The 90,618-nt window shown below is 57.5% G+C and carries 73 protein-coding genes and 1 CRISPR repeat array; of the genes, 19 read left to right on the forward strand and 54 right to left on the reverse strand.

All coding sequences use genetic code 11. The annotated features are described in order from the left end of the window. Positions 1-87 precede the first annotated feature (87 nt). The 5 genes from ABD796_RS04990 to polA form a co-directional block, all read right to left on the reverse strand. Entirely contained in the window at positions 88-681 is a 594-nt protein-coding gene (locus ABD796_RS04990; RefSeq protein WP_344903720.1) for a lytic transglycosylase domain-containing protein, read from the reverse strand. Further along, positions 660-1,253 carry a dephospho-CoA kinase gene (coaE, locus tag ABD796_RS04995; RefSeq protein ID WP_344903723.1) on the reverse strand — a complete coding sequence of 198 codons (594 nt, stop codon included), beginning with the start codon at positions 1,251-1,253 and terminating at the stop codon, positions 660-662. The genes ABD796_RS04990 and coaE overlap by 22 nt, the downstream gene beginning before the upstream one ends. A 15-nt stretch (positions 1,254-1,268) precedes the next feature. Next, complete coding sequence (locus tag ABD796_RS05000) at positions 1,269-2,033, reverse strand: MntP/YtaF family protein (RefSeq protein ID WP_344903726.1); 765 nt, start codon at positions 2,031-2,033, stop codon at positions 1,269-1,271. 102 nt (positions 2,034-2,135) lie between these two features. Continuing rightward, positions 2,136-3,011 carry a DNA-formamidopyrimidine glycosylase gene (mutM, locus tag ABD796_RS05005; RefSeq protein WP_344903729.1) on the reverse strand — a complete coding sequence of 292 codons (876 nt, stop codon included), beginning with the start codon at positions 3,009-3,011 and terminating at the stop codon, positions 2,136-2,138. 28 nt (positions 3,012-3,039) lie between these two features. After that, positions 3,040-5,688: a DNA polymerase I gene (gene polA / locus ABD796_RS05010; RefSeq protein WP_344903732.1), complete on the reverse strand. Its 2,649-nt coding sequence runs from the start codon at positions 5,686-5,688 to the stop codon at positions 3,040-3,042. A 111-nt stretch (positions 5,689-5,799) separates the two neighbouring features. On the opposite strand from polA, the gene ABD796_RS05015 reads away from it, so the two are divergent. Then, a complete protein-coding gene (locus tag ABD796_RS05015; RefSeq protein WP_344903735.1) occupies positions 5,800-6,555 on the forward strand; it encodes an HAD family hydrolase in 756 nt (251 codons plus the stop codon). 48 nt (positions 6,556-6,603) lie between these two features. On the opposite strand, the gene ABD796_RS05020 is transcribed toward ABD796_RS05015, so the two are convergent. The 9 genes from ABD796_RS05020 to ABD796_RS05060 form a co-directional block, all read right to left on the reverse strand. Then, positions 6,604-8,817, reverse strand: a complete 2,214-nt coding sequence (locus tag ABD796_RS05020; RefSeq protein ID WP_344903738.1) for a methyl-accepting chemotaxis protein — start codon at positions 8,815-8,817, stop codon at positions 6,604-6,606. A 120-nt stretch (positions 8,818-8,937) separates the two neighbouring features. Continuing rightward, positions 8,938-11,169 carry a bifunctional diguanylate cyclase/phosphodiesterase gene (locus ABD796_RS05025; protein ID WP_344903741.1) on the reverse strand — a complete coding sequence of 744 codons (2,232 nt, stop codon included), beginning with the start codon at positions 11,167-11,169 and terminating at the stop codon, positions 8,938-8,940. Positions 11,170-11,264: 95 nt separating this feature from the next. Further along, a complete protein-coding gene (gene phoU / locus ABD796_RS05030) occupies positions 11,265-11,924 on the reverse strand; it encodes a phosphate signaling complex protein PhoU (protein ID WP_344904236.1) in 660 nt (219 codons plus the stop codon). 20 nt (positions 11,925-11,944) lie between these two features. Then, positions 11,945-12,697 (reverse strand): phosphate ABC transporter ATP-binding protein PstB, encoded by a 753-nt coding sequence (gene pstB, locus ABD796_RS05035; RefSeq protein WP_344903744.1) that lies wholly within the window; start codon positions 12,695-12,697, stop codon positions 11,945-11,947. 22 nt (positions 12,698-12,719) lie between these two features. Then, complete coding sequence (gene pstA, locus ABD796_RS05040) at positions 12,720-13,580, reverse strand: phosphate ABC transporter permease PstA (RefSeq protein ID WP_344903747.1); 861 nt, start codon at positions 13,578-13,580, stop codon at positions 12,720-12,722. Further along, a complete protein-coding gene (pstC, locus tag ABD796_RS05045) occupies positions 13,577-14,506 on the reverse strand; it encodes a phosphate ABC transporter permease subunit PstC (RefSeq protein ID WP_344904239.1) in 930 nt (309 codons plus the stop codon). Before pstC ends, pstA begins: the two co-directional genes overlap by 4 nt. Before the next feature lie 179 nt (positions 14,507-14,685). Further along, positions 14,686-15,675, reverse strand: coding sequence for an ABC transporter substrate-binding protein (locus tag ABD796_RS05050; RefSeq protein ID WP_344903750.1), 990 nt, complete (start codon positions 15,673-15,675; stop codon positions 14,686-14,688). Between the two features lie 88 nt (positions 15,676-15,763). Next, positions 15,764-17,401, reverse strand: a complete 1,638-nt coding sequence (locus tag ABD796_RS05055) for a helix-turn-helix domain-containing protein (RefSeq protein WP_344903753.1) — start codon at positions 17,399-17,401, stop codon at positions 15,764-15,766. A 136-nt stretch (positions 17,402-17,537) separates the two neighbouring features. Then, entirely contained in the window at positions 17,538-18,449 is a 912-nt protein-coding gene (locus ABD796_RS05060; RefSeq protein ID WP_344903756.1) for a phosphate ABC transporter substrate-binding protein, read from the reverse strand. 254 nt (positions 18,450-18,703) lie between these two features. Here ABD796_RS05060 and ABD796_RS05065 point away from each other — a divergent pair, with 254 nt between their 5' ends. Beyond that, the gene (locus ABD796_RS05065) at positions 18,704-20,479 is read left to right on the forward strand and encodes a methyl-accepting chemotaxis protein (protein ID WP_344903759.1); all 1,776 of its coding nucleotides are present in this window, start codon (positions 18,704-18,706) and stop codon (positions 20,477-20,479) included. Between the two features lie 189 nt (positions 20,480-20,668). Here the strand turns inward: ABD796_RS05065 and ABD796_RS05070 are convergent, their stop codons facing one another. Both ABD796_RS05070 and ABD796_RS05075 read right to left on the reverse strand, forming a co-directional pair. Beyond that, a complete protein-coding gene (locus tag ABD796_RS05070) occupies positions 20,669-22,834 on the reverse strand; it encodes a PAS domain S-box protein (RefSeq protein ID WP_344903762.1) in 2,166 nt (721 codons plus the stop codon). Positions 22,835-22,957: 123 nt separating this feature from the next. Beyond that, positions 22,958-23,884, reverse strand: coding sequence for an SDR family oxidoreductase (locus ABD796_RS05075; protein ID WP_344903765.1), 927 nt, complete (start codon positions 23,882-23,884; stop codon positions 22,958-22,960). 130 nt (positions 23,885-24,014) lie between these two features. On the opposite strand from ABD796_RS05075, the gene ABD796_RS05080 reads away from it, so the two are divergent. Further along, the gene (locus ABD796_RS05080) at positions 24,015-24,986 is read left to right on the forward strand and encodes a helix-turn-helix transcriptional regulator (protein ID WP_344903768.1); all 972 of its coding nucleotides are present in this window, start codon (positions 24,015-24,017) and stop codon (positions 24,984-24,986) included. A gap of 207 nt (positions 24,987-25,193) precedes the next feature. Next, a complete protein-coding gene (locus tag ABD796_RS05085) occupies positions 25,194-26,282 on the forward strand; it encodes a DUF3626 domain-containing protein (RefSeq protein ID WP_344903771.1) in 1,089 nt (362 codons plus the stop codon). A gap of 19 nt (positions 26,283-26,301) precedes the next feature. Here ABD796_RS05085 and ABD796_RS05090 read toward each other — a convergent pair whose 3' ends face one another. The 5 genes from ABD796_RS05090 to ABD796_RS05110 form a co-directional block, all read right to left on the reverse strand. Then, complete coding sequence (locus ABD796_RS05090) at positions 26,302-27,240, reverse strand: hypothetical protein (RefSeq protein ID WP_344903774.1); 939 nt, start codon at positions 27,238-27,240, stop codon at positions 26,302-26,304. Positions 27,241-27,367: 127 nt separating this feature from the next. Then, complete coding sequence (locus tag ABD796_RS05095; protein WP_344903777.1) at positions 27,368-28,798, reverse strand: sensor histidine kinase; 1,431 nt, start codon at positions 28,796-28,798, stop codon at positions 27,368-27,370. Next, positions 28,782-29,495, reverse strand: coding sequence for a response regulator transcription factor (locus ABD796_RS05100; protein ID WP_344903780.1), 714 nt, complete (start codon positions 29,493-29,495; stop codon positions 28,782-28,784). The genes ABD796_RS05095 and ABD796_RS05100 overlap by 17 nt, the downstream gene beginning before the upstream one ends. 161 nt (positions 29,496-29,656) lie before the next feature. After that, the gene (locus tag ABD796_RS05105) at positions 29,657-30,211 is read right to left on the reverse strand and encodes a hypothetical protein (protein ID WP_344903783.1); all 555 of its coding nucleotides are present in this window, start codon (positions 30,209-30,211) and stop codon (positions 29,657-29,659) included. A 132-nt stretch (positions 30,212-30,343) separates the two neighbouring features. Next, a complete protein-coding gene (locus ABD796_RS05110; RefSeq protein ID WP_344903785.1) occupies positions 30,344-31,711 on the reverse strand; it encodes an FAD-dependent oxidoreductase in 1,368 nt (455 codons plus the stop codon). Between the two features lie 168 nt (positions 31,712-31,879). Between ABD796_RS05110 and ABD796_RS05115 the strand changes: the two genes are divergently transcribed. Further along, entirely contained in the window at positions 31,880-32,929 is a 1,050-nt protein-coding gene (locus tag ABD796_RS05115) for a LacI family DNA-binding transcriptional regulator (protein ID WP_344903788.1), read from the forward strand. Between the two features lie 60 nt (positions 32,930-32,989). Here ABD796_RS05115 and ABD796_RS05120 read toward each other — a convergent pair whose 3' ends face one another. The 3 genes from ABD796_RS05120 to ABD796_RS05130 form a co-directional block, all read right to left on the reverse strand. After that, positions 32,990-33,835, reverse strand: a complete 846-nt coding sequence (locus tag ABD796_RS05120) for a glycoside hydrolase family 43 protein (protein ID WP_344903791.1) — start codon at positions 33,833-33,835, stop codon at positions 32,990-32,992. Positions 33,836-34,227: 392 nt separating this feature from the next. Further along, positions 34,228-36,165, reverse strand: coding sequence for an FAD-dependent oxidoreductase (locus tag ABD796_RS05125; RefSeq protein ID WP_344903794.1), 1,938 nt, complete (start codon positions 36,163-36,165; stop codon positions 34,228-34,230). Between the two features lie 61 nt (positions 36,166-36,226). After that, on the reverse strand, positions 36,227-37,519 hold the full coding sequence (locus ABD796_RS05130) for an ABC transporter substrate-binding protein (protein ID WP_344903796.1): 1,293 nt from the start codon (positions 37,517-37,519) through the stop codon (positions 36,227-36,229). Between the two features lie 405 nt (positions 37,520-37,924). Here ABD796_RS05130 and ABD796_RS05135 point away from each other — a divergent pair, with 405 nt between their 5' ends. Beyond that, positions 37,925-38,977: a LacI family DNA-binding transcriptional regulator gene (locus tag ABD796_RS05135; protein WP_344903799.1), complete on the forward strand. Its 1,053-nt coding sequence runs from the start codon at positions 37,925-37,927 to the stop codon at positions 38,975-38,977. 761 nt (positions 38,978-39,738) lie between these two features. On the opposite strand, the gene ABD796_RS05140 is transcribed toward ABD796_RS05135, so the two are convergent. The 4 genes from ABD796_RS05140 to ABD796_RS05155 form a co-directional block, all read right to left on the reverse strand. Beyond that, positions 39,739-40,458, reverse strand: coding sequence for a response regulator transcription factor (locus tag ABD796_RS05140; RefSeq protein WP_344903803.1), 720 nt, complete (start codon positions 40,456-40,458; stop codon positions 39,739-39,741). Positions 40,459-40,630: 172 nt separating this feature from the next. Beyond that, on the reverse strand, positions 40,631-42,427 hold the full coding sequence (gene pnpS, locus ABD796_RS05145; RefSeq protein WP_344903806.1) for a two-component system histidine kinase PnpS: 1,797 nt from the start codon (positions 42,425-42,427) through the stop codon (positions 40,631-40,633). A gap of 165 nt (positions 42,428-42,592) precedes the next feature. Beyond that, positions 42,593-43,588: a bile acid:sodium symporter family protein gene (locus tag ABD796_RS05150; protein ID WP_344903809.1), complete on the reverse strand. Its 996-nt coding sequence runs from the start codon at positions 43,586-43,588 to the stop codon at positions 42,593-42,595. A 14-nt stretch (positions 43,589-43,602) separates the two neighbouring features. Further along, entirely contained in the window at positions 43,603-45,138 is a 1,536-nt protein-coding gene (locus ABD796_RS05155) for a fumarate hydratase (protein ID WP_344903812.1), read from the reverse strand. 188 nt (positions 45,139-45,326) lie between these two features. Here ABD796_RS05155 and ABD796_RS05160 point away from each other — a divergent pair, with 188 nt between their 5' ends. Next, positions 45,327-46,172: a polysaccharide deacetylase family protein gene (locus tag ABD796_RS05160; protein WP_344903815.1), complete on the forward strand. Its 846-nt coding sequence runs from the start codon at positions 45,327-45,329 to the stop codon at positions 46,170-46,172. A 135-nt stretch (positions 46,173-46,307) separates the two neighbouring features. Here ABD796_RS05160 and ABD796_RS05165 read toward each other — a convergent pair whose 3' ends face one another. The 5 genes from ABD796_RS05165 to ABD796_RS05185 all read right to left on the reverse strand — a co-directional run bounded on the left by ABD796_RS05165 (position 46,308) and on the right by ABD796_RS05185 (position 52,375). Next, positions 46,308-47,897: a type 2 periplasmic-binding domain-containing protein gene (locus ABD796_RS05165; protein ID WP_344903818.1), complete on the reverse strand. Its 1,590-nt coding sequence runs from the start codon at positions 47,895-47,897 to the stop codon at positions 46,308-46,310. A 64-nt stretch (positions 47,898-47,961) separates the two neighbouring features. Beyond that, a complete protein-coding gene (locus tag ABD796_RS05170; RefSeq protein ID WP_344903821.1) occupies positions 47,962-48,843 on the reverse strand; it encodes a carbohydrate ABC transporter permease in 882 nt (293 codons plus the stop codon). Between the two features lie 12 nt (positions 48,844-48,855). Continuing rightward, complete coding sequence (locus ABD796_RS05175) at positions 48,856-49,815, reverse strand: ABC transporter permease (protein ID WP_379117771.1); 960 nt, start codon at positions 49,813-49,815, stop codon at positions 48,856-48,858. A 43-nt stretch (positions 49,816-49,858) separates the two neighbouring features. Further along, on the reverse strand, positions 49,859-51,010 hold the full coding sequence (locus ABD796_RS05180; protein WP_344903824.1) for a Gfo/Idh/MocA family protein: 1,152 nt from the start codon (positions 51,008-51,010) through the stop codon (positions 49,859-49,861). A gap of 312 nt (positions 51,011-51,322) precedes the next feature. Beyond that, a complete protein-coding gene (locus ABD796_RS05185; RefSeq protein ID WP_344903827.1) occupies positions 51,323-52,375 on the reverse strand; it encodes a LacI family DNA-binding transcriptional regulator in 1,053 nt (350 codons plus the stop codon). Between the two features lie 413 nt (positions 52,376-52,788). Here ABD796_RS05185 and yfbR point away from each other — a divergent pair, with 413 nt between their 5' ends. Further along, complete coding sequence (gene yfbR / locus ABD796_RS05190) at positions 52,789-53,382, forward strand: 5'-deoxynucleotidase (protein ID WP_344903830.1); 594 nt, start codon at positions 52,789-52,791, stop codon at positions 53,380-53,382. Between the two features lie 1,198 nt (positions 53,383-54,580). Here yfbR and ABD796_RS05195 read toward each other — a convergent pair. From ABD796_RS05195 to citZ, 4 genes are all read right to left on the reverse strand, one after another. Further along, positions 54,581-54,970 (reverse strand): hypothetical protein, encoded by a 390-nt coding sequence (locus tag ABD796_RS05195; protein ID WP_344903833.1) that lies wholly within the window; start codon positions 54,968-54,970, stop codon positions 54,581-54,583. A 284-nt stretch (positions 54,971-55,254) separates the two neighbouring features. Further along, positions 55,255-56,196 carry a malate dehydrogenase gene (gene mdh / locus ABD796_RS05200; RefSeq protein ID WP_344903836.1) on the reverse strand — a complete coding sequence of 314 codons (942 nt, stop codon included), beginning with the start codon at positions 56,194-56,196 and terminating at the stop codon, positions 55,255-55,257. 161 nt (positions 56,197-56,357) lie between these two features. After that, entirely contained in the window at positions 56,358-57,656 is a 1,299-nt protein-coding gene (gene icd / locus ABD796_RS05205) for an NADP-dependent isocitrate dehydrogenase (RefSeq protein WP_344903839.1), read from the reverse strand. Positions 57,657-57,796: 140 nt separating this feature from the next. Next, a complete protein-coding gene (gene citZ / locus ABD796_RS05210; RefSeq protein WP_344903842.1) occupies positions 57,797-58,909 on the reverse strand; it encodes a citrate synthase in 1,113 nt (370 codons plus the stop codon). Between the two features lie 437 nt (positions 58,910-59,346). On the opposite strand from citZ, the gene ABD796_RS05215 reads away from it, so the two are divergent. Beyond that, positions 59,347-60,876 carry a Ppx/GppA phosphatase family protein gene (locus ABD796_RS05215; protein WP_344903845.1) on the forward strand — a complete coding sequence of 510 codons (1,530 nt, stop codon included), beginning with the start codon at positions 59,347-59,349 and terminating at the stop codon, positions 60,874-60,876. On the opposite strand, the gene ppk1 is transcribed toward ABD796_RS05215, so the two are convergent. The 4 genes from ppk1 to ABD796_RS05235 form a co-directional block, all read right to left on the reverse strand. Continuing rightward, the gene (gene ppk1, locus ABD796_RS05220; protein WP_344903848.1) at positions 60,845-62,941 is read right to left on the reverse strand and encodes a polyphosphate kinase 1; all 2,097 of its coding nucleotides are present in this window, start codon (positions 62,939-62,941) and stop codon (positions 60,845-60,847) included. The two genes, ABD796_RS05215 and ppk1, sit on opposite strands and share 32 nt — an antisense overlap. Positions 62,942-63,061: 120 nt before the next feature. Beyond that, a complete protein-coding gene (locus ABD796_RS05225) occupies positions 63,062-63,463 on the reverse strand; it encodes an FxsA family protein (protein WP_344903851.1) in 402 nt (133 codons plus the stop codon). Continuing rightward, complete coding sequence (locus ABD796_RS05230) at positions 63,460-63,966, reverse strand: acyl-CoA thioesterase (protein ID WP_344903854.1); 507 nt, start codon at positions 63,964-63,966, stop codon at positions 63,460-63,462. The genes ABD796_RS05225 and ABD796_RS05230 overlap by 4 nt, the downstream gene beginning before the upstream one ends. 135 nt (positions 63,967-64,101) lie before the next feature. Further along, the gene (locus tag ABD796_RS05235) at positions 64,102-64,959 is read right to left on the reverse strand and encodes an HAD-IIB family hydrolase (protein ID WP_344903857.1); all 858 of its coding nucleotides are present in this window, start codon (positions 64,957-64,959) and stop codon (positions 64,102-64,104) included. 170 nt (positions 64,960-65,129) lie between these two features. Between ABD796_RS05235 and ABD796_RS05240 the strand changes: the two genes are divergently transcribed. Continuing rightward, on the forward strand, positions 65,130-65,630 hold the full coding sequence (locus ABD796_RS05240) for an LURP-one-related family protein (RefSeq protein WP_344903860.1): 501 nt from the start codon (positions 65,130-65,132) through the stop codon (positions 65,628-65,630). A gap of 166 nt (positions 65,631-65,796) precedes the next feature. On the opposite strand, the gene pyk is transcribed toward ABD796_RS05240, so the two are convergent. The 6 genes from pyk to ABD796_RS05270 all read right to left on the reverse strand — a co-directional run bounded on the left by pyk (position 65,797) and on the right by ABD796_RS05270 (position 75,123). Continuing rightward, positions 65,797-67,551: a pyruvate kinase gene (gene pyk / locus ABD796_RS05245; RefSeq protein WP_344903863.1), complete on the reverse strand. Its 1,755-nt coding sequence runs from the start codon at positions 67,549-67,551 to the stop codon at positions 65,797-65,799. Positions 67,552-67,601: 50 nt separating this feature from the next. Further along, positions 67,602-68,579 carry an acetyl-CoA carboxylase carboxyltransferase subunit alpha gene (locus tag ABD796_RS05250; protein ID WP_344903866.1) on the reverse strand — a complete coding sequence of 326 codons (978 nt, stop codon included), beginning with the start codon at positions 68,577-68,579 and terminating at the stop codon, positions 67,602-67,604. Beyond that, the gene (gene accD, locus ABD796_RS05255) at positions 68,572-69,450 is read right to left on the reverse strand and encodes an acetyl-CoA carboxylase, carboxyltransferase subunit beta (protein ID WP_425566835.1); all 879 of its coding nucleotides are present in this window, start codon (positions 69,448-69,450) and stop codon (positions 68,572-68,574) included. Before accD ends, ABD796_RS05250 begins: the two co-directional genes overlap by 8 nt. 167 nt (positions 69,451-69,617) lie before the next feature. Next, positions 69,618-69,806 carry a glutamate decarboxylase gene (locus ABD796_RS05260; protein WP_139605754.1) on the reverse strand — a complete coding sequence of 63 codons (189 nt, stop codon included), beginning with the start codon at positions 69,804-69,806 and terminating at the stop codon, positions 69,618-69,620. Between the two features lie 98 nt (positions 69,807-69,904). Beyond that, entirely contained in the window at positions 69,905-70,429 is a 525-nt protein-coding gene (locus tag ABD796_RS05265; protein ID WP_344903882.1) for a phosphatidylglycerophosphatase A family protein, read from the reverse strand. A gap of 773 nt (positions 70,430-71,202) precedes the next feature. Next, positions 71,203-75,123 carry a DNA polymerase III subunit alpha gene (locus tag ABD796_RS05270; RefSeq protein ID WP_344903885.1) on the reverse strand — a complete coding sequence of 1,307 codons (3,921 nt, stop codon included), beginning with the start codon at positions 75,121-75,123 and terminating at the stop codon, positions 71,203-71,205. A gap of 170 nt (positions 75,124-75,293) precedes the next feature. Here ABD796_RS05270 and ABD796_RS05275 point away from each other — a divergent pair, with 170 nt between their 5' ends. The 3 genes from ABD796_RS05275 to ABD796_RS05285 all read left to right on the forward strand — a co-directional run bounded on the left by ABD796_RS05275 (position 75,294) and on the right by ABD796_RS05285 (position 76,497). Continuing rightward, complete coding sequence (locus ABD796_RS05275) at positions 75,294-75,626, forward strand: YtrH family sporulation protein (RefSeq protein WP_344903888.1); 333 nt, start codon at positions 75,294-75,296, stop codon at positions 75,624-75,626. Further along, positions 75,623-76,126, forward strand: coding sequence for a hypothetical protein (locus tag ABD796_RS05280; RefSeq protein WP_344903891.1), 504 nt, complete (start codon positions 75,623-75,625; stop codon positions 76,124-76,126). Before ABD796_RS05275 ends, ABD796_RS05280 begins: the two co-directional genes overlap by 4 nt. A 77-nt stretch (positions 76,127-76,203) precedes the next feature. After that, entirely contained in the window at positions 76,204-76,497 is a 294-nt protein-coding gene (locus ABD796_RS05285) for a YtpI family protein (RefSeq protein WP_344903894.1), read from the forward strand. A 25-nt stretch (positions 76,498-76,522) separates the two neighbouring features. Here ABD796_RS05285 and ABD796_RS05290 read toward each other — a convergent pair whose 3' ends face one another. Next, positions 76,523-77,854 carry a DRTGG domain-containing protein gene (locus ABD796_RS05290; protein ID WP_344903896.1) on the reverse strand — a complete coding sequence of 444 codons (1,332 nt, stop codon included), beginning with the start codon at positions 77,852-77,854 and terminating at the stop codon, positions 76,523-76,525. A 281-nt stretch (positions 77,855-78,135) separates the two neighbouring features. Between ABD796_RS05290 and ABD796_RS05295 the strand changes: the two genes are divergently transcribed. Continuing rightward, positions 78,136-78,378 (forward strand): hypothetical protein, encoded by a 243-nt coding sequence (locus ABD796_RS05295; RefSeq protein ID WP_344903899.1) that lies wholly within the window; start codon positions 78,136-78,138, stop codon positions 78,376-78,378. Between the two features lie 199 nt (positions 78,379-78,577). On the opposite strand, the gene ABD796_RS05300 is transcribed toward ABD796_RS05295, so the two are convergent. Next, the gene (locus tag ABD796_RS05300) at positions 78,578-78,856 is read right to left on the reverse strand and encodes a hypothetical protein (protein WP_344903902.1); all 279 of its coding nucleotides are present in this window, start codon (positions 78,854-78,856) and stop codon (positions 78,578-78,580) included. A gap of 337 nt (positions 78,857-79,193) precedes the next feature. Between ABD796_RS05300 and ABD796_RS05305 the strand changes: the two genes are divergently transcribed. The 5 genes from ABD796_RS05305 to ABD796_RS05325 all read left to right on the forward strand — a co-directional run bounded on the left by ABD796_RS05305 (position 79,194) and on the right by ABD796_RS05325 (position 85,536). Further along, a complete protein-coding gene (locus ABD796_RS05305; RefSeq protein WP_344903906.1) occupies positions 79,194-80,564 on the forward strand; it encodes a YheC/YheD family endospore coat-associated protein in 1,371 nt (456 codons plus the stop codon). 14 nt (positions 80,565-80,578) lie between these two features. Beyond that, positions 80,579-81,712, forward strand: coding sequence for a YheC/YheD family endospore coat-associated protein (locus ABD796_RS05310; protein WP_344903909.1), 1,134 nt, complete (start codon positions 80,579-80,581; stop codon positions 81,710-81,712). A gap of 67 nt (positions 81,713-81,779) precedes the next feature. Next, positions 81,780-83,150: a YheC/YheD family endospore coat-associated protein gene (locus tag ABD796_RS05315; protein ID WP_344903912.1), complete on the forward strand. Its 1,371-nt coding sequence runs from the start codon at positions 81,780-81,782 to the stop codon at positions 83,148-83,150. Continuing rightward, a complete protein-coding gene (locus ABD796_RS05320; protein ID WP_344903915.1) occupies positions 83,151-84,311 on the forward strand; it encodes a YheC/YheD family endospore coat-associated protein in 1,161 nt (386 codons plus the stop codon). 61 nt (positions 84,312-84,372) lie between these two features. Continuing rightward, the gene (locus ABD796_RS05325; RefSeq protein WP_344903917.1) at positions 84,373-85,536 is read left to right on the forward strand and encodes a YheC/YheD family endospore coat-associated protein; all 1,164 of its coding nucleotides are present in this window, start codon (positions 84,373-84,375) and stop codon (positions 85,534-85,536) included. Between the two features lie 137 nt (positions 85,537-85,673). Here the strand turns inward: ABD796_RS05325 and ABD796_RS05330 are convergent, their stop codons facing one another. The 5 genes from ABD796_RS05330 to ABD796_RS05350 all read right to left on the reverse strand — a co-directional run bounded on the left by ABD796_RS05330 (position 85,674) and on the right by ABD796_RS05350 (position 89,697). After that, positions 85,674-86,624: a D-alanyl-D-alanine carboxypeptidase family protein gene (locus ABD796_RS05330; RefSeq protein ID WP_344903920.1), complete on the reverse strand. Its 951-nt coding sequence runs from the start codon at positions 86,622-86,624 to the stop codon at positions 85,674-85,676. Positions 86,625-86,849: 225 nt separating this feature from the next. Beyond that, entirely contained in the window at positions 86,850-86,975 is a 126-nt protein-coding gene (locus tag ABD796_RS05335; protein WP_344903923.1) for a hypothetical protein, read from the reverse strand. Between the two features lie 207 nt (positions 86,976-87,182). After that, positions 87,183-88,082: an amidohydrolase family protein gene (locus ABD796_RS05340; RefSeq protein ID WP_344903926.1), complete on the reverse strand. Its 900-nt coding sequence runs from the start codon at positions 88,080-88,082 to the stop codon at positions 87,183-87,185. 15 nt (positions 88,083-88,097) lie between these two features. Beyond that, positions 88,098-88,922 carry an AAC(3) family N-acetyltransferase gene (locus ABD796_RS05345; RefSeq protein WP_344903929.1) on the reverse strand — a complete coding sequence of 275 codons (825 nt, stop codon included), beginning with the start codon at positions 88,920-88,922 and terminating at the stop codon, positions 88,098-88,100. 283 nt (positions 88,923-89,205) lie between these two features. Continuing rightward, a complete protein-coding gene (locus ABD796_RS05350) occupies positions 89,206-89,697 on the reverse strand; it encodes an NUDIX hydrolase (RefSeq protein ID WP_344903932.1) in 492 nt (163 codons plus the stop codon). A 231-nt stretch (positions 89,698-89,928) separates the two neighbouring features. Next, positions 89,929-90,562: direct repeats of the CRISPR family, unit length 33 nt; unit sequence GTTTCAATCCACGCACTCCATACGGAGTGCGAC. The last annotated feature ends 56 nt before the right edge of the window (positions 90,563-90,618 follow it).

The raw sequence follows: 90,618 nt of genomic DNA on the forward strand, positions 1-90,618 counted from the left end.
CCCGAAGCTTGTCCGGCGTTTTATTATGCCGCAAAACCGGAATCTCCCAACGGATCGGGCTATCTATGCATTCGCGCAAGCATGCCGCTACGTGCTGAAGCGGTCTTCGTATAGCTTGGCGTATTTGTCGTAGTAGTAGAGCACGCGCTGTACATAATGCCTCGTCTCACCGAACGGAATGTTTCCCAGCCCCTTCAACGTTCCGTCCCACGTTCCGTTGTCCAGCCATTTCCGCGCGTTGCCGGGTCCGGCATTATAGGCGGCCAGCACGGCGATCGGATTGTTGTCAAATTGATTATACAACGATTTTAAATACCAGGCACCTACTTCAATGTTTACATCCGCCCTATGTAGCAGTTGCGACGTTTCTTCCGCATATCCCGCCTTCTGAACGACCCATTCCGCCGTATCCGGCATCAGCTGCATCAGGCCGACCGCACCCTTCCGGGATACCTTATCCGGGTTAAAGTTCGTTTCCACCCTTATAATGGCGGCGACCATAAACGGATCAACGCCGTACGACCGCGCGCTGAGCGCAATGTCCTGGTCGTGGCGGATCGGGTATACCCATTTTCCCAGCCAGGCCGTATTGTAGAACAATAAGATGAGCAGAGAAACGAACAATAGGACGAATACTCTTTTCTTACGCAGAAACCTCATTACCGTTCCTTTCGTTTGCAAAATTCGTCCACCTGCCGCTCCGTATCGGCAATCGTTCCGCTGTTGTCGATCACCTCGTCGGCTAGCCGCTTTTTTTCCTCGATCGGCATTTGCGCCGCCAGCCGGCTCTCCGCCTGCTCCGACGTCAACCCGTCGCGGCTTTGCAGCCGGGACAGCTGGAGCTCACGCGGAATGTAGACGAGCAGCGTGCTATCGAACATAAAAGCAAGCTTCGATTCGAACAAAAGCGGTACATCAACAATAACGAGCTTGTCCGGCGCGGAAGAATGCGTCTCCTCCATCCGTTCGCGCATCAGAGCGCGAATGCGGGGGTGCAGGAGGGCTTCGAGATCCTTTCTCGCCTTCTCGTCCTTGAATACGACGTCGCCCAACGCTTTCCGGTTCAGGCTGCCGTCCTCGCTCAGCACGGAAGAGCCGAACCGTTCGGCCACGAGCGCCAGCGCGGGCGCTCCGGGAAGCACCACTTCCCGGGCGATCAGATCGGCATCGATCAACAGCGCCCCGCGCCGGACAAGCATGGCGGCGACCGTACTTTTACCGCAAGCAATCCCTCCGGTCAATCCGATATTCATGCAGCCACACGCCCCTTACATCAGTTTCATGACGCCCATTGCGATCAGCATGCAGCCCGGCAGCACCGCCAGCCGCTGCAGCCAGCGCGCGTCGGCAAACGCGAAGCCGAAGCGCAAGCCCAGCGATATGAACAACCCGCTGGCCAAGGCAATGACGCCGGCCGTTACGAGCGGCGCAAAGCCGATAAACGCCGCGCCGATCCCCGCCCCGAAAGCGTCGAGCGACAGCGCCACGCCGAGCAGCACCGCCTCCGAAGGCGATATGTAGCCCGACCGGTCCACGTCGGCAAGCGCCGGGGTGCGCAATATTTCGATAACGAGGCCTAGCCGCTTCATCTCGATCCGCAGCACCGGCCGAATGACGCTCCCAGCGGCTATTTCCGCTGCCGATTCCGGATGGTCCTGCCGCACGTCGGACGTCCCGTCGCCGGTATGCGCTTCCGCGACCCGTCCCGTCCGCGCTTTGGCAGTTGGCTCCGCCTCCACTGTTCCCGCCGTTCTGCCGCCGTCCGCCCGCTGCCTCCACATCTGAACGATCGCCCACAGGCCGATGCCGATCAGGATGACTGCGCCGATGGCGGAAGCGACGGAAGGGGACAAGAAGTTGGCGATAAACGCCCCGATCTGCATCGAGACGAAGATCACGAGACCGGAACAGCAGGAAATGATGGCGATCGAGAGCAGCGGAATGCGTATTTTGCGCAGCCCGTACATGACTCCGACGCCAAAACCGTCCAAACTGACCGCAAGCGCCAAAACAGCCAACGATAAAAAAGGCATAAACACCCTCCTCCAGCACAAGCTGCATATTCGCGAGACCGTAACGATACGATCATCCTATGAAGCTTGGCGGGAATGGGTGTCTTCTTCTGCGAAGCGGGTTTAAGCGTCTTTCGCCTTCTGCCCGGTCTTGCGGCCGGTCTTGCTTTTACCGAGCGGCTGACAGTCCGGACAGAAGTGGGTGCCCCGGCCGCCGACCACCGTCTTCACGATCGGCTTGCCACAGCGCTGGCAAGGCTCTCCCTTCCGCCCGTAGGCGGCCAGCTGCTGCTGGAACATCCCCATCTCGCCCTGGCCGTTGACGTACGACTTGATCGACGAGCCGCCCGCGTCCACCGCTTCCTGCAGCGTTCGCACGATGGCCGCATGCAGCGCCTCGAGCTCCCGTTTGGTCAACGTGTCCGCCGTCCGCTCGGGATGAATGCCAGCTAAAAATAAAGCTTCATCGACATAAATATTGCCGAGACCGGCGATATATGCTTGATTGAGCAGCAGCGGCTTGATTTTCGTCGTTTTGCCGGCCAACACCTTGACGAGCTTCGCCGCGCTGAAGTCGTCGCCCAGCGGCTCCAGTCCGAGCTTGTTCAGCGGAGGCAGCGTCAAGTCCTCTCCGGGACCGAACAGATGCATCGTTCCGAACTGCCGCACATCTTTGTAGCGCAGCTCCTGGCCGTCCGTGAACCGGAACACGACGTGCGTATGCTTCTCCAGCTCCTCGTCGGCCCCGTATACCCCGTACCGCCCCTCCATCCGCAGGTGGGAAACCAGTACAAGGCCGTCCAGGAGCAGCCGCAAAAATTTGCCCCGCCGCTCGACCGCCACGATTGTCCGGCCTTCCAGCATCGCGCAAAACAGCTCTCGGTCATCCGGCTTTTGTATAATACGCGGCAGGAGCACGCGGACCCGCTCGATCGTTTTGCCCGCGACGAGCTTCTCCAGCGTCCGTCGAACCGTCTCTACCTCCGGCAATTCCGGCATGCTTTCTCCTCCCCGATGTATGGTTCCTTTACTTCGCTTCGTACCAGTTGTCGCCGTAGCTGACGTCAACCTTCAATGGCACGTCCAGCGCCAAAGCGCTCTCCATCACTTCCGGAACGAGCTGCTTCATCAGCTCCAGCTCCTCTTCGGGCACTTCGAATACGAGTTCGTCATGCACCTGCAGCAGCATGCGGCTTCTGACCCGCTCCCGCTTCATCCGCTCGTCGATTTGCACCATCGCCAGCTTGATAATATCCGCGGCGGTGCCTTGGATCGGCGAGTTCATCGCCGTCCGCTCGGCGAACGAGCGAAGGTTGAAGTTGGAGGCGTTGATTTCCGGCAAATAACGGCGGCGCGCCAGCAGCGTGGACACGTAACCGTTCGTTCGCGCCTGCTTGACGATCTCGTCCATATACCGGCGCACTCCTTCGAAGACGGCGAAATATTGCTCGATAAACTGCGCCGCTTCCTTGCGCGTAATATTCAGGTTTTGCGACAATCCATAGTCGCTGATTCCGTAGACGATGCCGAAGTTGACGGCCTTCGCCTGACGGCGCATATTGGAGTCCACGGCCGATTCGGGGACGCCGAACACGTCCATCGCCGTTTTCGTATGCACGTCCATATCGTTCTGGAACGCATCCTTCATGCGCTCGTCCCCGGAAATATGCGCGAGGACGCGCAGCTCGATCTGCGAATAGTCCGCCGCCAGCATGAGCCAGCCCTGCTCCTCGGGTACGAAAACTTTGCGGATTTTACGACCCTCCTCGAGCCGGATCGGAATGTTCTGCAAGTTCGGAAACTGGCTGCTGAGCCTGCCCGTGGCCGCGATCGTCTGCTGGTAATACGTATGCACCTTGCCGGTGTCGCGACGTATTTCCTTGAGCAGCCCTTCGACGTAGGTGGACTGCAGCTTGGCCAACTGCCTATAATTCAAAATGCTGGACACGACTCCGTTGTAAGGGGCCAGCTTCTCCAGAACCTCCGCATCGGTCGAATAGCCGGTTTTGGTTTTCTTGATAATCGGCAGCCCGAGCTTGTCGAACAAAATGTCCCCAAGCTGCTTGGGCGAGTTCAGATTGAACTCGGACCCGGCTTCCTTGTAAATGCCCTCCACCAGCTTCTCGATCGCCTGGCCGAGCTCGCCGCCAAGCTGTCTCAGTCCGCCCGCATCGACCCGGATGCCCTTTTTCTCCATCCCGGCCAACACGCGGGCAAGCGGGAACTCCAGTTCGTAATACAGCCGGCTCATCTCGTTCTTCTCCAGCTCGGCGTTCAGAATCGGTTTCAGACGCGCCAGCAGAGCGGCCTTGCGGCTCAAGTGCAGACCCAGCGTATCAATGTCCGGCACCTTGAACTTGGCTCCTTTGCCGAAGACGGCTTCGTCGGCAGGAACAGCCGGAAGCTTGTACCGTCCGGCCAGCTCGTTCAGCGTATGCGTCGACTCGGTCGGGTCGAGCAAGTAAGCGGCAATGAGCACGTCGAAGGCTACTCCTCCGAGCGCGATGCCTTTCCAGTACAGGCCGACTTCCGCCCGGTGCATGTCGTAGACCGTCTTGGGCGACTTCTCGTCGGCGATCCAATCGCGCAGCGCGCCCGCCTCGGGCACGTCGAGCAGCGCGGCGGGCACGAACAGACAGCCCCCCTGCTTCAAGCTTAGGGCGAGTCCGATAAAGTCGGAGACGTGCGGGTTTTCCCCGACGATCTCGATGTGCAGCGCCTCGACCTCGGGCAGACGGCCGGCAAGCGCCCCGAGCCGGTCGCGGTCGACAATCTCCACCTCGATCGCTTCCTGCTCCTCGCCTTCCTGCGAAGACGCGGTCAAGTCCAGCTTGTCCAGCAGCGACTTGAACTCCAGCTTGCGGAACAACGCTCCGAGCGCCGTCCCCTCGTAGCCGGCGTACTGCAGCTCGTCCAGCTTCATCTCGACCGGGACGTCGCGAAATATGGTCGCGAGCTCCTTGGACATGCGCGCGTCGTCGGCATGCTCCTTGATTTTATCCTTGATTTTGCCAGATATTTCATCGGCGTTCGCCAGCACCTCCTCGACCGTGCCGAATTGGTGCAAAAATTTCAGCGCGGTCTTCTCGCCCACGCCGGGAATGCCGGGTATATTGTCGGAAGCGTCGCCCATCAAGCCTTTCAGATCGGTGATCTGGCCTGGGGTCAGCCCGTATTTGTCCTGAATCGCTGCGGGGGTGAACAGGTCCACTTCGCTGATGCCTTTGCGCGTCAGCGCGATGGTGACATGCTCGGAAGCGAGCTGCAGCATATCCTTGTCTCCGGAGACGACGACGACGTTCAAGCCTTTCTCGTCGGCGTGCCGGGTCAGCGTCCCTATAATATCGTCCGCCTCGTAGCCGGACAGCTCGAATTGGGCGATGCCAAACGACTGCACGAGCTCGCGGATCAGCGGAAACTGCTCGGAAAGCTCCGGCGGCGTCTTGGCCCGTCCGCCTTTATATTCTTTATAATCGGCGTGCCGGAACGTCACCTTCCCGGCATCGAACGCGACGAGAAAATGTGTCGGTTTTTCTTCTTCGATCAGTTTGAGCAGCATCGTCGTAAAGCCGTAGACGGCGTTCGTATGCAGTCCGCTCGAATTGCTCAGCAGCGGAAGCGCGTAAAACGCCCGGCTCGCGATACTGTTGCCGTCGATCAAAATCAGCTTTTCCAAATCAGGCACACCCCATTTCTGAAATCCTTCTTCCATCATAGCATAACGAGTTCCACATATGAACAACCCGCTCCCGCATACCTATAGATGAATGGCAAGGAGGCGACCAGGGTGAAACACCGGTTTACTGCGCAAACGACAAAAGCGGTTTTCTTCGATATGAACAATACGCTGATCGACCCGCGGGCTTCGTTCGATTCTTGTTTTTTGAACGTGTTGGCCGACTTCGCCGGTCGGTGGGACGACGGCGACGGACAATGGAATCCGCAGCAAGTGCTGGTCAAGTACAGGGAGGAATGGAGCGGGAAGGCGGCGCCGCTGCGGGGCAAGCCGGAGGCGGCCGAAGCCGTCAAGAAGCAATGTCTTCAAGCCGCGCTGCGCCACTACCCGTTTCAGGTTAACGACGCTTTCGTCGCTTCCTTCTTCCGGGAGATGCGGCATCAGGCACGCGGGCATGCCGTCCCGTTCGGGGACGCCCCGACGGCCGTCGCCAAGCTGGCGGGGCGGTACAAAATCGGCGTGATTACGAACGGCTCCAAGGAGCAGCAGGCCGATGTGATCAACCGGCTCGGCCTGTCCGCCCATATTGCTGCGGAGCGCATCTTCGCTTCCGACAAGGGCGGCGTCCGCAAGCCGAACGCGGCGATCTTCCGCAGCGCCGCCCGGGACGCGGGCGTCTCGCCGGCCCAGGCGGTCATGATCGGAGATTCCTGGAAAAACGACGTGACCGGAGCGCTGAAAGCGGGCATGCCTGCGGTATGGCTGAACCGGGCAAGCGCCAAAACAAGCTCCCGACGCAAGGTCGGAAGCTCGGAGGTGCCGGTCGTGCGAAGCTTTAAGGAACTGACAGAGCTGTTCGAGCTGTGAGAAACTCCAACCGTTTTCTTTGCCGGAAGGAAACAGGGAACCGAATCGTCACCGCTTGCGCGTCTCGGTCACGCGGAATTGACCGACAAGCTGCTGCAAAAAAAGGGTGATCGCCTCTACGTTGTGGGAAGTGTGACGCACGCCCGTACTGTTGGCGATCAGCTCCTGCACCTTCCCTTCCACCTCGGCGGAGATCGCCCGGTTCTCCATGCTGACGGCGGCAATCCGCTCCATCAGCGCCACGACTTCGTCCACGACCTGCGTCTTGCGCGAGTCGTCGGCCGTCGCCTCGTTCAAGGTATCCGTCGCGACGGCGACCAGCTCGGTTCCCTCGGCGACCACCTTCGTCCCTTCCGCCATCGACGCCTGCGCCTCCCCGGCATGCTCGTATATATGCATGACGATGCCGTGAACTTCTTCGGTCGACTGCCGGGTCATATCCGCCAGCTTGCGGATCTCCGCCGCGACTACAGCGAATCCTTTGCCATGCTCGCCGACCCTGGCCGCCTCGATGGAAGCGTTAAGCGCGAGCAGGTTCGTCTGCGCGGATATCCGCTCAATAACCTGCAGCACGTCGCGGATCTGGTTGGCCGTTTCCGCGAAGACGCGGATCGTCTCGTTCGCCTGAGCGACCGTGGATGAAATATGCGACATTTTGTCCCCGATGCGTCCAACCTCGCCCTGCGCCAAGGCTATTTGCGCCGCCGCCTTCTCTTCGAGCGCCTTCAGCGTCTGGCGCATTTCGTCCGCCACGTCCTTGGCCACGTCGATATCCTTCAACTGGAGCCGGATGCCATGAAGCATGTCGCTCACTTTGCCCCCGACCCGCTCCGTAGAGCCGGCAGTCGCAGCCGCCGACTGTTTCATCCGCTGCTGGCTCTCCGCTACGTCGCCTGCCGCCAGCTTCACTTGCAGCATAATGCCCTCCAACGAGTCGATCATGTTGTTGATCCATTTGGCCAACTCCCGCGTCTCGTCGTTATCGAATTCGCAGGTATCCAGCCGCTGAGTCAAATCGCCCTTGCCCTCCGCGTTCAAACGGATAAACCGGTTGATGTCGCGCAGCGGGCGGACGATTCGCTTGTCGCTGCGCCTGTACAGCAGCCAGGCGCCAATCCCTATGGCCGCTGCGTGAATCGCGAACACCGCGGCGGCCGTCAGCGCCGGCGGCACCCGTTCGGCCAGCGCATATGCGGCCAGCGCGGCGACCACGGCGAAGGCGCTGGGCAGCAGAAGCTGCCACCGGAGCAGGCGCAAAGCGATTCCGCGCAGCCGGTACACTTCCTCCAGATCCCCCTCGCACATCATCCCCCATAGATCCGGACAATGCGGCAATTGGAACGTCACCCCTTTGCCGATAACGGGGATGTGCCGGTAATCCGAATAACCGGGAAATTCGACGAACAGATTGCTGCCGTTCGCAATCGTATTGGCGACGCCGGGGTGGAGCCGGCCCGTAGCGGGGTCGGTGAACACCAGCTCCAGCTCCGTATGCTCCTTTACGGATACGATGCCCCAATCGGTCGTCACGCCGTCCTTCAAATTCTCGCCTTGGGTAAACGTGCGGTCCTCGAAGCGGCTGCGCGACAAGGCCGTGCCGGGCGCAATATGCGTATGAAGGACAGGCTTCGCCATGAAAAGGTAGTTATCGCCGGAATCCGGATAGACATGTCCCGACTCGCGCTGAATCAGATCGCCGAGCACGTCGTTGGGTACGCGTCCGCACAACGCTCCCTTCCAGGGTCCGCGATCGGCCAGCGGGTGGATGAACAGCAGCGTCATCTTATCGTGAAAGGAAGAGGAACGCGGACCGATCTCCGCCGTCACGTCATCCGCATAAGGCCCGAATAGGCACTTGCGCGCGCCTTCGCCGCCCGCGGCGGCGTAATCCAGCCCGGCGGAGACGGCGGCACCGCTGGAGTAACGCTTACCCTCGTGCGGGGCATGCGTCGAATAAACAACCAGCCCGGCCTCGTCGAGCAGGAACAACTCGGTGAAATCATGCGCTCGCTTGTACGCCGCCTCGAACAACGGGGCCCACGCCACCGCCAGCTCTGGGCCGCCTCCGGTGCCGGAGGAACGGATATGCTCCGCCAGCCGCTCCAGATGACGCCAGCAATCGAGCGTCCAATCGTTCAACGCCTGCATCCGGTTCTCGGCAATTCCTTCGAAAATATGCTCAATCTCCGGCTTCAGCCGCCTGTTCAAACGGTAAGACCGCCATAACGGCAGCCCTTTTCTCCACCCCAGCCAATGGAACATGTCGCTCTCCCCCTATATATCTATGGAATGCAGTAACATGTTAGAAATTATACCATAAGTCCTGGGTTTATTGTCACATTTTTCTGATTTTACAGATAATTTTATTTGTCAAGTCAGATTTTATGACATACTTTTCTCGTGTACCGTAGATTCTCCTATTCTCTTTAGGACATACACGCTTCCCATGTGAGATTTCGCGCGTTTTTTCAACTTTGCCGCTTCGCTCGATATGTACTCTGCATTGACCGCCGCTCCGCACTCGCATACGATGAGCGACAGCGAGATGTTCACGCGGTCCGCGCTCGTCTGCCGGCCTTCCCGGTCGTAAATGACTTCCTGCTCCTGCCCGTTCATGAACGCCGAAATTCCTTTATCGAACCGGCGGATGATTTCCTCGCAAAGCTTTTCAGGCGATTCCGTTCCCGACAGTACGATGAAATCGTCGCCGCCGATATGTCCGACAAAATCGTCCGATAAGCCACTTTCCCCGGATGCTTCGCGCAGAACGGCCGCCGTGAACTGGATCAGTTCGTCGCCCTTCTGAAACCCGAACCGGTCGTTGTACCATTTGAAAAAGTCGAGATCCGCGTAGATGACCGAGAACGTACGATCCTCCATCAGACGCTTGTTCAGATCGCGCTGGATTTGCAGATTTCCCGGCAACCCGGTTAACGGATTGGCCACTCGCGCATGCTCCAGCCGTACCTTCGTTATCGATTCCAGAATGGAGCGGATCGAAGCGACCCCGGCATATCGACCGCCGCTCGTAATAATGACGTAATCGTACAGGCTCCCCGTTTCCCGGTCGGTAGACATTTGCGACACCCGGTCAAGCGGCGTCCGTTCGTCGACGATCAGCGGGTGCGGGTCCATCAGACGGGCGATCGGCCGGTTCCAGTACAGCGGGATGCCGTATTGGCCCGCCAGCTGCTGGAACAGCTTCTCCCGCATGACCAGCCCGGCCGGTGCTCCGTCGGCTACCACGACCGCGGCCAGCGCATTCTCGTTCTCCTTGAAATAGCCCGCGGCCTCGGAGATGTTCGTCGTCGGCTCGAGCACGCGGGTGATCGAGGCGATTTCCCCGATCGGCGGAAAACCGTTCGAGCCGCCGCTGCGCTGCCGATGGCGAATTTGCGCGATAAGCCGCTCCTCGACCGGCGCCATGGCGGGGTCCGGGCGGGCCAGCAAATACCCTTGGCCGAAATGAATGCCCATCTGCATCAGCTTGTACAGCTCGTCGGTCTGCTCGATGCCTTCGGCGATGATGCGGATATTCATTTTATCCGCAAACGTGACGAACGTCTCGAGAATATGCTCCTTGATTTTGTCTTTATGGATGTTGCGGATCAGCGAGCGGTCCACCTTAATATAATCGGGATGCAGTTCGGCGATCGCCTGCAAGGACGAGTACCCCGCGCCCGCGTCGTCGATGGCGATCTGGTAGCCTTGGCTGCGATAATGCTGCAAAATCGTTTTCGCGGTCGAGAAGTCCTCGAGCGAGCTGCGCTCCGTAATCTCGAACACCACGTTATGCGGGGATAAGCCGCATTGCTCTAACAGCCGGAGCGTCCGGCCGGGTGTAAAATGCGGATCGTGTATGACGTGGGCTGGTATATTAATGAAGACGCGCTGATCCCGGCGCAGACCGCCGCAGCCGGCAATCGCTTTCTCCCGGGCCAGCCGGTCGAGCGCATACAACATGCCTTCGCCTTCGGCGAACTTGAACAGCTCCAGCGGGGACTGAAAATCGGTATGCTCCGGCCCCCGGGTCAACGCCTCGTAGCCGAAAACGTTGCCGTCGGTGAACGACACGATCGGCTGATAAACGGTATGGATCGCCTGTTCCCGCAAAATGGCCAGAAACCGCTCCGTCCGCTCCCCGTCCGCTCGATCCGACGGCTCCCGCGTCTCCTCGCGCAGCGCCCGTTTGAAGGCCGCATAGACGGCGGCGTTCGTATTCACGCCCTTCGCCGAAGCGAGCGGCGAGCCGCTCACACGGATGCCGGCGGCTGCCGCTTCGCCCAAGCCGTCGCGCAGCCGCTGCTCCAGCTCCACCCGGATCCGAGCGCACGCCTCGCGCACATAGAGCCCGGCGTCGGGAACGCCAGGCTGAATATCGATATAGAGGTACGCATCGTCCGCTATCCGTTTGTGCAAAAATACGGCGCGCCATTCCGGCAGGCAAGCCTCGGCGGACTCGTGTACGCGCCCGATCATCTGTTCGGCGTACGCGCGGCCGCCCAGACGTTCCAGCTCCGGCGGACAGACGGCCTCTATGACCAGAAGCCCCACGGCTCCCCGTTCCAACCGCTCCGCAATCAAATCCAATTCCTGCTTGCTCCATTCGAGCATGACGATCCCTCATCCGTGTACGAGTTAAGAGCTTATCCCCGGTACCGAATATTTTATTCAGGGATAAGCTCTCATTTTGTCTGTATTCGAGTTGTTTAGGCGTTTAGATCGGGGCGCTTGCCGGTCACGAGATAGACAACGCTCTCGCCGATATTCGTCGCATGGTCGGCCATCCGTTCCAGGTAGCGGCTGACGAAGCACAGCAGCAGCGACTGGTTGACCGTCCGCGGATTTTCTACCATAAAGCCGAACAGCTCACGCATGATTTGGCTGTGCAGTTGGTCGACGTCGTCGTCCATCTTCGCCATCCGGTAAGCTAGATCCACGTCCTCCCGGACATACGCTTCGATGCTGTCGATCGTCATCTGGCGGGCAATCTCGGCCATCCGGGGAATGTCCACGAGCGGCTTGATCAGCGGCTCCTCGCCGATGCGCAGCGTCACCTTGGCGACGTCGACGGCGAGATCCGCCATCCGCTCCAGGTCGCTCGCCATGCGGAAGGCGATAATGATGCGCCGCAAATCTTTGGCTACCGGCTGCTGGGTGGCGATCAGGCGAGTGCCGATATCGTCGATCCGCTCCTCCATCGCATTCAGCTCCGCGTCGCCGGCGATCACTTCGCGGGCCAGCGCGAGGTTGCCCGCCTTGAGCGATTCGACGGACAGGTGAATGGCCCGCTCCACTTTGCCGCCCATGTCAATCAGTTCCTTGCGCAATTCGTTCAAAGACGCGTCGAAATTATGGCGTTTCGTCATCATAGTGGCTGGTCCCCCAATTAACCGAATCTACCGGTAATGTAATCTTCCGTACGCTGGTCCTCCGGATTGGAGAACAGCTTGACCGTGTCCGCCAGTTCAACGACTTCGCCGTTCAGGAAAAACGCCGTCTGGTGCGAGACGCGGGCGGCCTGCTGCATGTTGTGCGTGACGATGACGATCGTGTAGTTGTCTTTGAGCTCCTGGATCAGTTCTTCGATCTTCAGCGTGGAGATCGGATCGAGCGCGGAGGTCGGTTCGTCCATCAGCAAAATTTGCGGGCTTACCGCCAGCGCCCTCGCGATGCACAGCCGCTGCTGCTGACCGCCGGACAGGCCGTAGGCGGACTTCTTCAAATAATCTTTCACTTCTTCCCACAGGGCGGCCGAACGCAAGCTTTTCTCCACGATCTCGTCCAGCTCCGCCTTGCGCGAAGTGCCGTGGATGCGCGGTCCGTAAGCCACGTTCTCATAGATCGATTTCGGAAACGGGTTCGGCTGCTGGAACACCATGCCGACGTTTTTGCGCAGCGTCTCCACGTTGTTGCGGGAGGCGTAGATATCTTCTCCGCCGACGGCCACCTTGCCTTCGATACGCACGCCCTTGATCGTATCGTTCATCCGGTTCAGCGTGCGCAGCAGCGTCGACTTGCCGCAGCCGGATGGACCGATAAAGGCGGTGATCGATTTCTCCTGGATGTCCATATCGATGCTCTTCAGAGCGTGAAATTCGGAATAGTACAAGTTCAGCTTTTCAATTTCAATCAGCGCCATGGGGCCGGACCTCCTCGGTTCATTATTTGTTGCCGGACAGCTTTCTCTGAATAATGCGGCTTGGGATCGCGATCAGCAGGTTGAAGACGAGCACGACGAGGACCAGCAGCGCTGCGCTGCCCTGGGCGATCTCCTTAGCGTCGGGAGCAAGCGAGCTGCCGCCTACGTACCACAGATGAACCGCCAGCGTCTCGCCCATGGCCATCGGGTTGAAGTCGGGAAAAAAGCGCGATACGGACGTGCCCGCCGTATAGATCAGAATCGCCGTCTCGCCGAGCGCGCGGCCCGCAACGAGCGTAATGCCCGTGATCAGTCCCGGCATTGCGGCCGGCAGCAGCACGCGCCGGATGCCTTGCCAGCGCGTCGAACCGAGCGCAAGCGTGGCCGACCAATACGAGGCCGGTACGGTGGCGAGCGATTCCTCCGTCACCCGGACGAGAATCGGCAGGTTCAGCAGCGCCAGCGTCGCCGCGCCGCCCAGGATGGAAAATTTCCAGCCCATCCAGTTTACGAAGATCAGCGCTCCGAACAGTCCGAATACGATCGAAGGCACGGACGACAGCGCTTCGACAGAGATGCGCACCAGATCGGTGAACTTGTTCTTCTTGGCGTAAATGCTTAAGTAAATGCCGGCCCCGATTCCGATCGGCGCCGAGAACAGCATGGACAAGATCAAAATATAGAAGGAGTTGAACAGATGCGGTCCGACCCCGCCTCCAGCGGTTAGCTCTTGCGGCATGCCGGTAATGAATTTCCACGAGAGCTGCGGAAGCCCTGGTCTTAAGATCTGGTACAAAAACCAGGCCAAAATGAGAATGATCGATACGCCGACCACCCAAAAGTAAACGGTGGCTACCCGGTTGGTCCATCTGCTCAACTTCACTTCGCTTCACTCCTTCTCGAAAACACGCGGATGATCAAAATCAAGGACAGCGAAATGAAGAGCAGCAAGAGAGCCATCAAGTACAGCGAATTGTTCCAGGTCGTGCCGTAGAACGTGTTGCCCATATCCTTCACGATCGCCGTCGTCAGTACCGTAGTCGAGTCGAGCAGCGAGGAAGGAATTTTCGGCGAGTTGCCGATGACCATAAACACCGCCATCGTCTCTCCGATAGCCCGTCCCATCCCGAGAATGATCGCCGTCAGGATGCCCGAGCGCGCCGCAGGCAATAGCACCCTCCACATGGTCTGCCACCGGGTGGCCCCAAGCGCCATCGACGCTTCCTCCAGCCGCTTGGGCAGCGCGCGCAGCGTATCCTCGGAGATCGACATGATCGTCGGCAGGATCATGACGGCGAGAATGATCGCCGCAGGCAAGATGCCGTAGCCGATACCGCCGAACACTTTACCGAGAAACGGGACGATGATCGTCAATCCGATCAGGCCGTATACGACCGACGGAATGCCGACGAACAGATCGGCTGCCGGGCGCAATATTTCGCGCATCCACTTCGGAGCGATTTTGGCCATGAACAGCGCGCCAGACAAGGCGAGCGGCACCGCCAGCAATACGGACACCAGCGTCAGCAAGAGCGTGCTGTACAGAAAGGCCAACGCGCCAAAGCGGGGCTCCGTCGAGGACGGCGACCAGTCCGTGGACAGAAAAAACTCCGCCAAGGAGATGTCCCGAAACGTCAGCGAGCCCTGATAGCCGACAAAACCGATAATCGAGAAAATAATGAGCGTAACCAGAATCGAGCTTCCGACGAACACGAGACGCATCGCATCGTCTTTCCGTTTCTGCCGTTTGGTCCAACGGGCGGAAGCCTCCGGTTGCTCCGCCACCCCGCCGGCCGCATTCAATTGCATCGTCTTGGACATGTGCGTCCCCCTCCTTCTTCCTTTCTTCATGATAGGGCGGCAATGTTTTCCCGATATTAATATTTTGTTAAGCGGATGTAAAAACCGAACGCCACGCAAAAAAAACGCTTGCCGGAGTAGGACGGCAAGCGCAAGCAGAGGGGTTGCGTTATAGGTATTGCGGTGTATTATTTGACGAGGGCCTCAAGCACGTCATCCATTTTTTTGCTGTCGGCGATCGGACCGCTCTTCATCCAAGTCTCGAAATTCACCTCGTACACATGTCCTTTCTGAACGGCAGGCACCAATTTCCACAGCGGATTGTTGAACAGCTCCGCGGCTTTGTCCTCGGCGCCCGTGTCTTTCGTAACGAAGATATGATCGGCGTCCAGCTTCGGAATCATTTCCATGGATAAAGGAACGACTTTGCCGTCTTTATCCAAAATCAATTCCCGCACGAGCTTGGAAGGCGTAAGTCCCAGATCTTGGTAGACGACGGGACCCGCATATCCCGGACCGCCGTACAGACGTATTTCTTTGGTATGCACGCGAAGTATGGCTACCGTTTCGTTACCGATCCGGTTCTTGATCGTTTGGCCCAGTTCATTGCCCCGCCGGTCGTACTGCTTGATGACCTCCTCCGCCTTATCCGCTCGATCGAACAAGCCTCCCAACGTACGAATCGTCGCCCGCCAATCAGCGCGCGCATCCTTGAAGGCATACATGGGAGCTACCTTGGAAAACTGATCGTATCGTTTCGCATCGAATACATTTTCCAAAATAAGATCGGGCGCGGCTTCCAGAACCGCCTCCACGCTCCCGTTCACATCGATGCTCGGAATGGACAAACCGAGGTAATCTTGTCCGCTCCAAGTCCCGATCCTCGACTGCTTGATAGGCTGAATGCCGAGCGATAGCAGTTCATCCTCCAAATAGATGCCGATAATGCGCTGGGGTTTGGCGGGAATACGGACGTCATGCCCGATCTCGTCCTTCACCTGGCGCTCGGACTTGTCGCCTTTTTGCGCTGCGTCCGTATGATTAGCGGGTTCGCTTGTCTTTCCGCTTCCCGTTCCATTAGCGCCCCCCGCAGAATCGTTGTTTTTGCCGCATGCGATAATCGTGCATAGCAGCAGCATGGCTGTTACGGCTTTTGCCGTCGGGTAAAACCTGTTCACTGCAGAAATCACTCCTTGTCGCTTTAATGAGAATCGTTATCAACGATAACATATCGCAAATAGGCAGCCAAGGACAAAACCGTTCATTCTACAGGATTTTTGTGACATCCTTCGGCGACAGCAGCCGCAAAATTTCCTCGATCTTCCGGTTATTCATCATGACGCCCGTACTCATCCACGTATGATAATCGGCTTTATGGACGCTTGTGTCCCTCCGCTCGGCCAATTGTTTCCATTCCGGGCTGTTCAGCAGCGCCTGCGCTTGTTCCCCGCTGTCCGGATCCACCACCAGAAGCAGCCGGTTCGCATCCAATTTCTTCAGCAATGGCGCCGAAACCGCAATCCAGTGTTCGTTCCAAGCCTGTTCCCATACCAGACGGGGCGCGTTCAGCCGCAAATCTCCGTACAATACCGGAGCCGTGAACGATAGCGGGGAGCCGCCGTACAAGCGTACCTGATCCGCATGTACCCGGATGAGCGCCACTGTCTGCCCGCCAATGGTTTCCTCCAAGCGTCGGGCTGCCGCCGCGCTGCTGCGCTCATATTCCCGGATCGCATTCTCCGCTTCCCCAGCCTTACCGCAGATTCGGGCAATTTCCCGCAAAACGCTCCGCCATTCCTGCTTGTACGCTACCGCGACGCTTGGCGCGATGCGGCTTAATTGACTTTCCAGCTTCGGATCGATATAGGTACTGCACAAGATCAGATCGGGTTCCATCCGAAGCAGCCGGGCGATATTTCTTTCATTCATCTCCATCTCTTCCTGACCCAAACGGACGGATGCGCTCAAACCCGCCGCCAGCGGATGCGAACGGTTCACCATCGCCGCGCACGGGATCACGCCCGACGCCAGCATAGGATCGAGATAGGGGCCAAACAAGCATACGACCCGCTCCCGCTGCTTCAGCCTATATTCCGAAGGCGACATGGCGACGGCCTGCTTGAATTTGCGGCTGAAATAATACTGTTCCCCGTAACCGGCAGTTTCCGCGATCGTTTTGACGGAAGCTTGCCCGCGTATCAGCTCCCGTTTCGCATAGCGGATGCGAATTTCGGTCAAATATTCCAGAAAGCCTTTGCCCGTCTCTTTTTTGAACAGCCGGGAAAAGTATTCCACGTTCATTCCGGCCCGCTCGGCCATCTTGTCGCGTGAGAGGTTCTCCCCGAAGTTTCTTTCCATATAGTCCGTTATGAGGGTCATCGCCTCCCCTGCATTGCGGACCGGCGTCGAGCTTTGATCCCTCAACAGACGGTACACCAGCTCCTGGAAGACGATATTCATTCTGAACTTTTCCAGCCGCTCCGGCCGGTCATGCTCGGTGTACAGCCGCTTTGCCAGATGGACCGCTTGGGCCAAGGCGCGAACCGAAATATCCGAATAGACGATACCGGCCCGGCTTCCTGTCCCCCGAGCCGCATGGGCCTCCTTCTGCTCGGACGGATAAGCCCGGAACTCCATCTCATACCAGATCAGGCCGTCCGGGGCGCTCAAGCCCCCGGCCGCATACGAATCCGGAGGCAGCAGGCAGCAGCTCCCGCGCCTGACGGGAATCATACGCCCATCCAGAATACATTTCCCTTCGCCGTCCGTAACCAGCAAAAGCCGGTAGGCGCGCGGGCTTGGCAGCTTGCCGTACATGTCCGCTTCCAGTCGGCGAAAATGAATCCGGTCAAAGCTTAATGCCATCTCCTCCAACCGCATTCCGATGCGCGGCGTATCATTCATAGCAATCTCCCTAATCCCGTCTTGTTCTAATCCTAGCATAGGACAATGCGCCGGGTTTGTCACGAATGCCGCTGCCGCGCCAAAACGAAACAGCGGCGCCCGTTATCGGACGCCGCTTCTCGCAGACAAGCTATTGTTATTTCTTGATCAGGTCGGCCGGCAGGAAACCGAGATCGGTTACTTCCGGTTTATTCAGGAACTCTTTGCTCATAATAAACTCGATAAACGCTTTAACGGCCGCATTCGAGTTGTCTTTCTTCGTGTACATATGCTCGAGTCCGTACAGCGGGTATTTGCCGCTCTTGATGTTTTCGGACGAATACTCGTTGCCGTCCATCTTCAGCGCCTTGATCTTGTCGTTGCCTTTAATGTAAGGCACGTCCACATAGCCGATCGAACCTTCCGTCGAGCCGACCGCTTCCGCTACCGTCTTGCTCGTGTCTTGCGTTACGCCGTCTTTCGTGAAATCTTTGTTTTCGAGCACGATTTGCTTCACGAGCTTACGCGAGCCGGAGCTGTCCGGACGGTGAACGACTGTAATCTTCAAGTCCTTGCCGCCTACGTCTTTCCAGTTCGTGATTGTACCCATGAAAATGTCGGACGCTTGCGCTTTGGTCAGGTTGTCGATGCCCACGCTCGCCTTATTGACGATCAGCGCGAAAGGCGCGAGCACGACGATGTTGTCGGCCAGCTTGTCCTTATATTGAGCGTCCGCCTCGACGTCGGAGTTGCCGATATCGGATACGCCGTCGGCTACGTTTTTCACGCCGGTGCCAGAACCGCCGCCCGTTACGTTGACCGTTACTTTCGGATTTTTAGCCATAAAGTCTTGAGCGGCTTTGTTGACAAGCGGTTGAAGAGCCGTCGATCCGGAAGCCGATACCGTTCCGGTAATTTCCGTTACTGCCGGTTTATTCGGTTCTGTCGGCGTGGTGCCGCCGCTGGCGGTCGTTTTGTTATCTTTGGTTCCGCAGCCTGCAAGAACCCCCACGGATACGATCCCCACCATTGCAAAAGTAAACATTTTTTTCGACATGATTTTCAACATGTTGTACATGTCCTCCCTTTAATCTTTTATTTACATTGGCTATCGTACCAACCGATTGTTAATGCTAAACACGCGAAACGTTAACCGGATGTAAATTTTATTCGGCGTTTTTCATCCCCCTTTTCATGCCCGATCTTCTCCCCGGATCCCGCCTACAAGTTTACAATCCCTTAACAAAATGAGTCTTTTGCGTTAATACATGCAGGCTAAACTACCTATGAAACCAGGAAATATTTACATAAGGGGAGTGCCGTATGACCAAAAGAACGTTTGCCATGATGTGGACCGCGAAGCTTGCGCTTGGCTTTGCCGTCGTCTCGCTCGTATTCGCGGCAGCGGCGCTGCTTAACTGGCAGCAGCTGCGGGAGATGGAGAAACAGCTTGGCCAGCAAAACGAAAAAGTCGAGCTTCAATTAACGGCGCTGGAGCTGAAGGTGCTCGTGCAGGAGCTGAAGGACATTTCTTCCGGGCTTATGATCTCCCGGGATAGCGCTTATGCGGACAAATTTACGGAGAAACGGCCGGCGTTCCAGAAGCTGATCCGTGCGGTCGGGGATACGGCTGCTACGGAGGAACAGCGGGTTTGGCGCAGCCAGATGATTATGACGGAGACGGAATTTCTCGACTTGTTCGACCGGGCGGTCAACATTATCCGCAACCCTGCTCTGACCGAGCTGGACATCCGCAAAAATACCGATTCCCTCTATAAAGAAACGCAAGCGCAGCGGGACGTCATGTTCGATCTGGTAGACAAGTTTTATACGGACTATGCCAATGAGGCGCAAGCGGCTGTGGGGAAAACGTCCATGCGGGTCAAAGGGGCCGTCTCGATCCTGCTTGTCGCCATCGCTCTAGTGCTCGTCATCACCGTGGTCGTATCGGTCGTGCTGATCCGCTCGTTCCTGCGTCCGCTGCACGGCATGCGGCGCGCAATGGGAGTGATCGGGCAAGGCGATCTGCGCCAGCGCATTCGCTCCGCGTCGCGCGACGAGTTCGGCCAGCTCGGCGCAAGCTTCGACGCGATGGTGGAACAGGTTGCGGCGACGATGCTCCAGCTGCGCCATATCGGCCTGGAATTAAACGAGCGTTCCGCCGGATTCAAGAGCTTCGCCCGGTCGACGTCGGTGGCGCATACAGATATTGTGAACGCGTTCGGCGAAATTGCCGTCGGGGCCAATCAACAGGCCGTGAACACGGAGAAAGGGGCATCGCTTGTGGCAGAACTAGAGGGAGAAGTACGGGATATTGCGCATTCGGCAGACGAAATGAAGCGGCTCGGCCTCGTGGCCGACGACCGGGCGAAACTGGGGACGATTACGGTGACAGAGCTTGCAGATGCGGCCGGGGAAGCCGAAGGCATGCTGAGCGAGGCGACAAATGCGGTGGAGGCGTTCGTAAACGATGTCGCGCAGATCGGCCGAATCGCAAGGGCGATGACAGAAATCGCCAACCAGACGAACGTGCTCGCCCTGAACGCTTCAATCGAGGCGGCCCGCGCCGGACAGCATGGCAAAGGCTTCCTGGTAATCGCAGACGAGGTGAGGACGCTGTCGGAGCAGTCCCGAAGCTCGGCCCGTTCGATCGGAGCGCTCGTAGGCGAATTGCAGACGCATATGGAAATCGTGCGCTCCTCAATGACCGGAGCTTCGGAGGCATCCCGGCATCAAGTCTCCAAAGTAACGGATACGATGGAGGCGTTCCGGACGATCGAACGATCGATCGGCGAACTGTGCGGAGAGACGGACCGCATTCATACGCTGGTGAGCCGGACGGAGACGGGCCATGGCTTGCTGCTTGCCTCCATCCAGCAAATGGCCGCAGTTGCCGAGGAAACGGCAGCCGGGGTACACGAGGTAAACTCGACATCGGCTCGGCAAAACGATTCGGTCCGGCTGATCGCCGAACAAGCCGATGCGCTCCACCGGCTGATCGAGGGCTTGTTCGCGGAAATCGGCAAGTTCCGGGTCGAGGATCGAGATGCTGCCTCGCGGACGCCATATGCTCTTAACGGCAAGCCGCTGGCGGAGTGAGCGCAGCGACAGGCCTGGCCGAGGAGCCGCTGGCTGAGTGAACGCAGCGACGGGGCTGGCCCGAGCCGCTGCTCGCGGAGCGGCCCTGCCCGTTAGGCCGGAGGTGATCGGACTCCCTCCGACCCCCGCCGGACAAGAAAGACTGTCAGGCGAATCCGCTACGGGAAGGCCTGTCGTTCCGCGAAGCCTTCACTCGCGGGCCTTTTGTCCGGCGGGCCGGTTCTGACGGCTCGCCGGAAGAAACACATAGAATTGGGTTCCTTTTCCGAGCTGGCTGTATACTTGCGTGCGGCCCCCGTGGTTTTCGATAATCGCCAGGCTGATCATCAGTCCGAGCCCGGTACCTTTCTCCTTCGTCGTATAAAAGGGCTGGCCGAGCAGCCGGAGCTTTTCCTCCGATATGCCGACTCCTTCGTCCCGAACGACAACCGCCACTTCGTCCGTATCCGCTTCCTCCCGGACTTCCATGGTTACGGCCCCCCCTGACGGCATCGCCTCCAGCGAATTTTTCAATATGTTGATAAACACTTGCTTCAATTGGTTGGCTTCGCCGTTCACGAAGAGGGGCCCGCTGCCGAACTGCTTGACCAGCTCCACGTTATGCGCAGCCGCTTGCGCTTCGAGCAGGATGACGACCTTATCGATCAATTCCTTCGCGTCCACTCGCTGAAATTCGACCGCTTGCGGCTTGGAAAGCATCAGAAGCTCTCCGGCGATCAGCTCGATACGGCCGATTTCCGATAAGATCGTCTCGTAATAGCTAATGGGCATCTGGTGCCGGATCAGTTGGATGAACCCTTTGATCGCCGTGAGCGGGTTGCGGATTTCATGGGCAATGCCTGCGGCCAGCTCCCCCGCAACCGATAGCTTCTCCGACCGTTGGATCAGCTCTCTCGCCCGCTTCAGCTCCGTTACGTCGCGGATGAGCAAATACCGGGCAGGGCTCCCTTCGTACCAGGCAGCAAAAGAAACGACCTCCAAGTCTTGCTCCTTGTCGTCCGGGCCGAAAAGCCTATGCTCCGTTATGCCGGGCGGACCTTCCCGGTCAGCGTCGAGCATCCCGGACTGCTGCATGCTGATGCACAAGGGGTCGATCTCCCCGAATAGGGACGTCTTCACCGTGTCGGCGCTGCGCTCCGCGCCAAACAAGCGCAGCGCCGTATCGTTCGCGTACAGCCGCTTGCCCCCTTTGACGACAACGAGCGCATCAGGCAAATTTTCCACCAGCGTCCGGTACTGCTCCTCGCTTTTGAGCAGGGCGTTCTCCTGCCGCTTCCGCTCGGAAATATCGCGAAACGTGACGACCGCCCATGCGGTTTCCGAGCCGGCCGCGACAATCGGATTCACCGAATATTCCACCGGGAAAGCGGTGCCGTCCTTCGCGCGGAACGATTCATCGATCACGACGCACCGTTCCCTTGCGTTCATCGCCTTCACGATAGCGCAGCCCCGGCAGGAATCCGGCTCTCCGTCCGGTCCTGGCCGGCGGATCAGCTCTCGCATATCGAGGCCGATCACTTCGGCCGAGAGGTATCCTGTCAATTCCTCCGCCGCTTTGTTCCAGAACACGACGCGGCTGTCGGCATCGATGCCGAATACGCCCTCCACCATCGTATTCAGAAGCAGCTCGTGACGCTCGGTCAGCTTTCGGAGCTGCTCCTTCAGCCTTTTATCCTCGGTCATATTTTTGACGACGGCGCAAACGCCCTGCAGCTTGCCGTCCGTCACCAAAGGGATGGACACGATGCCGGCTTCGATCCGCTCCCCCGATTTGCGGGCAAGGCCGAGCTCCAGGCCGAGGCCCTGCTGCGCTTTGAAACGGATAAAGCCTTCCTGAAGCGCGTTCAGTTCCTCCGAACAGACCAAATCGAGGATGCTGCGCCCGAGCAGCTCCTCCGGCTCATAGCCGAGCACCTCGGCGGACCTGTAGTTGGCCCGCGTGATTTTCCCCTTTTTGTCGATCATCAGAACGAGATCGGGGCTTTGTTCGAACAGCGTCGTATATTTGAGCTCCATCTCGTTGAGACGCTTGCGCATAATCGCCACGACACTGATGCCGACCAGAAGCAGAACGACAAAGGAACAGAAGAACGGCAGCACGACGCGCAAAAAAAAGGAATAGGCGGGATGACCGCTATGAGCGTCTTCGTGAGGCATCCGGTAGGCCGCCATCACCATGTAATGAGCCGTGCATAGACCGATGCCGAGCACGGCCGCCGAAGCGAACAGCCAGATGCGGTCCTTCCACAGCCTTTTCCCGCCGATCCGCACCGTGATCGTATAGGAGATCGCGATGGCAGCGGCATAAGCCAATAATACGAGCCAACCGTTAGGTGCATGTAAAATCCGATTCATGCAAGCGCGTCTCCTCGAATGCGTCTATTGCGAAGCTTGGACAATTAGCGCTTTCATTGTATCAGGAGACGCACACAAACATGCTCGAATATTGTCGAAACAGGTAAAAATTTGAATTTGGAACTAAACGAACGTTTTCGCGTAATAGGTGTTCCAGTTCGGACGCGAGCCGTCAACGTCGGTAAACCCGTACTCCTCGGCCAAATCGCCCGACATCAGAGCCTTGCCCGCCTTTGCGGATACGTTCGGATCGGCGGCCAGCGCCGCGACGGCCTTGCCGACATAATACGGCGTCTCGGATTGGGCGAAATGCTCGTCCTTGGCGACCGCATCTCGCCAATTGGATTCGGCTACGCCGAAATGATCCAACACCTCTTCGGAGCGCAAAAATCCCGGCGTAATCGCCAGTGCCGTGACGCCGAATGGCTTCAGGTCGGCCGCCATCGCCTCGGCCAGATGAATCGTCGATATTTTCGCCAAGCTGTAGTAAAGCGTGCCCCGGTACCGGTAATCGCAGCCGTCCGTCACTTCGATGATCAGCCCTTGCCGGCGGGCGACCATCAGCGGGGCCGCATAACGGCTGGTGATCATATGGGAGTGCACGGCCCGGCGCTGCATAAGCAGGCCGTTGTCGAGCGAATGCTCCCAGAACGGCTTGTCCCACTCGGTTAACGCATCTCCGCCCCATACACCGTTGACCAGAATATCCAGTCTGCCGTCTTGTTCCCGGCCGATTCTCTCGAACAGCGCTTTGACCTCCTCCTCCTCCGTATGATCGGTGCGGACGGCGATCCCGCGGCCGCCCCGTTCGTCGACCAGCGCGGCCGTCTCCTCGATCGTCTCGGTCCTGCCCTCCGTCGCCGGCCGTCCTTTGACGCTGCGGCCGGTTACGTAAACGGTCGCGCCCGCTTCGCCGAGCATGACGGCGACTCCTCTTCCTCCGCCACGCGTCGCGCCCGTTACGACCGCTACCCGGCCGGCAAGCGGCTTGCTTGCGGAAGTATCCGTTTCTGACGCTCTTTGCCCGTTGTTTCCGGATTCCCGTTCCATTCCGTATCTCCTCCTCCATATTGGCTTCAAGGTTAGTATACGGTTTATTGTTGACACCTTTTGTCATATTGAATATAGTGGAGGATAAAAATATGCGCTTCAAGACGTGCATGAAGAGAGGAACCGCGCCATGAGAGCCGATCGGCTGCTGTCCATTCTGCTGCTGCTGCAAACGTACAAACGCATGACCGCGGCCGAATTGGCCGAGCGGCTGGAGGTGTCCGAGCGGACGATTCACCGCGATATGGAGGCGCTGGGCGCCGCCGGCGTGCCGGTAACCGCGGAACGGGGAACCGGCGGAGGCTGGCGGCTGATGGACGATTACCGCACCAATCTGACCGGGCTTCACGATGAGGAGATCGCCTCGCTGTTTCTCGCCGCACCGGAAAAAGCGCTCTCCGACCTCGGCCTGCGCCAGGCGTCGGAGGCGGCGCTGATCAAGCTGCTCGCCACCCTGCCGGGCATCGGCAGAAGGACGGCGGAGTTTGTACGCGAGCGGATTCATATCGACGCCTCCGGCTGGCGGGGAACGGACGATGCACCGGAGACGCTCCCTCTGTTGCAGGAAGCCGTTTTTCAGGAAAGGCGGGTGCGGCTTGTATACCGCAGAACCGGGGCCGAGCCATCCGAACGGCTCGTCGATCCGCTCGGGCTCGTCATGAAAGGCGTCGTCTGGTATTTGGTCGCGGCAGTCGCCGGCGATGCAGCCGAGGTGCGCACGTACCGGCTCGCCCGCATCGTCGGCTGCGAGCTGACCGAGGAATCGTCGGCGCGTCCGCCCGGCTTCTCTCTCGCGGCCTACTGGGAGGCGTCGATGGAACGGTTCGTCGCCCATTTGCCGCGGTTCGAAGCAACGTTTCGTCTCGATGCGGAAGGCGTGTACTTCCTGAACATGTGGAAGTTCGCTTCCGTGTTGGAGCAGGGGGAAGCCGACGAAAGCGGACGCGCGTCGTACCGCATCCGCTTCCAGACGGAGGAAGAGGCTTGCCGGCTGGCTCTCGCCGTCGGCGGCAACGGCGAGCTGATCGAGCCCGCCGAGCTGCGCGGCCTTATCGCCGGAAGAGCTGCGCAAACGGCGACATTGTACAAGGAAAGCCGCTGAGAAGGGTAGGAAGCGCAGATGGAAGGATGCCAAACGGACAAGGAGGGGTTGCATGATGAGGAGTGCGACTTATTGCATCATACCGGCGCGGCCAGCCGCGACCGGGAAAACTGGGTGGTCGACGGATAAATCGGACGGCTCGATACGCAGCGCGCACTCGGGCCGTTCGGCGGCAGCCGATGCCGACGGACGACGGAGCGCCGCCTCATGGCTGTGCTGACGGCAGCGCAGTCGCGGGCGCTCGAGCATGTGCGGGCGATTGCCGCCGCCCGGCAAAACTACGCTCTGGAGAAGCTGCAAGCGCTGATCGGGCATACGGATGGTGAATTCGCGGACATCCCGTCGATCCTGTCGCACATCCGGACCCATGCCCGGGTCACGCTGAATTTCCATCCGGACCGGATGCTGCCGGACGGCCGGACGGTCATCGAAGGGCTGCTACGCGACGGCTTGTATAGCAGCCAGTTCGAGACGGGCATCAGCAACGGCAGCCGGACCGCGTACCCGGGCGGGGACCGGGACCGCTGGGAGCTTTCCCTTTTCGGCGGCGCTTATCAGACGGTCGGCTGCAAGCCGGAAGAGCGGCCGAAATACGGCGCCCTCAACGTGATGGACTATCCGGACGGCGCCGCGCCGCGCTTCGGCTCCTGCTACATACGGCTGCGGCAAGGCGTGACGGACCGCTGTACGTTCACGTTCGGCGACAGCCATACCGGACCGGATTGCGTCGGCACCGGGGACAATCTTGCCCCTCTGTTCGTCGCGCTGCTCGATGCCGCCGACCAAAGCGGCCATGCGCTGGGCGCTCCGGCAGCCGATGCCGCAGCGGTTGTGCGGCGGCTGCTCGCGGCAGCCGGATCGCAGAACATGCCCGTCGAGCCCGGACGCGCGCTCGACGACTACATCGAAGCGCAGGTGCACGGCCCTATCGCATTGGCCGCCGATGCGGAAGCGCTGATCGCCGATCCCTCCTTTCGGGGGACCACGGTCGGCGAACAGCTTGCGGCATGCTGCCGTAATCACGGCATCGCCCTGTTGTGGCACGGCGGGTTCGGCTTGGCGAGCAGCGACGTGTCGGCCGATTTCCGCGGACCGGCTATGCCGCCGCTCGCCAGACGCGTAGACCGCGCCTTCTCGGCGACGCCAGGGAGACTCGACGCGGCGTGCGTCGGCCGCGCCGCCGCTTCGCTGCATCGTCACCCGGAACAATGGAGCGATTGGGGGACCCCTGCCGATACGCTCCAGCACTTGAAGCAGCTGTGGCATGTGATCGTCAAATACGGGCAGCCCTTGTAACGACAAGGACTGCCTGTATTCATGCCCGCTCGATCATAGCCGCCCTTCTTCCCCGCAGCCCCGTCAGCTCGCTCTCCGTTGTGGCGCACTCCTGGCGCAAGCTGTCGACGATCCGGCTCATCCGGCTCCGGGCGTTCCGCACCTGCTCCAGCGAATCCTTGATGCGCCCCTGCACGACCCAATCGGTAATGAGTCCGTCCAGAAAATAATCGGCAAACTCCAACCCGCCGCTTATGTCGATGCGGATCGACGAATAAGTCCCGAGATCCGCCAGCTCCTTCTCGAATTGTCTCATCTTCGACTGGGCCTGCCGCACGATCGAACGCGCGCTGTCGATATGACTATGCTTGATATGCGTGCTGATCGTGCCTCCGCCCATCATATCCCAGCGGCCCCAGTCCTCGGCTTTGCCCAGACTCTCTTCCGCATTGCGCAGCAGCGACAGTGCGACGCCGCCGGCATCGGCCGCCTCCTTCAGCTCCGTCAGACGGGCCGCGCAAACGGCGGCGGAATCGTCCAGCGCTGCGACCGCTGCGGCCGTCTCCTCCGAGCAGGCAAGCAGCCGCTTCTCCTTTTCCCGCAGCAGCGCCTCATACTCGCTATCGGCGAACCGCACGTCGGCAAGCGCTTCGCCCGACTCACTGCGCTGCCGCTCCAGATCAGCCAGCTGCTCGCGCGCCTCCTGCAGCCGCAAGGCGGCATGCAGCTCCTGCTGCCGCTCCAGCTCCAACTGCTCCTCCTTGCTGCGCAATATCGTATGAAACAAATTCGTCAGCGTCAGGCCGGTCAGCTGCTCCACGTCGCGCTGCTCGCGCTCCAGCTTCAGCTCGAGCGCGGGCATGCCCTGCTGCAGCTTGCGGATGCGGCTCTGCACATCCTCAAGCCGGCGCTCCCATTTCAACTTCAGCTGCCGTCTAGCGTTCGCTTCGTCCAGCTTCCGGTTCAGCTCTTCCCACATGGCAATCCCTCCTGCGTCGATGACCGGGATGCTTCGTCTCGAAGCGTCCATCCCTGTACTTGTCCGGTTTCGCAAGCACGTTTCCTATTACCATACGCGCGAGACGGAGGAAGGTTACAGCACCTCTTTAGCCTGCGGCGATCGGAATGCGGATGCGGAACGCGGAGCCGCGCTCAGGCTCGCTTTCGACAGCGATCGAACCGCCGTGCAACTCGACAAGCTCCTTGACGATGGCAAGCCCAAGTCCGGTGCCCTTGCGGTTTTTGGCCCTGCCGCGGTCGGCTTTAAAAAAACGTTCCCAGATCCGTTCCCGGTCCGCTGCGGAAATGCCGATCCCGGTATCGGTCACGGCCAGCTCCACGAAACCGTCCACCCGCGCGGCCTTAACGCGGATGTCCCCGCGCTCCGTAAATTTAATCGCATTGTTGACCACGTTGCCGACAATTTGCTCCAGCCTGTCGTAGTCCGCATACGCCCTGGGCAGCCCTTCCTCGCATTCGACGTGCAGCCTCAATCCTTTAGCCGAAACAAGCGATTCGAACTTCAGCGCCAGCCTGCGCACAAACGCTTCGACGTCAACCGGATGCCGCGACAGCGCGATCTCGTCGTTCTTCAGCTTGTCGAGCATCGTAATATCGTCCAGCAGCCGGTTCATGTGCAGCGTCTCGTTCATCATGACGCCGTAGTAGGTTTGTCGCCGCTCCTCGTCGACCAAGCCGTCCTGCATCGCCTCCAAGAAGCCCTGCATCGCGGTCAAGGGCGTCCGCAGCTCGTGGGACACGTTGGCCAGAAAATCGCTGCGGATCTGCTCCGCCTTGCTGCGGTCCCGTTCGGTCAACTCCAGCTTGGCGGCCATCGAATTGATCGTCTGCGCCAGATCGCCGATCTCGTCGGTGGATTGAATCTCGATCCGCTTGGCATAGTTGCCCATGCCGATCTCCGAGGCGGCTCTGTCGATCGCCTGAAGCGGCCGGGAAATCGACCAAGATAAGTAGGAAACCATGGCCGTCGAAATCAGCACGCCAATCAGCGTTCCCCACAGAATCGTTTCGCGAATGCGGCTGACCGTCTCATTGATGCCGTTGATCGGGGAATGCAGCACGATTCCTCCGTAAATCCGGTTATCCTTGCCCCACGGAACGGCGACCGACAGCATCGGCTGGGCCAGTCCTTCCACCGCCAGCTCGCTGACCGCGGTTCCGCCGCCGGCAACTTTTCTGGCGATCGATTGGGCAACCGCCTTGCCGATAAACACTTCGTCCTTGGTGGACGTGGCAATAATTTTACCATTGTCGTCGAAAATCCAAATGCGGGCGTCGAACGTCTGGTCGAAAAAGACGAGCAGCGATTCCGCCGATTCGTCAATTGCCGAAAACTCCTGAATCGCCAAGTTGACCTTCTTCGCCTTGCGCAGCAGCTCGTCCTGGGTACTGCCGTAAATGTACCCTTTGGCCAAAAACGAGATCAGCAGCCCGACCACGCCGAGCCCGAGCAGCACCGTCAGCAAATAGCTGAACAGCAGGCGGCGAAAAATGCTGCGGTTAACCGTTTTGAGCATCGCCGGTCACCGCCTCGAATTTGTAGCCCACCCCCCAAACCGTTTCAATATACGTATGTTTGAGAAGCGCGAGTTTTTCCCGCAGCTTCTTAATATGCACGTCCACGGTGCGGATATCGCCGTAAAAATCGTACCCCCACACCTGCTCGAGCAGCTGCTCGCGCGAATAAACCGTACCCGGCGATTTGGCGAGATGGGCCAGCAGGTCGAACTCCTTCGGACGGAAGGCGCATTTGTGCCCGTCCACCAGTACCTCTCGGCGCTCCGGATCGATCGACAGCTCTCCGAAGCGGTACACCGCCCGGCTCTCCTCTTCTCCGGCGGGCTTGCGCTGCATGCGGCGGAAGATCGCCTTGATGCGCGACATCAGTTCCCGCGGGCTGAAAGGCTTCGTCACATAATCGTCGGCGCCAAGCTCCAACCCAAGCACCCGGTCGAACTCTTCACCTTTGGCGGTGAGCATAATAATCGGAATATCGCGCTTCTTCAAAATTTCCCGGCATGCCGCAAATCCGTCCATCACCGGCATCATCACGTCGAGGATAACGATGTCCGGGGCTTCCCGCTCCACCAGTTCCACCGCTTCCGCCCCGTTCCCGGCTTCCAGCAGCTCATACTGATGACTTTGAAAAAAGAGGCGCAAAATCTCCCTGACATTCGGATCATCGTCGGCTACGAGCACTCTTAATCGGTCCATCGCTTTGCATCACCTCCTTACCATTGTATATAAAAATGACTGAAAATTTAAGCTTTTTGCCGTTTTCCACAAAAAAACAGCGGTTCAACCCGCCGCCGGAGCGAGCGAATGAACCGCTGTTCGATCGTATAGTTTCGGTTGAAAGGCGCGTGCCCGCTGGTTTACGGCCTCGAGCCCGAGGCGTCTGATGCCCCCGGCGCGGTCGAACCTGCGGAACCGGACGAGCCTGAGTCCGACGAGCTTGAAGAGCCGCTTGTCCCTGTCGAACTGGTCGTGTCCGAGACGCCGGTTCCGCCGGTCGACTCCGTTTTGCCTGTATCCGCCGAACTTGATTTTTCCGTATCCGATGAACCGGACGTGCCGCTGCCAGACGTGCCTGCAGCAGCAGAGGAGCCGGTCGTCCCTGTCGACTCCGTCTTGCCCGTGTCCGATGAACTTGATTTTCCCTCGTCCGACGAGCTTGAGGAGCCGCTGCCGGGCGAACCCGTACCCGACGAGCCGGTCGAAGCGGACCCGGATGAGCTTGTCGAGCCCGACGAACCGGCGTCGGATTGATCCGACCCGCTTTTGGAGCTTCCGCTCGCTTCCCCCGTGCCGCCGGAAGACGGCGCGTCCACCTTGCTGCCGCCCGGATCGCCGTCGTTTAACGCCGGCTCGGCGCCCCCGGAACAACCTGTCAGCATGGCGGCCCCCAGTATGCCGACTATCAGAGCCATAGACCACTTTATCCTCACGTATCCTCTCTCCTCCCGTGTACTTTGCCCTGCGCCTCGGCGCCGGACACGTTCAGTATAGCGGGAAAACATGAGGAAACTATGATCGGACTAAGAAGGAATATGACCGAAATGTTAAAAAACTGTGATCGTCTCCTCATCGCGCAGAACGACCCCTTGCTCCGCCAGCACGCTCTGCAGCTCAGCAACATCGATGCCGGCAAGCGGCTTGCCGCTTCGATGCGCGACCGCACAGGCCGTGCCGGCCGCCTGTCCGGTCGCCATGCAGCTCGGCGACAGCCGGGTCGTGGCCAAAGCTTCGTGCGAGGTGGAGATGCACCGTCCAGCGGCGATCAGATTGGAGACAGCTTGAGGCAGCAGACAGCGGTACGGGATGTCGTAAGCGCCGTCTCCTTTCACCCATGCCGCCGTAACTCCTTTGCCGGAAGGATCGTGAATATCGATTGGATATCCGCTTCTGGCGATTACATCCTCGAACCGACGCCCCTGTACCACGTCGTCCACCTGCAGCGCGTACAAGCCGTCGATGCGGCGCGTTTCGCGGATGCCGATCTGCGCGCCCGTATGGGTCAAGCTCGCCTTCTCGAAACCGGGCAGGCGGCGGCGCATGAAATCGGCGACCAGCAGCGCCTGCTTGCGGCCTTCCAGCTCGGCCTCGGTCAGATGCTCCACGTCGGTCCCGTCCAGCCCCTGTACGCGCGTCGTATTGACAAGCACCTCGTCTTCCTCCGGTCCGGTAAAAAACAGCACCTGGTCGCGATTGATCGGCAGCTCCGACTCCCGCCAATGCTTGGTGAAGCCCATGACGCCGGACAGCGGCAGCCTCTCCAGCTCGGCGAACGGCGTTTTCGGATAAAACTCGTCCGGATGGTCGAGCATGTACCGTTTCACCGCCGCCAGATCGACGCCGCGCATGCGGAACTTCATCGTCATCGGCTGCGTTTTGCCGTCGGATTCCCGGCCCTGCAGGCAAGGGGCTCCGGATAAGAAAGCCAGGTCCGCATCGCCGGTCGCGTCCACGCACTGCTCCGCCTTTACCAGCAGCCGGCCCGATTTGCCGGTAACCTCCACCCCCGCGATGCGGTCGCCCTCGACCCGCACCGCGTCGACGAAGCTGTGCAGCAGCAGCCGGACGCCCGCTTCCTTCAGCAACTCCATCGCCAGCACTTTATAGCGCTCCGGATCAAAGGGCGTAATCGTGCGCACGAAGCCGACGGTGTCGCGGACATGACCGGGCGAAGCCCCTATCGCCATGAGGCGCTCGACGATTTCCTGGGCGTAGCCTTTGATCACCTGCTTGCCGTCGGTCGTATGAAACGTCATCCACGGGTACACAAGCGCGGCTGTCGTCATTCCTCCAAGAAAGCCGTATTTTTCGATCAGAATCGTGCGGCACCCGTTGCGCCCCGCCGCCAGCGCGGCGTGAATGCCGGCCGGTCCTCCTCCGACGACCAGGACGTCCGTTTCCAATATGCGTTCCATGTTGTTCCTCCCCTTATCGGACCCCCTTCGTTCGCGCAAGCCCGTTGCTTTCAGTATAAAGTTGCGATACAGTTCGGTTTAGTATCACTTTTGTTTAACTTATGACTGCAGCTTCAAGACGGGTGTCGAAGAAGAACAACAAATTCGCAAGCGAAAGGGGAGCTCACCATGCCCATACGCAAGCAGGTTACGCTCAAAAGCCTCGCCGCTTCTCTAGGCGTCACCGTCCAGACGGTGTCCAAGGCGCTGCGCGGCAAGCCCGGCATGTCGCCCGCAACGCGAGCCGCCATTGTCGAAGCGGCCAGAACGTCCGGCTATTTGACAAGGGACCAGCTTCGCCAGTTCTCGGTCGAGCGGATCGCCGTATACCCGCCGGCCAAACGCCGCTTCGTCCTGGTGCAGACGGAGCAATCGCTCAATTTCAATCGCTTGCTGCTTGAAGGGCTCAACGAACGGTTTTCGGAGATCGGGCATACGATCGAGACGCTGCTGCTGCCGGAACGCATGAACGAGAAGAAGCTCGACCAATGGATTCGTACGAAGGAGCTGCACTACTGCGAAGGCATCTTCATCGCTCCCCGGCTTACGCCCCCCGAGTGGGAGCGGACGCTGCTCGATCTGCCGATTCCGCGCATTTTGCTCAATTATCCGTCCCCCGGCATGCCCGTGGATAGCGTCGTGTGGGATGTGAGCACAGCGGTGGCGCTAGCCGTCAAGCATTTGGCCGACATCGGCCATCGCCGCATTATGTACGCCGGCGACATCCGCACCCAACGCGGCTTTGCGCTGCGCTGGCAGTCGTTCGCGGAAGCGGTGCGCGCCTGCGGCCTTCCGTTCGAGCCGCAGGCGCATTTAACCGACAGCGATGGGGATGCGCATGCCAGATCGGAACGGCTGGCTTCTCTCCTCGCGACCTGCAAGCCCACCGCCATCCTGTGCGGCATCGACGAGGAGGTCGAACCCCTGTATGCCGCCATTCGACGGCTCGGGCTGGACGTGCCGACAGATCTGTCGTTGATCGGCCTGCTGAACGAGCAGAAGGAGTCGCTGCCGCTCTTCACCCGCCCCCTGCTGGCGATCAAGGAAACCGGCTATCGCGCCGCCGAACGAATGCTGTGGCGCATCGCCAACCCGACGATGCCCTACGAATACATCCGCATCCAGGCGGCCGTATTCGCCGGCAGCACAACCGCCGCGTGGGAGCAGAATCGCGATTAACCGAAACGTCCGTATTCTCCGCATATCCGAAAGGCGTACGAATCCGCTCTCCAATTATGTTTATGGCAGCAAGTCGGCGTCCACATCTGCCAAAGAATAGAATACGGCCCTCTCTTCCGGCGAACGGTTCGGCTTATGGTACGTCAGCATCCATTCTCCCTGCGTATCGCGGAACAGCATGCCGTGCCCCCCGTCCTGCCCGAACAAAGGCTGCTCGTCGTGAAGCCACGGTCCGCGAAGCGAGCCGGAGGCGGAACGGGCTATACCCAGGGAGTATCCGTCACCGCCGAAGCTCGACCACAGCATAAGCAGCCGCTCCCCGTTACGGAACAGAAACGGGCCGTCCGTTATATAGTCGGTGTCCGTACCGCGCCGCGCGACGGTCCAGGGCGCCTCCGACGCCTTGAACAACAGCTCCGGCGGCCCGGAAGCCGCGTCGAGCGTATCGCTCAACGGCACCGCGCACATTTCCCCGTCGCCCACTTGCAGCCACTCATGGCAGAACACCATCCACGGCTTCCCTTCTTCGTCGATGTGCAGCGTGCCGTCCAAGCATTCCCAATCGCGGGGCGTCACCGGCCCCTCGCTGCAAGGAAGGAACGGGCCCAGAGGTCGCTCGGACACGAATACTTGCGTTCCCCGGCATCTGCCTTCCGCCTTCAGCGTCGCGAGCATGTAGTACCTCCCGCGATATTCGTGAACCTCGGGAGCCCAATAGTCGCGGTCGGCCCAGAAGCCGGCATCCGGACGAAATACCGGGAACGGGCCCTCCCAAAGCTCAAGGTCCCGGCTCGTATAGACGTCGAACCCTTCCACGTGATTCGTTCCGTATAAGTAATAAACCCCTTCCGCAACGTCGGTCAGAACGTACGGATCGCGTATGCGCAGTTGCTGACGCACAATCATGCCCTGAGTTCCCCCATTCGCCAAAGTATGTCATGTGCCTGCCGACTCCTCGGCAGGATCTAGCGCTGCAAATATTCGCCGAACGGCGAAAAGAAAGCGCTCGCAATTTAGCCGATCCGCAAAGAATTTCTGCGGCTCCTTCTGCAATCCCAACCTATAGATCGTTTCAACGGCGATGGACTTGCTACTTGGATTATATCGATTACCGGCCAAGGGAAATATAGCAATTTATTTCGAATTCGGTTCAAAATATTGCTGTCCTGCGGCCGGGCTGCCATGCGCCAGAGAAGCCAAAAAAGCTCCCCGCTTGCGGACATTACCGCCGGGGAGCTTCTCCTATTACTTAAAAGGCATTGAGGCCGAGAACGGCAGGCTAGGGGCGGAAGCGACGATTATGACGGCTGCCGGTCCCGAGACAGCTTCAACAAACCATACAGCGCCGCCAACAGCTCGCCCCGCGATACCGCGGCTTCCTCCCGTCCTTCCAGCGCTAACGTGCCTTCGACGCCCAGCGCCCGGCGGGCGGCGCCTATCCATCTCGCGGCCATCTCGCGGGACAAGAGCGGCTTGGCCGCCCAATAATCGCGGTAAGGCAGTTCCCCCGCCAGCTGGCGCGGCCCGATATCGACTCCCGCCGGGGCGATCCGGTCCGTAGCCGGCAGCGCGGGCAAGCCCGCTCCTCCCGGGAGCGCACGGGCCCGATTGATCCAGATCGAGGCGTCCGCGACGGAGCACGGCGACTCCGGGTCAGCTTCGTAGCCGGTAAAAAACGATTTCGTGCCGAAATATTGCAGCGCCGGATGCGCCTCGTGGCCTGCCTTCGCATCCCGGAAATAGGTAATCAGTTGATCGGCTTCGATCAAGGCGTCCTGCAGCCGGTCGACGCTCAACCGCTGCACCTCCGCGCCCGACGTCCGGCACAGGGCGGCTGCTACTCCGGCGGCGAAGCCGAGCTGCATCCAGAACGGCTCCATACGGATCGTGCCGAACCCCATATGCGTCGCCGAGACGGCAACCGGAACGAGCAGGTTGGCTACCGTCTCCGGCACCATGACGCCGAACGGTATCTGGTACACCTCGGTCAGCGAGGGAAAGCCGAAGAAGCCTTCCAGCGCGCGGTTTTGACCGATGTCCTCGCGTTTGCGGGTAGCATGGGAGTCGATCGCATAGTCGCCGGTGGCGATGCTGTCGTGATGGATCGGCGTGCGCTCCAAACCGGGGGCCAAGCGCGCATCGTTCTCCGTGAACACGTAGCGTCCGACGATCCGGCGAGCTTCGCGGACGTACAGCTGCGGTGGAAAATGACCCGTCTCCGGAAATTCGTCCGCCGCGTAGCCCCACCGCCGCGCTTCCGCGCGAATCGATTCCGGCAGCGCCGGGTCGTCCTGCAGAAACCACAGCAAGCCTTGAATGTAGTCCTTGTGCCGCTTCGCGATCCGTTCCCGCACCTCGCGGCCGCCTTCCGGGTATTCGAGATTTTCGCCGGGCAGATCGGTCGAGCAGGAGCAGTTGTGATGGTTGTTCGTATCGGTCTTGCCGTTCGGAATGCGCGACAGCTTGACGATCTGGCCGTACGTATCCAGCCTTCCGGCGGCAATATCGTCAAGCAGGCTCGTATATTCGCTGCGGTCGTAATGATCCGGCTTGGTGAACGGAACGCGATTGTCCGGAACGTCGGTCATGCACAGCCGGAAGTTGTAAGCCTGGAGCAGTTCGTCGCTTTCCCCCGTGCTGCCGGGAAGAATCTCCTTCGTACGGTATTCGCAATACAGCTTGCCGGCCAGCTCCTCGTTCCATTCGTCGCGCGATTCGCGGCCGAGCCGGTAAGGAACGCCAGCCATCGCGGCCAGATCGCCCTCGTATGTGGCATCGATATACTGTGCCGCCTCGTAGACCGTCCGCTCGCCCGTCCGCGTGTCCCGCGCCACGATCCGCACGATTCGGCCGTCCTCCGTGAGTGCCTCGACAAGCTCGCTGTCGCAGCGCACCGCAATGCCCGGTTCGCCGCTCAGCAGCCGGCTCATGACCTTGGCCGCGACCGACGGCTCGAAACGGAGCCCGCGCTCGCACTCCTTGGCCTGCCGGGAATGTTCTCCGTAGACGGTCACGTAATGTTCGTATACCAGATTCAGAAATTCCCCGAAAATCGACCCCGACGAATCGACGGAACGAATGTCCGTCTCCCCCAACCCGCTTGTCATCAAACCGCCGATATACGGCGAAGGCTCGATCAGCACCGTTCGTTCCCCGCGTCTCGCTGCCGCCAGAGCTGCGCCGATCCCGCCGGGGGTGCCTCCGTATACGATCAAATCCGTTTGTTCCTTCGTCATTGCCAGCACCTTCTTCTATACAGTATGGTTGTTCTTTTCTCCGGCCCGGCGAACGGCATGTTTACTTCGTCTGCTTTTTCGCTTTCTCGGTTTGTATCGCTTTATTGATTTCCTCGTCGAAGCTGCGCAGTAACGTATTCGAATCGCCCTCGGAAGTAAACAGCTTGGAAAAGTTGACCGACACGTTCGTCAAGCTTTCGAGTCGTGAAGGCGCGGCCGGGGCATCCGGGTAGTAGTAAAGAGCTTGAACGTTTTTACCTTTCCATTGCGGCAAATCTTGCCCGAACGCCTTCCGGACTTCCGGGTTGGCGAGTGGAGTGCCGACAGCCTGCCGGGTCAGCTTCCCCTGGAATTCGTCCGATACGAGATAGGCCATCACCTTGAACGCCTCGTCCCTGTGCTCGGAAGTGGAGGACAGGAACAGCGACAGGGAGGCCGGCTTGAACCCGGTCTTCGGCTTCTGCGCAAGCTCCGGAACCGATGCGATGTCCCAGTCGAGCCCCGCTTCCGCCTGGCTGATCGAGCCCGAATCGAGCACCATCGCCACGTTGCCCTTCAGCGCTTCCGCTACCGGAACCAGCGTGTTGTTCGGGATTTGCCAGAACCGCCGCACGTTATCGAACAGCTGCTTCCAGTTGTCCGTCGTCATGACCGACTTGTCTTCCTTCAGATCAAGCGGGCCTAACGAAAGCTGGTTGTTGAGCAGGAGGTTGTTGGGCACTGCGGTAAACCCGTAGTAGGCCGTGCCGGAATCGTTCCGCGTCATCTTCCTGGCTAGCTCGTACGCTTCGTCCCACGTCATGCCGTCCTTCGGGTAGGCAACGCCGAATTTGTCGAACAAATTTTTGTTGTAAAACAGCCCGTAGCGGTTCATCGTGAACGGCAGCCCGTACAGCTTTCCCTCGCTGTTGGTGGACAAGGCGTGGGCGAGCACATTCGGCTCGAATATTTTCGTATCGAAGCCCTGAAGCTTGATCTGCTCCTGCAAATCCGTTTCCAAACCGAACTGCTTGATCGAGCTTACGGTAAAGGCCGTCGATTCGTAAATGAAGTCGACAGGGGTTTTGGCGGTAATCCAGTCGCCGTATTCCATCCCCTTCTCACGCTTGATCTGTTTAAGCGTAATATTGGGGTATTTTTTCTGGACCGCCTCGATCATCCCCATCTTCTCAAAGTCCACGGCTCCCGGCTGCGCGTTGAACACCGTCAGCGTGATCGGTTTTGCGGCCGCGGCTTCGGCTCCGCCCGCCGGAGGATTCGTCCCGGCATTCCCGCCTCCCCCCGCGCAACCGCTTATTGCCACGACAGCAGACGCCAGTAAGTATCCTGCAGCTTTGTTCCATTGAATCGCCATTTCCATGCATCCTCTCTATCGGTAATGGAGAGGACCAGACAGTGTCTGGTTCTCATTATAAAGCGGCGAGGCTCGACTTCCAGTTTCATTTTGGTTTCATCAAAAAACGCGATTTTTCAACGGTTCCCGGATCGCTCCGCTTTTACCCGGCGGTTTTTCGTGATACGATGCTATATAAGTTGAACGAAATCTCTTCTTGGAAATGGCCAAGTGAAGTGGAGAAAGGGATCTGCCTTGCAGCGAGTTTTGGCTTTCAACTCCATTCCGCTGAGTCTTTTTTTCAATCCAGGAGTTGAAAACAAGATGTTTGAGCAGCAAGGCAGTCCTTTTCGGAATGAAATGGGCTTCCAACCATTCGTTCAACTTATACAGTGAAACGATATCCGGTATCCGAGGTGCTTTGTCATGCCGATTATCAAGCAGGTTACGCTCCGCACGATCGCCAACGAGCTCGGACTGACCGTCCAGACCGTCTCCAAGGCGCTGAAAGGCCGAAGCGGCATGTCCGAGGCCACCCGCCAGCTCGTCGTCCAGACCGCGGAACGGCTCGGGTATTTCACGAATGAACAGCTGCGCAGCCTGAAGGTCGAGCACATTCTTCCGTACCACTGGGAAAGAAAGCGCTTCCTGCTGGTGCAGACGTTCCGCTCCGTCAACCAGGTCAGCCTGTACCGTATGCTTCTGGAAGGGCTGCACGAACGATTTGCTTCGTTCGGCCACGAGATCGAACTGCTCGTGCTTCCCGGCTCCGCGACCGGCAAGGAAATGGACGAATGGATCGTCCAGCACAATATCGAATACGCCGACGGCCTGTTCATCGCGCCGGGAATCGCCCCTTCGCAATGGGAGACGAAGCTGCTGCGGCTGAATGTGCCGAAAATATTGCTGAACTTCCCTCCGCTCGGCTGCAAGGTGGACAGCGTCATCTGGGATATTTACGAGGCCGCGTATCAGGCTGTCGCTTACCTGCACTCGATCGGTCACCGGCACATTTTGTACGTCGGCGACACCCTTGGTCAAAGAGGGTATTTGCTGCGCTGGCAAGCGGTTCTACACGCCATGAACGAATTCGGTCTGCCGGTAAATCCGGACGTCCATCTGATCGGCAGTCTGCCCTATGACGGGAAATGGCTCGAGGAGCTGCAAGCGAAGATCGGCCTCCACGCCCCGACTGCCGTCATATGCGGAATCGATGGCTGGGTCCCGAACATATACCAAGCCTGCACGCAGCAGATGGGGCTGCGCATTCCCGAGGATCTTTCCCTTATTGGCCTGTTGAACGATCAACCCGCATCGCTGCCGCCCTTTACGATGCCGCTGCTGGCGATCCGCGAAACCGGCTACCGGGCGGCGGACCGCATGCTCTGGCGCATCGCCAACCCCGCTCTGCCTTTCGAGCATATCCGCATTCAGGGGGAGCTGCGGATCGGCAGTACGACCGCTCCGCCCGGCCGGTGAGCGTGTAAGCCGGCTCTATCGCCGTACGGCAGCTGTCCGCCGTGCTTTTTCGTCACGCCAGTCTGCCGGCTCTACGCCTCCCTCTACCAATAAGCGCAAAAGTCATTCCATCCTCTCCCCAATCGATCTCCCTCAAAATGAAAACGCTTACAAATAATTTGTTAAACGCTCTCTGCCAACGCCCTCCCTTTATCCATCGTTCGCAATTCTTGCCGTTTCGTATACAGGCTGTTAGTCTTCCGACCGGAAACAAGCTGCCGGACAGTCGCGACAGGCTCCATACCCAGCCAAGCCGCAGGAAAGCGATTACCCGGACACTCCCTTCGTTCTTTTTATAAAGCAGTATCCGTTCTGATTCCCATTATATCCCTTTAGACATTAACTGCCAGTTTCATTTTGGTTTCACTAAAAACACCATAACCGCAAGCTTTCGCAAATCCGACTCTGTACAATGGAAATGCCACCCGGTATAAGTGGACAAGAACCGGACAAGCGAATGCACTTCAGTCGTACGGTCCCTGGATAACATACCAAGCTTCGAAGGAAAGTACGGCAGATCATATTTTATATAAGTTTGGCTTTGAACTCCTACCGCTACAAGGTTTATTCCATAAAAGGAGTTCAAACAACTTGTTTGAAGCGGCAAGGCCATCCTTTTCGGAATGCAACGGGCTTCATTCATTCGTTCAACTTATATAGCAAAAAAAGAACCGGACGTATGCCGTCCGGCTTAGTCGACGATCCCGATTTCCCGGGAAATGTCATTTCTTGCTGCTGGAATGGATGACCAGCTTGTAGCCCAAACCGCGAATCGAGTCGATTTGAACGGTTTCCTGATTCATCTCCAGCTTTTTGCGCAGCGAGCTGACGTGCACGTCTACCGTACGCTGCCCGCCTACGTAATCGAAGCCCCAGACGACGTTCATCAGATCGTCTCTGGACACGACCACTCCCGGACGCTGCACCAAATAGAGCAGCACCTCGAACTCCTTCGGCCGGAGCTGAATTTGCTCGCCGTTCAGCACGACCTCGTATTTTTCCGGATATATTTTCAGATCGGAGACCTGGATCACTTTACCCGACTCGGGCTCATCGGCTACCGGCGTGAGTTCCGCACCCGATCTGCGCATGACGGCGGATACGCGAGCCAGCAGCTCGGCTACGCCGAACGGCTTGGTGATGTAATCGTCGGCCCCGGCCTTCAAGCCCTGTACGACTTCTTCTTCGGCATTCCTGGCGGTCAGAATGATGACCGGCGTCTTATCGCCCTTCTGGCGAAGCTTGGCCAGCACCTCGAATCCGTTCATGCCGGGAAGCATAATATCGAGTATGATCAGATCGAACGAGCCCTGCTGGGCAGCCTGAAGTCCTTCTCCCCCGTGGTCGACCAGCTTCGTCTGGTACCCTTCCTGAGACAGGTTGTACGAGAGAAGTCGGGCTAGCGTCGGTTCGTCCTCGACGACGAGAATATGTTTCGGCATTGTCTTCCCCCTGCGCCTTTCAATTTGTCCGCGCTACCCCAGCTTAACACAAATTGCGGACGTTCCACAACGCCTGAGGCGCGGGACGACAGGATGTTCCATTCGAAGTTCCGTCCCGCTGCCCGGTAACTGCCTCCAGCACCGGGCTATCGCTTCGCTCATGGCAGCCGACTCAGCTCTGAATAACCGGAAGCTCCAGAATAAACCGCGAGCCGAGCCCAAGATCGCTCTCGACACGAATGGAGCCCCCGTGCAGATCGACGAGATGCTTGACGATCGACAGACCGAGCCCGGTGCCTCCGGAGCTGCGCGATCTGGCCTTGTCGACGCGGTAAAACCGTTCGAAGATGCGCGGCAAATCTTTTTTCGGGATGCCGATGCCGGTATCCGAGATAATGAAGCGGATCTTCTCGGCTTCGCCCTGCGTCGCCCCCGGCACTTCCTCGACCTCCACCTTCACCTTGCCGCCTTCCGGCGTATAGTTGATGCCGTTGGAAAGCAGGTTGAACAAAATTTGCCGCAGACGATCCTCGTCCGCCTCCATGTAGGTTTCCTCGTCGACCGACATCTCCAGCCCGATCTCCTTCTTGTCCGCCGACGAACGCATCATATTAAGCGTTTTGCCGACGAAGCTGCTTAGATGAACCGGGGAAAATTGCAGCGGGATCCGCTTCGACTCCACCTTGGACAGCTCCAAAATATCGCCGATCAGCCGGTTCAACCGTTCGCTCTCGTCATAAATGATTTGCAAAAACGACTTGGCGGTCTCGGCATCGTTCATCGCCCCGGCAAGCAGCGTCTCGGCAAACCCTTTGACGGCCGCAATCGGCGTCTTCAGCTCATGCGACACGTTGGCCACGAATTCGCTGCGCACTTTCTCCAAACGCCGGATCGCGGTAATGTCGTGGAGCACGATAACGAGCCCGATCCATTCGTCCTCGATCGCTTTCATCGGCACAAGGTTCACCTCGAGAATGCGTTCCTCGGGAAAATGAAACATAATTTCGTCGCGGATACGCTCCCCTTTTTCGGTGCATTCCTTAATCAACTGGATGAGCTCGTACGGATGCTTGGCGCTGTCGTATTTTTTACCGATCCAGTCCTTGGACGTGTCGCCCAGTATTTCCTCCGCCGAGCGGTTGAGCAGCACGACCCTTCCTTCCTCGTCGATCATGACGACGCCGCTCACCATATTGTCCAGTACGCTGGAAAGCTGGCTTTCGTTCTCCAGGATACGGTGCATTTGCTGCTGCAGGCTGTCCGCCATCGTATTGATCGCCTGCCCGAGCTCGCCGATTTCGTCGCGATTGCGCAAGTATACCCGGGATTTGTAATTCATATTCGTAATTTGCCGCGCCACGCGCGTTATTTTCTCGATCGGCCGCGTCAATTGGTAAGCCATCCGGTAACTGATCAATCCCGCTATCACGAAAACGACCAGCAGGCCGCCCAGCAGCCCCCACCACATATGCCGCACCGTCGTTTCAATTTCACCCAGCCCCATGGACAAGCGCAAATAACCCGTAATTTCCGGGCCATTCCGAACCGCCATCGCCACATACAGCATATTGCTCCGGGTGGAGTCGCTGTACCGCTTGGAGTAGCCGATACCGCTAGCGGCCGCTTCTCGGATCTCCTGCCGGGAGGCATGGTTGTCCATATCCCGGTTATCAAGATCGGAATCGCCCAGCACGCTGCCATCCGCCGCAATGAACGTCACCCGCGCTCCGGCCGATTCTTTCAAATAACGAGCCTGATCCGAGAAAAAATCGCTGTTGCGGCGCGCATACTGCTCCGCGTTGTTCGGAATCGTTGCCAGCATAATCTGAATTTCCCGCTTTAAGCTTTCCTGCAAAGCGTTCATATACGACCGCTCCAGCAAAAAGGCGACGAACACGCCGGCGGACAGCACCGCGCAGCCGATCAACACGATATAGAGCAGCGCCAGCCGCGTTCGAAACTTGTTCATGGGTCTCTCCTGCACTCCTTCGATATGACGGACTCCGGCAGCACTGTGCCGGTCTGCTGCTCTTTTCCGCTTCGGGTTTCGGGCTCGTTCCATTCGCCGGAATAGGCGAAGATTCCTCCTTCCGGACGGTCCCGAACCGGAATAACCCGAGCGGATAGGCATCGGTTACGTTAGCGTAACGCGGGACTCCCGCTTTTTCCAGTAAAGTTTTTGTAAACGGTTTTGCAGCGTAGCCATCGGCTGTTGGATCAAAATACCCATCACGACCGGGACGGCGGCGGCCGGCTCGAAATATTGCAAAGCGATGACGATGCCAAGCGAAATGTTGCGCATGCCCGAGCTGTATGTGATCGTGACGGTAATTTCCTTATTGCGGAAAGGCAAGGCCCCGAACCAGCCGAGCGCGTAGCAGAAAGCGACGAACAGCAGCACGACCGGGATGAGACGGATCAGATCCGTACCCATCGCGAACACGTGCGGCGCGATTGCCGCAGCGTTGATTAGGATGACGGCGGCGAAGGCGACCTTGGAGACCGGCATCGAATACGGGGCCGACCACAGCTTTGCCCGACCTTTACTCGCCGCATTGACTGCCACGCCGAGCACCGTCGGGATGAAAATAATGACGAGCAGGTCGAGCATCACCTTCCAGTGGTCGAAGTGAATGTCCGCCCCGAAGAGCATATCGACGGCAAGCGGCACGACGAACGGGCTGATCAGCGAATCGATCACAATGAGCGTCAGCACGAGCGGGACATTCCCGCCGGACAGCCCGACCCAGATGACCGAGGAGACGCCAAGCGGGATGACCGCGAACAGCACGAGACCGACCACGTAGGGCGAGCCGGCGCCAAACAGCAGCGTGCCTGCGGCGTAAGCGGCCAGCGGGGCAACGAGATGAACGAGCGACAGCGTCACGATAATCGGCAGCGGCATGCCGAGCGCATCCCGCATCTGCCGCGGGTTGCAGCCTAGCGCCATGACGAACGTAATGTAGGCAAACAGATAAGGCACGAGCACGGTCGCGTCTTCCAGCCATTTGTAAAAGAAAAACCCGAGTATCATCGATACCGGGGTAATAATAAACATCTTCGCCTCGAACCAGTCGTTGAAGCGAAGGCCGAACGGTTTTTGTATGGGGGTGTCCATCGTTGGTCTCATCCGTCCGTTTTCTCTTATTTGAAAACCGGTTCCTTGAACTCGGCCAGCTTCTCGAGCGAGCTTTTATCCACGTCGGCGTGCAAGCTGTTGCCGTGCGAATCCATCGTGACGATGGCGGCAAATCCGTCTACTTCCAGATGCCACATCGCCTCGGGAACGCCGAATTCCATAAAATGGACGCTATCCACCTTTTTGATGCATTCCGCATAATATTGCGCGGCGCCGCCGATGGCGTTCAAATAAACCGCTCCGTGATCCTTAAGCGCAGCGAGCGTCTTCGGCCCCATGCCGCCTTTGCCGATAACGGCGCGCAGTCCGAACTTCTTGAGGATATCGCCCTGGTACGGCTCCTCGCGGATGCTGGTCGTCGGTCCTGCGGCGCGGACGTGCCATTCGCCGCTCTCGTCCTTGGACATGACCGGTCCGCAATGGTAGATTACATGACCGTTCAGATCGACCGGCGCGTCATGGTCCATCAAATATTTATGCAAAGCGTCGCGGCCGGTATGCATCGCGCCGTTGATGACGACGACGTCGCCGACGCGCAGGCTGCGGATCTGCTCCTCCGTAATCGGCGCCTGCAGCACCACCTCGCGGCGGCCTTCCGAAGCGCTGGCCGCTTTGTCGGCCGGATCGGCCATCTTCACATTGCTTCCGCCCTCGTATACCCAGTCCTTAATCTCGCCCGTTGCCGCGTCCAGTACGACGCCTTGACGGCGGTACGCCCAGCAGTTGTAGGCGACCGATACGAAGAAGCTGGCGGGGAGACGGTCCATGACGCCGACCTTGCAGCCGAGCAGCGTCACTTGACCGCCGAAGCCCATCGTGCCGATGCCCAGCTTGTTCGCGTTCGCCAGAATGTAATCCTCCAGCTTGCCCAGCTCGGGATTCGGGTTGACGTCGTCGACGTGACGGAACAGCTGATGCTTGGCCAGCTCGTACCCGGTCGTTCGGTCCCCGCCGATGCCGACTCCGATGAAGCCGGCGCTGCAGCCTTGTCCCTGGGCCTGATAGACAGCGTGCAAAATGCATTTGCGGATGCCGTCCAGATCGCGGCCGGCTTTGCCGACGCCTTCCAGCTCAGCCGGCAGGCTGTATTGAATATTTTTATTTTCGCAGCCGCCGCCCTTCAGAATCAGACGCACGTCGATATCGTCCTTCTCCCACTGCTCGAAATGAACGACAGGTACGCCCGGACCGATGTTGTCGCCGCTGTTGGCGCCGGTGAGCGAATCGACCGAATTCGGACGCAGCTTGCTATCCTTCGTCGCCTGACGAACGGCCGCCACGATGTGCTTCTTCATCTCGATCTGGTTCGCTCCGACCGGACAATGGACGATAAAGGTCGGCATGCCGGTGTCCTGACAAATCGGGGATACGTTGCATTCCGCCATGGTGATATTCTCGGAAATCGTCGACAGCGACAAGGCCGCCCGCGTTCCCTCGTCTTCCTGCTCCTGTGCGCGCTGAATGACCCGCCGAACGTCGGCAGGCAAGTTGGTGGACGTTTCTACGATCAGCTTGTACATGCTTTCCTGAAACTGCTGCATGCCCGGTAATGCTCCTTTCCGACGTAAAAAATGCTATAATGAATGCTCTATACCGATCATACCACTTTAGATTAATTATTTACAACGATCGGGCAGGAATTGGACGGCCGTTTCGCGAATTCGTAATCTTCGTGACCAAGACCCGACACCATCCTGCTTCCAGAAAGCGCCGCAAGGAGAACAGCGCCATGAATAAATCCGTCTGGAGCGCCATGCTCCTGCTTCTGATCGGCGTCACGCTGCTGATGCCGTCCTTAAGCGCCTCGCGCGCGAACCCGCTTTATTCCGGCCAGGTGGCCGTTCTGATGTATCATCACGTTCACGATACCGACGTCAGCTCGTCGACTATCTCTTCGCAGCTGCTGGAAGACCAGCTCGTTTACTTGCGCCAGCAGGGCTATACGTTCCTGACGCTGCAGCAGTTCGAGCAGTATATGGCCGGAGCGGACGTCCCCGACAACGCCGTGCTCGTCACGTTCGACGACGGGTACGAAAGCTTCTACAGCCACGCTTATCCGATTCTGGACAAGCTCGAGGTGCCGGCGACGAACTTCGTCATTACCGACAAGCATGACAATCCCGAGGCGTATCAACCGCCGTTCATGACGCCCGAGCAGATCTGGGCAATGACGTCGGCGCGGCCGGGCTTCATCAGCGCCCAATGCCATACGCACGGCATGCACAACGATCCGGTGTCGCCTTATATGACGGCCCGGCTGACCGTAAACGGCGTGCAGGAGACGGAGGACGAATACCGGAAGCGGATCGTCGCCGATACGCAATCGTGCATCCGGATCATGACGCCGCTCGGTCCGGAGAAGGTCAACGCCATGGCATACCCGTACGGGGTGTTCGACGCGCTGTCTTCCCGGCTCGTGAAGGAGGCGGGCATCGATTACGCCTTCACGATCGTGCCGGAGATGACAACGCGCGACCGCAACCCGACCCAACTGCCGCGCATCAATGCCGGCAATCCGCATATTTCGCCGGAGGAACTGCATCAGCGCATTATGCGACGCATCGTCATCCGGTGACCGCGGGCGTGCCTGCAACGACGAACGGTTCGAAACGGCGCCTTGGCGCGCCTGTTCCGAACCGTTCTTTGCGTTCTGTTATACGATGGCATAGGAGCAGCCACTGGAATTCGTGCGGCCGTGCGCCATCGCGTATTAGTTTTTGCTATAGCGCTCGTAAGCGGCCGTATAGATCTTCAAGTACTCGTCCAGCCCCATCTTGTTGAGCGTGCTCACGTATTTATCCCACTCGGTGAACGGAACGTCGCCGACGATGAACTTGGTCGTCATCTCGTCGACATACTTGTTGATGTCGGTCGACAACGGGTTGAAGCGGAGCAGTTCGTCCTGCGTGTACGTGAAGGACGGCCATACTTCCTTCGGCCAATACGGCTCGGCCAGCTTCGCCCCGGCCATGCTCGGAGCCGACGCTTCGCCGCCCTTGAACGTTTTGGAGGTAAGCAGTCCCGGATAGTAGCCGCCTGCCCAGGAAACGAACTTCGACTGATCTTTCTTGAACTCCTCGGTATATTCCAGCGTACCGTCGGCTTTCTCCTCGTAGCTCAGTCCTTTCACGCCCATGAAGAACAGCTTGCTGCCTTCTTCGCTGAAGAAATGGTCGATCCAGCGAACGGTCGCTTCCGGATACTTGTTTTTATTCGTGATGACGAAGGCGCCGACGTCGATCAACGGGGAACGGGCTCTGGAGAACACCTGATCGCCGTGCGGTCCTTTCAAAGCGGGAGCTCCCACGAAATTTTTGACGGTCACGCCGCTTATCGTATGTGGACTGTTCGTCTCGGAAGAGCCAACGACGCCTTCTCCGAGCTTCGTGTTCACTTCCGGGCTTTTGATCGTCAAGATGTTGTCGATCATCAAGCCTTCCTTATACATCTTGTTCATATATTCCAGCAGTTCTTTGTAGTTCGGATCGACCGGCGTGAAGCGCAGCTTGTTCGTCTTCGGGTCCATGTCGACGCGCGGATGCATATTGCCGCGGTTGCCGAGTCCCCAAGCGCCCTTCAATTCGTCGCGCAGCGTGTTCAGGCCGCTTGCCGCGTAAGGCACGTTTTTCGGATCGAGCGCCTTGACCGCCTTCAGATAGTCGTAGAACTGGTCCGTCGTTTCCGGTGCCTTCATGTTGACCTTGTCGAGGAGCGCCTGATTGTACCACAGCTTCGTCCCGATAATAACCGATTTGAAATCCGGGTCGTAGAACGTCGGGAAGGAGTAGATTTTGCCGTCCGGCATCGTCATCCCTTTGCGGACTTCCGGATATTTGTCCAGCAGCTTCTTGAAGTTGGGGGCATATTTGTCGATCAGATCGTTCAACGGGATAAAGATGCCCTGAGCGCCGTAGTTGGCGACGTCGATGCTGGAAAAGCGCGCCGTATGGAACGCATCCGGGTAATTGCCGCCGGTCAGCACGAGGTTGCGTTTCTCCGTCAGGCTTTCCTCCGGCGAGAGTTGAAAATCGATCTCGATGTTCGATTGCTTGGCGTATTCCTTCCACACCGGCAGTTCGTTCCAGTTGGCGGGAGCGGGCGTCGCTTTACCGGCAAAAAAGGTCAGCTTGATCGGTTCGTTGACGATCGGAAATCCTGTGGCGTTGACTGCGGACGCTTTGGCACCGTCGGCCGTTTTTCCTTTGTCGGTCGTATCGGTGTTCTTGTCTCCGCATGCTGCGGTCAGCCCCGTTGCCATGACGGTAACGAGGGACAGCGAAGCGAGCTTCTTGAATGTCATCTTTCGGACCTCCCCAATTCTTGAAATGATACGATATATTGCGAACAAGAGCCTGAATCCGGAGTCAGCCCTTGATAGCGCCGATCAGCATGCCTTTGACGAAATACTTTTGCAGGAACGGGTACAGGATCAGCACGGGCAGATTGGACACGATGACAATCGCGTATTTGATCGCTTCGGCTTCCATCATATGCTTCTGTACCGACAGGTCCATGCTGGACGTCATCTGGTCTGTTTCCGACTTGATCAGAATTTCCCGCAGGAACAACTGCAGCGGGTATTTGTCCCGGTCGGTCAAGTAAATAAGCGCATTGAAATACGAATTCCAGTGGCTTACGCTATAAAACAAAATCATTACCGCAATAATCGGCATCGACAGCGGCAGAACGATCCGCCACAGCGTCTGAACATTCGAGCAGCCGTCGATCGACGCAGACTCCTGCACCTCGTTCGGAATGCTCGTCTGGAAAAACGTCCGCATAATAATGATATTCATGACCGACACCGCGCCCGGTATGATGAGCGCCCACATCGAATTGATCATGCCGAGCTGTTTAATGAGCAGGTAGGTCGGGATCAGACCGCCGCTGAAAAACATCGTAAACACGATCATCGCGGTAAACACGTGCCGTCCGACAAAATCTTTGCGCGACAGCGGATAGGCGGCCATTATCGTCATCGCAAGGTTGACTGCGGTGCCGATAAGCGTGTACAGGATCGTATTGCCGTAGCCGCTCAATATTTCTTTGTTGCCCAGCACCTTCTCGTACCCCATAAACGACAAGTCCTTCGGCAGCAGCCATACTTCGCCCTTCATGACTGCAGCCGGATCGCTGATCGAGGCGCTGAGCACGAAGATGAGCGGGTACAGCACGAGGGCGAGCAAGAACCCGAGCATGACGTAGATGACGACGCCGACCATCCGATCCCCCATTGTTTCTCTCATTCGGCTTCCCCCCTACCACAAACTCGTGTCGTTTATTTTTCTGGCTATATAGTTAACCGTGATAAGCAGAATGAAATTAATGACGGAATTGAACAGTCCGATAGCCGCGGAGAAGCTGTACTGCGCGCCCACGATCCCGCTTGTATAAACATAAGTGGAGATAACGTCCGAGCTGGTCTTGTTCAAATCGTTCTGCATCAAATAAATTTTCTCGAAGCCGACTCCCATCAATTGGCCGACGTTGAGAATAAGCAAAATGACGACCGTGGGCATAATGCCCGGCAAATTGACGTGCCAGATTCGTTGAAGCCGGGTCGCGCCGTCCACCCGGGCAGCCTCGTGCAGCGTCGGATCGATTCCCGCCAGAGCGGCCAAGTAAATGATCGAGCTCCAGCCCATGTTCTGCCATACGCCGGAAAGCACGTAAATCGATTTAAACCATTCCGACTTGATCATAAAGTCGATCGGCGTTCCCCCGAAAAACTGGATGAGATGATTGACCATGCCGGTTTTCGGATTGAGGAACATGAGAATCATGCCGACCAGAACGACCGTCGATAAAAAATGCGGAGCGTACGTAACCGTTTGCACGAACTGCTTGAAACGCTTGCTTCCGACCTCGTTGATCATCAAAGCCAGCAGCAGCGGAACCGGGAAACCGACTGCCAGCGAGTAGAAGCTGATGCCGAGCGTATTCTTGATCAGCCGCCAGAAGTAGTAGCTGTCGAAAAACCGCTGGAAATGCATGAATCCGACCCAGTCGCTGCCCCATATTCCTTTGGCGGCGATAAAGTTTTTAAACGCGATCTGTACCCCGTACATGGGGTAATACTCGAAGATGAGGAAATAAGCGACGACGGGAGCGATCAGTACGTACAAGTCCCAGTTTTTGCGAATCGATTTGCCGAAAACTTTGAGCTTGCTCGGCCTGATTTCCAGCGTCGGGGTATCGGCACCGGCGGGGTTGTTCAAAGGTTCGTTCACCTCTTGTCTTATCATTTGGGGGTATAGCGGCTTAACCGAACATCCAAGGCTCCGGCTGGCTGATCAAGATAGGCTTGCCGCCCGCCCGCATCGATTCCGTCGCGGCGCAGCCTACCGCCACGCTCATCCGGCCGGCAATCGGTTGCGCTTCCGGCTGCTTGCCGTCGATGATCATGTCGAGGAAATCGTCGCATATTTTCGGGTCCGCACCGTTATGCGAGCCTTCGGCCTTCTTGATGTCGTATACGCGGTCGGACAAATCGCGCCACGTGTTGGACTTGCGGCTTTTGACGTAAATCCGGTTGTCAGGCTCGGAATTCTCCATCCTGCCTTCGGTCCCGATAATCGTATAGTTGCGCTGGTAGTCCGGCGTAAAATGGCACTGGTTGTACGATGCCTTGATGCCGCCCTCCAGCTCCATCAGCACCATGCTGTTGTCCTCCACGTCGATTTCCTCGCGGAAGGCGCACTGCACGAGCGGACCGGTTTTGGCTTCCGGGCACGTTTCTTTTTCCGAGCATTCGGGACATGTAAGCGTGTTCGCTCTGCTTCCGCCGAAATAGTCGAGACCGCCGAACGCCGTTACCTTCTGCGTGTACTTGCCGGTAATCCAATGGATGATGTCGATGTCGTGCGAAGCCTTTTGCAGCAGCAGCGAGGTCGTATTGCGCGAATTGCCGTGCCAGCTGTGGTAGTAGTAATCGCTTCCAAACCCGACAAAGTGGCGCACCCACACTGCTTTCAATTGCCCAATCTCGCCCGAGTCGGCAATTTCCTTCATCGTCCGGTACATATTCATATAGCGCATGTTGAAGCCGATCATGAAGTGCTTGCCCGACCCCCGCCACGCTTCGAGTATGCGATCGCATCCATCCACCGTAATCGCCAGCGGCTTCTCGCAATAGACATGCTTGCCGGCTTGAAGCGCGGCGACCGCATGCTCGTCATGGCAATGATCGGGAGTCATGACGGCGATCGCGTCGATATCTTTGCGTTCCAGCAATTCCCGGTAGTCCGTCATCAGCTCGGCGTCCGGATTGACCCGTTCGCGAAATCTGCTCCAGCGGCTCAGATCGGGATCGGCTCCCGCTACTACGACCGACCGGCCGTTCGGACTGTGCCAATACCGGGTAACGCCCGCTCTCCAACCGAGCCCGATTACACCAATACGAATTTGATCCATGTCAGCACTACCCCTTCCAGTCATTCGTGTTGGTTGATTTTGGGCCCAAAATTTCATTAATTTGGCTAATGGCGAAAAAAAGGGGTGCTCGTCCAAAGTCAGCGCTGCTCCTGTATATCCCGAACGGTCCGTCCCTTGCTGCACAAGGGGCTGGTCCATTCCAGGAATACCATTCAGATGTGACTTGGACTAGCACAAAGTCAGAGCTAATCCTGTGTATTCCGGGAAGCTCGATCCCTTGAGGAGCAAGGGATTGGTTTCATTCCAAGGATACCGTTTAAGGTCTGACTTTGTACTAGCACGTAAACGCCGCTAACGCGCAGCTTTGCCGGAATCCGACGATTGCCGGACGATCAGCTCGAATGGCATCAGCATTTTGAAGGGAAGCGGGTTGCTTCCGTTAATCTGGTCTACGACAGCCTTCGCCGCCATCATCCCGATCTCGGTCTTCGGAATATGGATCGTCGACAAGGGCGGAGACGTGTACTGGGAAACTTCGATATTGTCCAAACCGATGAAGGCGACGTCTCCGGGAATGCGCAATCCTCTCTCCGCCGCAGCCCGCATGGCCGATATGGCCATCATGTCGCTGGCCGCGAATACCGCCGTGGGCCGCTTCTCCGCTTGATCGAGCAGTTCGGCCATGCGCGAATAGCTGACATTCACGTCCCAGCCCGCGTTGATGACCCATTCCGGCTCGATCGGCAGCCCGGCCTCGCGCATCGCGTATTCGTAGCCGCGAAACCGCTTCTCGCGTTCGATCTCCCCCGTCAAGCCGGCTCCGCCGATAAAGGCGACGCGGCTATGGCCCTGCTCGACCAGATGACGAACGGCGAACTTGGCCGCCTGCACGCGATCGTACGAGATAACGGGAACGTCCGGATCGGTAATGTCGATGCCGACCACGGAAGGAACCGCTTTCTTGATAAACCGGTAGACGTCCGGATCGATCCCTTCCACGACGATAATCCCGTCGGGCTTCGATTCCTGGATCAGCTTGCGCATGGCCGGTTCGCTCTGAACCTCTTCCATCGTCAGCATGAAGGCAAGCGTGCAATCCAGCTCGGCAAGCTTCTTCTCGATGCCGGCCAGGATGGGAGAAAAATACGGATGATTGTATTTGTTTTGGGGGACTGACACGATGCAGCCGATCTGGCTGTTGCCCGTCGTGGGAGATTTGCCGCTTTTGCCGGCGGGAGCCGGTTTGGCCCGCTCGGTCCCCTCATAGCCCAGCTCTTTCGCCATTCTCCAAATTTTCGACTTCGTTTCCTGACTGATATGACGGCTTGAGTCATTATTGATGACTCGCGAAACGGTCGATATGGAGACTCCGACGTGCTGCGCGATCTGTTTTAAAGTAGGCAACTTTCGTCGATCTCCTTCTTGTATGCGTTTTTATGAAAATGGTTTGGACAACTTTGCCCCAACTTCTAATCTGATAATAGCAGGACTTTTGGCTACTTGTCAAAGACTTTTTGCGCAAAAAATCCACGTTTTTGGGGCCAAACTTATAAGGTTTTGGGGAAACGGTTTTCTTTGGGGCAAAGTCTTTGGGAAGTTTGCGATGGAGGCGCTCAACGGCAGCACTTGGAAAGTGCGTTTTACGGAGATTCGCGGCGGGTGCTCAAACGGCCGCGCTCGGGGCCTCTTGCCCCACCTTGGGCTGCATTCCAAGGGTTCTGTGGCGTTTGAGAATAACTTTATGTATAATGCAAAAGAAATGAGTAGCAGCAAATTGCACGGCGGCCAAGAACCGCCTGCATAAGGGGATGCGGCCGATGGAAAGCCATTTTTTCGCTTATTTATACCGGCTCCGCTACATCGAACGGTGGAGTCTGATGCGCAATGTCGTCAAGGAAAACGTAGCCGAGCATTCGTTCCACGTTTGTCTGCTTGTACATGCGCTCTGCACGATCGCCAATACGGTTTATGGCAAACGGCTGCCGACCGAGCAACTGGTAACCGCGGCGCTGTTTCATGACGCCACTGAGGTGTTCACCGGCGATATCCCTACTCCCGTGAAGCATCACAATCCGAATATTTTGCGCAATTTCCGCGAAATCGAGCAAATGGCTGCGGAACGCTTGGCCAATATGGCGCCGGAGGAACTGCAACCGGAGTACCGCCCGCTGATCGAAACGAAGTCGACCGACCCGGAGCATAGCCGGTATATCAAAGCCGCCGATCTGCTGGACGCGTATCTGAAATGCGTCTCCGAGCTATCCGCCGGCAATCGCGAATTTTCAGTGGCGAAGAAACAAATCGAACAATCGATCGAGAAGCTCGATATGCCGGAAATTCGTTATTTTCTGAAGCATCTCGCCCCCAGCCTGGAGAAAACGCTGGATGAATTGAACGAAGAGGAAGGTTAACCAAAGTCGGTTGATGTGGGGACAGCCGCTTCCGGAGCTCTAGGTCGCGGCGGGTAGTGCTCCAAAGAACCTTATTTGCTCCGTAGACGCTTCATTTCGCGGAAGTAGTGTTCCTTTGGTTCCTTTGGGCACTACGAGTAAACCCGCACCGTGGAAAACGCGGATTTCCAGGTTTGATAGCAGTGGGTAGTGCTCCAAAGAACCTTATTTGCTCCATAGATGCTTCATTTCGCGGAAGTAGTGTTCCTTTGGGCACTACGAGTGAATCCGCACCGAGAAAACGCGGATTTCCAGCTCTGTGGGCGGCGGGTAGTGCTCCAAAGAACCTTATTTGCTCCGTGGACGCTTCATTTCGCGGAATTAGTGTTCCTTTGAGCACTACAAGTAACCCCGCACCACGGAAAACCTGGATTTTCGGCTCCGTGGGCAGCAGGTAGTGCTCCAAAGAACCTTATCTGCTCCGTAGACGCTTCATTTCGCGGAAATAGTGTTCCTTTGGGCACTACGAGTAAAGCCGCACCGTGGAAAACACGGATTTCTAGCTCTGGGGGCGACGGGTAGTGCTCCAAAGAACCTTATCTGCTCAGTAGACGCTTCAATTCGTGGAATTAATGCTCTTTTGGGCATTACAAGTGTAAAGTTACACTGCGACGCAAAAAATAACCCTCAGCGGCTCACAGTACGAACCAGATAAGGGTTATCTGCATTTGCGACGAAGCTTTTGATTACCAGGGGACTTTTTTTGCCACAGAACTTTTTTGCCATAGAGCTTTGTTCGCCATAGGGCTTCTCCGTTTGCCGTAGGGCCTTGTCTGCCCCAGGACTTCTGTTTGCCACAGAGCTTGTCTGCCAAAGGGCTTTGTTCACCTAGGCTTTTTTCGCCAGAGAGCTTTTTTTGCCAGAGAGTTTTGTTCACCACGGCCCTTTGCCAGACACGGAGCTTCTATTTGCCAAATGAGCACAGGGCCTTCGTTAGTCTCAGGCTTTCGCGCACCGTAGACGCTTCTGATGCACGCCTAAGCGTCCTTCTAGTATGCCGAGGCCCCCTTATTGCCAATCCCCTTGGCTATTTGACTACAAGCCTGCTGAACGCCTTACAGCCTATCCATGCCACAGTCCTCTGGCGCGTGAACTCCTGATCATCGCCCCAGGCTTCCAGCTTCAATGATTCCCACCCCGTACTACTCGCACCAGCTACTTACTTAGGCCCCAGCATCATACCCAGCAGCAGCACGTAGCTAATACCGGAGATCAGCGTAAACATCCGTACTTTGCGCAGTGCTCCGCTGGCCGTATCTCCGGCAATCAGCTTCTTGAACGGCTTGGACGCCATTCCCGTCATGGCGAACATGACCAGAATCAGGACGACTGCCAGCACCATCCACCATACCGAATACTGCGCCTTGCCGACCATATAGCCCCCCGACAAAAACGCCAAGATGAGAACGTACTGTCCAATCCGGTTCCCTCTGCTAAGCGCCCGTGCCGTTGAAGGGTTGGCCGCTCCTCCCGCCAAAAACGGAAGCAGAATATAGAAGATTAGGGCAAGCGCGGAAAGAACATGAATGATATACATCGCTTGATACACGACTGTGTTGCCTCCTTCAGTTCCACAATGGAATCTCGTTCCACCTGTAGTATACCGAAAAGCCAGCCCCAGTACAAACGGTTCCGGCGGCTTGTCACGAAAACGTAAAATCCTCCCGATCGCCTCGAGCAAAGTGGAAGAAAGGCTGTATCAATCGGCAGAGTCCCGAATTCCATCTGCCGAATCATCGGGATCTCGGCATGCAAAAAAAACCTTCCGTCCCGCAGAGCATGGGGCGCGAAGGTTTTCTTTGGAAATCGGTACCATTCAGTGTATCGAAAGCATTAGCCGTTAACGACTTTGATGACGTTCCGTACGGAATCGGCCGATTTGTCCATAGCCGCCTTCTCTTCCGCCGTCAGCTCAAGCTCGATCACTTTCTCGATGCCATCGCCGCCGAGAACGCTCAGAACACCCATGAACAGGTTGTCGTAGCCGTACTCGCCTTCAAGCAAAGCGATCGTCGGCAAAATGCGTTTTTTGTCCTTTAAAATCGCTTCCGTCATTTGCACGAGCGAAGCGGCCGGTGCGTAGTACGCGCTGCCGTTTCCGAGCAAGTTGACGATTTCGCCGCCACCGGTGCGGGTGCGCTGCACAATCGCGTCGATGCGCTCTTTGGCGATCAACTTCTCGATTGGCACGCCGCCTACGCTGGAGTAGCGTACGAGCGGAACCATATCGTCGCCGTGGCCGCCGAGTACGACGCCGCGGACGTCTTCAACCGATACGTTCAGCTCTTGAGCGATAAACGTGTTGTAGCGAGCCGTATCCAGCACGCCGGATTGGCCGATTACACGGTTTTTCGGAAAGCCGAGTGCCTGGTAAGCGACATAGGTCATCGCGTCGACCGGGTTGCTCAAGATGATCACATAGGAATTCGGGCTATACTTCTTTACGTTCTCACAAACCGATTTGACGATGCCGGCGTTCGTGTTCACGAGGTCGTCGCGGCTCATGCCGGGCTTGCGGGCGATCCCGGCAGTGATGATAACCACGTCGGAATTTTGCGTGTCTTCGTAGTTGGACGTGCCAATAATGTTGCTGTCAAATCCTTGAACCGGGCTCGCTTCAAGCATATCGAGCGCTTTGCCCTTCGTCGGGTTTTCCAGCTGCGGGATATCGAGCAGTACGACGTCGCCGAGTTCTTTTTGTCCGAGCAGGAATGCCGTAGTCGCGCCGGTGAAGCCTGCGCCGACAACCGTAATTTTTTTGCGTTGAATCGCCATGGCAAGGAATCCTCCCTAAGGGTAGTGGAATCACGAATCGTACACGGTTCAGAAGCAAATAGAGGAACCGCATCCGCCGCCGGCTCTTGCGAGCCGGATAGTCGGACACGAACGTGCCGATCAGCGGAATGAAGTTCCTATATTACGCAAGTTGCGGGCGATTAGCCCATGTTTTTAATAACCAGGTTGGCAAACTCGGAGCATTTCACTTCGGTTGCGCCTTCCATCAGACGGGCAAAGTCGTACGTAACCGTTTTGTCGGCGATCGACTTCTCCAGCCCTTTGTAGATCAGGTCGGCCGCTTCCAGCCAGCCCAGGTGCTCCAGCATCATAACGCCGGACAGCGTAACCGAGCCCGGGTTTACGACGTCAAGACCGGCATATTTCGGAGCCGTGCCGTGAGTCGCTTCGAAGATAGCGTGGTGCGTTACGTAGTTAATATTTGCTCCCGGAGCGATCCCGATACCTCCGACTTGGGCAGCCAAGGCGTCAGACAGGTAGTCGCCGTTCAGGTTCAGCGTTGCGATAACGTCAAAATCGGTCGGACGGGTCAATACTTGCTGCAAAGCGATGTCGGCAATCGCGTCCTTCACGATTACTTTACCAGCCGCTTCCGCATCCTTCTGAGCTTTGTTAGCCGCTTCCGCGCCTTGCTCTTCCTTGATGCGGTCGTATTGCGCCCAAGTGAACACTTTGTCGCCGAATTCGCGCTCTGCAAGCTCATAGCCCCAGTTTTTAAACGCGCCTTCGGTGAACTTCATGATGTTGCCTTTATGAACAAGCGTCAAGCTCTTGCGGCCATGCTTGATCGTGTACTCGATCGCGGCGCGAACCAGACGCTCGGAGCCTTCCTTGGAAACCGGCTTGACGCCGATACCGGACGTTTCCGGGAAACGGATCTTTTTGACGCCCATTTCGTTTTGCAGGAACTCAAGCACTTTCTTCACTTCGGCGGAACCTTCTTGCCATTCTACACCAGCGTAGATGTCCTCGGTGTTTTCGCGGAAGATAACCATGTCGACGAGTTCCGGACGTTTAACCGGTGAAGGAACGCCTTTGAAGTAACGAACCGGACGCAAGCAAACGTACAGGTCAAGCTCTTGGCGAAGCGCCACGTTCAGCGAGCGGATGCCGCCGCCGACCGGAGTCGTCAAAGGACCTTTGATGGCAACGATATACTCGCGAATCGCTTCGAGCGTATCGTTAGGCAGCCAGCTGTTGTATTGATTGAACGCCTTTTCCCCGGCGTATACTTCGTACCATGCGATTTTCTTCTCGCCTTTATAAGCTTTCTCGACCGCTGCGTCGAGGATGCGCTTGGAAGCCGCCCAGATATCAGGACCGGTGCCGTCGCCTTCGATGAAAGGAATGATCGGGTTGTTAGGAACGACGAGCTTGCCATCCTGAATCGTCAGTTTCTCGCCTTCGGTAGGAAGGGCGTAATGTTCGAATTGAGCCATGGGAAACCTCCTGATAAAAAAAGTTTATGGAAAACGCCAACGAAAGGGCGTTTATGCCCGCAAAAGAACGGGAGTCGCAGATTTGACGTCTGAAACACCCCGTTTGGAGCCAATACTGGTTATGAAGACCGAAAACTGATTTAGCGGCTTTCGATCGGTACGTATTTTTGGTTGACCGGGCCGGTATACTCGGCACGCGGACGGATCAGACGATTGTTCTCGTACTGCTCCAGAATGTGAGCGGTCCATCCGGATACGCGGCTGATGGCGAAGATCGGCGTGAACAAGTCGCGCGGAATTTCCAAGGACGTGTAGACGGAAGCCGAGTAGAAATCGACGTTCGGTTTCAATCCTTTTTGACCGGTAACGAGCTCTTCGATCTTGATCGACATGTCGTACCAGTTCATATTGCCGGTAATTTTACCGAGCTCTTTGGACATCTTTTGCAGATGTTTGGCACGCGGGTCGCCGTTTTTGTAAACGCGATGGCCGAAGCCCATAATTTTTTCTTTGTTGGCCAGCTTCTCGGTGATGTAGGCTTCCACGTTCGAAGCCGTGCCGATTTCTTCCAGCATCGCCATAACGGCTTCGTTCGCTCCGCCGTGCAGAGGGCCTTTGAGAGCGCCGATCGCGGAAGTAACGCCGGAATATATGTCCGACAATGTCGCTACGGTTACGCGTGCGGCAAACGTAGAGGCATTGAGCTCATGGTCGGCGTGCAGCACGAGCGCTTTGTTCAACGCTTCGACGGCAATCGCTTCCGGCTCTTGGCCTGTCAGCATGTATAGGAAATTATAGGCGACGGATACGTTCGCTTTCGGCGCGATCGGTTCCTGGCCTGCGCGAATGCGCGCGAAAGCGGCAATAACCGTAGGAAGCTGAGCTTGCAGACGGACGGCCTTGCGCAGGTTCGCTTCCGTGCTCATGTCGTTCGCTTCGCTGTCATACAGCGCCAGCGCGGATACAGCGGAGCGCAAAGCAGCCATCGAATTCGTATCCTTCGGATACAGCTTGATTTGCTGAATGACGGAGTCGGCCACGGACGCGCTCTCGCTCAATTCACGGTGCAACTGCTCCAGCTCGGATTTGTTAGGGAGCTTGCCGTACCAGAGCAAATAAACGACTTCTTCAAAAGAAGCGTGTTCGGCCAAATCGTCGATGTCGATCCCCCGGTAGGTGAGCACCCCGTCGATGATCGAGCTGATCGAGGACGTCGTCGCCACTATGCCTTCCAAACCTTTAGTAGCTGTCATAAGTATATCGCTCCTTTTTATAGCAAAGTTAAGTAAATCGTTACCCTCGGCGAAAACTATCAAATATAATGATAAATGATTTCAGGCGATAAAGATACAAAACCGGACATAAAACTTCATTATCAGCATTATAAATATATGCTATCTTCCGATAGCTCCGGATTTTAACACATTGAATCGGATTTCTTGTCGGTAAAGAGTTTTTGCCAAAATGGCAAATATCATACCGACCGTGAATCGCTTTGAATCAAAACAAATACAGGTAGAAGAAAATCGCCGGAATACCGATTCGATATGGCGGCGGTTGCATTAATGGAAGTTGGGGCTGATTCTGTGAAAACAGAATGTAAAGAATAAGTAAAGAAGGCACCGGCCGCAACTTTTGGTAAAATAGAAGCTGTATCATTCAACCACATGCTTGGAGGACAACTCTTCTTATGAATAACGAACGCGTAGGCATTATCGATATCGGATCGAACTCGGTCCGGCTTGTCGTATACGAACGGATCGGCGCGAAATCGTACCGCGTCATCGACGAAAGCAAAGAATCCGCCCGGCTTAGCGCTACGATCGCCCCGGACGGCTCTATCCCCAGAGAAGATATTTTGCGCCTGGCCCGGATCTTGAGCGATTTCCAAATGCTGTGCCGCGTTCACGAGGTCTCCGTCATCCGCGCGATCGCCACCGCGGCGATCCGCAATGCGAGCAACGGCAGCGATGCGGTGGAACAGCTCAGGCTGCTGACCGGTATTTCCATCGAGACCGTTTCGGGCGAAGAAGAGGCCCGGCTCGGCTTTGTCGGCATGATCAATTCGCTTCCGGTCACCAACGGGTATTTGATCGATATCGGCGGCGGCAGCACGGAGGTATCCCTTTTCCGCGACAGACGGCTCGTCCGCAGCGTCTCGTTCCCTTTTGGCGCGGTCAATACGGCCAAGACTTACGCCGTCGACGGCAGTATTACGGCCGATGCAGCCCGGCGCATCCGCGAGATGGTGTTGACCGCGGCGGCGGCCGAGCATTGGCTGACCGGCCATCCGCAGCTGCCGCTCGTCGGCTTGGGAGGGACGATCCGCTCCCTGAGCAAAATCGACCAGCAAGCGAAAAAGTACGCCTTCGAAGAAACGCATCATTACGAGATGGACCAACCGGCCTTAAACGCATTGGCGGAATGGCTTCCCACCTTATCGCCCAAGGAACGAGTCAAGGTGGACGGGCTGTCGGGTACACGCGCCGACATTATCGTCCCGGGATTAATCATCCTGCATACGCTATTCCTGCACCTTGCATCCAGCCGCTGCATCGTCAGCGGATCTGGACTGCGCGACGGCATTTTTTATGAAACGGCCTTTCCCGGGGAGCCGGTTCGCAGCGATGTGCTGGCCGAAAGCACCCGCAACCTGCTCGACCAGCATCCCGCCGTCTCGCGCGCCCATGTCGAACATGTCAGCCGGCTAGCTTCCGCCCTGTTCGACGATCTCGGTTTGGAGAAAGCATTGGGCCACAAAGCCCGCAGTCTGCTGCAAACCGCCGCGCTGCTGTACCGGATCGGCGTAACGATTCATTTTTATAACTATTACAAACATACGTTCTATCTGATCGTACATTCGCGGATCGACGGCCTGAATCACCGGGAAGCGGTGCTGTGCGCGCTGATCGCTTCATTCCGCACAAAAGGCCGGACACGCGCGATGATGCAGCCCTATAAGGATCTGCTGGCGGAATCCGACCTGGAGCTAGTCTACCGGCTAGGCTCGCTGCTGCTTCTTGCGACCGCGTTCGACCGCAGCGAGACGCAGCCGATTGCGCGCATCGGGGCGACCGTGGACAAGCAGGATCTGCACGTTGCCTGGAGCAGCTCCACCGAACCGGCCATCGAGCTGCGGGAAGTGGAGCGGATAGCCGGAGACTTCCGGAAATGCTGGGGGCTGCGCATCAGAACGCATCCCGCCGACCTTTCCACGTAACGATATTTTGCGCTGCGAATTGGCTGCGCAGCGGCTCGGCCGGTTCTATGTCGGCTCGGACATATTGCCCGCCGGACATCAGCACCCGCGCCTTCGTATTGTCGGTCAGGCTGAGCCTCAGGATGTTGATCAGGGTCTCCTTCAGCTGCGGATCGAAGACAGGGCACATCAGCTCGATGCGGCGGGTCAGGTTGCGCGTCATCCAATCCGCACTGGACAGCCATACCTCCGGCTCCCCGCCGTTCTCGAAATAGAACATGCGGGAATGCTCGAGAAACCGGTCGACGATGCTGCGAACGGTGATTTTGTCGCTCAAGCCCGGAACGCCCGGCTTCAGGCAGCATACGCCGCGGACGATCAGATCGATCGTCACGCCGGCGCGCGACGCCGCGTAGAGCTCGTCCACCATCTCCTGATGGGACAGCGAGTTCATCTTGGCGATAATGCGCGCCGGCTTGCCGGCCGTGGCGTTCTCCGCCTCGCGCGCGATCAGGGCGAACAGCTTCGACTTCATATCGGTAGGGGCGACGCCGAACGCCTGCCAGTCATGCGGTGCGGAATAGCCGGTCATCTCGTTGAACAGGACCGAAGCGTCCTCGCCAATCACCGGCTGGGACGTGAACAGACCTATGTCCGTATACAATTTGGCCGTATTGTCGTTGTAATTGCCCGTGCCGACGTGAACGTAACGGCGCAGACCGTCGTTTTCCTGGCGGACGATCAGCATGATTTTGGCGTGCGTCTTCAAGCCGACGAGGCCGTACACGACGTGGCAGCCGGCTTTTTCCAGCTGTCTGGCCCAGGCGATGTTCCGCTCCTCGTCGAAGCGCGCCTTCAGCTCCACGATGGCGGTTACCTGCTTGCCCGCCTCCGCAGCCTTCGCCAAGGCGTTCACAATCATGGAATTGCCGCTGACGCGGTACAAGGTCATCTTGATCGCCATCACCGCAGGATCGCCGGCCGCCTGATCGATAAAATCGCTCACCGCATCGAAAGACTCGAACGGATGGTACACGAGCACGTCGCGGCGGCGGAGCACTTCGAAGAAATCGTCGGTATCGTCAAATTCCCGCGGGTATTCGGGCTCCAGCTTCGGATAGCGCAAATGCTCGAAATCCGGCAAAGCCCCCGACAGCTTCATCAAAAAGCTCAAATCGATCGGACCGTCGATCTCGAATACGTTGTCTCCAATCTCGAATTCCTCTTTCAACATATCGAGCGCGTAAGGATGGAACCCTTTCTGCACCTCGAGCCGGACCGGGGACCCCCACCGCCTGCGCTTCAATTCCTTCTCGATTTCTTCCAGCAAATCTTCGGCGCCTTCCTCGTTCAAGGTCAGGTCGGCGTTGCGCGTCAGGCGGAACGCATCGACCGACACCGCCCCGTAGCCGGGAAACATCGTCTGGATATGCTCGCGTATCAAGTCCTCCAGCAGGACGAACTCTTGCTTGAGGCTGTTGGACCGAGCCGGCACTTTGATAAACCGCGGCAGATTAGAAGGAACCTGCACGATGGCAAAATACGGCTCCTCTTCCGGATCGTCTCCCTCGCGCAGCAGCGTCACGGCCAGATATAGGCTCAAGTTGTGCACAAGCGGAAAGGGACGGCTCTGGTCGACCGCCATCGGCGTCAGCACCGGAAACACGCGGTCGAGGAAATACTGATCCATTTGTTTTTTCTGAGCTGCGGTCAAATCCTCGCAGGCGGTAAAAATCAGGCCTTCCTTGACGAGCGCCCGCGACAGCTCGCGAAACGCCTTGTACTGATCCTGCACCATCTTGCCGGTCCGCTTCATAATTCGGCGAAACAGCCCTTCCGGCGTATAGCCGGTAAAATCTTTTTTGGTCAGACCGGCCTTCAACTGATCGTCGATCCCGGCCACACGGACGCTCATGAACTCGTCCAGATTGGTGGATACGATCGATAAAAATTTGATGCGCTCCAGGAGCGGAGTGGTCGGATCTTGCGCTTCCTCCAGCACCCGCCTGTTGAATTCGATCCAGCTGAGGTCTCGGTTAATATACATGGAATTGGTATAGTTCGTTTGCTGTTCCGGTTTGGACACGTTGGAATCCCCCGTCCGCGATTATGGTTGCTCCTCTTATTATCGCCGGAGATTGTTAACCCGATGTTAAGCTTTCGTAAAATATGACGACTTTCGTGTAAATTCAAGGAAATACGACGATTACCGGATACGGAAAAAGGTGAACGGGCGTCCTTGCGCCAGCTTGTATTGAAGCCAGGCGGACAGCCGGTCGCGGAACAGCCGGCGCGTAAATGGAAGCAGCAGCAGCAAACCGCATATATCCGTCAGGAAGCCGGGAAGCAGCAGCAGCACCCCTCCGATCAGGATACCCACTCCATCCAATACATAGGGGGCTGGCGGTTGTCCGGCGGGAATATCCCGCTGAGCATACGCCCATACCTTCTTCCCTTCGCGTTTGGCCAAATAAGCGCCGAGAATGCTCGTCAGCAGCATGAGCAGAAACGTGCGCCAGCCGCCGATTCTCTGGCCTATTTCCATAATGACCCATATTTCCAAAGCCGGTACGATCACGAGCGACAGCAGCAGCAGGCGGCGGATCATCGCGCATCACCGAGCAGCCGGTACAGTTCCGGCGCTTCCTTATCGATACGTGCCGGCTTCCAATCCCGGTTCAGCCACATGTGTCGCGTCAGGCCCTCCACGAGCAGGTCGCCTACCGGCACGACTTCGTCAAGTTCCTGATCTTCGGACACGCTGGCGTTTTGGGCAGAAGCGTCCGTTTCGGCGGACGGGCGGCATATCCTCGATTCAAAATGAACGGTCATCGCCGTATAAGCCGTTATGCGGGTGTATAGATGAAGAAGATCATCATAGCGGGCCGGCTGCCGGAAGTTCGATTCGAGCTCGACCACGGGCAAATACAGCCCTTTCTCCTCAATGCTCCGATAAGACAATCCCCGTTCGCGGATCAGCTCCGTCCGGCCGATCTCGAACCAGTTGATGTAATTGGCGTGATACGCCACTCCCATCTGATCCGTCTCCTGATAGCGTACGCGAATGACATGCCGATGCCAGCGGCCCGGCTCTTGCTTATCCAGCTTCAAAGTCGTTCCTCCGCTCTGAAAAAAGTAGCCGCGCAGCCAATTTCGGCTTTCAGGCTTCAATCAAAGACAAATGGTAGTCCCTGCTCATTCATCTTACTAAACCGGAACCCATTCCTCAAATCGGGTTACGCCTCTTTAAGTAACGTAACTCTTATCGGATTGCTTTGGAAAAGGAATCGTCTGCAAATACCGGGCCACTCCATCCTCCGCGTTCGTCGCCAACACGCCCGTGGCCCGCTCCCGCACAATCGGATGCGCATTTCCCATCGCAAAAGCTTCGTCGGCGATCTCGAACATCGGCAAATCGTTCAGATTGTCCCCGAAGCAGACGATGCGGTCGGCCTGCAGCCGCTGCTTCAACTGAGCGACACCGTCCCGTTTGTTGGCCAAAGCATCGTTGATTTCCAGCCAGTAATAGCCCGGGCTGTAAATGTCCGGTCCGAAGTGGCACATCAGGCCGGCGCGCTCGCTCGCGAGCTTGTATGTCGCGGCCAGCTCCTCCTCGGTCCCGATGACGTTGACCTCCATAATCGCTTCGTCGGACGGAATGCGGAATTCGTCCACGAGCCGGAACCGCTCGTCTCCGCGCTCCAGACGGCTTGTGACATATAGATGCTCGCTCGGGTTGAACAGCCCTTTGTAGTATATTTTGAACTCGTTGCGGCCATTCACCGTATACACGATCGGGTGCAGTCCGGCCCGCTCCTCCGTCGCGATGAGATCCAGCGCCGTGTCCCGGTCGAGCAGGTTGGAGACGATATACGTCCCGCTGACCGGATCGTACAGAAACACGCCGTTCATCAGCACGACGGGCAAGCGCAGCCGGAGCGGAGCCAGCAAAGGGCCCGCGGAATCCCAAGACCGGGCTGTTGCGACCGAGAAGCTCCCTCCCGCGGCAATCCAAGCATTGACTGCTTCTATGGTGGGTTCGGACAGACGCTGCTCCCCATTCAACAGGGTACCATCGAGATCGGATACGTATAAGGTATGCATCAGACGGACTCCCTCCTTGTTGCCGAACGAATGCCGGCGGCGCTGCAACTTTCCGGTTTTCCATGCGTATGTACGGTAACAACCGGTCTACTCTATAGGTTAAGGTCATTCACGCACACCCTTTCAGATATGCTTTATTTTATCGGTAAAGCGAAGGAGATGACGACAGCATGACCACCTTGTATTTCCGAGACAACTTCTTCTCCTCGGGCGAAACGCCCATTACGGACGCCGACGGACGAACGACGGGGGTTCTCGACCTGCACGGGATGTTCAATTCCGGCATTACCGTGCGCGACGCCTCCGGACGAACGGCCGCAGCAGGCAAGTTCCGTTTCTTCTCCAACGCCTGGATCGTTTCGGATTCAGCCGGAAACGAGCTTGGCCTTTTGCGTGAACGGATCGCCTTTTTCAAAAAGCGTTATGTATACGAAAGCCCGCGTCTCGGCGAATTTACGATTGAAAGCCCGGCGTTTTCCCGGGAGTACGTCGTATCCGACGGCCGGGACGAGACAGCCGCCCATTTCCGAAAAGTCAGCGGCGCATTCGAGTCCGGGGCGTACGAGCTGAACAACCGTTCCTCTCTTCCCGACGAGGAGCTGGTCGCCGTCGTCATGGGCGTCCATGCGATCATGAAGCGGCACCAATCGTCCGCAGCCTCTCACCCGTAAGAACGCGTCATGAGCAAAGAGGATTGATGCGAAAAATCCCTTCGCAAGCGTTCAGTAAGGAGCGTTCTCTCACTGTCCGCCTGGAAGGGATTTTTGTGCGCTTCACGGCTGCCGCTGCCTTACCCGTACGCACAGCAGTATAGCCTGTCCCGCTATAGGCCCGGCTTTACAACACTTTGGCTTTGCCCGTGTAGATCACGCCGACCTCGGCGTACACGGACACTTCCATGCCGTCCGTCATCAAGGACGTAGCGCCATCCACGCCGACGATAACCGGAATGCCAAGGCTCAAGCCGACGACGGCCGCGTGCGACGTAATGCCGCCGGTTTCCGTAATGACCGCCGAAGCCTTCTGGAACGCCGGTATGTAGTCTTTATCGGTCGCCACAGTGACGAGAACCGAACCTTCCACCGTTTTATCCAGCGCCTCCTGGGCCGTACGGGCGACGACGACTTTGCCGGTTGCAGGCTGCGTGCCGATGCCTTGTCCTTTGGCGATCATCTCGCCGACATGGTGCACCTTCATCAAGTTCGTCGTGCCGGAACGCCCGACCGGAACGCCTGCCGTAATGATGACCAGATCGCCGAGCTTGATCAGCCCCGCCTTGATGGAATCGTCGACAGCGAGCTGGAACATCTCGTCCGTATTGCGCGCTTCTTCGCCGCGAATCGGCAGCACGCCCCAGATGAGGCACAACCGACGCATGACCTGCTCGCTGCGGGTTACCGCGATAACCGGCGATTTCGGGCGATACTTGGACACCATCCGCGCCGTATAGCCGCTTTCGGTCGGCGTAATGATCGCTTTGGCGTCCAGATCGAGCGCCGAATTCGCCACCGATTGGCTGATCGCCTCCGTGATCGTCGTTTGCTGCGCCGTGCTTTGGCGGATGAAAATCTCGCGGTATTCAAGCGCGGACTCGGCACGTACGGCGATGCGGGACATCGTCTGCACCGATTCCACCGGATATTTGCCCGCTGCGGTTTCGCCGGACAGCATGATCGCGTCGGTTCCGTCGAATATCGCATTCGCTACGTCGCTCGCTTCCGCGCGGGTCGGGCGCGGGTTGCGCTGCATCGAATCGAGCATTTGCGTCGCCGTAATGACCGGCTTGCCGACGTAATTGCATTTTTTGATCATCCGCTTTTGCACGAGCGGCACTTCTTCCGCCGGGATCTCCACGCCGAGATCGCCGCGCGCGACCATCAGGCCGTCGGACACTTCCAATATTTCATCCAGGTTGTCGACGCCTTCCTGGTTTTCGATTTTCGAGATGATCTGGATATGCGGAGCGTTGTGCTCCTCCAGCAGTTGACGGATTTCGAGCACGTCGGACGCTTTGCGCACGAACGAAGCGGCGACAAAATCGACGCCCTGCTCGATGCCGAAAATAATATCGTTGGCGTCCTTCTCGGTAATGCCCGGAAGAGAAATACGCACGCCAGGCACGTTGACGCCTTTCTTGCTTTTGATCGTGCCGCCGTTAACGATCCGGCACTCGATCTCGCTGCCGCGAACGTCCACGACGGACAGGCCGATCAGGCCGTCGTCGATCAGAATCGTCGAACCGACGCGCACGTCGCGCGGTAGCTCTTTATACGTTACGGAAACGCGCTTGTTGTCGCCGAGCACTTCCTCGGTCGTCAGTACGATATGCTCGTCCTGCACAAGCTCGTAAGCATCTTCTTTCAGCTTTCCGGTACGGATTTCCGGACCTTTGGTGTCCAGCAGGATCGCTACCGTCTTGTTTAGTTCGCGACAAGCTTCGCGGATGTTGCGGATCCGGTTGCCATGCTCTTCGAAATCGCCGTGCGAGAAATTGAGCCGGGCTACGTTCATCCCGGCCGCGATGAGCTGCTTCAGCGCCGGCAACGATTCGCTGGAAGGTCCGATGGTACAAACAATTTTGGTTTTGCGCATGTGAGTGCTCCTCCTAGAGTACAGTTCGACCTAATGAAGCCAAGCTGTCGTCAGACCAGCTCGGCTACTTCTTGCCATTGGGTAAATTTTCCGATTTTGCGGAACTTGGCGTAGCGTTCTTCCATCAGCTTGTCTCCGTCGAGCGGAAGCAGCTCCTTCAGATGACGCCCTACCACCTCGCGCACCGCTTCGGCTTGCTGCTCCAGGTTGCGGTGAGCGCCGCCGCGCGGCTCCGGAATGATCTCGTCGATCGCTTCCAGCCGCAGCAGGTCCTGGGCGGTAATTTTCATCACCTCGGCCAACTCCGCCGCCTTGGAGGCATCCTTGTACAAGATCGATGCCGCGCCTTCCGGCGATAAGACGGAATAAACGGCATGCTCCAGCATCAGCACGCGATTGCCGACCCCGAGCGCTAGCGCCCCGCCGCTGCCGCCTTCGCCGATGACGACCACGACGACAGGCACCTTGAACGTGGACATGGCGAACAAGCTGCGCGCAATCGATTCTCCGACGCCTCTTTCTTCCGCCGTCCCGCCCGGGAACGCGCCTTTCGTATCGAGAAAGGTGATGATCGGACGGCCGAACTTGTTGGCCTGCTCCATCAGACGCAGCGCCTTGCGGAAGCCTTCCGGGTGGGGGCTGCCGAAGTTGCGGGCGATGTTGTCCTTCGTGTCTTTCCCCTTCTGATGGCCGACTACCGTTACCGGAATGCCATTGAACTTGGCGATTCCGCCGACGATAGCCAGATCGTCCGCATACATCCGGTCCCCGTGCAGCTCGATGAAATCGGTGCAGAGGGCGTTAATAAAATCGAGCGTCGTCGGCCGCCCCGCATGTCTGGCAATTTGCATCTTTTGCCCGGCGGTCAAGCTGCTGTACAGCTCTTCCTCCAGCACGACGTATCGCTCTTCCAGCTTGGCGATTTCGTCGGTGAAATCGATTTTTTTCTCCGCGCCGAATTTGCGCAGCTCGTCGATTTTGCCTTTCAACTCCGCCAGCGGACGTTCAAAGGGCAGTTCGTTAGCCATTCGCGCTTGCCTCCTTCGTCGCTTTTACGGTATGCAGCTCCAGCAGCTTGGTCAAGGTCGTCCGCATATCCTTGCGGTGCACGACTTTATCGAGCTGGCCGTGCTTTTCGTTGAATTCCGCCGTCTGGAATCCTTCCGGCAGCTTCTGACGAATCGTCTCTTCGATGACGATCGGTCCTGCGAAGCCGAAGCGTGCCCCGGGCTCTGCCAGAATAATATCGCCCAGCATCGCGAAGCTTGCCGTAACGCCGCCGTAAGTCGGATTCGTTATAATGGATATAAAAAGCCCGCCGCGTTCGGCAAACTTGGCCAGCGCCCCGCTCGTCTTGGCCATCTGCATCAGGCTCAAGATGCTCTCATGGGTACGCGCCCCGCCGGATGCGGAGAAAATAATAAGCGGGTATTGCTTCTGCGTGGCCGTCTCGATCGCGCGCGTAATTTTCTCGCCAACAACGGAACCGAGTGTCCCTCCGAGAAAATCGAACGACATGACCGCAATCACGACCGGGCAGCCGCCGATCGTCCCTTCGCCGGTCACGACCGCGTCGCGCAAGCCCGTCGAATCCATTGATTTGGCCAGCCGCTTGGTGTAGTCCGGGAATTCCAGCGGGTCCTCGGACACCATATCGCGATCGTATTCGAACAGACGTCCTTCGTCCAGCGTATATTCGATCCGTTCCATGGCGCTTAATCTATTATGGTAACCGCAAGACGCGCACACTTTGAAATTTTTGCCCAGTTCCTTGCTGTACTGGATCGTGCCGCATTCGGAGCATTTGCTCATAATGCCTTCCGGTATTTCACGCTTCGATTGTTCGGACGGAATGGTCGCATACTTCCGCTTCTTCTGAAAAAAGTCTTTGATTGCCACGTCTACACCTCTCCAAACCGTTGTCATCCTTACGCAAACCGTATCAAGGGAATTGGCTATTGCCCTGTATTCCAAAAGGGAAGCCTGACTCCGTTAGCGAATTGCCGGCGCTTGGTGAAGAAGCCCCAATTCCAAATACGAAGCCAAGCCTCGAAACTTTTGCAGCGTCACCCGTGCAAAATCGTATTCAACACCTCTTGTACTTCCTCCAGCTCGCCCTCGGGAACGAGAATTTCGAATTGATGCTTCGATAGGCTGACAGGGCGTACTTGCACCAAAAACCCTTCGTCCGTAAGTTTTTGCTTGATGCGCTCTGCGATTTTCGCGGTCGGAGCTATATAAATAACCGTCCACATGAATCAAAAAACCTCCCTGACTACCGAAACGCCTCACGTATACATTGGATTTATGATACCATACTCCGTCTTTTACCCGCAAGGAAACTGGTGTCGAATCATGACGAGGCATCCGTGTTCTTTATGTCGTCTCCCTCTTCCGAATCGTATTCCTTGGCATTTTTGTTCTTGTGGGCGATTCTGGCGGAGGCCGCAGCGGCCAGACCGGCGACAAGGTCGTCCAAAAAGACGTGAATTTGGGAGGCATTGTTGTTCAAATCGCGGATGATGCCAGTTTTTTCCTTATCCAGATAACCAAAGCTGGTCAGCCCAATCATGCCGTACACGTGCACGATTCCGAGCGCCAGCGTCTCGTCCACCCCGTACAGCGATTCATCGCTCTCCATGATCGACTGCAGCGGCTGGGGCAGCAGCTTGCGTTCCGCCAGCTCGTCGAGCGCTATGCCGGTATATAGCGTAAACTGGACTTCCCGCTTGCCGAGAACGGCCAGTACGCTGTCCTCGCATTCCTCGACGGTCAGCCGATCGTTGTAGGGCAATTGCAGCTTGTAAACAATTTCCGCAACCTGGTGCAGGGTAACGCCTCGCCGAGCGAGCATTTGCAAAGCCATTTGTTTCGACATCGATACATCCCTCCTGGAAGACTTGTGGAGACTTGTCGTCGGCAAAAACCGGACGTCCTTCAAACCAAGCACCCCGTCCGGGTTTTACTAAATGTATGCAAGCACCGCGAATAATGTTCGTAAAACAATCGCTTGCCGAGCGCCCCGGCCCTCTCCTGTCCGGGCGAGCTTGGGCGGGCGGGTTTGTGCGGGCGGTAGTGTTAAAGAGAGCACTACGGCGTTCCGAATGTGTGATTTTGGGACAAATAAGTTCTTTCGAGCACTACTCAGGCTTCGTGGGCGGGTAGAGAAGCGCGGGAGGCGGATTTGAGCAGGCATAGTGTTAAAAAGAACCTTACGGCGTTCCGAATGTGTGATTTTGGGACAAATAAGGTTCTTTCGAACGTTACTGTGGCCTCGGGAGCGGGAGAGGGGCGCGGGAGGCGGATTTGAGCAGGCATAGTGTTAAAAAGAACCTTACGACGCTCCGAATGTGTGATTTTGGGACAAACAAGGTTCTTTCGAGCACTACTTGGGCCTCGGGGGCGGGTAGAGAAGCGCGGGAGGCGGATTTGAGCAGGCATAGTGTTAAAAAGAACCTTACGGCGCTCCGAATGTGTGATTTTGGGACAAACAAGGTTCTTTCGAGCACTACTTGGGCCTCGGGGCGGGTAGATGGCGTGGGGCAATCTGATCGGGTTTTGCGGGTTCTAGCAGTCAGCATAAATAAAATAGCATGTGGGTCGAGCGACTAAGGTCCTCGTCTTCCCCACATGCCACTGCTATCCCTATCCTTATTTGACTCGCGCCGAATCCTGACCCATCATCTCGCCGATTTCGCGAATCAGTTCTGGAGACGGCTTGACTCGATACGCATCATTCAGAGCGAGCAAACGCTGCTCCCGCTCATAGAAGAGCACGACCTGCATCGGACCGGCATGCCGTTGCAGCAGCGCCTGCAAACCGACAAGCCGCTGCTGCTGCTCGTGGTCCGCGGCAATCTTGACAAACAAACGCTGAGTCCGAGCCGTGGAGTCCTGGTGCGTCTCCGCTCGGGATGGCTCGCGAGGGGGCGTTCCTCCGGTAGGCCGTTCGCTTGAACGTGATGCTTCATCCGAACCGCCGCTCGACGGTTGTACAGCCTCAGCGGACGGCATCTGCGGGCGCTGAGCTGCCGACGACTCCCCTCGTGGCGGAGACGATTGAGGGGTGTGTCCGCCCCGCTCCGCCCTAGCCTGCGGCGCCACTCCCGCTCCGCCACGCTCCGCTCCTGCACGCGGCGCCACTCCCGCCACGCCACGCTCCGCACCAGCACGCGGAGCCACTCCCGCCACGCCACGCTCCGCACCAGCACGCGGCGGCTCTCCCGCACTGCCCCGCTCCGCTCCGGCCCGCAGCGGCACCGCCGCTCCCGCGCGCCCCGCGCCGGTCGGCGGACTCGCTTTCGCTCCTCCGCCCGAGGCGTCGCCGCGGCTCGGCCCGCCGCGCCCGAGGGGCATCCGACGCAGGCTGCGGGCCTGGTCGGCGGCGTCCGACGCATCCAGCGACACGACCCGCTCGGCGATCAGCTTGACGTCCTCGTCCTGATGCTGAAGCCGCCCGCGGACGAGCAGAGCATTGCCTTTGTGCACATACGGGGACGCCTGCTTCCATACTTCCGGAAACAGCACCACCTCCGCTTTGGCGATCCGGTTTTCCAGCTCTATAAAGCCCATAGGCAGCCCTTTCTTGGTGACGATCGGCTTGCCGGACAGCACCATTCCCGGCACGATTACATCGGCATTGTCCGGGTAGTCGATCAGATCGTGAAGCAGATCGGCTTCGATCTCGGCGATCAGCGCCTCATGAACGTCCAGCGGATGGCCGGACAAATAGAGGCCGAGCAGCTCGCGCTCGAACTCCAGCTGTTGCATCGGCGTATACGGCCGGACGTCGGGCAAGTCGATCGTCCAGTTGGCTTCCTCCGTAAAGCCGAACAGATGCAGCTGCAAATCTTCCCGCTCCTTCTTCCACTTCTGCGCAGCCTCGACCGTCTCGTCGAGAATGGCAATGTTCTGCGCGCGGTGGCCGGGCAGCGAGTCGAGCGCCCCGCCCTGAATAAGCGATTCGATAACCCGCTTGTTGCAGACGCGCAAATCGACCCGTCGGCAAAAGTCGAGCAGGTTCGCATAAGGCTGCTCCCCGCGCTCCCCGATAATCGACTCCATCGCGTGCGTGCCGACGTTCTTGATCGCCGCCAGCCCGAAGCGGATCGAGCTTCCGGCAGGGGTGAACTGGATGCGGCTCTCGTTTACGTCGGGCGGCAGCACCTCGATGCCCATCTTGCGGCATTCGTCCACGTATTCGGCCACCTTGCGGTGACTGCCCATCACGGAGGCCAGCATCGAGGCCATGAACGGCACCGGGTAATGCGCCTTCAAATAAGCCGTCTGAAAAGTGAGCACCCCGTATGCGGTCGCATGGGCGCGCGCGAAGCCGTAATCGGCGAAGCGCACGATCATGTCGTATACTTTGTCGGCATCGGCCTGCGTATATCCCTGCTTCAGGCTGCCCGCTACGAAATGCGCCCGCTCCTCGTCCAGCACCTCGCGCTTCTTCTTGCTGACCGCGCGTCGCAGCAGGTCGGCTTCGCCGAGACTGAACCCGGCCATGCGCGAAGCGATCTGCATAATCTGCTCCTGGTAGACGATAATCCCGTAGGTGTCGCCAAGCAGAGGCTCCAGCGACGGATGCGGGTATTCGACGCGGATTTGGCCGTGCTTCGCCTGGATGTATTTCGGTATGAACTCCATCGGTCCGGGACGGAATAGCGCCACAACGGAAATAATATCCACGAACGAGGACGGCTTCAATTCTTTAAGCACCCGCCGCATGCCCGGCGACTCGAGCTGGAACACGCCGGTCGTATCGCCGCGTCCGAGCATCGCGTACGTAAGCGGATCTTCATAGGATACTTGATGAAAATCGATGTCCGTTCCGTGCCGCTCGCTAATCCACCGCAGCGTCCGCTCGATGATCGACAAGTAACGCAGGCTGAGAAAATCGATCTTGAGCAGACCGATCGACTCCAGATGCTCCATCGAATATTGCGTCAAAGGGACGGAACCGGCCCCTTCCTGAAGCGGGACGTAATCGGTCAGCGGCTCGCGGGAGATGACCACGCCCGCCGCGTGAGTCGAGGCGTGGCGGGGCATCCCCTCCACCTTCATCGCCATCTTGACGAGCCGAGCCGTCCCTTCATGCTTGCCGCACAGCTCCTTCAGCTCCGGGTTGAGCCGCACCGCGTCCTCGATCGTCACGCCGAGCTGATGCGGGATCATTTTGGCCGCGCGATCGACCTCGTGATACGGCAGGTTCATCACCCGTCCGACGTCGCGCACGGCCGCCTTCGCCGCCATCGTGCCGAACGTAATGATCTGCGCCACATGCTCGCGGCCGTATTTCTCCACGACGTAGTCGATAACCTCGTCCCGCCGCTCGTCGCTGAAGTCGATATCGATATCCGGCATCGACACCCGTTCCGGGTTGAGGAACCGTTCGAACAGCAGGCCATAGCGGATCGGGTCCACGTCCGTAATGCGCAGCACGTAAGCGACGAGACTGCCCGCCGACGAGCCCCGTCCGGGACCGGTGACGATGCCTTGCTCGTGGGCGAACCGGATAAAATCCCAGACGATCAGGAAATAGTCCGAGAATCCCATGTTGCCGATGACGTCCAGCTCGTAGCGGAGTCGATCCTCCAGCTGCCGGCGGCTATCCGCCTCGTCCCATTCCGGCTTGCCGCCATAGCGCCGCTCCAGCCCTTCCGCGCACAGCTCGCGCAGGAAGCCTCCGGCGGTCGTCCCGTCCGGCAAGGGCCGGTATTCCGGCAAAATCGAGCGACCGAACTCCAGCTCCAGCGCGCATTTGTCGGCGACGATCAGCGTATTGGCCAGCGCCTCTGGCACATGGGCGAACAAACGCGCCATCTCCTCCGCGCTTTTCAAATACATCTGCTCCGTATGAAACTTCAGCCGCTCCGTGTCGTCCAGCGTCTTGCCGGTTCCGATGCAGATGAGCACATCCTGCATGACGTGGTCTTCGGCCTGCACGTAATGCACGTCGTTGGTGGCGATCAGCGGAATGCCGGTGTCGCGGGAGAGGGCGATCATCTCCTGCATCACCTTTTTTTGCTCCAGCAGACCGTGGTCTTGAATTTCCAGATAAAAGTCTTCGCCGAATATGCCGCGCAGCCGGAGCGCCGCAGCCTTGGCCTCCTCCCGCCGTTCATGCAGCAAGTGCTGGGAAATTTCGCTGCCGAGACAGGCGCTTAGGCAGACGAGCCCTTCGCTGTGCAGCGCCAGCTGCTCCAGATCGGTGCGCGGCTTGTAGTGGAAGCCGTGCAGATGCGCGTCCGAGCAAAGCCGCATCAAGTTGCGGTAGCCGGTCTCATTGCGGGCCAGCAGCAGCAAGTGGTGCGTCGGCTGGTCTTGGCGGGACGCCTTCGTCCGCATCGATCCCGTGGCCACGTATACTTCGCAGCCGATAATCGGCTTCACGCCGTTCGCCCGGCAAGCCTTGTAGAAAGGGATCGCGCCGTACATGACCCCGTGATCCGTAAGCGCAAGAGCCGGCATGCCGAGCCGTGCGGCTTGCTCCGCCAGCTTCTCGATGCGGGAAGCCCCGTCAAGCAGACTGTATTCGCTGTGTACGTGCAAGTGCACAAACCCGTTCAAAGCATGTCCCTCCCGGTTGTTCGCCTTTTTGTTCGCTTCGTTTATTGTAGCATATTCGGCGGGGGGATTCCCATACAATAGTAGCGGGAATGAAGCGGCCAAGCTTAGCGCTTCGGCAGCGTCGTCCGGGAAACCGGCGGCGCCAACGCGGACAAGGGGTTGAGCGGACAATGAGAGAGTTTATGAGCAATCTGGCGATCGATTTCTTCGTCGCATTCGGCATCGTGCTAGGGGCATGCATGCTGGCGGGGATCGGTTCCGTGGTGACGATGCAGGGGCCGGCCTACAAGATGCTGGACATCGCCGGACGCATCAAAATCTGGGCGATGGTCGCCGCCGTAGGAGGCACGATCGACCCGATTCGCGTCATCGAGACGAACTTCCTCGAAGGCCATCTCTCGCCGGCCATCAAGCAAATTCTTTATTTCGTCAGCGCTTTTGCCGGGGCGCATATCGGTACCGTGATCGTGAAGTGGATTTGTCAGGGGAGCGTCAACTCTTGAAGTGGCTGCCCGGCATCGGCCTGTTCATGTCCGGCATGATCGTCGGCAGCGCCGTATACATGAGCATCCATCAGCACAACTTCAGCCTTCTCGTGGAACGCAACTCCGTCATGCAGGACGAGAACGACAATTTGAAGAAAGAAATTTTAAACCTGAACAAATTCAAAAACAGCCAATCGGTGATCAAGAAGCTGACCGTCCGTTACGAGAACGTATCCCCGGAATCGCCGCTGGACCCGGTTCTCGAGCAGGAGCTGAAGCAGAAGGTGTTGAAAAAGCTGGAGCCGGTGTACGAGGGGCACAGCTTGTCGCTGTTCACGTCGGGAAGCGAGCGCGTCAACGAAATCCGCAAGCTGCAGGAAATCGTCTCCGACCAGTACACCGTCAAGGAGCATGTCTTCAAGGTGGAGTCGTCGGGCATCGCGGTCGTACAGACCGAGCTGATCGTCTTCATCCGGGCCAAGCCGTCCGCCATTGCCGATTCCTTCCGGTTTCGTTGATTTTTAAATCCAAAACGGATAAAGTAAAAGAAGCAAAAACCGGGATGCAAGTAAGCGGCAAAGGAGTTTTCGTCATCATGCAATGGCTTCATGGAGCCCTTCTTATCGTATTCGCCTGCTCGCTGTTCGGATCGGTCTTCTACAGCGTGCGCTATCGCAGGCAGCAGGCCCGCAAGGCACGGGGCATCGACGCAGCCAAAATGAACATGAGCATGGGGGCCATGCTCGTCTCGATCTCGTTGATTCAGCTGTTTCTGTTCGAAGGCTCGTCGGTCCGCGTCATCGTCGGCCTCGTCATGCTGCTGCTCGGCCTGTTTAATCTGTTCGCCGGAATTCGCAACTACGGGCTGTACAACCGCATCAAGGAGTAGATCGGACGCGGCCCGGGGCCGGAGTTCAATCGATCGCCTGGGCGGCGAGCATCGCTTTGCACACGAGATTGCCGCCGTGATAAATCTCCACATCGACTTTGCCGTATTTGCGGCTCAGCTCGATCACCTTCGGGCGGATCTCGATCTGGTTTTCCAATTGAAGAGGGCGCAGGAAGTAGGCGGTAAAGTTCTCCAGGACGAAATCGCCTTTTTTGTGCGTCTTCAGGGAGCGGTACGCGCACTGCGTCATCAGCGTCGTCAAAACGCCCTCGGATACGGTCCCGAGCCGGCTCGTCATCTGCGGCGTAATGACGCCCCGGTACGACAGGTGGCCGCCCTCCTCGCGCACTTCCTCCAGGCCGGCTACGATCAAGTCCTCGAACGTCTCGCCGATCTGCGGCTGCTTCTGAATGACCTGGAGCGCCTTCAGGACGTCCTGGCGGCTGATCACCGACAATAGCTTGCCTTTCGCGTCGACGACCGGAAGCAGCTCGATGCCTTCCCACACCATCATGTGGGCGGCCGACGTAACCGACGTTTGCGGAATGACGGTCAACGGGTTGCGGGTCATCAGCTTGTCCATCGTCTGTTCCTTCGGCGCGCCCAGCACGTCCTTGGACGCGATCATGCCGATTACGCGGTTCCATTCGTCGACCACGGCGAAACGGCTGTGCCCCGTCTCCTCCACGACCTTCTCCCAATCGCTCACCGTGCTGCTGCCCTTCAAGGCGCGCGGCGGCAGCTGGACCGACAAAATATCTTCGACCAGCGTAATTTTTTTCTTGATCAGCCGGTCGGTTATCGCCCGGTTGATGAGCGAGGCGACAGTGAACGTGTCGTAGCTGGTGGAAATGATCGGCAGCCCCGATTCGTCGGCAAACTGCTTCACCTCGTCGTTCGTATCGAACCCTCCCGTGATAAGCACCGCCGAGCCGTGCTCCAACGCGTAACGGTGCACCTGGTAGCGATTGCCCACGATCAGCAGGCTGCCCGGCTCGATATAGCGGGCCATCGCTTCCAACTGCATCGCCCCGATTACGAACTTGTTCAGCGTCTTCTCCAGCCCGTCGGCGCCGCCCAGCACTTGCCCGTCCACGATATTGACCACTTCCGCGAATGTTAGCTTGTCGATGTTCGTCCGCGGCTTCTTCTCGACCCGCACCGTGCCGATCCGCTCCCGCGTGCTGACCAGCCCCTGATTCTCCGCCTCCTTGATGGCCCGGTAAGCAGTGCCGTCGCTTACTTCCATCTCCTTGGCGATTTTCCGCACGGAAATTTTCGTGCCGATCGGCAGCGTCTCGATATATTTCAAAATTTGCTCGTGCTTCGTTACCGCTTCCTGAAGCAGATCATCCATCCTGTTATACCCCACCTTAACGAATCTGTATCTCACTGTATTACCCTATATCACATTTCCAACAATTTGTAAACAAAAATTCCGGTTACTCAATTACGCTACAAAACGATCCGAATATCCTTTATTCTGGAAATAGAGTAAACCGATACGCATTTTATTCGGTGAAGAGGAGGAACATGGGCAGACGGGAGCTTTGCCGCCAGTCGTCCAACCAACCCTTGATACCGATACCCCAACGAAGGGTTGTCGATACCGGGCAGCCTAAGCGGAGGACATTGAGTATGAGCTATAGATCCATCTCCCCCCAGTTAAAATCCAGCTGTTACAACTGTACGCATTTTTCGGCGTTCAGCGATATGCTGAACGGCTTATGCTTCCAGCAGTCGACGGAAGAAGGAACGCCGGCGATCGGCGTAGGCACCTGTGGTCATTTCTTGATGAAAGCCGACAACGGCCCAGCCCGAACGGGAGGCCTGTCCCGCTCCCCGAGAGACGCATCCAGACAAAAGCGGGCGGCGCGCTGACAGAGGTACCCGATTCGGTCTTCCCCGTATACAAGCAAGACGGGCGCATACTTGCACCGTCCGTTTTCCCCTGACGAGACAAACAATCGAACAACGGAACCGGCAAACGCAAAGAAGAGACAGCGCGGGCCGTCCCCGATTTTTTTTATGCTCCGCGATAGCGGAGTTTTTCTTTTTTAGCATACAATTATGGAAAAAATTACTTCTTGGAGCTAAGCATCCGCACCTTGCGCCCCAGCCATTGCTCGCGCTGCATCCGGCTGAACCGGCGGACGCGGGCCATCTCCCGCTTCGTTTCCTCGTCAACGCCCAGAATACGATGAAGATGGGCGGCCACGACAAGCAGGGCAAACCCGATCCAGACGATGCCGAATACGGCGGGCCATGTGAGGCCGTGACCGATCTCCAGACGCGGAACGGCGTAAATGAGCATACCGAGCGCCAAGCTCATATAGGCTACGCTTTTGAATTCCTTCACTGCGGATCTCTCCTTCACTAGACTATGATTGCCGCACTCCCGATCCGGGAGCCGCACCGTATAGTCCATCCTATGAGACAACCCGTCCGTTTATGACCGTTTTGCCGAATCCGCCTGACAGGCTCCAAGCCGTCCGCACCGTTTTCCCTCCTTTGCCCTCCCCCTTTCCGATGCCTGACGGACACAAGCCCACCATAAAAAAGGGGTCGTTTGTTCTAGTCCCGCTCCGCGAATCGCCGTCCATTCATTCACCAAGGGATATATGTCCTCATATGATGGGTGTAGTCTATGGAAACACGAGAAATCGCAGGATGGCGCTTCTAAAAGGAGACACACCATGACCAGTACGAAAATGTCAATCCATGTGCAAGGCATGGGCGGCCTGCTGCAAGATCTGACGATTGTTCTCGGGGATCGTGCGGCGCGCTCGCACAAAATTCCAACCGGCGGAACGGTAACGCTCCAATTCGGCGCATCCAAGCATCAGGTGAAGGTCGTCTCCGCCTCTCATCTTGACGGCCTCCGCATCAGCGAATCGTTCGCCCGCAGGCTCGGGCTCCATCACGGGGCGCTAGTAAGCCTCCGTTACCGGGCAAGCAGCCGGACGCTTGCGCTCGGTCCGGTAATCGGCGTCATGATGAGTCGCGTCTACCCCGGATCGCCGGACCGCCCGTTCGGAACGAATACCGCCTTCTGCAAGGAGCTGGTGGAGACGTGCCAGACTTACGGCGCCTTCGTCTACTTCTTCACCGCCGACAGTCTGCCGGCCGGCCAGCAAACCGTGGAAGGCTGGACGTATTCCGGCAGATGGCACAAAGCCGATTTCCCGATTGCCGACGTCGTGTACAACCGGCTGACGACGCGAAAGCTGGAGAACAGCAGCAGCGTTCAGCAATTTATGAAGGAAGTCAAATTGCGTTACGGCACGACCGTGTTCAACGAGAAGTATTTGGACAAAACGGACGTATTCGACGCCTTGAAACAGGACGGCTCGCTCGCCCGCTACTTGCCCGAATCGCACCTGTTCAAAAACTACCAGATGCTCAAGTCGATGTCGGCGCGTCATCCGGTCATCTTCCTCAAGCCCATAACAGGCAGTCTGGGCAAAGGGATCATCCGCATCGGCCGGGTCGGCAACCAGTCGTATACGTGCCAGACGACGAGTCTGAACGGAACGGTCCGGCAGACGTTCCCGACCATCGAAGCGGTGTTTTCCTCCATCTCCAGCAAGCTGAAGCAGCGCCGCTACCAGATTCAGCAAGGACTCCATCTGATTGAAGCGAACGGCCGACCGGTCGACTTCCGCGCGCTCGTCCAGCGCAACAACCTGGGAACCTGGGGCATCACCTCGGTCGTGGCGCGCATCGCCGGCAGCAACCACTTCGTCTCTAACTTGGCCCGCGGCGGATCGTTAAGCAAGGTGAAAGAAGCACTGGCCAAAACGAACCTGGCTCCCGCCCAGCAAAGGAACGCAAGCGTCCAGCTGCGCAAAGCGGCCCTCGATATCGCCAAAGGGATCGAAACACAGGTGAAGGGACACTTCGGGGAGCTGGGCGTCGATCTGGCCGTGGATACCCATGGCAAAGTATGGCTGCTGGAAGTGAACTCGAAGCCGTCCAAGAACGACGGCACGCCTCTGGCCGAAGGAGCCATTCGCCCGTCGGTCAAACAAACGGTACAGTACGCCCGCTTTTTAGCCGGATTTTGATGAAGGTGAGCGCCATGAAAACGAAAACCGCGCGCAGGACCGCGCAGACGGTCGGGATCATGGTTTGCCCGTCCGCGGGCGAGCCGCCCATTCCGGAAAAACTGTATTTCCGCCGCCTTTCCTTGCTCGGGCAAAAGCTCGGGTTAACGGTTTTTGTGTTTTTTCCGAACCGGATCGACTGGGAGCGCGGCCGTGTCGTCGGCTACGCCTACCGGGAGCCGGCAAAGCGGTGGGAGAAAGGTTTCTTCCCGATCCCGGATACGATCTATGACCGCTGCTTCTACTCCAATCCGCATACGTACGTCGCCTACCGCGAGCCGATCCGCAAGCTGGCGTCGCTGTCCGGAACCCGGTTTCTGGGTTATGGCTTGAAAGGCAAGTGGCACGTTCACGAGATGCTAATGCGCGACGAGACGCTCCGCCCGCATATGCCCGAAACCGAGCTGCTCCACGACTCCGGCGATGTACGCCGCTGGCTCGAGGAGAAAGGGGAGCTGTTCCTGAAGCCGCATGGCGGCAGTCACGGCAAAGGTGTGCTGCATATTCGTCAATCCGCCGAAGGCATCCAGGCAAGCGGCCGTACGGCCCGCAACGAAACGGTCCGGTTCAGCTTCCGCTCTCAGCGTCGGATGCTGGAATGGGTCGCAAGGTTTACGGCCGGACGCAAATATTTGCTGCAACGCTATTTGACCTTGAGAACCGCCGAAGGAGACGCATTCGATATCCGGGCGCTCGTGCAGAAAAACCGCCGCGGCCTTTGGGAGCTGACCGGCATGGCCGTCCGCCAGGGCGCCCCGGGAAGCGTCACGTCCAACCTGCATGGAGGCGGACACGCGGAGGAAACCGCACCGTTTCTGCGCCGCGCTTACGGGGAGGAAAAGGCGTCGCGTATCGTCGATACGGCGCGAAACGTTGCCTTGCGCGTCCCCGAGGTGCTGGAGCAATACCACGGAAGGCTGGCGGAGCTCGGCGTCGACCTCGGTGTCGATCAGGAGGGCAACGTATGGGTGCTCGAAGCGAACTCGAAGCCCGGACGATCCGCATTCGCCGCCCTGTCCGACAAGCAGGTCAGTTTGAATGCCATCCGCAACCCGATTCTGTACGCCAAATATTTGCTGGACAGCCGCAACGGTCGGCCCGATCCCTAAGCGGGCATTCGACCGGACGTTTCCTCTGCCGCCCAAGCTTCTCGCAACCTTTTAGGAGGGTAACTTCATGAGTTTGACAACGTGTACAATCCATTTCGCGGCGCGAACCGACAAGACGGTGTATGTCAGCTCCGCCCTGATGAAGTCGTTGCAGCTGACGGGAACGAAGCCGGTGACGCTCAAAATGGGGAGCAAGGCGGTATCCGCCCCGGTAAAAATCGTCAAAAAGGACGGCAACCATCTCTATGTTCCGGTTTCCGTCAAAAACCAGCTGCTCTTGCCGCGAAACGGAACCTGCATGGCCGTATCGAACGGCCCCCGCGAAATTCAGCTCGGACCGCTCGTCGGTATACTGACCAACGCCTCGACGGCCAACTCCGCCCAGCCGTTCGGCACCCGCTCCCAACTGCTGAAAGACTATATCCGTCCCGGCAGCCAGAAGTCGTTCTCCTTCGCCTTCATGCCGTCCGACGTCAACTGGTCGGCGGAAACCGTCGTCGGCTATTTTCCGACCGCCAGCGGCTGGGTGCGCAAAACGGTGCCGCTGCCGGACGTGATCTACAATCGGCTGTCCAGCCGCAAGGCGGAGAAATCGCTGTCGATCGAAAACTTCAAGGAACGATTCGTCCGCCGCGGCATTCCGATCTTCAACTGGAGCTTCTTCGACAAATCGGACGTCTATACCCTGCTCGACGTCGATAAGGAAGCGATGAAGCATGTGCCGGAGTCCCATCTCAATCCGTCTCCGGAGCGGGTGCGCGAGATGCTCGAGAAGCACCGGTTCGTCTACCTGAAGCCGACCGCCGGCAGCCTTGGCATCGGCATATACCGGCTGACGTATCACCCGCAGCGCGGCTACTTCGTCCGCTTCCGCAAAGGCGGCAAAAACGCGCTGTACCGGTTCCCGCAGTTTTCTAGCCTGATGAATCTGATTAACGCACGGAGCGGCCGGTTGCGCAATTACGTCGTGCAGCAGGGCATCCGGCTGATCGAAATCGACAGCTGCCCGATCGACTTCCGCTTCCATCTGCATAAGAACGGTCAAAACCAGTGGGTCGTCGCCGGAATCGGAGCGAAGAAGGCGGGGAAAGGCAGTGTGACGACTCACGTCAAAAACGGCGGCCAAATTATGACCCCCGAGCAAGTGCTGGACCGCGTGTTCGGCAGCAAAGCGGATGCGATTCTGACGAACGCCAAGCAGGTCACCGTCAAGCTGGCGGAATCGCTGGAGAAGCACAGCCGCCATCTGCTGGGCGAGCTCGGCTTCGATATCGGCATCGACCAGAACGAGCAAATCTGGATGTTCGAGGCCAATTCCAAACCGGGGCGGTCGATTTTCAAGCATCCTTCGCTCAAATCGCAGGGCAAAACGTCGCTGGGCCTTATTTTCGAGCATAGTCTCTACCTAGGTAAATTCAGGGCGAGGAGGGAAGCTTGAGTGGACATTTCCTCAGCATCGTCGCTGCACCGGCCGATTCTCGGCATCCTGACCATGGACGATCCGTCGGAGCAATTCCGGGGCAACCGGAGCAACTTCACGGACCTGATTCGCGCCGGCTCCGAGATGGGCGTCTCCGTGTGTGTCGTAACCGTCAAAGATTTGAAGCCGAAGCACAAAAAAATAACCGGATATATGTACGATCATGCTTCAAAGCAATGGTCACAGCAGATCATCGGCCTGCCTCACGTCCTGTACAACCGGATTCCGCACCGGGAGGACGAATCGTCGGCCGAGGTGCAGCAGACGCTTCAGGCGATTATTAAAAACCCGCAAGTCCGGCTGTTCAACCCGGCCTTCTTCAACAAGTGGTCGCTGTTCGAGTGGTTGAATAAAGGCAAAACGACGGCCAAGTACATTCCGGCCACCCGCAAAATGACCGCCAGCCATGAGCTGGAAAGCCTGTTCAAGCTCCATTCCACCGTCTATATGAAACCGATCAGCGGCAATGCGGGCAAAGGCATTATGAAGGCGGAGCGGTTGACGCGCAAGCTCGACAGCAAGCCGCAATACGTCCTGAGCATCCAGGAAACGAAGGGCAGCGTCGTGCACAAATATCCGACCTTGAGCCAGCTTTGGACCAAGATCAAGGAAGAGACCGGTCATGAGGATTATATCGCCCAACAAGGCGTGGCGATCATCCGCTACAAGAAACGGCCGTTCGATCTGAGAATGCTCGTGCAAAAGAACTCGAAGGGCATCTGGGACATTACCGGCATCGGCGCCCGGCTCGCCGGGAAACAGAGCATTACGACTCACGTTCCGCGCGGCGGCTCGATCGACGATCCCGAGAAGCTACTGGCCGCGGGCTTCGGAGCGGACGGCGCCAAGCGGGTGCTGCTGCGGGCGCGCAAGGCGGCGCTCTCCGTCGCCCGCCAAATCGAGAAGAAGTCCGGCCATTTGCTCGGCGAGATGTCGATGGATATGGGGGTCGACGTGCACGGCGGCATCTGGATTTTTGAAGCGAATTCAAAGCCGATGAAGTTCGACGAACCGCAAATCCGCAAAAAGTCGCTGGAGCGGATCGTCCAGTACTCGCTGTACCTCATCCGCTCCAGCCAGGCCAAAACAAGCGGGGTTTCGACAGGCAGCCCGAGCTGACGCCAACGGAACAGGAAGCATGTTTATAAAAAGTGGCCAATGAAGCAGGTGATAACGCATTGTGGCACAACCAACGCTCGGGATTATGACCATCGCAATCCGCGATATGGAGGAACGAAGCTACTTTCGCAAGCTCATCATTCAGGCGAATAAGCTGGGCATGAAAGCGATCGTCTTCACGCCGCAGGACGTCGATGCCCAAGGAAACCGCATCAACGCCCATCTGTATGACATCTCGGCAGGCAAATGGACCCGCGGCTGGACGCCGTTCCCCACGCTGATCTACGACCGCTGCCGATACAAGGAGAACGAGCAATTCCGCCAGTTTCGCCGTTTTCGCGAGACGTATACCCGGCTTATTTACTTGAACCGGCCGATCGCCAACAAGTGGGGCATGTATCAGTTTCTGGCCAAATCGTCCCGCATCCGTCCTTACTTGCCGGATACCCGGGTGTATTCCGACACGGCCATGCTGCTCGACGTCGCGCAGCGGTATCGCCTCGTCTACCTGAAGCCGATCAACGGTACCGGAGGACGCGGCATTCTCCGTATCGAGAAGCAGCGGAGCGGTCGTCTGCTCGTGCAAGGCCGGGAGTTGAATCGCCGGATCATCGCGCCCAAGCTCGTCTCGCCGAAGCAGCTTCCGTCCGTGCTGTCCGGCTGGAGCTTGAAAGGTCGTTATCTGGTCCAGCAGGGTATCCTGAACCGGCTTCCCGACGGGCGGGTGCACGATTACCGGCTGCTGATCCAGAAGAACGGCAGCGGCGAATGGGAAGTGACCGGCTGCGCGGGAAGAATCGGTCCCCGGCAAAGCATCACCTCCAACCTGCACGGGGGCGGGCAGGCAGTGTCCATGGCCGAACTGCTTGAACGCAGGTACGGGGACCCGGAGAAAGCCGATGCGATCCGCAAAGACGTATACAACCTCGGCTACGAGGTAGCGCGGGCGGTCGAGGACCACTACGGCAAGCTATGCGAGCTCGGCATCGACATCGCCGTCGACCCCGATGGCCATCCGTGGCTGTTGGAGTTGAACCCGAAGCCGGCGCGCGAAGTATTCAACCGGATCGGCGAGAAGGAGACGTATGAGAAGGCGATTTCCCGCCCGCTCGAATATGCGCTCTGGCTGTACAATCAGCACCGGGCTTCGGGCGAAGCGGAGACGCGCAAGAAAATACGCGCCGTCCCCGCTGCCCGTTCCCGCCGGCGGTTGAAGCTGCGCTGATCTAGGCGACCGTCTCAAAGAAGGACCTCATCTCCCACTTCATCGTGGAATTTGAGGTCCTTTTCGCTAAGCTTCGGGTTGTGCCGGTGTCATACGGACACGTTTGGAACAGCCCGATGTCGTCGCTAATGGCTTGCCTACCGCTTGAGCGCAGCCGTCGTTCGCGAGCCCAGACCGAGCTCCAGCAGCTTACGGGCGTCGGGATATACGTCCTTACTCGTCGATTGCAGCACGACGGCGATCACTTCCTTGCCGTCCGATGCGGCAGAGGAAACGAGACAGTACCCGGCCTCGTCCGTAAAACCGGTCTTGATCCCCGTCGCTCCGGGGAAATAATTGGAGCTTCCGGGCTGAAGCAGCTGGTTCGTGTTGGCAAGCGTCAGCTTGACCGTCTGTCCCGATCCCCCGGGCGCCGATACGACGACAGAATCGGTTGCCAGCACCGCCTCGCGGAACAGCTTGTTGGCCATCGCGGCCTTGGCGATCAGCGCCAGGTCGCGCGCCGTGGAGTAATGCTGCGGGTCGTGCAGTCCGCTCGGATTGACGAAATGAGAGTTTGTCGCCCCGGCCTTCTTGGCGCGCTTGTTCATCAGCTTGGCAAACTCCTCTTGAGCTTCGCCGACGCTCATGGCCGGATTCCCCGCCGTCTTGCGCCCGATATGGACGCCAAGCGTTCGGGCCGCATCGTTGCCGGATGGCAGCAGAGCCGCCTTGACCAGATCGTACAGCTTCAGCTTCTGTCCTCTCCGCAAGCCGGCTCGGCTTTCCTCAGGGTCCTCCGGGTCCGCCTCTTGGCCGACCGTAACGATTTCATCGGGCTTGCCCAGCTCCAGCGCAAGCAGCGTGGTCAATATTTTGGTCGTGCTGGCCGGGTAAGCGCGCTTTTTCTCGTTTTTGGCATACAGCACTTCGCCGTCGGCCGCATCGATCATGAATGCGTAGGACGCCTGCAGATCCGGAGCGCCGCCGATATTGCGGGACCACAAGGTTTGCGCTTTGGCCGCCAGCCGGCCCCCATCTTCTTGAAACACCAGCCCGAGCACCGCAAGCAGCGCCAGAGCGAATAGGACGAATACGCTTTTTCTCATTTGGAGACGATTCCTTTCCTTACGGTTTTATCGATATTCCCAGTGTATCGGGCAATCGTTAAACGCTTAGAAAGAAATCTTTAACTTTTTCTTAACGTTGTTTTAAGAAGCTTTCGTCCCCCCAAAACACAAACTGCCGCGACATCGCGTGCCGCAGCAGTTCGGGTATTGCGCCGATTCGGTTTAAGAGTGCGAAAAGTTGTGGCTATTCGGGCGGGACGTACGTTACGGAAGAAACGTCTCGGCAAAGCTTTTAATGACGAGGAAGGGCAGAGCGCCGATCGAAACGAACGCCATCACGATGCCGAACAAGACGGCTTTGACTGCCTGCAACGGTCTTAATGCTTTCATGAGAAGTCATCTCCCGTTTTTGGAATAGGATCAGTATATTCCTTTTCTAAACGGGCTACCTTAAATTAAGATTAAAGGGAGATTAAACTTTTACGGCCATTCCGAGGGCTGCGACGCCAAGTCAATTCGACGATTTGCGCCTCTTCGATAGCTTCCCCCCTGTTTAACGATTCCAAGGGTACAGGACGACTTGCCCTCGATTAGCCGCTATGACAATCCGAACAGCTTGATTGCATTTTCGCGTGCGATTTTTTGAAAAACCGTTTCGCTGATTTTGCCCGTATCCCGCCAATCGATCAACACATCCACCAATTGAACCGGCATCGTCGGAAAGCAAATATCCGTTCCGAAATACAATCGGTCCTGAAACTCGGTCAAAAACTTCGGTCCATAGTCCGGGTCGCGGGATATGGCATTGCAAGCCGTGTAGTCCGACAAATCACCGTACAAATTCGGGTACCTGCGGAACAATTTGGGTACGACGCCTTCTTCCTTGATCGGTCCTTCGGGAAGTCTGCCGACCTGACTACCGTTCAGATCAAAAATAATCGCTCTCTCGCCCGGCGTTTCCAGCCGTCCGATCTCGGCCCAGAACAGCGGTCCGTGTCCGAACAAGATCAGCTTCGGAAAACGTTGCAGCGTATGCTCCAGCTGCGGCAAGCCGGGATCGTCGTACAAGCCGAAAGAGCCGCCGATCTGATCCGAGCCGTCAAAGACGACGGGAAGGCCTACGCGCTCCGCATGGCGAAATAAATTTTGCACGAGCGGATTCATCAGCGGCACATTCAACATCACCTCGCCGACGCCTTTGCATCCCCTGTCCTTATAATAAGAAAGAATGCGGTCGAGCGGCGCTTCCGCCGAATTGGTCAAAGCCCGCGGGTCGACATTGCAGTAAGGAATAAACCGGTCCGGGTATTTCTCGGCCATATCGAGAATGTCTTCATTGGCCTGCGGGATATAGATTTCCGGACTGACGATCGGCAGCAGCACACCCTTCTCGATGCCTAATTCGTCATACCGCTCGAGCAACTGCTCCGCCGTGCAAAACTGGACGACGAACGGTACCGGTTTTCGGTAGGCATGGGCATGAATATCGATAAACATCGTATACGCTCTCCTCTATCGCTCGTTTGACAGTTCGTCTTGCTGGCAGGTTCGAATCCATGCCGCTGTGTCGGCATCGAACCAGGCGTCTGGGGTTTCCTTGAACAGCCGCAGCACGCTGTCTACATAGCGATCGGCCCGAATGCCGATCATCACAGCATTTCCGCATGTCGTACGGGCAACAAGGCCCAGCTCCTCGAGCGCCGCCTGCGTTCTCCTGACGTCGTGATACGGCCATACGCCCGGCACGTTATGCCTTGCGATTGCGGACATGGCCATGCACCTCTGGGCGGGGTTCGTCAAGCTTGTGCAGTAATGCTCCATCAGCACATATTCGGCAAAATGCTTGAACGTGTTGTACATCGTGTCTACGCCGATAAATACGATAAGGGCTTTATTGAAATACATCTTTTGCCAGGGCGACGAATAGGAAAAGCAATAGTCTCCGTAAATGCCCATTCGCGGCCCATACGCCGTATGCTCGGCCGTTAGTTCCGCGGCCCGGCTTCCCCAGGCGGCAACCGAATGGGTGGCCTGATCGCTGCGAAGGCTATCCGGGAGCAGTCGAAACGTTTCCGTAATGAGCCCGACGTCGGATGGCGAACGATTGACGTCCCAATTCCGATACGCGTTCTGAAAATCCCGCTGCACCAGCGTCGGGAAAACGACCGTCCCTTGTTCGGTCACCGTTTCTTTCGCGGCGTCGATCACGCTCATAGGTCCGCCCTCGACTTGACCGAAGCTTTTCAAGGACGAATGAATCAGCATCATGTCGGCCGGACCCGCTCCCAATTCTTTGAAAGCGCAAACAATATGCGATTTGGTTACGATCGATGACATGCCGTACGCTCCCCCGTCATGGACAGTTATGGTTCGTTGCCTAGCGCTCTTTTCCCTCTTAAATAAAAGCTTAGTTCTCTTTATTAAACATAATGTCTATGTATTATATATAATATGAAAGTTTATCATACAATAGTCGATACCATGAAGCAATAAGATTTTTCACATTTTTTTTGTTTCGATCCACGCACTTCTTAGGGGCGTGCGACTTAGCATACCGGCCAAAGATGGAACTATCCGTCTTTTCGGGTGCAAAATTAAATTGGCAATATGGGTTTTTGACTTATTGTTTGACCATCCAACTATCTAACCTTGCAACTTTAAAGTTGTAATTATTCTTGTCTTTTAGCCATTCTAATGCTTGCAATACTAACGGGGAACTATTTTCTGGAAATAATCTTCCAATACCTACCCACTCTGAACCAACGGAATCATTATTGTGCATTTCCGTACAATACGTCAGTTCTCCACTTAAATATTCAACTTCATAGTATATTGCAATGTGATGAATATGCGTTGTGCCACGTTTCTCTAATTTATAAGGAATAACATAATCCAGAACACCGAGATTTCGAATAACTTTTATGCTTATTCCTGTTTCTTCTTTTAATTCTCTATGAAGTGCATTTACCAACGGCTCATTTGGCTCTACCGTTCCACCAGGTAGGTCATACCGATTAGTGTATGGACCACCTTTCTTATTGATTAATAAGATTTTACCTTCATGAACACAAATCCCATAAACACCTAAATGCCTGTGCCAGAGTTCTTCCATATTAATCCTCCCAAGTGATAACTATTCCATACCTCCAATTGGCTTATATTAACATTATAACAATTTTGGCATTAAAACTGACACTGATATAAGGAAAAAGAGACATCCAAACTATGGTCAGTTTGAATGTCTCTTTTATAGTCAATCAAGTGCTTTGCACCTCAAAGGGGAACCCGTTAAAGTGAACGGTCACATATTTTTTCTAGAGATGTCTCGTGGATTTTTAGCGGTGTTTCAATCCACGCACTCCATACGGAGTGCGACCAAACTTACAATTACACGGTCGAAGCTGGTAACGTTTCAATCCACGCACTCCATACGGAGTGCGACCAGGACTTGGAGCAGTGCTCAAAGCAATACGCGTTTCAATCCACGCACTCCATACGGAGTGCGACCGGCAGGTGCAGCTGCCGACAGCGCTCAGTCCTGCAGGTTTCAATCCACGCACTCCATACGGAGTGCGACATAGCCGATATAGCGGAGCGTTTGCTCCTCCGATGTTTCAATCCACGCACTCCATACGGAGTGCGACGAACTTATTGTTCCGGTCCTTTTTAAATGATTTGTTTCAATCCACGCACTCCATACGGAGTGCGACTTACGGGACTGCTTGGGGGTAAAAAGTCGAAATCGTTTCAATCCACGCACTCCATACGGAGTGCGACTCGTTCCGAAATTTTATCGCCCTCCAGCTCGAGAGTTTCAATCCACGCACTCCATACGGAGTGCGACTAGTAAGTATATTAGAGAGTATAGAGAGTATAGAGTTTCAATCCACGCACTCCATACGGAGTGCGACTTTTGTCCATTGATTACCCGCAGCTCCAAAAGGGTTTCAATCCACGCACTCCATACGGAGTGCGACTTCGTTTTTGTCCAAAGCAAACGTTCGTCTAGGCGTTTCAATCCAAGCAATCCAAA

Origin of the sequence: Paenibacillus hodogayensis (genome assembly GCF_039536325.1) — a bacterium.
In the GTDB taxonomy this organism is placed as follows: domain Bacteria; phylum Bacillota; class Bacilli; order Paenibacillales; family NBRC-103111; genus Paenibacillus_AB; species Paenibacillus_AB hodogayensis.

Excerpts from the sequence above, each read along its gene's own strand:
- coaE (WP_344903723.1), bottom strand. The coding sequence starts at position 1,253 with ATGAATATCGGATTGACCGGAGGGATTGCTTGCGGTAAAAGTACGGTC.
- ABD796_RS05000 (WP_344903726.1), bottom strand. The coding sequence starts at position 2,033 with ATGCCTTTTTTATCGTTGGCTGTTTTGGCGCTTGCGGTCAGTTTGGAC.
- mutM (WP_344903729.1), bottom strand. The coding sequence starts at position 3,011 with ATGCCGGAATTGCCGGAGGTAGAGACGGTTCGACGGACGCTGGAGAAG.
- ABD796_RS05020 (WP_344903738.1), bottom strand. The coding sequence starts at position 8,817 with ATGTTCCATTGGCTGGGGTGGAGAAAAGGGCTGCCGTTATGGCGGTCT.
- ABD796_RS05025 (WP_344903741.1), bottom strand. The coding sequence starts at position 11,169 with ATGCTCGAATGGAGCAAGCAGGAATTGGATTTGATTGCGGAGCGGTTG.
- phoU (WP_344904236.1), bottom strand. The coding sequence starts at position 11,924 with ATGACGAAACGCCATAATTTCGACGCGTCTTTGAACGAATTGCGCAAG.
- pstB (WP_344903744.1), bottom strand. The coding sequence starts at position 12,697 with ATGGCGCTGATTGAAATTGAAAAGCTGAACTTGTACTATTCCGAATTT.
- pstC (WP_344904239.1), bottom strand. The coding sequence starts at position 14,506 with ATGCAATTGAATGCGGCCGGCGGGGTGGCGGAGCAACCGGAGGCTTCC.
- ABD796_RS05055 (WP_344903753.1), bottom strand. The coding sequence starts at position 17,401 with ATGAATGATACGCCGCGCATCGGAATGCGGTTGGAGGAGATGGCATTA.
- ABD796_RS05060 (WP_344903756.1), bottom strand. The coding sequence starts at position 18,449 with ATGTTGAAAATCATGTCGAAAAAAATGTTTACTTTTGCAATGGTGGGG.
- ABD796_RS05065 (WP_344903759.1), top strand. The coding sequence starts at position 18,704 with ATGACCAAAAGAACGTTTGCCATGATGTGGACCGCGAAGCTTGCGCTT.
- ABD796_RS05070 (WP_344903762.1), bottom strand. The coding sequence starts at position 22,834 with ATGAATCGGATTTTACATGCACCTAACGGTTGGCTCGTATTATTGGCT.
- ABD796_RS05075 (WP_344903765.1), bottom strand. The coding sequence starts at position 23,884 with ATGGAACGGGAATCCGGAAACAACGGGCAAAGAGCGTCAGAAACGGAT.
- ABD796_RS05080 (WP_344903768.1), top strand. The coding sequence starts at position 24,015 with ATGAGAGCCGATCGGCTGCTGTCCATTCTGCTGCTGCTGCAAACGTAC.
- ABD796_RS05085 (WP_344903771.1), top strand. The coding sequence starts at position 25,194 with ATGGCTGTGCTGACGGCAGCGCAGTCGCGGGCGCTCGAGCATGTGCGG.
- ABD796_RS05090 (WP_344903774.1), bottom strand. The coding sequence starts at position 27,240 with ATGTGGGAAGAGCTGAACCGGAAGCTGGACGAAGCGAACGCTAGACGG.
- ABD796_RS05095 (WP_344903777.1), bottom strand. The coding sequence starts at position 28,798 with ATGCTCAAAACGGTTAACCGCAGCATTTTTCGCCGCCTGCTGTTCAGC.
- ABD796_RS05100 (WP_344903780.1), bottom strand. The coding sequence starts at position 29,495 with ATGGACCGATTAAGAGTGCTCGTAGCCGACGATGATCCGAATGTCAGG.
- ABD796_RS05105 (WP_344903783.1), bottom strand. The coding sequence starts at position 30,211 with ATGGCTCTGATAGTCGGCATACTGGGGGCCGCCATGCTGACAGGTTGT.
- ABD796_RS05110 (WP_344903785.1), bottom strand. The coding sequence starts at position 31,711 with ATGGAACGCATATTGGAAACGGACGTCCTGGTCGTCGGAGGAGGACCG.
- ABD796_RS05115 (WP_344903788.1), top strand. The coding sequence starts at position 31,880 with ATGCCCATACGCAAGCAGGTTACGCTCAAAAGCCTCGCCGCTTCTCTA.
- ABD796_RS05120 (WP_344903791.1), bottom strand. The coding sequence starts at position 33,835 with ATGATTGTGCGTCAGCAACTGCGCATACGCGATCCGTACGTTCTGACC.
- ABD796_RS05125 (WP_344903794.1), bottom strand. The coding sequence starts at position 36,165 with ATGACGAAGGAACAAACGGATTTGATCGTATACGGAGGCACCCCCGGC.
- ABD796_RS05130 (WP_344903796.1), bottom strand. The coding sequence starts at position 37,519 with ATGGCGATTCAATGGAACAAAGCTGCAGGATACTTACTGGCGTCTGCT.
- ABD796_RS05135 (WP_344903799.1), top strand. The coding sequence starts at position 37,925 with ATGCCGATTATCAAGCAGGTTACGCTCCGCACGATCGCCAACGAGCTC.
- ABD796_RS05140 (WP_344903803.1), bottom strand. The coding sequence starts at position 40,458 with ATGCCGAAACATATTCTCGTCGTCGAGGACGAACCGACGCTAGCCCGA.
- pnpS (WP_344903806.1), bottom strand. The coding sequence starts at position 42,427 with ATGAACAAGTTTCGAACGCGGCTGGCGCTGCTCTATATCGTGTTGATC.
- ABD796_RS05150 (WP_344903809.1), bottom strand. The coding sequence starts at position 43,588 with ATGAGACCAACGATGGACACCCCCATACAAAAACCGTTCGGCCTTCGC.
- ABD796_RS05155 (WP_344903812.1), bottom strand. The coding sequence starts at position 45,138 with ATGCAGCAGTTTCAGGAAAGCATGTACAAGCTGATCGTAGAAACGTCC.
- ABD796_RS05160 (WP_344903815.1), top strand. The coding sequence starts at position 45,327 with ATGAATAAATCCGTCTGGAGCGCCATGCTCCTGCTTCTGATCGGCGTC.
- ABD796_RS05165 (WP_344903818.1), bottom strand. The coding sequence starts at position 47,897 with ATGACATTCAAGAAGCTCGCTTCGCTGTCCCTCGTTACCGTCATGGCA.
- ABD796_RS05170 (WP_344903821.1), bottom strand. The coding sequence starts at position 48,843 with ATGAGAGAAACAATGGGGGATCGGATGGTCGGCGTCGTCATCTACGTC.
- ABD796_RS05180 (WP_344903824.1), bottom strand. The coding sequence starts at position 51,010 with ATGGATCAAATTCGTATTGGTGTAATCGGGCTCGGTTGGAGAGCGGGC.
- yfbR (WP_344903830.1), top strand. The coding sequence starts at position 52,789 with ATGGAAAGCCATTTTTTCGCTTATTTATACCGGCTCCGCTACATCGAA.
- mdh (WP_344903836.1), bottom strand. The coding sequence starts at position 56,196 with ATGGCGATTCAACGCAAAAAAATTACGGTTGTCGGCGCAGGCTTCACC.
- icd (WP_344903839.1), bottom strand. The coding sequence starts at position 57,656 with ATGGCTCAATTCGAACATTACGCCCTTCCTACCGAAGGCGAGAAACTG.
- citZ (WP_344903842.1), bottom strand. The coding sequence starts at position 58,909 with ATGACAGCTACTAAAGGTTTGGAAGGCATAGTGGCGACGACGTCCTCG.
- ABD796_RS05215 (WP_344903845.1), top strand. The coding sequence starts at position 59,347 with ATGAATAACGAACGCGTAGGCATTATCGATATCGGATCGAACTCGGTC.
- ABD796_RS05225 (WP_344903851.1), bottom strand. The coding sequence starts at position 63,463 with ATGATCCGCCGCCTGCTGCTGCTGTCGCTCGTGATCGTACCGGCTTTG.
- ABD796_RS05235 (WP_344903857.1), bottom strand. The coding sequence starts at position 64,959 with ATGCATACCTTATACGTATCCGATCTCGATGGTACCCTGTTGAATGGG.
- ABD796_RS05240 (WP_344903860.1), top strand. The coding sequence starts at position 65,130 with ATGACCACCTTGTATTTCCGAGACAACTTCTTCTCCTCGGGCGAAACG.
- pyk (WP_344903863.1), bottom strand. The coding sequence starts at position 67,551 with ATGCGCAAAACCAAAATTGTTTGTACCATCGGACCTTCCAGCGAATCG.
- ABD796_RS05250 (WP_344903866.1), bottom strand. The coding sequence starts at position 68,579 with ATGGCTAACGAACTGCCCTTTGAACGTCCGCTGGCGGAGTTGAAAGGC.
- ABD796_RS05260 (WP_139605754.1), bottom strand. The coding sequence starts at position 69,806 with ATGTGGACGGTTATTTATATAGCTCCGACCGCGAAAATCGCAGAGCGC.
- ABD796_RS05265 (WP_344903882.1), bottom strand. The coding sequence starts at position 70,429 with ATGTCGAAACAAATGGCTTTGCAAATGCTCGCTCGGCGAGGCGTTACC.
- ABD796_RS05275 (WP_344903888.1), top strand. The coding sequence starts at position 75,294 with ATGAGAGAGTTTATGAGCAATCTGGCGATCGATTTCTTCGTCGCATTC.
- ABD796_RS05285 (WP_344903894.1), top strand. The coding sequence starts at position 76,204 with ATGCAATGGCTTCATGGAGCCCTTCTTATCGTATTCGCCTGCTCGCTG.
- ABD796_RS05290 (WP_344903896.1), bottom strand. The coding sequence starts at position 77,854 with ATGGATGATCTGCTTCAGGAAGCGGTAACGAAGCACGAGCAAATTTTG.
- ABD796_RS05295 (WP_344903899.1), top strand. The coding sequence starts at position 78,136 with ATGAGCTATAGATCCATCTCCCCCCAGTTAAAATCCAGCTGTTACAAC.
- ABD796_RS05305 (WP_344903906.1), top strand. The coding sequence starts at position 79,194 with ATGACCAGTACGAAAATGTCAATCCATGTGCAAGGCATGGGCGGCCTG.
- ABD796_RS05310 (WP_344903909.1), top strand. The coding sequence starts at position 80,579 with ATGAAAACGAAAACCGCGCGCAGGACCGCGCAGACGGTCGGGATCATG.
- ABD796_RS05315 (WP_344903912.1), top strand. The coding sequence starts at position 81,780 with ATGAGTTTGACAACGTGTACAATCCATTTCGCGGCGCGAACCGACAAG.
- ABD796_RS05330 (WP_344903920.1), bottom strand. The coding sequence starts at position 86,624 with ATGAGAAAAAGCGTATTCGTCCTATTCGCTCTGGCGCTGCTTGCGGTG.
- ABD796_RS05335 (WP_344903923.1), bottom strand. The coding sequence starts at position 86,975 with ATGAAAGCATTAAGACCGTTGCAGGCAGTCAAAGCCGTCTTGTTCGGC.
- ABD796_RS05340 (WP_344903926.1), bottom strand. The coding sequence starts at position 88,082 with ATGTTTATCGATATTCATGCCCATGCCTACCGAAAACCGGTACCGTTC.
- ABD796_RS05345 (WP_344903929.1), bottom strand. The coding sequence starts at position 88,922 with ATGTCATCGATCGTAACCAAATCGCATATTGTTTGCGCTTTCAAAGAA.
- ABD796_RS05350 (WP_344903932.1), bottom strand. The coding sequence starts at position 89,697 with ATGGAAGAACTCTGGCACAGGCATTTAGGTGTTTATGGGATTTGTGTT.